A 113898-nucleotide genomic window follows, 5' to 3' on the forward strand; every position below is an offset into this window, starting at 1 on the left:
GGTTCCGGCCAGGGTTTGCGCAATATCGACGGCCTGCGCGCCATGCGCGCGTGGTTCAGCGACATCCCGCTGATCATTGATGCGGGCATTGGCGCGCCGTCGCAGGCGGCGCAGGCGATGGAGATGGGCTTCGATGGCATTTTGCTCAACACCGCCGTCGCCAAAGCCGGCGATCCAATCGGCATGGCCAACGCCTTCCGGCTGGCGATTGAAGCCGGACAAGCCGCGCGCGCTGCCGGACTGATGGAGAAGCGCGATATGGCAGCCGCGTCCACGCCGATCTTCGGCCTGGCAAATCTGAGTTAAGGACGGCAACTATGCAACGTTATCAACGCCAGATGATGCTGGCGGAAATCGGCGAAGCTGGGCAGCAAAAGTTACTTAACGCGCGTGTGCTGGTGGCGGGCGCGGGCGGATTAGGCGCCACGCTCCTGCCGCAGCTGGTGGGCGCGGGGGTCGGCTATATTCGGCTGTATGACGACGATCTGGTGGCGCTGCATAACCTGCATCGGCAAACGCTGTTTACGCAGCAGGATATCGACCAGCCCAAAGTGCTGCGCGCGCAGCACGCGTTGCAGCAGCGCAATCCGCAGGTGCAGATCGAGGCGCTGCAACAGTCGCTGAGCGCCAGCAATCTGCAGCAGGCGCTGGCGGGATGCGATCTGGTGATCGACGCCGCCGATAATTTTGCCGTCACCTACCAACTTTCCGATGCTTGCATGCAGGCAGGCATGCCGCTGATCAGCGCCTCGGTGCTGGGGCGACAAGGTTACGTCGGCGGATTCTGTGGCGGCGCGCCGAGCTATCGCGCGTTGTTCCCGCGCTTGCCGTCATCGGCCGCGAACTGCAACACCGCAGGCGTGATGGGCCCGGCGGTGGCAACGCTAGGCGCGATGCAGGCGCAGATGGCGCTCAGCGTGCTGCTGCAGTTGTCGCCATCGCCGCTCGGTTGTCTGGTGAACTGCGATTTTGTGAACTGGCACTTCCGCCAGTTCCGCTTTGATGATGCTGAAGAGCCGGGACATGCGGTGCCGTTTATCGATCCGCAGCAGTTGGCCGCTGATGACTGCATTGTCGAACTGCGCAGCTGTGAAGAAGCGCCGGTTAGCGTGGCGGATGGCGTTGAGCGCATCTTGCCGCAGGCGATCGCCGCGTGGCAGCCGCCCGCCCAGCAGCGCATCGTGCTGGTGTGCGCCAGCGGCATCCGCGCCGCGCAGGCCGCTAACGCGCTGGCGCAGCGCGGATTTCATCAGCTGGCGATTCTGGCGGCCAATCGCCCATGAATCAGGACATTCTGTTCAACGATGTGAGCTTTAGCTGGGGCGATAAACCGCTGTGTCAGCGGCTGAATCTGCACCTGCGCGGTGGCAAAACCACGGTAATGCTGGGACGCAGCGGCATCGGCAAAAGTACGCTGCTGCGGTTGGTGGCCGGTTTACTCCAACCGCAGCAGGGCGCGGTGCGGGGCTTGAGCGGCAACGTGGCGTGGATGGGCCAGCAGGATCTGCTGTATCCGTGGCTGACGGTGCTCGACAACGTGATGCTGTCGGCGCGGCTCAGCGGCGACAAGCCGGATCGCCCGCGTGCGCTGGCGCTACTCGAGCAGGTAAAACTCAGCGACGTGGCGCATGCACCCCCGCATCAACTCTCCGGCGGCATGCGGCAACGCGTGGCGCTGGCACGCACGCTTTATGCGCAGCGCGACGTGGTGCTGATGGATGAACCCTTCGCCACGCTGGATGTGATGACCAAACTCAGTTTGCAAACGCTGACCGCCGGATTACTGCGGGGCAAAACTGTGCTGCTGGTGACGCACGATCCGCTTGAAGCGTGCCGCATGGCCGATGACATTCTGCTGCTGCAAGGCCAGCCGCTGGCTATCGAAAGCTGGCCGGTTCCCGGCGGTGACGCGCCGCGTCCGTTTGATCATCCCGACGTCCTGCAGGCGCAGGCGCAACTCTTCTCCCGACTGAATACCCATGAAAACAGTGTTTAGCGCGATCTACCTGATCGTGGTGCTGCTGTGCGGCTGGTTACTGGCGCGTCACAGCGGCGTGCCGAGTTTCCTGCTGCCCGCGCCACAGGCGGTGCTGGAGGCGCTGTGGCTGCATCGTCAACTGCTGTGGCATCACGCGCTCTATACGCTGGCGGAAATTGTGCTGGCGCTGTTGCTGGGCGTCGGCGCGGGCGTGACGCTGGCGGTGCTGATGGCCGCCAGTTCGCTGCTGCGTCGCGTGCTGTTTCCGCTGGTCACCGCCAGCCAGGCAATCCCGGTGTTTGCCCTCGCGCCGCTGCTGGTGCTGTGGCTCGGCTTTGGCATCGCCTCAAAAGTGGTGGTAGCGGCTTTGATCCTGTTCTTCCCGCTGTGCTTGTCACTGTTTGATGGGCTGTGCCGTACGCCGGTCGGCTGGCTGGAGCTGGCGCAAACCTCCACTTCATCGCGTTTCCGCATCTTCTGGCGCGTGCGCTGGCCCGCCGCGTTACCGCAGTTTTTCTCCGGCCTGCAGATGGCGGTGGTGTTGGCCCCGATTGGCGTGGTGATTGGCGAATGGGTCGGCGCCAGCGAAGGGCTCGGCTATCTGATGATGCAATCCAACGCGCGACTGGAAACCGCCACCAGCTTCGCGGCGCTGCTGCTGTTACTGATTCTGGCGCTGCTGCTTTCGGGCAGCGTGGCGTTGATGCGCAAGAAAATCCTCTGGCAATCTACATAAGGAAATACCGTGAAAACCCTACGAATGGCATTGACCGCGTTGCTGCTGCTGGCGACCGCTAACGTGCAGGCGGCGGAGAAAGTTCGCCTGCTGCTTGACTGGTTTATCAACCCCAATCACGCGGCGATTTTTGCTGCCCAGCACAGCGGCGCGTTTAAGAAAGAGGGGCTGGATGTGGAGATGATCGCGCCCGCCGATTCCGCGTCCGTGCCGCTGCTGCTGGCGGCGGGCAAAGTCGATCTCGCCGTCAGCTACCAGCCGCAGCTCTACACGCTGGTAGATAAAGAGGTGCCGGTGATCCGCGTCGGCACGTTGATTAATCAGCCGCTGAATACGCTGACCACGGTGTCAGACGATATTCACTCGCTGAAGGATTTCGCTGGCAAAACCATCGGCTACGCGGTGCCGGGCACCGAAGACGTGGCGATCCGCAATATGCTAAAAGCGCAGGGCGTTGATGCCGACTCGGTGAAGCTTATCAACCTGAATATGGATGGCACCTCCGCGTTGCTAACGCACAAGATTGATGGCGCGATGACCATCTTTCGCAACTATGAGCTGCTGGATCTGAAAGACAAAGGCGCGCAGCCCACGGTGTTCAAGCCGGAAGATTACGGCGTGCCTGCTTATGATGAGTTGATCATCCTGGCAAACCAGAAAACTGCCGCGCAGGACAAACGCATTCCGGCGTTTTTACGTGGCCTGGATGCCGGCGTGGCGTGGCTACGCGCGCATCCGCAGGAAGCGTGGCAGGCGTTTATCGAAAAATATCCCGAGCTAAATACGCCGCTCAATCACGAGGCGTGGCAGGCCACGTTGCCATATTTCGCCCAGCATACTGCGGCGTTTGATCAGGCGCGCTATCAGGCGTTTGGTGAGTATATGAAGGGTAATGGTGTGATTAAGGCTGTAGCGCCGATGGCGCGCTATTCGTTGTAAGTTGGTGCGGTTTGCCCCTCACCCCAGCCTTCTCCCGCGCGCGGGAGAGGGAGCCGACCGCGCCCACCTAACCATTCTCTCCATCTAACCATTCCCTCTCCCGCCTGCGGGAGAGGGTTAAGGTGAGGGGAAACCACGCACAATTTCCCTTGCACCTACACTTATTTTTGATAATGATATTTATTCTCAACTATCAAGTGATGGACAACCTGATGCGTTTCCCTGCTCTTTCTCTACTGCTTAGCCTGTTTTTCATCTGCACCCATGTACAAGCCGACGCCGCCTGGCCGCGCACTATCGCCACACCGAAAGGCCCCTTCACACTGCAACAGCAGCCGCAGCGCATTGTCTCGACCAGCGTTACGCTGAGTGGCACTTTGCTGGCAATTAACGCGCCGCTGATTGGCTCCAGTGCCACCAGTCGCAATAGCAGCGTATCGGATGCGCAGGGCTTTTTTACGCAATGGAGCGCGGTGGCCAAAGCGCGTCAGGTTAAACCGCTCTATATCTCGCAGCCGAATGCCGAAGCGATTGCCGCCGAAGCGCCGGATTTGATTGTGATTGCCGCCACCGGCGGCGATTCGGCGCTGCGCCTCTACGATCAGCTGCAAACCATCGCGCCGGTGTTAGTGATCGACTATGGCGATAAGAGCTGGCAGGCATTGACCCTGCAGCTGGGTGAGATTACCGGCCATGAAGCTGATGCCAATAAGGTGATCGCAGCATTCGACCAACGAGTCGAAGCAGTGCGTCACAAGATTACGCTGCCGCCGCAGCCGACCTCTGCGCTGGTCTATTACGAAGATGGACGCGGAATGAACTTGTGGACGCCAGCATCGGCGCAGGGCGCGCTATTACAGGATTTGGGCTTTACGCTGGCCGCGCCGCCCGCCAGTTTTCAGGGCAGCACCAGCATGGGTAAGCGCAATGACATTATTCAGCTGAATGGCGAAAACATGGCCGATGGCATCACCGGCAACACGCTATTGCTGTTCGCCGCTGATGAGAAAACCGTGCCGCAGGTGGCGAAGAATCCATTCCTCGCCCATCTGCCGGCGGTACAGCAGCACGACATCTTTGCCGTGGGTAACGATACTTTTCGTCTCGATTACTACAGCGCCAGCAATATGCTCAGTAGCATCGAGCGGCAATTTGCCCGTTAAGCCTCTGCGGTGGCGGGCTGCGGCGCGTCCGGTTGTGCACTGAGGCGCGCCGTGCGCAGGCCGCGCGCCGCCAGCGACAGCAGCACCAGCAATCCCGCCGCTAATCCACCAAACCACAGCACGCTGCTCAGCGGTGCCAGCACGCGTGCCAGCGCCCCCAAACCCAATGCCCCAACCGAATCGCCGGTCACATCCTGCGCGGTGCCGAAGCTGTTGACGCGTCCCAGCAGCGCATCCGGCGTGTGGTGCTGCGTCAGCATAAACTGCAATAGCGAAGCGATGGCGTTGCTGTAGCCGTAACACACCAGCGCCAGCAGCGCGGGTAGCAGATGGCTGTAAAGACCGAGCGAGGCGATGCAGGCAAATGCCAGCAGCGCACAGCCAATCAGCACCCATCCGGGACGCGTTAACTGCCGCACCCAGCCGCTGGTAAAAGCACCGATCATCGCACCCAGCGGTACCGCCGAGTACATCAATCCTAATGCGGACGCATCGGCGTGATAGGTCAGCGCCAGCGCCGGGAACAGAATACGCACCGCGCCAACCATGCTGAGCAGCAAGCCAACCAGCACCACCGCGCCCACCACTTTATGCTGGCAGACAAACTGCATGCCGCTCGCCAGCGCGCGTAGCGGATGCTCCGGCTCCTGTTGTTCGGGCTTCATCGACGGTAAACGCACCAGCGGAATCAGCGTTGCTAGCGTACCAATCGCGGCGACCGCAAACGCCCAACCGACACCCGCCGCAACGATGATCATGCCGCCGAGCGCGGGCGACAAAATCGCGCCGAGGCGCACCGTTAGCATGCTGAGCGCACCGGCTTCCGCCAGATGTTCACGTCCGACGATCAGCGGAATCACTGCCATTAGCGCGGTCATGCCGAGCGCGCCAAAGAAGCCATCCCAGAAGGCGAGGAAGTAGAGCGCCAGCAACGAAGGTGCTGGGCTGAAGGCGTTGAGGCTGAGCAGCACAAAACCGATGCCACAAGTGCCGCGCGCGAACAGGATTAATTTGCGGCGATCGTAGCGATCGGCCAGCACGCCGCCGAGCAGCAGACCGATAAACATGCCGATGCCATCGAGCATTACCGCCACGCCAACCTGCAACGTGGAGCCGGTCATCGCCTGAATTTGCACCGGCACGCCAACCGCCAGCATGCCAAGGGCGAATACCGAGAGCATGCGCGCGCAGAATATCGCGCGGAAGGAGGCGTTGTTTTTGAGTAAACTGAAATCTAAGAATATCGAGGGCTTAGCCATAAATCTCCAACGGTGAATCACATTTGCATCACCCGTAGCGGCGCAATTTATTGCGCGTTTTTTGACAGAACACGATGAATCGCGTCGCTACGGTATGTGCCTTAATTAACGCCGAGCTAATAAACGGTTTATCAACGGTCCCAGCACCTGCAACGAATCTGCTGAAAGAATATCGGCGTGTTCGCAATCCAGCGGGAAGATCGTCAATTCATCAACGAACGGTGCCCAACTGGCGCGCACATCCATCTCCGGCGGCAGCGTTTTCTCGGCCATAAACAGCGTGGCGTGGCCGGAATAACGCGGCGTACGCGCTTCAGCCAGGCGTGCGACGGCGTCTTTGTAGTTCGCGACGATGGTGCTAAACATCGCCGCCTTCTCTTCACGCAGTAGCGGATCGCGCTCATCTTCGGTCGCAGCCATAAACTCGGCCTGCTCACGCGCCACTTCCTGTTCCGCTTCATCGGCATCCGGCGTGCGCCAGTCCTGACCTTCTGCCGGATAGGTATCCAGCAGGCCAAGAAATGACACCGTTTCACCCTGCGCCTGCAAACGTGCGGCAATGCCTTGCGCCAGCGTGCCGCCGAGTGAATAGCCGAGCAGGAAATACGGACCGCTCGGCTGCTGCTGGCGAATCGCCTGCAGATGACGTTCGCACATCGCCTCCACGCTGTGACAGGCAGCAATCACGCCGTTTGGCCGCGGCGATTGCAGGCCGACAATCGGGAAGTCGCCGTCGAGATAGTGCAGCAGGGCGCTGTACTGCCAGGCGAAGCCGGATGCCGGATGGATGCAGAACAGCGTCGGGCCGTGACCAGCGCGCAAAGGCAGCAGTTCGCCGTTGCCACCGCTTTCACTGTTGGCACCGCCGTCGAGCAGCGCCGCCAGCTTCTCCACGCTGCGCGCGGCGATGATCTGTCCGACGCTGAGCGGCGGCACCTCACGACGGCGCAGTTCCGCCGCCAGACGCATCGCCAGCAGCGAATGACCACCGAGCGCGAAGAAGTCGTCATCGGCAAACACGCTGTCGCAACCAAGCAGCTGCTGGAACAGATCCGCCAGCAAACGCTCGTTGGCGCTGTGCGGCAGGCGGCCGCTGCGCGCGCTGAGCTGCGGCATCGGCAGCGCTTTACGATCCAGCTTGCCGTTGGCGCTGAGCGGCAGATGGTCGAGCAGCAGATAGCTGACCGGCTGCATATGCGCCGGCAGACGTTCGCCCAGCTGCTGCTTCACCGCGTCGATATCCAGCACCACGCCCGTTTCGGCCACCAGCCAGCCGAGCAGCTGACGGTTATCGACGCCCGGCGTGGCGTGCTGCGTCAGCGCACGCGCTGCGACCACCGCCTGCGCCACGCCCGGCAGCGCCACTAACGCCTGTTCGATTTCGCCCGGCTCGATACGCTGTCCACGCATTTTTAGCTGATCGTCGCTGCGGCCGAGATACTCCACCGCGCCGTCGGCGCGCCAGCTGGCGATATCGCCGGTGCGATACATGCGCTCGCCTTCGGCAAACGGCGCGGCGACAAAGCGCTGTGACGTGAGATCAGCGCGATGCAAATAGCCATCGGCCAACTGCACGCCGCTGAGATAGAGATCGCCCGGCACGCCAACCGGCACCGGTCGCAGCAGGCTATCGAGAATGTGCAGCTGCGTGTTCCACACCGGACGGCCAATCGGCACGCCCGGTCCGTTGAGGCCATCCAGCGCGCTGCCGCTGGCCGGTTGCCAGGTGACATCGACGGCGGCTTCGGTTGGGCCATACAGATTGTGCAGCGGCGCCGCGATCGCTTCCTGATAGCTGCGCGCCAGGTCGCACGCCAGCGCTTCACCGCTGCAGAATACGCGGCGCAGCGTTGGGCAAGCTTGATCGGTTTGCGCGGCGAGATGGCCGACAAAGGCCGCTAACATCGAGGGCACGAAGTGCAGGGTGGTCACGCGATAATCCTCGATCAGCTGCCACAGCGCCTGCGGATCGCGATGCGCTTCCGGCGGTGCCATCATCAGCTGCGCACCGGTCATCAGCGGCCAGAAAAACTCCCACACCGATACATCAAAGCTGCACGGCGTCTTCTGCAATACCACGTCGTCGGCGCGTAGCGGGTAGCTGGCCTGCATCCAGCGCAGGCGGTTGACGATGGCGCGTTGGTTCACCACCACGCCTTTCGGTTTTCCGGTCGAGCCCGAGGTATAAAGCACGTAAGCCGGGCGATTGGCATCCGCCTGCGGCAAAGGGTGACGCGGCTGAATGTGTTCACCGGCTAAGCCATCAAACATCATCAGCGTGCCAAACGTGGCGAAGCGGGTTTCGAGTGCGGATTCGGTGATCAGCACCCACGGCCGCGCGTCTTCCACCATGTAAGCCAGACGTTCATCGGGATAACCGATATCCAGCGGCAAATACGCCGCGCCCGCCTGCAGGATGGCAGTGAGCGCGATGCTGAGACGCACCGAGCGCGGCAGCGCCACGGCGACGATATCGCCCGGCATCACGCCCGCTTCAATCAGGCGATCCGCCAGCAGCGCGGCCTGACGCTGCATGTCGCCGTAGCTCAGACGGTGGTCGACATCCATTAGCGCCAGCGCGTCCGGCGTGCGCGCCGCCTGCTGGGCAATCGCCTGCTGCAGGGTTTCATTCTCCAGCTGCACGCCGGTGTTATTCACCCAGGCGAGCAGCGATTGCTCGGCCAGCGTTTGCAATTTCCACTGCGTCAGCGGCAGATCCGGCGTGCTGACCAGCTGTTGCAGCAGCAATAACAGCCGCTCGGCCAGACGTTCCGGCTCGCTAACGCAGTCGCGATACTCCATCAGCAGCGTCAGCTGTTCGCCCGGCAGCACCAACAGCGTCAGCGGATAGTGCGTGTAACCGCGATTATGGATCGCTTCGCAGCGCACGGTGGCGTTGGCATCCAGCAGCGTTTGGTTGTCCGGATAGTTCTCCACCACCAGCAAGGTATCGAACAGCGTACCGGCGCCGACACATTGCTGAATCTCGGCGAGGCCGAGGCAATCCTGCTCAATCAGCTGGATTTGCTGCGCCTGATGATCGGCGAGCTGCGCCAGTAACGAACGTTGATGATCGAAGCGTACGCGCACCGGCAGCGTGTTGCTGAACAGGCCAACGTGCCGATCGATGCCGTCAATCTGACCAAAACGGCCAGAAACCGGCGCACCAAACACCACGTCTTGCTGGCCGCTGGCGACCGACAGCAGCAAGCCCCACAATCCCTGCATCACAGTGTTCAGGGTTAAACCGCGCGCCCGGCACAGCGCATAGAGTTCCCGCTCCAGCGTGGCATCCAGCGTAATGCGCTTTTCCTTAACCGCGCTGTCGGCGGCCTGCGGATAAAGCAGCGTCGGACGCACGTCTTTCAGGCAAGCTTGCCACTGCTGACGCGCTTCATGGCTGTCGCGCTGGCTGAGCTGGCGCACGATGTCGGCGTAGCTGCTGCTGTGCGCGGGCAAGGTTTGCTGGCGCAGCGCGCTAAGCAGATCGTTGAGGATCACCGGCGTTGACCAACCATCTACCACCAAGTGATGCGCGTTGAGCAGCAGCGTCCAGCGTGCGCCATCGCGATGGGCGATCAGCGAGGCGTGCAGCATGATCGGCTGGCTAAACAGATCCTGCGCCAGCGCCTGATGTTCCAACGCCTGAATGTCCTCTTCCTCGCCCAACTGAAGCAGCGTCAGCGGCCAATGCAATTCCCCTTCCGGTATCAGCTGCAGCGGTTGCAGGCTGAGTTCGGCGTCGAAGCGCGCCGCCAGCTGTGGATGACGCTGTAACACCGCGTCGAGCGCGGTTTGTACCGCTGCGGGGCTGATATCGCCGCTCAGCGTCAGGCGGGTTAACGAGTTATAGCTGCCTTGCTGCGCGGTGGTTTGCGCGTGGAACAGCAAACCTTTCTGCAGCGGCAACAGCGGCAGCGCATGGCTAAACGCACCGTGACGCGCATGCAGCTGTTGCAGCAGCGCGTCATCGACGCCTTCCAGCGCCACCTCGGCGGCCACCAGCGTGTGGGCGGCGTGCTGCGGTTGCTGTTGAGCCAGCGCGATCAGCGCCTGCGCGGCAGCCGCCATTGCCTGATGTAAATCGGCAATCGCTTCGGCGTTGAGCACGCCGTCCGCCCAGCTCCAGTTCAGCGCCAGCTGCGCCGCATGTGGCTGCTCCTCAACGAAGACGTTGAGTTCCAACGCGTGCTGCGGCGGTAGCGCGTCATCCTGCAATACCGCGAAAGTGTCACGGAACTGTTGCGCGGTGCGCTGTGGCGTCCAGTCACCGCTGCGTTGTGTGAAGCGCCCGAGGTAGTTAAACAGCACCTGCGGCGCGTGTTGTGCCGCCAGTTTTTCCAGCGTCACGCCGCGATGTGCATCGAGCCAGCGCAGCTGCCCGTAGCCAATGCCGCGATCCGGCACCGCACGCAGTACCGCTTTCACCGCGCGTACGCACTCATTGAGCGGCGCATGAGGATTTTCTGGCAACGGCAGCAGTAAAGGGTATTCTGCCGTCAGCCAGCCGACGGTGCGCGCCAGATCCTGCTGCGCATGCAGTTCAGCACGGCCATGCGATTCCAGCGTGACGCGCTGCTGTGCGCTGCCGTTGAGCTGGCGCAGAGCGAGGGTCAACAAGGTCAGCAGCAGCTCTTCGCTGGTGGCGCGATAGTACTGCGGCAGCGTGTTGAGCAGCGCGTGCGTGGTTGAGGCATCCAGCAGCGTGCGTTGATGCTGTTGGCGATCGCCGGACTGAATCGCCCGTTGCCCGACAAGCGGCAGCGGCTCGGCCAGCATCTGCTGCCAGAACGGTAACTCGCTGGCGCGCGCCGCAAGGCTCGCCAGCAGCGCGGCAGACCAGTCGTGCAGCGAGGTTTCCTCGGCGGGGATCACCAGCGGCGTGTTATTGAGCAGCGCGTCACCGGCCTGTTGCAGTTCTTCCAGCAATACGCGCCACGAGACGCCATCGACAATCAGGTGATGCAGCGTTAACACCAGCCCACAGCTGGCGCCATCTTGCTGCAGCAGCGTGGCGTGCAGCAGCGCGCCGTTAGCCGGGTCGAGCGCCTCAGCATCCTGGCGGAACGCCCGTTCCGCTGCTTGGTCGCGGCCCTGCACCTCCAGCGCACGCACGCGGGCAGGGCGCGTCGTCAGCGCTTCGCCGACAATCAGCTGATCGCCGCGCGTAAAGGCGTTGAGCGCCGGATGCGCCTGCGCCAGCTGATCGATCAGTTGTTCCAACTGAACGAGCTGCAACTGCGGCGGCACCGACAGCAGCACGCCGTGAGCAAAGCGCGCATTGATGCCCGCCTGGGCGTTGAACCAGTGCAGAATCGGCAAGCCGCCAATCGCGCCCTGTTGCGCGACGCGCGCGCCGGTGTGGTGTTGTGCCAGCGGCTGCAAACCCCGCGCCATGCGTGCAGCGGTACGTTCGGCAAAGATTTCGCGTGGACGCAACAGATAGCCAGCGCGACGGGCGGCGGTGCTGAGCCCCATCGCTGAGATGCTGTCGCCGCCGAGCGCGAAGAAATCATCTTCCGCGCCAACGCTCTCCAGCCCCAGCAGACTGGCAATCGCGTGGCAAATCAGCTGCTCCTGCGGCGTGCTGGCGGCGCGACTTTGACTTTGCTGCGCCTGTTGCGGCTTCGGCAACGCCTGACGATCAATCTTGCCGTTAACGTTGAGCGGCAATTCGTCCAGCACCATCAGCACCGCAGGCACCATGTAATCCGGCAGCTGTGTGGCCAGTTGCGCCAGCAAACGGGCGTTGAGATCGGCATCGGCGCGCAGCGCATCATCCAGCACCGAGCAGTAACCAATCAGGCGATGCGTGGCGCCCATTACTTCGGCGATCACCACGGCGGTACTGACTTCCGGCAGCGCCACAAGCGCGTTTTCCACTTCACCAAGTTCGACGCGGAAACCGCGCACTTTAATCTGGTGATCGGTACGGCCAATAAACGCCAGCTGTCCATCCTGACGCCAGCGCATCAGGTCGCCGCTGCGGTACATCACATCGCCGTCGCGGAAGGGATTAGCGACAAAGCGTCCGCTGGTGAGATCGGGACGGCGCAGATAACCGCGCGCGATGCCGGTTCCGGCGATATACAGCTCGCCAGCAGAACCAATCGGCACCTGACGCAACTGGTTATCCAGCAAATAGACTTCGCTGTTGCCCACCGGACGACCAATCACCGGCTGCGGTGACGCCATGACGCTGGCACCGAGCGTATCGATGGTGTATTCCGATGGGCCGTAATAGTTGTGGATCTCCATCTGCTGCTGTTGCTGCATCAGCTTCCACAGCGTTGGCGTGGCCGCTTCACCGCCAATCATGACGAAAGAGGGACGATGGTTATCGGCTTCCAGCAGGCCGCTGTCGATCATCTGCGAGAAGAATGACGGCGTGATATCCAGTAAATCGACCGGCACCGCGTTCATCTGCTGAATCAGGCCCCAGGCATCGCGGCGCAGCTCTTCGTCGAAGATATTCAGCTCGCAGCCCATCAGCATACAGAACAGCGGTTCCCATGAGGAATCGAACGAGAAGGAAGCGGTGTGACCAGCGCGCATGCGGCGCGGGCTGCTGGCGCTGAAGCGCGCAATCGCCGGGCCAAACAGATGCTCGCGGTGCGACAGGAACAGATTGAGCAAACCTTGATGAGTGCTCATCACGCCTTTCGGGCGGCCGGTCGATCCTGAGGTGTAGATCATGTAGGCCAGATCGTCGCCGCACAGTTGGGTATCGGGTCGTGCGGTGGAAAGGGTGCTCAACGCAATCTGATCAATCAGCAGATTTGGCAGCTCCGGCATGTGCGCCAGCGTACTGGAGTGCGTCAGCAGCAGCTTGGGCTGCGCGTCATCGCACATCAGCGCCAGGCGTTCGCGCGGATAGTCGAGATCGAGTGGCATATAAGCCGCGCCGCTCGCCAGCACGCCGAACATCGCTACCAGCGAATCCACCGAGCGCGGAATGCCAATCGCCACCACGTCGTCTGCTTGTAAACCGCGCGCAATCAGCAGATGCGCCAGTTGCATCGCGCGATCGGCTAACTGGCGATAGCTCAGGCTGCGCGCGCCGCACACCACCGCAGTTTGCTCGCCGTATTGCTCAGCGGCTTGCAGCAGGATATCGACGATGGTGTGAGTGGCGACGGGCGGCACGATGGTTGGTCCGGTCGACCAGCGTTGCAGATCGATCAGTTCCTGGGGCGCCAGCAGTGACAGCGCGCCGATTTGCGTGTTGGCATCCGCCGCAAATTGCGTGAGCACGTGGCTGATGCGCTCGGCGTGACGTTGTAGCGTTTTTGCCTCGTAGCGGCGCGGGTTTGCCACCAGCGTCAGCTGCAATGCGCCAGCGCGGAAGCCGACTTCAAACTCGAGATCGTCGACCGGGCCCATCGCCAGCGTGTGCGTTGGAGCTGCATGGCCATCGAACTGAAGATCGTCGTGGTAAACCTTGACGTTAATCACCGGACCATACAGCGCCTGGCTGCTGCCGACCAGACCAAGATCGCGGCGCAGCTGTTCCGCTTCATAACGCTGATGACGGCGCGCTTTGCGGATTTCGCCTTGCACCTGCTGCACCAGCATCGGCAAGGTCATCTCATCGCTGATGCTGAAAATCAGCGGCAACACGTTGACCACCGGGCCGAGGGCAGAAATCGCAGCCGAACCCATGCGGCGCATAAACGGGAAGCCAATCGACAAACGTTGGCAATTACTGAAGCGCGCCAGATAGGCCACCAACAGCGCGCTGACAATATCGCCTTCGCTGCTGTCGGCGAGTGGCTGCTGCTGACGCAGCGTGGTCAGTTGCGGCAGCGTTACCTGACAGCTGATCGGGCGATCGCCGGGATCGCTGACGTTTTCACTGGCAAGCGTCAGGGTTTCCGGCAAATCCGCCGCGTAACTTTGCCAGTGGCTGGCGGAGCGGGCAAAAGCTGGCGAATCCTGCCACTGCTGAATCTCGTCAATCACCGTGGTGAACGGGGTAAACGGCGAGGGCGCGGGCGCTTCGCCGGCGCAAAGGGCGGCGTAGATCGCCGCGACGCGTTGGGTCAGCGCTTCAAAGCTGAAGCCATCCACCAGCAAATGGTGATAGCGCTGATACCACAGCCAGCTGCCGTCGCCGATGCGCATCAGCGCATGACGATAGAGCGGTTTGTCGCCGTCGGCGGGCAGATCGGCAGCGAGATCTGCCTGCATCAGTTTGTGCGCCTGGCTGCTGGCATCGCCGCGCTGGCTGAAATCGTGCCATTCCGGCGCGACCGGCGCTTGTGCACCAAACCACTGCGCCGGATTGCCCTGCTCATCCAGGCCGAAGCGCGCCTGCACGGTATCGGCTTCCGCCATTGCCTGCTGAATGGCGCTGTCCATCGCCGCGCGATTGATGTCGCCGTGCAGCACGCTGTAGTGCGCCACGGTAAATTGATTGCGCTGCTGCGCAATGCTGTCAGCGATCCAGATGCCGGGCTGCGCCGCGACTAACGGATAAGGTTGGTTGAACGTTGCCAAAGGACAATTCCTGTCGAGAAAAACAATTTAAAAAAGAGAAAGTTAAAAAAATTTAATGCGCGGTAGACGACGTCTGTTGCGTCGCTGGCCGCATGTCGTGCCAGTTTGCTTCGATAAACTCAATGGCGGCGCTGCGCGTCAGCGGTCCCGCCACGTTGTGCCAACCTGCCGGAACCGGAGCAAAAGCGGGCCACAGGCTGTATTGCTGGCGCGCGTTAAGTAGCACCAGAAAATCGAGCGCGTCGTTATCAAACGGATTCTGTTGTTCAGACATGGTGGTTACCTTCAGAGGTTGATGTAGGGGAGAGAAAATCGGCCAGCAGCCAGCGGCAGCCGTCGATCAAACCGCCACGCCAGCACAACGCATCGTGCCCTCCGGCGAAGCGGCGAAAATGTAATTCATGGCCTGCGGCCTGTAGCGCCGGGGCGATCTGTTGGTTGACGTACACCATGTCCGCCTCGCGATCGCCCACTTCCTGGAAAATCTTCAGCTTGCCCGGCGGTAAATCGCCCTGTTGCAGCCGCTCGAGTAGCAAGCCGGGTGCGTGCTGCTCGCGGTTGGCGTAGTCTCGGATGTATTGCAGATGCGGCCACCAGAAGGAGCCGGATTGCGTGAGAATGCGGCCAAAACGCTGCGGCCAGTGCAAACCGGCATAGAGCGCGGCGAGTCCGCCATAGCTTTGCCCGGCCACCAGCGTGCGGTCGGCGTCGCTGCTGAACGCCGCGTGCTGGCGTGCCAGCGGTAACAGTTCCTGCTGCACCGCCTGCCAGAAAGTTTCATTGCACGGCAGTTCGGCTTCGCGGTGCTGGCTGTCGATGACATCGATAAACAGCCAGCAGGCAGGCGGCAGTGTGCCATCGGCGGTGACCTTATCCAGCGCGCTGAAAATCGGTTGGCCGTAGACCCAGTTTTGTCCATCGAGCAGAATCGCCAGCGGACGCTGTTCGGGCTGAGCGGTTGTTCCGGTGTTGTAGAGCCAGACGTTGCGTGTGACGTTGAGCAACGCGCTGTGCCACTGCAGGGTTTGCAGCGTATCCGGCCAGGTTTCCGCCATGCCGGCATCCAGCGCGCGCCAGGCCGATTGATCCGGCGCATCCGGCATGTGCGCGTTGCTCAGCGCAAAACGGCGACTGCTGAGAAACGGCGGCGTGGGATTGAATTTGTCGGGGATCGCTAACGGCATCAGCGAGATCCACCACTTACGCTGCAGCGCGCGGCATTCGGCATCATCGCCACAAAACAGCGGCGGTAACTGCTGCGCGGTGGCGGGGATCAGGCTGTAACTGCCGCGCCAGTCAGATTCAATGGCGGTCGACCAATACCAGACGTTACTGTCGCCGACGCGCACCAGACTTTCTGGCGCTTCGCTGTGGTGATCGGTGACGCCGTTAATATCGATATAAACCCGTTCAGTGGAAGAACGTGCGGAATGTCCTTCGGGATCGCGCCAGAAGAAGTGCATGGTCGTTTGACCGCTTTCGTCACGCTCCACCAGCGGCGTACCTACCGCATACAGCCGCTGCCACCAGCTTTCGCTTCCTATTTCGGCCTGCTGCAACCATTGCGCGACTGTTCCGGCGGGCAACCACGTCTGCGTCGTATTTTCTGCGCTTGTTTGAAACATCCTGCAACCCATCTCCACATTTTGTTCACTGTCTTTACTTAATCAAAGCTAATGCAAATGCTATTGATAACGATTTACATTTGCAATATGATTTTTCGTGCCTGATAAACCTTCGTAATTTCAGTGGATTATTTTGTGAAGGACGTCACGCGGGGAGATTAGGACCGTCAATTACGCAAGAGATTAATATTTCAATCCGTTACGGCCATTGTCGTTAGGCGAGGGCGACTGAACGGATTATTTCATTTACAAGGCAGTTTGAAATAGAGATGGCAACTATGTCCGTTAACGCTAAAAATTCAGCAATACCTGCTGTGGCACGGCAGTTCAGATTCAATCCTCTGTACCTTTCTCTGGCCTCAATTCTGTTGGTGACACCAGCCGCCTTCAGCGTGGCTGCCGAAGAGACCCTTACCGTCAACGCCGACACGCGTGAAAGCGTGACTTCGCCGCTGCAGGGCTACGTGGCGAAAGAGAGCGCGGCAGGCACCAAAACCGCGACGCCGCTGCGCAAAACCCCGCAATCCATTTCGGTAATTACCCGCGAGCAGATGGACGATCAGGCTGCGGCTTCCGTTGCGGACGCGCTGAGCTACAGCAGCGGCGTGTTGACCAACTATCGCGGTAACTCCAACCGTAATGATGAGATCATCGCGCGCGGTTTCCGCTATGCGCCGAAATTCCTCGATGGCCTGAGCTACGGTTTATCCGGCCAGGCGGGCGCAGCGGGGCAGATCGATCCCTGGTTGCTGGAGCGCGTAGAGATGATCCACGGCCCAGCTTCTGTGCTGTACGGCCAGGTGAATCCGGGCGGTATCGTGGCCATGACCAGCAAGCGCCCGACCGCGCAGAGCATTCACAAAGTGCAGCTCAGCACCGGCAACCAGCATTTGGGTGAAGCGGCGTTTGATTTTGGCGGCAAGCTGAATGATGACAACACGCTGTTTTACCGCCTGAACGGTATTGCCAGCACCAAACATGAGTTCGTTAAGGACAATAAGCAGCAGCGCATGGCGATTGCGCCAGCGATAACCTGGCTGCCTAACGCGGACACCAGCTTTACGCTGCTGACGATGTATCAGAACGAGCCGAAAGCGGGATACCGTAACTTCCTGCCGGCCAGCGGTACGCTGAAAGAGAGCAGCGCGGGCTTTATCCCTTACGATTTCAACGTCAGCGATCCGAGCTTCAACGAAGCCAAGCGCGAACAGACTTCGATCGGCTATATCTTCGAGCACAATTTAAGCGATAACGTCAGCTTCACGCAGAATCTGCGCTACAGCAACATGGACGAATCGTACAAATATCTGGTGTATACCTTTGATGCCGATAACGATCACTCGATCAATCGTCGTCCGCAGCATGACAAGATCAAGTCGAAAGAGTTGGGTCTTGATAACCAGCTGAAAGCCACCTTTGAAACCGGCAACATCGCGCACACCGTGCTCGGCGGGCTGGATTACAAGTGGAGCGACGTGGATAACAAACTGTGGCGTGACAGCGGCGATCAGTACATCCTCGACTGGGCGAATCCAACGCGCATCAGCATCAACGAGAGCGATTTGACGCTGACTACCAGCACGCGCAAGAAGCTCGATCAGGTGGGTGTTTACCTGCAGGATCAGCTGGAGTGGAATCAGTGGAACCTGCTGCTCTCCGGACGTCACGACTGGAGCGAAGTACGCACGCAGGATCGCACCGACAACAGCCAAACCCAGCAGAATGACAACAAGTTCACTGGCCGCGCGGGTCTGCTGTATGCGTTTGATAACGGCATTTCACCGTACGTCAGCTACAGCACCTCGTTCGAGCCAAACCTCAACAGCGGCGCGCCAGGCACCGATCCGTTCAAACCGACCACCGGCGAACAGACCGAAGTGGGCGTGAAGTATCAGCCGGTAGGTTGGGACGCGGTGTTTACCGTGTCAGCGTTTGATATCACGCAGAAAAACATCACCGCTTATAACAGCGTGACCGGCTACAACGAGCAGATTGGTAAAGTGCGTTCGAAAGGCATCGAAACCGAAGCGCATGCGCAGATCACGCCAGAGATCAAACTGTTAGCGGCCTATACCTACACCGATGCGGTGACCAAAGAGAGCAGCATCACGCAGCGCATCGGCCATTCACCGTCGAGCATTCCGCGTCATGCGGCGTCGGCGTGGGGCAGCTATACCTTCCTTGATGGCGTGCTGAGCGGCTTAACGCTGGGCAGCGGCGTACGTTATACCGGCACCGCGCCAGCGGATGAAATTGGCGTCGACAAAGTACCGCACTACACGTTGTATGATGCGATGGCGAAGTATGAGCTGGGCGAAGCGGCGAAATCGCTGCGTGGCACCACGCTGCAGCTCAACGTCAATAATCTCGCGGATAAGCACTACGTGGCGTCATGCAGTAATGAAAGCGCCTGCTTCTACGGCAGCGGTCGCACCATTGTGGCTTCCGTCAGCTACAGCTGGTAATTCCCTCCGGCGGCCTGCGTGGCCGCCGTTTCGTTTCGCATTCCGTGCGACGCGCTTTTCAGCCAGGTATTTATTAAGCGGTTTTCGGAAAATACTGTATTTGTGTGACTGTCATCACTCTGCAAGTCACGTTAAAATACGCGCTTCTCATTTAGCAGGGGTTTTTCGTCACGATGTTATCGCGCTTCACTTTAGCCACTTTGATGGCAACAATCATGCTCACCGGCTGCGCCCGCCTTGCCGCCGTTACTGGTACATCTCATGACAGCACTGCGACTGCGGACGCGTCCGCCGCTCAGCCTGCAACCGGCGCGCCAATCGACAATAATGATTCGCCTTCTCCATTCGAGACCGGCCCAACGGTGATTAACGTTTCGCATCTGGTGACGCGTACCGATGACGGTTCTTCTGTCTATGTGACGGTAGATGGTCAGGATGCGGGGCTGCTGAAGAAGGGTGAAAAACGAGAAATTCGTGTTGCGCCAGGTAAACACCAGATTGGTGGTTACGTGCAGACGCTGTTTGGTTTTGGCAAAGTGACCATCGCATCCGTGGATGTCACCACCGATCCGAACAGCCCGAAAAACGTGGTCTATTCTGTAACGCGCCAGAAGCCCGCGTTCAGCGAAACCGACGCCACGCCGCCGAATAATTCCTGATGTATAGGTGCGCATAAATGCGCACCGATATGGTTTTTTCAGGTCGCCATTGATGGCGACCTGCCCACATCAACTCCGGCTAAACACTAGTTTCAATCCCGCAACTGTGAAGCAGCAAGCCAGCAGCGCATCCAGCCCACGACGGATGCGGCGATAGAAAGCCGTCATCACCGCGGTGGAAAACAGCAGCGCGTAACCGCCAAACACCAGCACACAAATTGCCGCGCAGCCTGCAATAATCATCGGCAAGGTTGATGCCGCCGCACCCGGTTTTAACGCCACCGACATGATCGCCACCCACGTCAAAATCGCTTTAGGATTGCCGACGTGCATCAAAATGCCCTGACGAAACATTCTGCCGAATCGCGCTTTTTCGCTGACCGGTGCGAATTCACTGGCATCTGGCCGACGCAGCGCCGATTTCCCTGCTTTGAACGCCAGCCACAGCAGATACAATCCGCCGCCAATCTTCAGCACAATCAGCAGTTGCGCAAAGGTGGCCAGCACGGTGAGAACCCCGCAAGCCGCCAGAAGCGCCCACATCATTGAACCGCCAATCACGCCGCTCGCTAATGCCAGTGCCGCGCCGCGTCCCTGTTTCATCGCCGTGCCCATAATCGCCATATTGCTCGGGCCGGGACTGGCGGTAGCGACGAAATAGGTGGTGTAGATCAGAATCATTTCATGTGACAGCGCCATAGGTTCCTCGGTTAATCATGATGGATTACGCAGCGAGTATGTGCTGAATCGCCAGAAACATCGGGATTGCGCCAAATACATTGGGCGGCTCATGCAATGCCACAAATCCCAGGCGGGTGTAAAAATTCACGGCTTTGGGTTCAGCGTCAAGATAAACGCCTTTTACAGGTAATGCGTCATGGATTATTTTGACGTGTTCGAAGAATTCGCCTAACAAATCCTGTCCAAAACCCTTGTTTTGTTCTTTGACGGCGACTCCCAGCATAACCAGGCGCACCACGCCGGCTTCGGCTGGCATTGAACCGGACACCACGCCTGTGAGCTTTTGTCTCAACAGGGAGTAGGCGCTGAAGGTGCAAATACCCAACAGTTCGCCCGAGTTAGCATCAATCAACGCCTTCGCTGCACAATTTCCCTCTTTTACGCTTTTTTTAAGCGAGTTGCGCACGAAGGAGTTGATAATTGCGTTGCCGCAATCGAAGTGCTTATTACCGGGATAGGTGATATCAGCCTGATAAGCGCACACCATAACGTCAGCGCTGTTATTCCGTGAATTTTCCATCTGCTCTTTTCCTTCGCATCAACGCTTGTAACGCCAGCGTCGGAGCTGCAGGTTCAGACATGAGCTGATTCACTTGCTGCCAACTCTCTTCCGAAAGCTGGCGACGTCGCTGATTATCCAAAACGGTTTCTGCACGCTCAAGCGCCGCATTTAAGATAAAGGCACTCAAATCTAACCCTGCAGCGGTTGCTGCTTCCTTTAAGACTTCTTTGAGATTCGAACTGGTTTTTAACTCTACGCGCGCATCTTTAACGGCGCGCGTATCGGTGGAAAGTGCGGATACTTTTGGCATAGCGAGAGCCTCGTTGAGTAAAAACGCCTCCTGTTGACGTCAGTCCTTAAACTTATGCAGCGTTGCAATGTGAGTGAAGTCTTTCATTTCAGTTAGCTTGGTACGGCTAATAACCGTATGCGGATAATGTAAACCTTATCGCTTTGATAAGTCAACGCGTACGGTTAATAGCCGTATAGCATTTGATGTCGGTTAAATTTACCGTGCTGCACCCTTACTCCCCATGCAACTCCTTCCTTAACAGCACCAACTCGCCTGCCAAATCGCGGCACAGCATCGCCGTCATCAGATGATCCTGCGCATGCACCAAAATCAGCGTGACCGGCACTTTGCCGCTGCCTTCATCGGCGCCAATCAACGCGGTCTGGATTTTATGCGCGGCTTTCGCGGCCTCGTCGGATGCCGCTAAAGCCTCGTCCGCCCCTTGCCAGTCAGCTTTACGCGCTTGCTGGATCGCCATCATGGCTTGCGATCGCGCCTCACCAGCATTAATCAGCAACTCCATCATCGTTTGTTCAAAATCCATATCCGCCTCACTTATTGGTATGCCAAATTGGTAATAAAGATGCTACCGGAATACCAAAAAGGAGTTCCGCGAGCATGATCACAGAAATTAACGGCAAATATCGCCATTTTGGTATGCCACGAACCATCAAGCTGATGCATAACACTTAAAACCGCTGAGGGTTGACCAATGTCTCTACAGGAACGTCTTATCGATTCACTGGGTAGCTTTGCCACGCGATTCAACAGCTACCGCTACATCATGGCGATCAAAGCCTCGTTTATTACGCTGATGCCGGTGATCATCGTCGGCGCGTTTTCGGTGCTGATTTCCAACATGGTGCTGGACCCGAAAAATGGCCTCGCCAGTTTCTCTGCGCTGTCGTTTCTCGCCGATCTGAAACCGATCACCAGCAGCATTAACTACGCCACGCTGAGCTTTCTGAATATCGGCGCGGTGTTTCTGATTGGTATCGAACTGGGCCGCATTAACGGCATTAAAACGCTGTTTCCCGGCCTGCTGGCGATCATCTGCTTCATCTCGGTGACGCCCACCACGCTGCAAATGCTGGTGGATGGCCAGATGCATGTGGTAACCGATGTGCTGGCGAAACAGTTCTCCGATACCAAAAGTCTGTTCCTCGGCATGTTTATCGCCATTCTGTCGGTGGAGATTTATTGCCGGCTGGAGCAGGTTGAACGGCTGAAAATCAAAATGCCGGATACCGTGCCGCCGAACGTTGCCGCGTCATTTTCTGCGCTGATTCCGTCGATCATCACCGTCACGCTGGTCGCCACCTTTGGCTTTATCTTCCATCAGATCACCGGCATGTACCTGTACGACGCGGTGTACAAAGTGGTGCAGCAGCCACTTGAATCGGTGGTGCAGAGCTTGTGGGGCATTCTGCTGCTGATGTTTGTTGCCCAGCTGTTCTGGGTAATTGGTATTCACGGCAACCAGATGGTGAAACCGATTCGTGAGCCGCTGCTGCTGGGGGCGATTCTGGTCAACATGAACGCCTTCGAGCAGGGTAAGGAAGCGCCAAACATCATCACCATGCCATTCTGGGATGTGTACATGAGCATCGGCGGTTCCGGCCTGACTATCGGGCTGTTAACCGCCGTGATGATTGCCACCAAACGTAAAGAGATGCGTGAAATCGCCAAACTGTCGTTTGGACCTGGCTTATTCAACATCAATGAGCCGGTGATTTTTGGTATGCCGATCATGCTCAATCCCATTCTCGCCATTCCCTTCATCATCACGCCGCTGGTCACCGGTTCGATTGGCTATTTCGCCACGGTGATGGGCTTTGCCGGTAAAGCGGTGGTGATGGTTCCCTGGACTACGCCGCCGATCATCAATGCGTGGCTTTCTACCGCCGGTTCGATGGGCGCGGTGGTGACGCAGATCATCTGCATCGTAGTTTCGGTGTTGATTTATCTGCCTTTTGTCAAGGTGGCCGCGCGTCGCGCCGAAGCGGCGGAAGCAAAAAATCTGCAGGCCGAACTGGCACAAAATTAAGGAGAATCTATGAGTAAGCACACCATTGCGCTGCCGCAGGGTTTTATTCTCGGCGCGGCGGCATCGGCCTGGCAAACCGAAGGCTGGAGCGGCAAAAAAGCCGGCCAGGATTCGTATCTGGATGCCTGGTATCAGCAGGATCGCCACGTCTGGCATAACGGCTATGGACCGGCGGTAGCAACGGATTTTATCAACCGCTTCCGCGAAGACGTGGCGCTGATGAAAGCGGCGGGGCTGACGCACTATCGCACCTCAATCAACTGGTCGCGTTTTCTCACCGACTATGAAAACGCGGTGGTTGATGAGGAGTACGCGGCCTACTACGACCAGCTGATTGACGAGATGCAGCGTCAGGGCATTGAACTGATGTTGTGTCTCGAACATTACGAACTGCCGCTACAGTTGCTGGAAGAGTACGGCGGCTGGCAATCAAAACATGTGGTTGAGCTTTTTACTCGCTATGCCGAGAAGGTGTTTGCCCGCTACGCCGGAAAAGTGACGCGCTGGTTTGTTTTCAATGAGCCGATTGTGGTGCAGACGCGCGTCTATCTTGATGCACTGCGCTGGCCGTATGAACAGAACACCCATAAGTGGATGCAGTGGAATCACCATAAAAATCTCGCCACGGCGAAGGTGGTTAAGCTGTTCCGTCAGCAGGGTTATGCTGGCACGGTGGGCACCATTCTCAATCCGGAAGTGACCTATCCGCGCTCTTCGGCGGCGCACGATGTTAAAGCCGCAAAAATCTACGATCTGTTCTACAACCGGGTGTTTCTCGATCCGGCAATCAAAGGCGTCTATCCAGCGGAATTACTGCAGTTGCTGGATAAACATGAGGTGCAGTGGGATGCGACCGAGGAAGAGCTGGCGATCATCGCCGCCAACACCGTCGATGAAGTGGGGCTGAATCTTTACTATCCGCATCGTGTTAAAGCGCCTTCACGCGCCTGGCACCCAGAGACGCCATTCCATCCCGCTTTTTACTACGAACATTTTGAGTTGCCAGGCCGCCGCATGAACAGCTCGCGCGGTTGGGAAATTCAGCCACGCATTGTTTTCGACATGGCGCAGCGCATGAAACAGGAGTACGGCAATTTGCCGTGGTTTGTGGCCGAGAGCGGCATGGGCATCGAGAACGAAGTGCAGTTTAAGGATACGCAGGGCGAAATTCAGGACGACTACCGCATCAACTTTATTGCTGAACATCTTTACCAGGCGGTGCGTGCGCGTGAAGCGGGCAGCAACTGTCAGGGCTACATGCTGTGGGCGTTTACCGACAACGTTTCGCCGATGAACGCCTTCAAAAACCGCTACGGACTGATCGAGATCGACCTAGACAACCAGCGGCAGCGGCGGATGAAGAAATCCGCGCACTGGTTCCGTCAATTGCGCGATACCCAGCAATTGACCCTCAACATTGACGATGAAGCCAAATAAGGACCACCAATGAAACGCATTATTCTGGCCTGCGCGGCAGGCATGTCGACTTCGATGTTAGTCACCCGCATTGAGAAAGAGGCGGTAGCACGCGGTCTTGAGTACCAGATCTACGCCATTCCGGAACAGAACCTGCGTGAAGAGTTACAAAACTACGGTCAGGACGTGGTGGTGGTGCTGTTGGGACCGCAGGTGCGCTTTAAGCTGGAGGAGAATAAAAAGCTGACCGACAGCTATCAGCTGCCGATTGCGGTGATCGATACCGTGGCTTACGGCACGTTGAATGGTGCAAAGGTACTCGATCAGGCACTGGCTTTGGTACACTAGCGCCCAGATAGCAGTCAGGTTCCGGCTCGCACAGGACGCGGCCGGGCCGAATGCACCATGATGCAAAAGGGTGAGAGCGTGGAAAAAGCCGAAGCGCCACAAGAGAAAAAGCAGTATCAGGAAATTGGTCAGCATCTGCGTCAGCAAATCCTTGATGGTCATTATCCGGTTGGATCACGACTGCCGCCAGAGCGGCAGTTGGCCGAAACCTGGGGCGTGAGCCGCACCATTGTGCGTGAAGCGTTGCTAATGCTGGAGCTGGAAGGCACGGTGGATATTCGTCAAAGTTCTGGCGTTTACGTGATGCGCATTCCTTCAGAAAGCGAGGATGCGGAAGAGGCCTTTTTCCGCAGCGATGTCGGCCCGTTCGAGATGTTGCAGGCGCGTCAGCTGCTGGAGAGCAACATCGCAGCCTTCGCTGCCAAAATGGCCACCAAAGCCGATATTGAAAACCTGCGCCGCACGCTGGAGCAAGAGCAGCGCGCCATTGCACTCAACGACAGCAGCCAGGATAACGACAAGCTATTTCATCTGCTACTGGCAGGCGCGACGCAAAATCAGATGCTGCTCGATACGGTGACCAGCGTCTGGCGTCATCACGAAGCCAGCCCGCTCTGGCAGCAACTGCGACCGCAGTATGAAACCCGCGCCTATCGCCTGAAGTGGCTGGGCGATCATCAAACCATTCTGGCCGCGCTGCGACGCCGGGATGTGATGGGTTCCTGGCAGGCAATGTGGCAGCACCTGGAAAACGTCAAGAACACGTTGTTGGAGTTATCGGATGCCGACGCGCCTGACTTTGATGGCTATCTGTTCGAATCCGTGCCGATATTCCAGGGTAAGTTGATGTGATGAGGTCGCCATTCATGGCGTAATGCCGCTCAGTTAAGCGCCGTATCAAATCACCGCTTCTTCCGTAGCGGCGCGATTTATCGCGCAATGCATTGCGCCGCTACAATGTGAGCTCTCGGTAACTAAGGATTTTCACGTCTTAACTGACGAGCATAACGACCTAAATGCGGGCCCCTGTGTGACAGTAATTACAACGCAGCGCGCAAAGTTCAATGACTAAGCTGCACGATAAATCGCGACGCTACTCATGCTGGGTGAGCTTCGCGGTTAACGCACGCAGCGGCGTGCGCAATACCTCATGCAACGCGCGGATCGCTGGAGAGAACTGTTTGCGATGCGGGCAGATAAGGTGCAGCGGCGTGCTTTCGCCCGGCATCTCCGGCAGTACGCGCTCCAGCCTGCCGGCCAGCACATCGTCACACACATCAATCCACGATTTATAAGCGATGCCCATACCGGCGATGGCCCAGCGGCGCGCCACTTCGGCGTCATCACACAGCATGCGGCTTTTCACCGTGATCTGGCGGCGCATGCCATCCTGCGGGAAGGTCCATTTGTCGTACACGTGGCCGCCCATCATAAACAGCAGGCCATGATGGTGCTGGCCGATATCCTCCAGCTGTTGCGGGCGACCGTGACGATCAAGATAATCCGGCGACGCCACCATCACGCGGCGATTATCCTCCGCCAGCGGCAACGCCACGTAGCTGCTGTCTTCCAGCTTGCCGTAGCGAATGGCGATATCCACCGGATCGCGAAACACATCGCTGATCTGGTCGGAAAAGGAGAGCCGCACCGCCAGCGCCGGATGCGCGCGGCAAAAGTCAGTGATCAACGGCAGCAAAATATTGCGACCAATATCCGACGGCAGCGCGATTTTTAGCTCGCCGCTCAGCGCATCTTCATCGCTCTGCAAGCTTTCGGCACCGGCATGCATCAGCGCCAGCATCTCCTGCGCAAAGGGCAGATACTTTTCCCCTTCGGCGGTTAAGCGCAGGCTGCGGGTAGAACGGGCGAACAAGCGGCGATCCAATTCCCGCTCCAGCCGCTGAATTGCCGCGCTGACCTGTCCGGGCAGTAAATTCACCTCGCGCGCCGCGCGTGAAAAGCTGCCGAGTGCGGCTGAACGCACAAACAGAGTGACATCTTCCAGTCGGATCATCTTCTTATTCATCATGGTAGTCAGCAGGGATTTTCACTCTAAGAGTGAAAGTGTTCACCTGCAACTGGCATTTTTCATTGCGCTGCGGACCGCTATGCTGAATTTACTTCACCAAACCTGCTGATGAATAAGGATCTGCCTGATGAAAGCCATTGTTTATAGCCAAAACGGTTTACCGATTTCCGATGAAAATGCGCTGTATGAGCTTGAGGTTGATAAGCCAACGCCGGGCGCGCGCGATCTGCTGGTAAAAATTCACGCCATTGCGGTGAATCCGGTGGACACCAAAGTGCGCGCCGGTGCGCCAACCGATCAGCCGCGCATTCTCGGTTGGGATGCGGTAGGCGTGGTGGAAGCAGTGGGCGCAGACGTCACGCTGTTCCAGCCGGGCGACGAGGTGTTTTATGCTGGTGATATCACGCGCGCCGGCAGCTATGCCGAATATGGCCTGGTGGATGAACGCCTCGCCGGGCACAAACCGCGTTCACTGAATGACGCCGATGCCGCCGCGCTGCCGCTGACCTCGCTGACCGCGTGGGAACTGCTGTTTGATCGTCTTGAGGTACAAGCCGATGACAACGCCGCGCTGCTGATTATTGGCGCAGGTGGCGGCGTCGGTTCCATATTGACGCAACTCGCCAGCAAGCTAACCAAATTGACGGTGATCGGCACCGCTTCCCGCCCGGAAACGGCGGATTGGGTGCGTTCACTCGGTGCGCACCATGTGATTGATCATTCTCAACCGCTGGGCGAACAGCTGGCGGCGATTGGACATAAAGAGGTGCGCTATGTCGCCTCGCTGACGCATACCGACAGCTATTACGATCAGCTGATTGATGCGCTCGCGCCGCAGGGCAAGCTGGCGTTGATCGATGATCCTGAGACGCTGGATGCGGTGCCGCTCAAGCGCAAAGCGATTTCACTGCACTGGGAATTGATGTTCACCCGTTCGCTGTTCCATACCGCCGATATGCAGCGCCAACATGAGATTCTGCAGCGCGTGAGCCAGTTAATTGATGACCAAACGCTGCAAACCACCGCCGGCGAACATCACGGCATTATCAATGCCGCCAATTTGCGCAAAGCGCATGCGCTGATCGAGAGCGGTCGTGCACGCGGCAAGATCGTATTGAGCGGGTTTTAACCAAATTAACGCAATAAATCATGCAAACCACGCGCAATAAATTGCGCCGCTACGGATATCCGCACGCTTCTGTAGCGGCGCGATTTATCGCGCTACAAAGAAAAAGGATTAAGCCATGACACTCAATGATGCAGTCGCTCGTCGTCACACTGTGAAAGCCTTTGAACAGGGTAAAAGCCTGCCGCAGGATGAAATCGAAACCCTGCTGAACGTGCTGCGCAACAGCCCGTCATCCGTAAACTCCCAGCCTTGGCATTTTGTGGTGGCGTCCACCGAAGCGGGTCGCGAGCAAATCGCCGCATCCACCGATGGCGCCTTTGCCTATAACAGCCCGAAAGTGCGCAATGCCTCGCACGTTATCGCGCTGTGCATGCGCACCGATCTGGATGAAGCGCATTTGCAGAACGTGCTCGATCAGGAAGATGCTGATGGCCGTTACGCCAAGCCGGAAAGCAAAGCGAACAATGACATGGTGCGTCGCAGCTATGTCGATATGCATCGCTATGAATCACGCGATGTGCCGCAGTGGATGGAAAAGCAGGTTTATCTGGCGTTGGGCGGATTGTTGCTGGGCGCAGCGATGTTGGACATTGATGCCACACCGATGGAAGGTTTTGACCAGCGTGCGCTGGATCAGGCGCTGGGTCTGCGTGAAAAAGGCTTTACCAGCGTGGTGCTGGTGTCGCTGGGCTATCGCAGCGATGCGGATTTCAACGCCGCGCTGCCGAAATCACGTTTGCCGCGTGACGAGATTTTTACCTTTATTTAAATATTTCGCGCAATAAATTGCGCCGCTACGGATGGACGCACGTTTCTGTAGCGGCGCGATTTATCGCGCAAGATCAATACGGAAACCGCAACGTAAAACGGTTCACACCCTGCTCGCTATGCATCTCACAACTTCCCTGATGTAAATGCATAATGCTGCGCACAATCGACAATCCCAAGCCGCTGCTGCCCTGATGATGTGACGCATCGGCGCGCCAGAAGCGATCAAAGATGTGAGCCTGCTGTTCCGCGCTCATTGCCGGGCCCTGATTCTCCACCATCAAAGCGCTGCCCCGATTGAAAATGCGCACGGTGGAATCTCGTTCGCCCTAGCACAAGGCGTTTGCCATCAGATTCGCCAGCGCGCGTTGCAGCAGTTGCGGATCGGCGTGCGCAAATCGTGCGCCTTATCAACATAAACCTGGCTCAACTGTTGATAACCCCGTTCAAGGCGCCCCAGCATCTAATTGAAAGCCGCCACCAGCGGCTGCAGTTCCGCTACCGCCTGTTTAGGCATTCGCTGCGACAAAAGGCGCACGTCAATCGCATCCGCCTGCGATAGCCAGCAGCATACCCGCTGCAAGGGTGAGTTTGTTCAATTTCATCTTAATACTCCTGATTTGAAGGTAGGCCATCAGGATATGCAATCGGCTCTGACATCAGCGTGAGCGAGTTATGACAAAAGAATGACATGCGCACTTGTTATATAGAAATGACCTAACGTAATAGGTGGATCTAAAATTTGATAATCAGTATCGTAGACCACAGTTACTATAAGGATATAGGATGCAAAAGTTATGTTTAACAACAGTGAAGTCATCAGTTATCTTCAAGCAAATAAAATTCTCGCAATGAAACTTGACAATGCCGTTGATGTCGTCGGAAACAGGTAGCGGAACAGGTTAAATCAATCGGTGCTGGTGCTACCCGAGCGTTGTTTTACACGTCCTGTTTCACTGATGAATATAACGATGTATGCCTGCGGCAAAAAAATGAAGATGTCCGTTTTCGGGATGGGGTTTACCGACTTCTCAGTCATGGAGATATTGGCTTTGAGATGCTTAAAGTATATTTTGAAGAACTGCTAAAATATAAAACTGCACAGCAATTAGAATACATAAAGAAAAAGCTTATGACGGTTAATGTTCATATTGCTGCAAGTTCACTGACTAACGCAGGTTTTGCTATGGCGGCAGCCAGCGCCGTTCGCATGGGATTAAACCTGAGTATGGAGATCAGCGCGCTGACAGGGCGAATAGCCGGTGGTGTAGTGGGAGCAGCAGCTTTGTATGGTATTGTTCAGAGGGCAGCAGATAGTGCGCACCGCCTTCAAACTCAATATCCCGTCTATTATTCAGCGCTCTATTTACAGAATCTGGAAATGATGTATTTCCTAATTGAACCCGTAATGCAACGCGCGAGTGCCCTGGATGCTCAGTGGGCAACTGAAGAAAATATTGCAGATATCATTACCCGGTTGATTAGGTAGCTATGATTAAATTTATAAAAGACTCAATGTGTTCATTAGTTAGATCGTTAGTATGGATATACGGACCGGCAATATTGACCATTGTCTTTGCATTACTTCAGGCTCATTTTTTTCCAGGAAGTCCAGTTTGGCCTATTGCGGTTTTCTTTATATTCGCGCTGGTCATCGTGGCTCGTTACATAAAATGATGAAGTTTAAAAAACTGTTAACAGATAAGGATATTGTATGTCGACGCCCGCACATTTATGGCTAGAAGATGAAAATGGCTCGCCTATTGTTGGAAGTTGTTTAATCCCACTGAGGTTAGGTTCTATCGAATTAAAATCATTTTCACACGGCATAACCATCCCAGTAGATCCAAATAGGGGAAAATTGACCGCAACGCGAGTCCATCAACCTATCGTGATAGTAAAAGAGTTCGACAAGACAACACCAATTCTTTATCGCGCTGTATGTGAAGGGCGCACACTTAAAAAAGCTACGATCAAGATGTATCGGATTCTTGAATCAGGCATTGAGTCCGAATATTTCAATATCATTTTGGATAACGTTAAAATCACCACGGTTTCGCCTTAACTTGCCCCAAATGGTCAGAGCAACACTCATGTTGAAACATTAGAGTTGCGTTATGAGGCGATCACCTGGAAGTACACGGAAGGAAATATTATTTACCGCGATACATGGAATGAATACGCTTGCGCGTGACACTATTTCAGTGACCAAAGTTATAAAGTGTATCCAAACTAAGTTTGTTTCCGCATAACGTTCATCTTCGGCATTAAGATTCTCTTACTGCCGAAGATAAAATCGCTTAACCCCTTCTGTTTAATAAGTATTCCCTCTGCATTAAATCCGTAATTTCTGTAGTGAGATCATGTCCACCATGTTATTAACTCTGTATGACGTTGTGAATTTAGCTACCTGCCGGAGATAACAATGAAGAAAAGTTTGTCCTTTGCCTTACTGCTTTCGCTGAGTGCTTTCAGCCACGCTTCATTTGCCCAGCAAACCTTGCGCTTCGGCGTTGATCCGACGTTCCCGCCGTTTGAATCCAAAGCCAGCGACGGTTCTTTGCAGGGCTTTGATATCGACCTCGGCAACGCGATCTGCGCCCAGGCCAAAGTGACGTGCCAATGGGTGCAGATTGGTTTTGATGGCAGCATTCCGGCGCTGCAGGCGAGAAAATTTGATGCGATTCTTTCGGCGATGTCGATGACGGAGAAACGCCGCGAGCAGGTCGCCTTCAGCGACATGCTTTACGTCACGCCGAGCGCATTGCTCACACCCGCGAAAGCGCCGCTAACGGGAGACATTAACGCGCTGCGCGGCAAAAGAATCGGCGTCGCGCAGGGCACCATTCAGGAAACCTACGCCAAAGCGCAGTGGGCAACCAAGGGCGTGAGTGTGGTTTCTTACCCTAATCAGATGGAGATCTACCCTGACTTGGTGGCGGGACGGCTCGACGCCAGCCTGGCCAATGCGGTTTCGGCAGAACAAGGTTTTCTTAACACGCCAGCCGGCAAAGAGTACGTCATCAGCGCCACGCTGGTGGATAAAGAGGTGTTGGGCAATGGCGTGGGCATTGGATTGCGTAAAGACGATGCGGCCAATCTGAAGTTGATCAACAGCGCGCTGGCCGAACTGCACAGCAACGGCACTTACGATCAACTGGCGAAGAAGTACTTCAAATTCAAGGTCTATCCGTAAAAGTCATATGCACGCAAGGTCGCCATTGATGACGACCTTGACCACCAACCGCACCCACACTCACTCAAAAATCATGACGAACTTACCGCACTACCCAACTCAACGCGCCCGCTTTCTCGCCGCCGTCAAACGGCAAAACGGCGCATTAACGTCCTACGCGCATCCGTTACCCGGCCCGCAGGGCGAGGAACTTTTCACTGACGTAGCGGTAATCGGCGATGCCAACGCATCACGGCTGATGCTGGTGATCTCCGGCACGCACGGCGTAGAAGGCTATTACGGCTCCGATTGCCAGATCGCCTGGCTGGATACCTTCAACCTCACGGCGCTGCCCGCGAACACTGCTATCGTGATGCTGCATCTGCTCAATCCGTGGGGCGCGGCGCATTTACGCCGCGTCAATGAAGACAACATCGACCTCAATCGCCACTTTATCGATTTTTCACAGCCCACACCCGCCAATCCCGCTTACGCCGCGTGGCATGGCATTTACCACGGCGATCGCGCCCGTGCCGATAAGCTGTTAGCTGACGCGCTGAATAGCGCCGGTTGGCCGACGATAAAACGCGTGGTGGAAGCCGGGCAATATGGCGCGGCGGACGGTTTCTTCTTCGGCGGCCAACAGCCAGGCTGGTCGTACCGCACGCTGCAAACCATCATCGCCGATCACTTGTCGCAGGCCAAAACCATCATCAGCTTCGATCTGCACACCGGCGCGGGCGCGTGGGGACATCCGATGCTGCTGTCGATTGCCGAGCAGCGTTTTGCCGCACATGACTGGGGCAAGGAGATTTATGGAGAATGGTTAACGCTGCTGTTCACCGGCGCAGGGCGCGACAGCGAAACCGGCGTGACCGCGACGGCTACCGGCTATGTGTCGCAATTTCTGCTGACGTCGCTACCGAAGACGCAGATTTTGCCGCTGGTGGTGGAGTGCGGCACCTATCCTGGCGAGGAGATGCATCGCCGCGTGCGCGACGATCACTGGCTGCATCTGCAAGGCGATCCAGCCAGTGAAAGCGGGCGGGCGATTAAGCAGGAGCTGGTGGAAGGATTCTGGCCCGCCGACGCTGACTGGCGCGCGCTGGTGGCTTTTCGCACCCAGCAGATTTTTGTGCGTGGCTGGCGGGCGTTAATCGATTTATAAGCGTCCGTAAAAGGTCATGCGGGCGGTTTCCGACAGGGCAATGCCTGGCTCGGTATTATACGCCAGCACCGCCAGCATGCGGGTGATATCGCCTTCGGTTGGCGTAACGCGATGCAGTGAATTGCGGCCACGGAACAGCACCAAATCACCGGCATCAATCGCCAGCGCTTCTACCGGCTGGCGCTGATCCAGCACCGCCGCTACACCGTCGAAATTCATCTCACCGGCATCGGCATCGCGCAGATCTTTCACATACTGGAACACGGCGCCGGCGCGCGGTTTCTGCACCAGCAGCGTGATGGCGAACGACGAGTTATCAAAGTGCCAGCCCAGTTCCTGGCCGTCGGGCGCGTAGTGCAGATTGATCGACGAAAGCGGATCGGCATACGGATAGAGCGCCTCTTCACCCAGCACATCGCACAGGAAGCTTTTGAACAGTTCATCGTTGTAGAGCTGGCGCAGCGGCGAATCCGCGGCAATCACATCATCGGTGATGCAGCCTTTGGTGCTAATGACATCGCGATTACGCGGATGATCGGCGCTGAAGGCCTCATCTTTTTTCATCAGATAAACGTTGTGTTTGCTGGCGGTGTGATACGCCAGATGGCGCTGCGCATCGCCTTCGGCAATGATGGCCTGCAGCGCAGCGGGCTGCAGGAACTGACGCAAAACTAAAGCGCCGTGCTGATTAAGTTGCTCACGGCAGGTGCGACGCCAGTCGGCATCGGCCAGCGGATGCAGATCGAAACGAATCAAGGCAGACATAGTTTTACTTCTCATGTGTTACAGGTGTGTAAAGAATGTAACTCGCTGATATGTTAATACGTAACGATAAAAATTTAACACCTTGCTAAGGAAACCTTAATGCCCGCGCCATCACCGCGTTTGCCCAAAATCAGCGTCATTCAATCCTTCAAAGTGGCGGCGGAACTGGGCAGCCTGGCGAAAGCGGCTGCGCAGCTGGCGTTAACGCCCGCCGCCGTGAGCCAGCAAATTCGCCAGCTGGAAGAGCAGTTGGGCAGCACGCTGTTTGTGCGCACACAAAGCGGCGTGATGCTGACGGAGATGGGCAAAGAGTATCTGCGTTATGTCACTGAGGCGTTCGACATTCTGCACCTCGGCCAGCAAAACCTGCGCCATGCGGCGTCGGCACCGCGATTAACGCTTTATTCGCTGCCGGCGCTGGCCTCAAAATGGCTGCTGCCGAATATTGCGCAGTGGCGCGCGCACTGTCCGGAAATCGATTTATCGCTGCACGGCACCCATACGCAGGTGGATTTCAATGCCACGCCGGCCGATTATGTCATCTGTTTCGGCGAAGATCGCTATCCGCAGCTGGACAAGCAGCTGCTGTTTCTCGATGAGGTGTTGCCGGTGGCGAGCCCGGCGCTACTGCATCGTTTTGCCGGTATGGAGGTGTTGCAGCATGCGCCGCTGATTCACCTCGACTGGGGCAACGAAGGGCGTTTCTTACCTGACTGGCGCAGTTGGTTTCAGGCTAAAGGCATTGACGATGCGCCGCCGCAGCCGTCGTTCAGTTTCAATCTTACCTCGCTGGCGATTGATGCCGCCGTGGCAGGCGCGGGCTTGCTGCTCGGTCAGCGGCGTTTGATTGCCAACGAACTGGCGCGCGGCGAGCTGGTGGTTGTCGATCGGCTTAGCTTGCCGCTCAGCAAACCCTATTTCCTCGCCTGGCCGCAGCGCTCGCTCAGCCAGCCGGGCAGCGCTGCGCTAATCCACTGGCTCACGCAGCTGGCGGGATAACGTACCCACTCGTAGCATCGCCCTTTATGGCGACCTGGAAAAGAAAGGGAGTTCATCAATGACCGCAGATTTCAACTTCTGGCTCACCGCGCTGGTGGTGGGCACCACCATTTTGCTATGGGCCAGCGCGCGTTTGCCGGAATACGTTACCGCTTTGCTGTTTTTCACGGCGGCGATGTTGCTAAAGTTGGCTCCTGCCAGCAGCATATTCAGCGGTTTTGCCTCGTCGGCGTTTTGGCTGGTACTCAGCGGATTTGTGCTGGGCGCGGCGATCCGCAAAGTTGGTCTGGCGCAGCGCTGGGCGAACTGGCTGGTGGTGCCGCTTAGCCAAAGCTGGCCGCGTATGATTGCGGGAACCGTGCTGCTGACTTATCTGCTGGCGTTTGTTATGCCCTCAAATATGGGACGCATCGCGCTGCTGATGCCGGTGGTGCTGGCGATGGGCGAACGCGCAGGAATCAAAGCGGGCAGCCGCGGCAGTATTGGCCTGGCGCTGGCAGTGGGATTTGGCACCTTCCAGCTCTCCGCCAGTATTTTGCCCGCCAATGTGCCGAATCTGGTGCTGAGCGGCGCGGCGGAAAGCGCGTATCAGCTACATCTGCAATGGTTGCCGTGGTGGTTGCTGCATATGCCGGTGGTGGGCATCGCTAAAGGCTTGTTGTTGATAGGTTGCCTGCTGTTTCTGTTTCGCGCGCAGCCCAAAGCGGTGCAGAAGCGCGACAGCTTAACCGCGCTTAGCCGCAGCGAGTGGCGCTTGATTGGTCTGCTGGCGATCACCTTGCTGCTGTGGATGACCGACAGCGTGCACGGCTTACCGGCTGCGTGGGTGGGATTGGCGGCGGCCTGTATCTGTTTATTGCCGCGCGTAGGTTTTATCTCCAGCGAGGACTTTGCCAGCGGGGTGAATTTCCGCACCTGCATTTACATTGCCGGGATTCTTGGCGTCGCCACGCTGGTAGTGGATTCAGGCCTGGGACGGATGATCGCCAATGCGCTGCTTAACGTGTTGCCGCTGCACGAACACCCATCCTTCAGCAATTTCGCGGTGCTCAATGCGCTGGTGTCGCTACTGAATTTTGTGCTCACCGCCAACGGCGTACCGGCGATGGTAACCCCGATGGCGCAAGAACTGGCGAACGCGTCTGGCTTTCCGCTGCTCACCGTGATCATGTTGCAGGTGTTTGCCTACGCTACGCCGCTGCTGCCGTATCAGGCATCGCCGGTGGTGGTGGCGATGGGACTCGGCAACGTTCCGGCGAAGGCCGGTTTACAGCTGTGCGCACTGATTTTTCTGCTTAGCGCGGTGTTGCTGTTACCGCTGGATTATCTGTGGTTTCGGCTGCTAGGCTATGCCTGATGTCTTTGCCAGAGATTGCCTATGCCAGCCAATAATGATTGGGTTGATTTTCGTCGTGATGATGAGACCGGAATTGAAAGCGTCAACGCGCACTTTCGCGGACACGCTTACGATCCGCACGATCACGACGAACTGCTGGTGGGCGTGACGCAACAAGGTTTACAGCGCTTCAACTGCCACCGTTCGCTGCACACCAGCACGCCGGGCCGGGCGATTCTGATTGAACCGGGTGCGGTACATGATGGCCATGCGCCGGACGCCGAGGGTTTCACCTACGTGATGCTCTATCTGCCGCAGAGCTGGGTGGCGGAAATGATGCAGCGTCGCGGCTTGGGCGATGTGTCGAATATCGAAGGCGCTTTCCGCCACACGTTGACTGACGATGCGCTGTTAGCCAGCGCCATTCAGCAAGCCTGGTTTGCCGTACATCAGGGCGAAGGGCGGTTGGCGCGCGATCAAAGCCTCGATCATTTGCTCACCCTGCTGTCACGCCATCTGGATACCAAACCCAGCCTGCAGCACAGCGAAGCGATGCGTCAGATGCAGCTGCTGCGCGATTATCTGCACGATTTTATGGCGCAGGATATTGGTCTGGATGAGCTGTCGCGCCTTTCCGGCATTGATCGATTTCGCCTGACGCGCCAGTTCAAACAGGCGTTCGGCCAATCGCCGCATGCCTATCTGGTGCGTTTGCGTTTGCGCAGCGCGCGCGCGTTGCTGGCGCAGGGCATTGAGCCGGTGCAGGTGGCGGCGCAGGTTGGATTTGCCGATCAAAGTCATTTGGGCCGTTGGTTTCAGCGCGCCTATCGCATGACGCCCGCCGCTTATCAACGTCAGTGCACAAACGTTCTATACGCTTCCCCACCTGCTCTTAGATGATGAGGTTTTCGTTGTCATTGGAGAGTTGTTGCAGATGTTTGATACCAAAATCGCCCTGATCGTACGTGATGATTTAGCCACCTGGCAGCGCCTGAATGTGGTGGCGTTCCTCGCTACCGGCGTGGCGTCCGCCGCCCCCGAGATGATGGGCGAACCCTATGTTGATGCCAAAGCGCGACAGTACGGCAACATGGCGGGACAGCCGATGCTGGTGTTTGCCGGGGATTTGGCCGGTTTGCAGCGTGCGCACCGTCAGGGACTGGAGCGCGAGTTAACCATTATTCCTTACGTGGAAGCGATGTTTTCTACCGGCCACGACGCGGCGAACCGCGAAGTGTTTATGGCGGAGGATGCTGATCATTTGAATCTGGTCGGCATTGCGCTGCGCGGCCCGAAAAAAGCGGTGGATAAGGCGATTAAGGGATTGGCGTTGCACGGGTAAAGCACGTTTTCCCTCACCCTAACCCTCTCCCGCAGGCGGGAGAGGGAGCCGAATGTGCAGCTTAATAGCTGACGTTCGCTCCACCTGGTCATTCCCTCTCCCGCAGGCGGGAGAGGGCCAGGGTGTGGGCACTACTAAACAAACCTGTCCGCCGCGCTCAGCAACAAATCTTCCCGCCCTCTTAGCGCCAGCAGTTCAAGCCCAATCGGCAAACCTGCGGCGCTAAATCCCGCTGGAATGCTAATCGCCGGTGCGCCGGTCACCGCTGAAATCAGCGCGTTGCTGCCATCCTGCATCTCACCGTGCTTAACCGGCGCACGGCGCACCACCGGATAAGCCAACAGATTGATCTGCTGCGCGGCGAAAAATTCAGCCAGCTGCAAATACAGATCGCGCTGACGCTGCTGCACCCGCCGATAACCTTCACTCTCAACGCCCGGATGCTGGGCCCGCGTAGTAAACACCGTTTCCAGCTGCGGATGATAGCGCCCGGACGCTACCACTTCCGCCAGCGTGCGGACCTCCGCCTGCGATTTATCCGCCAGATAAGCCGCCAGCGCAGCGGCAAATTCGTAGCCGATGATATTGGCGTCGGCGGCCAACGTCTCCAGCTGCGGATAACTCACCTCACGCGGCGCGAAATCCGCCAGCGCCGCGCGCACCGCCTGGTTAATCTCGTCTTCATCGGCAGCAAACCCTTCCAGCCAGATGCCGATGCGCAGCGGCTCATCGCTCTCCGCAAACTGTTGTCCGCTGAGAATTTCAGACGCTAAACGTAAATCCGCCGCCGACCGCGCCAGCGGGCCGGGAATATCCTGAGTTGGCGACAGCGGCACAATGCCGTCGGTGCTGATTGCACCGCGCGTCATGCGCAGGCCAAAAAGATGGTTAAACGCTGCCGGAATGCGCACCGATCCGGCGGTATCGCTGCCGATCGCCAGCGGCACGTAACCGGCTGCGACCGCCACGGCGGAACCGCTGCTCGATCCGCCCGGCGAGCGGCCTTCAACCCACGCATTGTGAGTAAATCCGCTTAACGACGACGCGCCGGTAATGCCCGCCGCCAGCTCGTGCATGGCGGTTTTGCCGATCAGAATCGCACCTGCCTTTTTCAGTCGGGTAACCAGCGGCGCATCGTCGCTGGCGATAACCTCACGCAGCAGCACCGAACCGGCGCTGGTTGGCCAGCCCTGCACTTCGATATTGTCTTTAATCAGCACCGGAATCCCTTCCAGCGGTCCCGCCACCTCGCCGCGCTGACGACGCACATCGCTGGCGTCCGCTGCCGCTAGGGCTTGTTCGGCAAACAGCCAGGTGATGGCGTTGTAGCGCGGTTGATCCACCTCGCCAATGCGCTGCAGCGCGAAGGTGGCTAACTGGCGCGCGCTCACCGTGCGCTGGGTCAGCGCCTGCTGTAAATCGTTAATCGAAGCGGTGAGATAATCAGCGTATTGCATCAGGTTAAACCTCCAGCGGAATCCATTGCCCGTCGCGCGTGACGCGTCCGCACGCGCTGCCAGTAAAGTGGGTGCTGAACCAGATTGCCTGATGTTGTGCGCACCAGTCCACCACCCGTTGCCGTGAAGTGACCGCCAGCGCTTTATTCTCGCAAAACAGTGAGTTCCAGTGCGGGTACTGAAACTGGATAGCATTATGCATCACGTCGCCAGCAAAGATGGCCGATTCACCGGCGCTTTCCAGCACGATCGAGGCATGATCAACGCTGTGACCGGGCGCGGAGAGATAGCGCAGCACGCCAGCAAACAAAGGTGAATCCTGCACGTTGATAGTCTCAAGCTGGCCGCTCCCGATCAGCGGCAGAATACTGTCGCGATAGAGCTCCTGCGCCGCCGGATTCTGTTGACAGTGCGCCAGTTCCCGCGCCGAGCAGATATAGCGCGCATTCGGGAACATCGGCAGCCATTCGCCATCACGCTGATGCGTATTCCAGCCAACGTGATCGGTATGAATGTGCGTCATTAGCACCAGCGTCACTTCCGCCGGATCAACGCCCGCCTGCGCGAGGTTTGCGGCATACGGCGTGTTCAGCTGGTGAAATAATGGCTTGTTATCGCGATTGCGGCCGTTGCCGGTGGCGGTATCGATAATGATGGTGTGTTCACCGGTGCGCACCACCCAGCTATGAATCGACATTTCGGCGGGCTGCTCAGCTAATTCGTCACTCATTTCCGCGCGATGTGGCGTAAACAGCACGCCCAGCGGGAAGGCGGCGGTTTGTTCGCTCACTTTGGTAATCAGGCAATCGCCGACGCGAATCGTCATCAGGTGCTCCTAAATTTTTTAATGGCAGCGAAGAAGCCTCACTATACTGGCGGCACGATCAATATTTAAATCGATTAGAATCATGCAAAGCATCAACGAAAATGATTTTTCGCGCATCGACCTGAATTTGCTGGTGGTGTTGCTGGTGATGTACGAGGTGCGCAGTGTCACGCAAGCGGCAAATCGGCTCTATCTCGGACAACCGGCAGTGAGCGCGGCGTTAAAACGTCTGCGCGAGATGTTTGACGATCCGCTATTTGTGCGTGCTGGATCGGCAGCTGCAGCAACAAGGTGTGGCGCGGCGCGTGCGCTATGTGACGCCAAATTTCTCCGCGTTGCCGATGCTGCTTAAGCGTTTGCCGCTGTTCGCTACGGTGCCGCAGGGTTTGGTGCCATCCTGGTGCGATTTGTATGACCTGAGCGCCGCGCCAGTACCGGTCACTATGCCGGATTATGAAGTGTCGCTGCTGTGGCATAACGCGCGCAGCGAAGATGCCGCCAGCCGCTGGCTGCGGGAGAGGCTGCGCGGGCTGATAAAGAGTAAGCCGCTTTGATGAGGTCGCCATAAATGGCGACCTGCACGTTTACCACGGCACCACACGCCCTAAATAATCCAGATAATGAATTCCGCGTCGCCCAGCGTAGCTTTCCATGGTGTTCAGCAAGTTCGGAATGCTCTCCTCAATGGTCAAACGCGCTTCCGGGCCGCCCATATCGGTGCGCACCCAGCCGGGCGCCATCAGCAATAAAGTGCGCTCGCCGCCGCTACGTGCGGCGAAGCTGCGCATAAACATATTCAGCGCCGCTTTGCTGCCGCGATACACCTCGTAATTACCGTTGGTATTGTTGGTTAAACTGCCCTGGCCAGATGACATCACCGCAATAGTGCCGCTGGGCGTAACGCGATCTTTAAAGGTTTCAATCACCCGCAGCGGGCTTAGCGCGTTAGTCACCATCACGCGGGTGAACTCACTGGTTGTGACATCGGCGATGGTTTCTCGGTCATCATTTTTCACCCCCGCGTTGACGAACAGCATATCGAACTGCCAATCCGCCAGCCGCGTATGCAGCGCTGCGACCTGTTCCGGTTCATTGATATCCACGCTCTCCACCGTCAACTGTGCGGGGAAGCGATCGGCCAGTTGTTGTAAATTTCCTGTCGAGTTTTCACGTCCGGTGGCGACTACCTGATAACCGCGCTGCAGCATGGTTTCCGCCAGTGCCAAACCCAGGCCACGCGATGCGCCAATCAGTAATATCTTCATGTTGTTCTCCACGGTGTTTGCGATAAGAAGAGTGTAGCGCCGGGCGAGGGCAGGCGGAACGCGCAGCACTCGCAGTATTAACCTGCACCAAACGCCTTGTCTCAAAGTGCGCAATAGGCGAGGATAAAGCGTATGAATGATGCCGATTTGAATCTGTTAATTGCTTTGGATGCACTGCTGATTGAAGGCAGCGTGATTGGCGCTGCGCGTCGCTTGAGCTTGAGCGAATCGGCGATGAGCCGCACGCTGGGACGCTTACGCGCCACCACCGGCGATGCGCTGTTAGTGCGCGCCGGACGTAACATGGTGCTGACACCTTATGCCGAAGCGATTCGCGAGCGCACGCATCACACGGTGCGCGAGGCGCGTGCGGTGTTAAGCCCAACGGCGCAGTCGCTGGATCTGCATCAGCTAGATCGCTGCTTCACCCTGCGCACCAATGAAGGATTCGTCGAAGCCTTTGGCAGCGCGCTCATCGCTGCCGTGGCGCACCAGGCGCCGCACGCGTGGCTCAGTTTTGTGCCCAAGCCGGAGAAAAGCGCGCGCGATTTGCGCGAAGGCAACATCGATCTGGAGATTGGCGTGCTGGGCAATATGGGCCCGGAGATTCGCCTGCAGGCGCTGTTCGGCGATAGCTTCGTTGGCGTGGTGCGCGCCGGACATCCGCTCACGCAGCGGCTGGATATCACCCAGTTCGCCGCTTTTGGTCATATCGTGGCGTCACGGCGCGGTGAGCTTGGCGGGCCGATTCACGATGCGCTGCAGCAGGCAGGATTAACCCGCAAGGTGGCGGCGGTGGTAGCGGCATTCTCCAGCGCGGTGGCGCTGGCGCAGGAATCGGATCACATCGCTTTGGTGCCGCGTTCGCTGTTTCTGCATCATCCGTTGATCAAAAACAGCACCCGCTTAGCGATGTTTGAACTGCCGTTCGCCACGCCAGAAATGACAGTGTCACAACTGTGGCATCCGCAACTGGAAAACGACGCGGCGCATCATTGGTTACGCGGCGTGGTAAAAAATGTTTGTCAGCCGCCGCGCACCGAACTACGCCACACCACATCGGCCTGATACAGCAGGCTGTCGTGCTGCTGTTCAACTTGCGGCGTGAAGCCGGTTTCCTCCTGCTCGGTTTGTATCAACCACTTCACCGCGTCCTGCGCGAACTGCTCAACCGGCTGGGAAAACGTGGTGAGATTGTAGGATGACCAGCCGGCCTGCGCGATGTTGTCGTAACCGATCAAACAGAGATCTTCCGGCACGCGCAGCGCAAAGCGGTGGCGCGCCTCATCCATAAAGCCGCAGGCCACCAAATCAGTGACGCAAAACACGCCGTCGGGTCGCTGATGACGCGTTAGCAAGCGGTGCGCCAGAATCTGCCCGCTCTCGTAAGAGGTGGTACCAAAACGTTCGATGGTCACGGTTAATCCCGCCCGTTCGGCCGCCAGCACAAAGGTGTCTTCGCGCTTTTTCAAGCTCGGCGTGCCCGCCAGCGAATTGGCAAATGCCAGATGCTGACAACCGGCGCGCTGAAACGCCATTACCGCCGTTTGCGCGGCGCTTTCGGCATCGAGATTGATGCTAAGCGAGCCCGGCAACGCTTCATCGCGGTTGATCAAAATGATGCGCTGGCCGTGTTTATAGCATTGGCGCGTGATGGTGCGATCCGGCATGCCGGAGAGAATGATTGAGGCATCGGCGCGGAAATTAATCGCCTGCTGCAGCGCCGCCGAAACGCTGTTATCCGAGCGATCGGTGTTGATCAGCATCGCCACTTTGCCCGCTTCCTGCAAAAACTGCGTCAGCCAGCGCACCAGACTGGCGCGATAGGGCGTGGCGATTTCCGAGACGATCAGGCAGACAATGCTGCTGCGATTACGCACCAGACCGCGTGCCAGATGATTGACGTGATACCCCAACTCTTCCGCCGCCTTCATCACCCGTTCTCGCGTTGCCGGTGACACGCTGGCGCCCGGCGTAAACGCGCGCGACACCGCTGAGCGCGATACGCCCGCGCGTTCAGCGACATCCTGCGCGCTCACCACCGCTTTCTCATGCTGCATGTTCAACACCTCTTCACAATCTGGCTGCAACTGAGTCTGCCTCAGATTGCAAAGCTGTGCAAACCGCTTTAGATCTCATTTGTTGCATTTTTGTGACATCGCCTAACAATTGCGCAGCGTGGTGTTTGACAGGACATTTCTTGTTCATTACTACTTTGCACACACGTGCAAGAAAAGGTGCCAATGAAGCACCAACCCTACAATTCAGGAGAACACTATGCGAGTCACCTCAATGGCCATCGCGCTATCCCTCTGTTGTACTGCCATACCTTTTGCCGCTTCGGCGGCGGGCAATCTGAACATGGTTTGCTCCGCCGATGTGGTGGTGTGCGAGCACATGACCAACATCTTCAGCAAGGCGCATCCGGATATCAAAGTCAGCATGGTGCGCCTCTCGGCGGGCGAAGCTTATGCACGCCTGCGCAGCGAAGCACGCAATCCGCGCACTGATATCTGGTGGGCCGGCACCGGCGATCCGCATATGCAGGCGGCGGAAGAGGGGCTGACGCAGCCGTACAAATCGCCGCTGCTCGATCAGCAGCAGGATTGGGCGCAGAAGCAGGCGGAAAACTCTCATTACCGCACGGTGGGCATCTACGCCGGCGCGCTGGGTTGGGGTTACAACACCAAATTACTGGCGTCGAAAAAGCTTAAAGAGCCGAAATGCTGGGCCGATCTGCTGGACCCAAGCTTCAAAGGGGAAATCCAGATCGCCAACCCGAACTCGTCGGGCACGGCCTACAACACGCTGGCGACGCTGGTGCAGATCATGGGTGAAGATCAGGCCTTTGATTACCTGAAACAACTCAACGCCAATATTTCGCAATACACCAAATCCGGCTCGGCGCCGGTGAAATCGGCGGCGCGTGGCGAAACCACCGTTGGCATTGTGTTTATGCATGATGCGGTGGCGATGGAAGTCGACGGTTTCCCGATCAAGACCGTCGCGCCCTGTGAAGGCACGGGCTATGAGATTGGCTCAATGTCGATTGTTAAAGGAGCGCGTAACCTCGCTAACGCCAAAGTCTGGTACGACTGGGCGCTGAGCGCCGAAGCGCAATCGCATATGAAAGAGGCCAAATCCTTCCAGCTGCCGTCGAACCGCAACGCGGAGATTTCTGAGTACGCGCCGCGCTTTGAGAACATCAAATTGATCGATTACGACTTCAAGACCTACGGCGATTCGGCCAAACGTAAAGCATTACTGGGACGTTGGGATAAAGAGATTGGTGCCAGCGCGCAGTAACAGAATTTGCGCACACCGTAGCGGCGCAATTTATTGCGCGTTGTTCGTCGGTGCATGCGGTTCGAATGTTGAAAAGCAAAGACGCGCGAGAAATCGCGCCGCTACGCATACGTGCACGCAATGACGTTTTGGGGGATTGGATGAATGCAAATAATCGTCGTCTGACAGGCGCGCTGCTCATCGGCGCAGTGGCGTTACTGCTGCTGCCGTGGTTCAGCCTGGAAGCCGGTTTCTTCAGCCGCGGCTGGTTAACCAGCCTGTGGAGCGATAGCGCCATCGCGCCTGCGTTGTGGCAAGTGGGCGAACATCCGTGGCTCATCATCGCCATCGCGCTGTTTGTGCTGTGCGCTGGCTGCGGCCTCCTGCCAGGCGCGGCGCGTAGCCGTTTGCTGCTGCTGTTCAGCGCACTTGGCGTGCTGTTCCTCATCATCGAAGGTCACGCCATTGGCTACAGCGGCTGGAACTGGCTGTGGCTGGAAAACCGCTTCGGCGCGCTCGCATCGGGCCAGCCGGCGATGGGCGCAGGTGCGCTGCTGTTACTGACCACTTTCCTGCTGCTGTTCTCCTTTGCGCTGGCCGAACGCGGCGTGATGAAAGGCGACGCCTTTGTGGTGGCGTCGCTGGTGCTGCTCACTGCGCTGGTGAGCATCTTTGTGCTCTACCCGGTGCTGAGCATGTTTGTGGTGTCGGTGCAGGACGTAGACGGCAGCTTCAAACCGGATGGCTTGATCAGCAACATTCAGGATCCGTCGATCTGGAGCTTGTCCTGTTTGTCGGGCGGCACCTGCGGCACCGCGTGGCGCACATTGTGGCTGGCGCTGATGACCGCCGCCGGTTCAACGCTGCTCGGTTTGGCGTTTGCCTTAGCCGCTACGCGCACGCCGCTGCCGTTTAAGAAAGCGCTGCGCATGCTGACCATTTTGCCGATCATCACGCCACCGTTTGTGATTGGTCTGGCGCTGATCCTGCTGTTTGGTCGCTCCGGTGTGGTGACGGAACATCTGGCGGCGCTGTTTGGCATCGAGCCGGGCCGCTGGTTATATGGCTTAACCGGCATCTGGATTGCGCAGGTGCTGTCGTTTACGCCGATCGCGTTTCTGGTGCTGATTGGCGTGGTGGAAGGTGTTAGTCCGTCGCTGGAAGAGGCATCACAGACGCTGCGTGCCAATCGCTGGCGCACCTTCACACGCGTTTCGCTGCCGCTGATGGCGCCGGGTTTAGCCAACGCTTTCCTGATTAGCTTTATCGAAAGCATGGCCGATTTCGGTAATCCGATGGTGCTGGGCGGCAGTCACGGCGTGCTCTCCACGGAGATCTTCTTCTCGGTAGTTGGCGCGCAGAACGATCCAAGTCGTGCGGCGGTGCTGGCGATGATTCTGCTGTGCTTCACGCTGACGGCCTTTGTGCTGCAGCGCTGGTGGCTCGGCGGTAAAAACTTCGCCACCGTCACCGGCAAAGGCGACGGCGGCAAACATGTGCAGCTGCCGCGCGTGCTGCGCTTTGGCGTATACGGCATGGTGATTCCGTGGGGCCTGTTCACGCTGGTGATCTACGGCATGATTGTGGTCGGCGGCTTTGTGCAGTCGTGGGGATTGAATGATGCGCTGACCATCGAGCATTACGTGCGCGCCTTCGGCGTCAGCTTCAGCGACGGGCATCTGTTGTGGAGCGGCGTGGCGTGGAACTCGTTCTGGACCACGCTAGAGATCGCGCTGATTGCCGCGCCGCTGACGGCGATTGTCGGCCTGCTCACCGCATGGCTAATTGTGCGGCAGAAGTTTGCCGGTCGTCAGACCTTCGAGTTCCTGCTGATGCTGAGCTTCGCCATTCCCGGCACGGTGATCGGCGTGAGTTATGTGATGGCCTATAACCTGCCGCCGCTGGAGATCACCGGTACCGCGATGATCCTGGTAGCCTGTTTTGTGTTCCGCAACATGCCGGTCGGCGTGCGCGGCGGCATCGCGGCGATGAGCCAGCTGGATAAAAGTCTGGATGAAGCGTCATTAACGCTCGGGGCTAACAGCTTCCGCACGCTGCGCAAAGTGGTGCTGCCGCTGCTGAAGCCCGCCATCAGCGCCGCGCTGGTCTATGCCTTTGTGCGTGCCATTACCTCAATCAGTGCGGTGATTTTCCTCGTCAGCGCGCAATACAACATGGCAACCTCTTACATCGTCGGGCTGGTGGAAAACGGCGAATACGGTGTGGCGATTGCTTACTCAACCGTCTTGATTGTGGTGATGCTGCTGATCATCGGCATGTTCCAGTGGCTGGTGGGCGAACGGCGTCTGCGCCGCGTGGCCCGTCCGGTCGATATTGCGGTGCCGCCCGCAACAACCTCATTAACGCAGGAGAGAGCCGTATGACACGCGTAACCGCTGGATCTGTGGTGTTTGAACACGTCTCGAAACGCTTTGCCGGTTTTGATGCCATTCCCGATCTCTCGCTGACGGTGGAGCCCGGCACGCTGGTAACGCTGCTGGGTCCATCCGGCTGCGGCAAAACCACCACGCTGCGCCTGCTGGCCGGGCTCGAGCATCCCAGCGCCGGGCGCATTTTGATTGGCGGCAAAGATGTCACCAACTTGCCCGCCAATGAGCGCGACGTGGCGATGGTGTTTCAGTCTTACGCGCTGTTCCCGCACATGAGCGCGCTCGACAACATCATGTATGGCTTGCAGTCGTCGGGTATGAATAAGCGTGAAGCGCAGGACCGCGCGCGCGAAGGGTTGAAGCTGGTGGGCCTCGAACATCAGGGCCAGCGATTGCCATCTGAGCTCTCCGGCGGGCAGCAACAGCGCATTGCCGTGGCGCGCGCGCTGGTGCTGGAGCCGCAGGTGCTGCTGCTGGATGAACCGCTCTCGAATCTCGATGAGCGTTTGCGTCGCCGGGTGCGCACCGATATCCGCGATCTTCAACAGCGGCTCGGCTTCACCGCGGTGTACGTCACGCACGATCAGGAAGAGGCGCTGGCGGTCTCCGATAAGATTATTGTCATGAAAGAGGGGGATATTGCCCAGCAGGGCGCGCCGGAAAGTCTCTATCACGCGCCGAACTCGGTGTTTATCGCCGACTTTATGGGCGAGGCCAATATCCTGCCATGCGAAGTGGAGCAGCTTGATGGCAGCGAAGCGCTGGTGCGACTCGGCAGCCAGCGCTATCGCGTGCGCGGCAACGGCCTGAAAACCGGCGCAGCACAGCTGTCGGTGCGACCGCAATTCATCACCCTGCGCGGAGAAGGCGCAGGTGCACTGCGCGGCGAAGTGACACACAGCACCTGGCTCGGCGACCATATCGAATATGAAGTCGCCACCGAATTGGGTTCACTGTTTATTGTCGATGCCGAGATGGAGCAGCAGTTGCCGCTGGCCTCGAACGTCGCGATTGATTTTAAACCTCAGGGTTTGGCCCTGATTGCCGGTTAATGTAAGGATGGATGATGAGTGAATTAGACAATGACCCGCTGTTATCGCGCCTGATTCTGGCGGAGAAGGTGGCACGCGCCGGCGGCGCGAAGGCGCTGGAGTATTTCCATCAGCGTGAAACTTTGGTGGTGGAGACCAAATACGATTTGCAGGATGTGGTGTCGCGCGCTGACCGCGAAGTGGAGCAGATGATCGACCAGCAAATTCGCGCGCAGTTTGCCGACGACGGTTTCCTCGGCGAAGAGTACGGATTGCAGGAAGGTTCATCGGGTTATACGTGGGTGGTCGATCCGATCGACGGCACCAGCCCGTTCCTTAACGGCATGCCGAACTGGTGCGTGTCCGTGGCGGTGCTGCATGACGGCGTGCCGGTGATTGGCGTGATTTTCGCGCCCACTTATCAGGAGTGTTACGTGGCGGCGATGGGTCAGGGTGCCACGCTCAACGGCAAGCGCTTGCAGGTGGATGCGTCGCGCACGCTGCAAAACCACGTCACCGGTTTTGGTGCCAACAGCCACGTCAGCCCGGATGAAGTAGGGAAAATCCTCGCATCGCTGCTGGCGGCAGGGGGGAATTTTATCCGCATTGGGTCCGGCGCATTGATGCTGGCGTGGGTCGCGGCTGGGCGCGTGGTCGGTTATTACGAACCGTACATGCATGCGTGGGATTGCCTGGCCGGTTATTGCCTGGTGAAGGAAGCGGGCGGCTGGTATCACCCGTTCAATACCGAAGGTGAACGATTGTTGAAAGGCGCACAGGTATTGGCGGTTGCGCCAGGCGCGGAAGCCGATTTGAAGCGGATTGCCGGGTTGTGATGTTGGTTGCGGTCGCCATTGAATGGCGACCTTCTATCAAACCAGAATAAATTCCCGGTAACCCGACCAAATCACATAGATGGCGAAATAAACAAAAATCAACGCCGAAGCAAGATAGGAATACTTCAACAAACGCTGCCCCAGCAGCTTGCCGCCCATGCTCCCTACCAGGCACAGCACGCAGGTCCACACTACGCCCGCAATAAAGAAGCCGCCAAGAAACGATGAGGTTGCCGCCGCGCTGCCGTGTCCCATGCGGGAAATCAACGCACCGCCGACGCTGGCAAACCACAAAATCGCGGTCGGCGATGACATCGCCAGCATCACGCCACGACTGAACTCGCGCAGCAGCGATCGATAGGGCTGTTGTTCGGTTTCCGGCAGTGCAGCCTGCTTTTGCAACGCCGCATACAGCATTTTCCCGGCAAACCACAGCAGCATCACACCGCCGCCAATCCACAATATCCAGCGCACGGCGGTGAATTGCAGCACTATCGCCATGCCCGCCAGCGCCAGCACCGCATAGACTAAGTCACCAATGCAGGTGCCAATCCCCAACCAAAAACCGTGAAAATAGCCGCGCTGCATCGCCAGCGTGATCATGGCGATATTGGCGAGACCAATATCAAGGCATAACGACAAACTCAGCAGAAAACCATTTGAAAACTGCAGCATAGCAACGTCAGCATCCCTGGCATGTTAATAGGGCTGTATTAAAGCATGCAGGAAAACGCAGTAATAATAAGAATTACGCATTTGTGCTATTCCGGCTGCCACGTTTGGAGGTAATCGTGCTCTAACGGCGGATAAATCCACGATAATGTGAACACGATCACGCCTGTTCGCCGCGAATCAAAGCAATCCCACTATAGTCGTTATGCGGCCTGCAGCATTGGCCGCAATCACAATAAAAAATCCAACTCTGCGAACGATTTTTATAAAGAACATTCCGATTATGGTGGGTACCACAATGAAAAATCACTATAAAACGGTGTCTGGCGGTATGGCGTCACGTTTAAGCGTGGCATTATCGCTAGCTGTTTTCACATTAGCGGGAAGTGCAATGGCAACTGCAGCGGAACATCATAACCAAACGGCTTTAGTGGGCACATGGACCAGCATCCCGGATGCGCCGTTAGTGCAAAATCCAGGTCATCCCAGCGAAGGTTTATACCGTTTGAAGGTCAATAGCGACGGCACGCTGACGCCGCTCGATTTCATCAAAATGAAAAGCCCATCGTGGATTGTGAAATCGCACGATGGACGTTTTGCCTATACCACTAACGAAGAAAACGCCGGTGCCGTCACTGCGCTGGCGATTGATCACGGCGGCGAAGTGCGCGTGATTAACGCGGTGGATAGCCACGGCCAGCAGCCGACGCATGCCACCATTAGCCCGGACGGGAAATTCCTGTTTGTCGCCAACTACTCGGTGGCTAAAGGCGGTGCCAGCGTGGCGGTATTCCCGATTCATCACGACGGTTCGCTCGGCGAGCAGGTACAGAATTTCCCGTTCGCCAGCGGCAGCGGGGCAGTGAAAGATCGTCAGGATAGCGGGCATGCGCACTCCACCACCTTCACTCATGATGGCAAATACCTTTACGCTGCAGATCTCGGCGGCGATAAACTGCACGCTTATGCCTATCACGCCGGCAATGCTCAGCCGCTGCAAGCGGATACCTCGCGCGATGTCGCCTTCCCGGCCGGTTCTGGCCCGCGCCACATGGTGTTTTCACCAGATGGTAAACACGCCTATGTCATAACCGAAATGGCCGGTGAAGTGGTGGTGTTTGCGGTTAAGGACGATCGTCTGCAGCAGCAATCTAGCGTCAAACTGAATACGGAAAACAGCAGCGCCGAGTATCGCAGCGGCGGCGGCATTATCCTCAGCCCGAACGGCAAATTTGTGATAGCCGCTAATCGTGGATCGGATAACAGCTTAGTGGTGTTCCGCATTGAGCAGGATGGTTCACTGGGATCGCCGGTGCGCTATAAAGCGGATGGCATTGAACCGCGCGCTTTCGCCTTTGATGCCAGCGGCAAATACCTTTATGTGGCGAACGTGTTTACCAATAACATCACCCTGTTCCATTTCGATGAACAGAGCGGTGTGCTGAAAGCCGCGGGTGAAGTGGCGAAGATTGCCACGCCGACGGATATTAAGTTTTTTAATTAAGTGTTATTGAGGTCGCCATGAAGGGCGACCTCGCACCTAATTGGTGCCCATTGCCATTTAACAGTGCGCACGTTGTCGTAGCGGCGCGATTTATCGCGCAATGAATCGCGCCGCTATGTGAATGTGCAGAGTCTAATTAATTTGGCCCACTTCTTGCTTTATTAAAAACAACGCCCCAACGATGTGGCAACCCTCTTGTCAATGCAGACAGCGCCGTCTGTAGATCGCTTTTATTCTCTCCGGCCTCCCGGAAACACTCCTGTTTGATCCTTCTCTTTTCAAGAGGTTGCTATGGCTATTAGTCGTCGTTCATTTATCCAGGGTTCAGCCGTTTCGGCATTAGGCTTGGCTGCAGGCGTTGCGCCTCAATTCTCTTTCGCCGCCGACAGCAAAGATGCCATCAAAATCGCCAGTATTCTCGACTTATCCGGCGGGCTCGATATTTACGGTAAGCCGATGTCGAACGCCATTAATCTGGCGGCAGAAGAGATCAACGCGGCGGGTGGTTTATTAGGTCGACCGTTGCAAGTGATTAATTACGATGCGCAATCCAATATGCAGCTTTATGCGCAATATGCGCAGCAGGCGGCGCTGAAAGATAAAGTGGCGGTGGTGCATGGCGGTATTACCTCGGCCTCGCGTGAGGTTATTCGTCCGGTATTGGATCGTTTCCGTTCACTCTATTTTTATCCGGCGCAATATGAAGGCGGCGTGTGCGATCGCAATTACTTCTCATCCGGTTCTACGCCGGCACAAACCGTGGAAAAGCTGGTGCCTTATGCGGTGAAGAAGTGGGGCAAAAAAGTCTACGTGCTGGCGGCGGATTATAACTACGGCCAAATCGTCTCGGCGTGGGTGAAAAAGTCGGTGCACGATAATGGCGGTGAAGTGGTAACGGTTGAATTCTTCCCGCTGGATGTTACCGATTTTGGTGCGGCGATCTCTAAAATCCAGAGCGCCAAACCCGACATGGTGTGGTCAGCGCTGGTCGGTGGCGCGCACATCTCCTTCTATCGCCAGTGGCATGCGGCTGGTATGAGCGGCAAGATCCCGATTGCCTCCACGGTGTTTGGCGGCGGCAACGAACATATCATTCTGTCGCCGGAAGAGAGCAACGGCATTCTGGTTGCCGCCAACTATATGCAGGAAATCCCCTCACCGGAAAACAAAGCTTTCGTTGAGCGATTCCATGCGCGCTACGGCGCCAATACGCCGTACATCAGCGACCTGGCGATGGGCGCTTATCAGGGCATGTTGATCTGGGCGGAAGGGGTGCGCAAAGCGGGCGATATCGATCGCATGAAGGTGATCGAGGCACTGGAGTCCGGCGTCACGCTGACCTCGCCGAGCGGCAAGCTGAGCGTGGATCCTGCGACGCATCACTGTTCGCTGGATGTGCATATCGCCGAAGTGGAAAACCATCAGATGAAAATTCTGCAAACCTTCACCGATCAAGCGCCGGTGGATACCGCGATGGTGTGCGATCTGAAGAAAAACCCGCGCGATACCAAACAGTATCAAATTGAGCTGTGACAGGAGCCGCTATGGATCTGTTCATTATCTTCGCCATTGAAGTGCTTAATGCCATCGCCGTGCTGGTGATCATGAGCGTCGGGCTGGCGGTGGTGTTCGGCATGATGAAAATCGTCAATATGGCGCACGGCGAATTCATGATGCTGGGCGGCTACAGCGCCATTCTCGCCACCAATCAGTGGGGCGTGCCGATCTGGATCTCGATGCTGGTGATTGCGCCGCTCACTGTGGGGGTGTTTGGCGCGGTGATTGAGCGCGTGATTATCCGTCATCTGTATGGACGGATGATCGACACCATGCTGGCGACATGGGGGCTGAGTCTGGCGCTGATTGGTGCCGCCACCATGCTGTTCGGCAACACCACGCTGGGCATCAGTTCACCGCTGCCCAGCGTCAATATCGGCAACTACAGCACCAGCGGTTATTCGCTGTTCATGATTGTGTTTGCGATCGGCTTGCTCGGCGCGCTGTGGTTGTTGCTGCGCTTCACCACTTTAGGTTTGTGCGCGCGCGCCACCATGCAGAATGCGCGCATGGCGGCGGCGCTCGGCAGCAATCCGGGCAAAATCTACAGCCTGACGTTTGGCCTGGGCGCAGCGCTGTCGGGTTTAGGCGGCGCGCTGTTAGCGCCGATTACCGGCGTGATCCCGACCATTGGCGTCAGCTTTATCGCCAAAGCCTTTATCACGGTGATTGGCGGTGGTAGCGCCATCATCGCCGGAACGCTCTCCGCCTCGACGTTATTCGGCACCATTTCGCAGCTGGTGACCTACTTCTCCACGCCGGTGTTTGGTGCCGTCGCGCTATTGCTGAGCGCCATTGTGCTGCTGCGCTTGCTGCCGCAGGGCATCACCGGACGCTTCTTCAGGAGATCGCTGTAATGAAACTGTTCTCGGAAAAGATCCAGATTATCGTCATCTCACTGGCGATGGTGCTGGTGGCGCTGTGGCTGTCAGGCGCGATTGAGCTCTACACCTTGCTGTCGCTGACGGTGTTTCTGGTGATGGGTTTGTTGTCGCTCAGCCTGGCGTTCATCTGGGGTTACGGCGGCATCCTGTGCTTTGGTCAGGCGGCATTTTTCGGTTTAGGGGCCTACACCTATGCGATTTGCGCTATCAACTGGGGCGATTCGACCTGGGCGGTGGTGATGGCGGTGCTGCTGCCAACGTTGTTCTCGCTGTTGCTCGGCTATGTGATTTTTTATGGCGGCGTCAGCGATGTCTATCTCGGCGCCATCACGCTGGCGGTGAGTCTGGTGCTGTTTAACTGGGTCAACTCCACCTCCGGCAGCGAATACCACATCGGCGAGGCGTTGCTGGGCGGCTTTAACGGCATTCCTTCGGTGCCGACGCTTAACCTGCCGTTCCAGCCGGAGGCGATTTTATCGCCCGAGGCGATCTTTATGGTCACCGCCGGATGTCTGGCGCTGTGCTACGCCTTGCTGAAGTTCGTGCTGCTGAGCCGTTTTGGCAAAACCGTGGTGGCAATTCGTGAGAACGAGCAGCGCGCCGGATTGCTCGGCTACAACGTGCCGGCGCATAAATTGGCAACCTTCGCCATCGGCGCGGCCATTGCCGGACTGGCGGGCTGTTTGTACGTCAACTGGGGTGCCTTTGTCAGTCCCGGCGTGTTTAGCATCAGCCAGTCGGCGCAGATCATCATCTGGGTGATTGTCGGTGGCCGCGGCACGCTGCTGGGTCCGGTGATCAGCTGCGTGCTGTTGCAGTGGATGGTGACGCGGCTGGGCGCGCAGCAAACCGTGGATGTCAACTTAGTGCTCGGCGTGATTCTGGCGGTGTTTGTGTTGCTGATTCCAGGCGGCATTCTGCCAACGTTGCAGCGCCTGTGGCGGCGCAAGCGTCCCGCCGCGCCTGCCAGCCGCGCGCAGGTCAGTGAGGTGAAACCATGACGGCCAACGTGTTACTGGAAACCCGCAAAATGGGCGTCAGTTTTGGCGGCGTGCATGCGGTGAAAGAGGTGGATTTCACCCTACGTGAAGGTGAGTTGCGCTGCCTGATCGGCCCTAACGGCGCAGGCAAAAGCACTTTCTTCAAGATGCTGAGCGGCCAGGTCACGCCGACGCGCGGCGAGTGCCGCTATCGCGAACAGGTGATCTCCGGCAAACGGCCATGGGAAATCGCGCGTTTGGGGATTGGCATTAAAACTCAGGTGCCGAGCGTGTTCGAAGGCTTAAGCGTGCGGGAAAACCTGTGGCAGGCGGCAGCGAATAAGCTGGCGAAAGCGGCGCTGCCGGCGGCCATAGAACAGGTGCTGGAGGATATCGGTCTGGTCGATCTGCAACATGCGGTGCTCTCGGAACTGGCGCATGGTCAGCGGCAGTGGGTGGAGCTGGGGATGATCCTGATCTCCAAACCGCAGCTGGTGCTGCTGGATGAACCGGCGGCGGGTATGACGCATCAGGAAGTGCGCAAAACCGCGCAGCTGATCAAGGCGATTAATCAGCAGAGCACGGTGGTGGTGGTGGAGCATGACATGGAGTTCATCAGCATGATTGCGCAGCAGGTGACGGTGTTTAACCAGGGCGCGGTGCTGGCGGAAGGCAGCTTCCGCGAGGTGACGCAAAATCCGCGGGTGAAAGAGGCGTATCTCGGCAATCTGGAGATAAAACATGCTTGAAATTAAAGAGATGGTCTCGGGTTACAACAAGATTCCGGTGCTGAACTTATCCGAGCTGTTTGTCGGCGCGAAGTCGTTTACCGGCGTGCTGGGCCGCAACGGCATGGGCAAAACCACGCTGCTGCGCACCATTATGGGCGAACTGCCGGCCTGGCAAGGCCAGATCGCGTTGAACGGCATCGATATTACCCGTTATCAGGCGCACCAGCGGGCGGTGGCGGGCATCGGTTTTGTGCCGCAAGGCCGACAGATTTTCCCGCAGCTGACGGTTGAGGAAAATCTGCGCATGGGCTGCGTGAAACATTTTTCCCGCGCCGGAGAGATTATCGAGCAGATGCTGGCGTATTTTCCGCGCCTGAAACGCCTGCTGGCGCACCCGGGTGGGGCGCTATCAGGCGGCGAGCAGCAGCTATTGGCGCTGGCGCGCTGCCTGTGCGGCCAGCCGCAGCTGGTGCTGCTGGATGAGCCAACGGAAGGGATTCAACCGAATATCTGCGAGGAGATTATCGAGACGTTACGACGGCTGCGGCATGAGATGGATATTTCGATCATTCTGGTGGAACAGGATATCGAGTTTCTATACGCGCTCTCTGACCAGATCCATGTGATCGAAAAGGGGCAGATTGTGCAGAAGATCGATCCGAAAACCCAGTCGAGCGCCAGCGTGGCGGAGCAGTTTTTGGGGTTTCATGTTTGAGCTGTTTTACCCTTGCCCTCACCCTAGCCCTCTCCCGCAGGCGGGAGAGGGGACAGATTGAGCGGGCTCGTATATGGCAGTGTCTCCCTTTCCCTTTGGGAGAGGGCCGGGGTGAGGGCATCAGCGCGCAGCGGACATTGTCCGCCCTGACACAGCACCCGGCAGCATCAGCAAAGCGTTAACGCATCCGCTCGCTTACTGTGAGCTTTCCTCATTCAGGATGCGCATAGGGTGAACCATGACTGAACAATCATTACTGGCAACGCTTTCTGGTGTCCGGCTGCATATTTTCCATCCTGATTCACAGAGCGTGCGCGCGTTTTGCGCCTCGCTGACGCAGCTGGGCTGTCACGCGCAGCACAGCTGGCCGCCTGCCGCGTCACTCTCCACGGATACGCAGCTGTTGCTGGTGGCGATCGATATGCATCAGCAGCCACTGTTAACCCCGCTGTTTATCAGCGCGCGCGAAAGGGATATTCCTATCATCGCGCTGGCGGATAGCCACAACGCGCGGTTGTTTCCGCTACTGCTGCAACTCCAGCCGAATGCTATCGCTGCGCGTGAGCTCAATCCGTTTGCCTTGATTGTGCAAATGATTGGCACGCTAAAAACCGTGCGTCATCAGCAGCGATTGCGTGCGGTACAGCAGGCGCGTCAAGCGCGGAGTGAGCGACTGGCGCAGGCCAAAAGCGTGCTGATGCAAACCTTCGGGCTGGATGAATCGGGAGCGTATCGCTTGATGCGCAGTGAAGCGATGAACACGCGCAGCAGCATGGAATACACCGCCGAGCGCGTGATCACCACGCTACAAAAGTAGCGGCGCGTCCGGCTGCCGTAACAGGCTGCTGGGCGTATAACCAAAGGTTTTGCGGAACGCCAGGCTGAAGTGCGACATATCGCTGAAGCCGTGATCCAACGCCACCTGGGTGATATTGCGCGCTTTGCCTTCGGCGAGAATGCGATGACACGCCTGCAAACGCTCCTGCCAGAGGAAGTTCATCGGCGTGGTGCCGTGCGCGGCAAACACCCGGCTGATGGTGCGCGGCGAGACGTGATGCGCATTGGCGATCTGCGCCACCGACAACTCTGGCTCCTGCAGGTTGTGACGCAGAAAACTCACCACGCGTGAGTAGAGATCCGGCTTCAGCGCCTCTTCGCTGTGCTGCAAATTGACGCTCACCGAAATCATATTCAGCAGCGTGTTAGCAAACTGCTCGGCCAGAAACGGGTTCTCGCGGTCGGGATTAAACACGAACGCTTCCTGCAGCAGCAGCTTGAGCGATGCCATGCCGGGGCGCGTGAGATCCAGCGTTTTGCCTGCCAGTTTGGCGGTGGCAGGCGCTTCCTTCTCCATGATGTGACGTGGCAGATGCACGATATTGATCGCCACCTTCTCCATCGTAAAATCAAACGGCGTGGCAGCATCGTAAATCACCACATCGCCGGCGCTGACGCGTGATTGATGGCCATTCTGCCGCAGCGTGCCGCTGCCGGCGCAGACATAGCCCAGATAGAAATCGTGATTAGGATGGCGGCGGATGCATTCTGCTGTGCGTTGCCACATCAGCGCGGTATGCGATACGTGATTGGCAATATCCATGTGACCGAGCATCGAATAGGCAAAGCTGCCGGAAAAAGTGCCTGAATGCATCTGTCGCGCTTGGGCGTTAATCAGACGCGAGCACACCGCATCACGCCAGGCATCGAAGCGATGACGGTTATCGAGATCGTCGGTGGTGAAAAGCTCTTTCATATCAGCATCCCCTAAACATGGCGAAAAAGGGCGGAAGTCAGGAAGTTGAAGCAAGTTTCAGGCCATGAGCGGGTGAAATGACCGCCCCAAAGCTATCGGGGCGGCAAACGACGCAGATTTACAACGCAGGATGCTGATTATGCCAGTCGGTGACCTGCTGGAAGGCCCACGCGCCCTGAATCATGGTGGTTTCGGCGAAATGTGCTGCCACCAATTGGAAGCCAATCGGCGCGCCGCCTGCGGTTTTGCCGCACGGCAGGGTGATGGTGGGATGACCGCTGGCATCGAATGCACTGGTATAGCGCAGCACGCCGTTAAACAGTGCCTGATCGGTACCAAAACGGGTCATGGTGTCCCAGGTTAATCCGGCATACGCGGTAGCCGGTGCCAGAATCAGATCAACCTGGGTAAAGAGCGCGGAGATATCGCCGCGCAGCGCCGCACGGCTAAGTAGCAAACGTTGATACTCCAGCGCGGTGATACTAAGACCGAGATCCAGCAGACCAGCGAGGCCCGGACCGTAGTGATCTTTCTGCGCCGGATAGGTCTCTTCATGCGCCAGCGCGGTTTCCACGGCGCAAAGTGCGCTCCACTCGGCGGCGGCTTTTTCGGTATCGGGCAAGGTGATATCTACCAGCGTCGCGCCGAGCGAACTCAAGGTGGCGATCGCCGATTGCAGCGCAGCGCGCGTCTCCTCGTCGACTTTCTCCAGCGCCCAGCTTTTATCAACACCGATACGCATCTTGCTGATGCCGCGCGTCATCAGCGCCAGATAATCGGGCACCGGCTCGCTGCTGGAGGTGGAATCTTTATCATCGCGACCGGCAATCGCCTGCAACATGGCGGCGGCATCGGCGGCGTTACGTGCCATCGGGCCGATATGATCCAGTGATGCCGCCAGTTCACAGGCACCGTGACGCGTGACGCGGCCCCACGTCGGTTTAATGCCGGTCAGGCCGTTGGCGTTGGAGGGAAAACGAATCGATCCGCCGGTATCGGTGCCAATTGAGCCGAAGCATAACCCTGCGGCGGTGGCGACGCCGGATCCGCTGGAGGAGACGCCGGTCCACAGCGCGCTGCCCCACGGATTATTGGGCCGGGTGATATCAGGATGGTGATCGGCGAAGGCGCTTTCGGTTTGCGTCAGTTTGCCGAGAATCACCGCACCCGCCGCGCGGAAGCGCTCCACCACGGTGGAGTCTTCTGTAGGGTAACGATCTTTGTGGATGATCATGCCGTGGCTGGTGGGCGCGTCTTTGGTCCAGATCAGATCTTTCAGCGCGATCGGCACGCCGTGCAGCGGACCGCGCATTTTGCCCTGGGCTATTTCAGCATCGGCTTCGGCCGCCTGTTGCAGTGCACTATCGCGCATCACGTAGAAGTAGCTGTGTAAGTCGCGATCGAGCGTATCAATGCGCGTCAGCAGGGTTTGCGTGACGTCTACCGAAGAGATTTCGCCCGACTGAATCAAGCGGCCAATTTCCAGCAAGCTTTTGTAATGCAGGTTATTCATCGTGACCTTACCTCGTGAGTGAGAGATGTGTTGATGAATAACCTAAGTCACTGCGTAAAGTACGGCTGTGTTTAGGCGGACAGATGTTATGTCAGAACTGCCAATACATTTCCCTCACCCCAGCCCTCTCCCGCAGGCGGGAGAGGAAGCAGACGGTGCACAATTGGTTCCCTCTCCCGTTTATGGGAGAGGGTTAGGGTGAGGGCAAAAACCATTAAAGCCGCTGAACATTTCGCCGATAACTCTCAGGAATAGTACACAACGAGGATTATTTTCATGCTAAATGGGATTGGCAGCAGCGTACTGAGAAAATTAATCGCATCGAATGCGGTGGTGACGCCGGCGGTGAACAACAAATCCGCGCAAAACGCCCTGACGGCGGAAGCGTCGACCAAAGTCACCTTCAGCGAGGCGAGTGATGCCATCGCCGCGATCTACAAAATCGAGCCCGCGCAGGTCAAGAGTTCCGTCAATGTCACCAGCAGCTTGCAGGCGCAGCTCAACGGTGCCGCGCATGCCAGCGGCGTCGGCATGAACGGTCTCGGCAGCACCTTATTGAGTAATCTGGCCAGCCATCGCGGCGATGTAACCTTAAGCGTGCCAGCGACGGAAGCGGTAAACGGTGCGCGGAGCAGCAGCCAAAGTGCGCTGGCGCTGACCATCACTACCCAATCTGGTGTGCAGGTGAGTTTGCAGATGACGCGTCAACAGGGCGGGATGGTGGTGGAGCTGAAAACCAGCGGCGGCCAGCTCAGCAACGTTGAAGCGGCGGCGATGGGTCAGCTATCCGCCGGTTTGCAGAAGGCGCTGGATGGCCTGGATGGCAGCACTACCAAACTCGATATCAGCGATCTGATGAAGTTCGACACTTCAGTGTTGAAAAGCGTCGATTTGAAGACCGATCTGCGTAATGGCAATAACGTCACGCAGTCGCTGAATTTGCATGCCGACGATCAGGCGCGCTGGCTCGGCTTCCACAACGGCGATGTCAGCATCAAACTCGATACCGATGTTTCGAAACTGACGCAGGCGGGCAGCGCGGCACAGCAGGCAGCGGCGCTGGATCAGTGGAGCAGCAAATTTGATCAGGCCGCTTCGCGCGGTCACGGCGATAGCGATATGCTGACGCTGTTTAAAGATAGCTTCCGCGCGCTCAATACCACCGAAGGCAAAGCGGCTGAAAGCATCAATACGCAGCGTGTGAAGTCGATTGATGCCAATGCGGCGAAGAACGGCGCAATCAGCGGACTGGCGGACTTCTCGGCGAGCTACCAGCAGACGCCGGTTTCCGGTAATCCGTATAAGCCGGAAGAGCAAGACACCTTCTCCCTGAATGTGGCGCAAAAAACCGCTACGCAAACGCATGGTGATACCCAGGATTTGACCCAGCAAACGCTGTTTAAACTCAAGGCCAGCTTCCACACCGCGCTGGATTCTGTCTCAGCGGCGAAGCTGACCGAACAGAAGTCGTCGCAAAACTATAAGTATCATTTGATCGATGATGAAGAGCGCAGCCAGACCTCGGTGACGCAGAATAAGAAAGGGGATTTGACCGCGAATTATGCGCAGCAGCTAACGCAAAATGAGACGGTGAAAAGCTATCAGCTGGCGAAGTTGATCGATAGCGTGCAGATTCCGCATAGTGTGAAAAGCGAATCCACCCGCAGTTTCACTGCCGCGCAGTTTGATGCGCAATTAAATAATTAATATTTCGCGCCGCTACATTATTTGCGGAATTAAACTTTTCTTAGCGTTATTTGATCTTAAGAATTACTCGCCGCTTTTCTATACTCGCTAATTGCCCGCAGCGCCGCCGCTAGCCTGTTGTTGTGCTTAAATAAATCCATAGCTTAATAATGGCAACGCATTGCCGGATATAGCATAACCGCGCTATTTACTTGCTTTAACCCCGCTGATTATCATCGCTTTCAATCCGTTATTCATTCCACGGCCTGCTGAGTTTTTCAGTGCAGGCTTACACTTCGCTGTGCAGTAAAAGTGAAATCAGCTATGACGCAAAACAGTGACGAGATTATTAACCGCGCAGCGGTATTAAACAGCGATGAAGAAGCCATCGCCGCCGCACGCCATCTGGCCGGGCAGGCGAAAAGTGGCGCAGTCGAGCGCGACCAGCAGCGCATTTACCCCATCGCGCTGCTCAACCAGTTCACCGCGTTGGGACTTGGCAGCATCAGCGTGCCGCGCGAATTGGGTGGTGCGGGTTTGTCGTACCAGACCATGGCCGAAGTGTTTCGTCTGATCTCCGCCAGCGATCCGTCGCTGGGGCAAATCCCGCAAAACCACTTTGGTCTGATCCAGTTCATCCTTGGCGAAGGTTCTGCCGCGCAACAGCAGCGGCTGCTGAGCGCGGTGGTGCAGGGCAAACGTCTGGGCAACGGCGGACCGGAGAAAAACACCAAACATACGCGAGACGTACAGGCGCAGCTAGTGACAACGTCACACGGCGTGCAACTCACCGGCGAGAAGTTCTACTCTACCGGCGCGCTGTTCGCCGACATTCTGGTCACCACCGCGATGCACGATCAGCAGCCGAAAATGGCCTTTATTCCGCTGCCGACGCCGGGCGTGGAAATTGTGGATGACTGGTCCGGTATTGGCCAGCGCACCACCGCCAGCGGCACGGTGAAGTTGCATCAGGTTGTGGTTGATCCAGCGTTATTGATGTCGTTGCCTCCCGCTGAAAAGCCGACGCTGCGCGGCGCAGTTTCCCAGCTGATTCAGGCGGCGATTGATGCGGGCATTGCGCAAGGCGCGCTGGATGAGGCGCTGGAGTTTGTGCGCAGCAGCTCGCGACCTTGGGTGGATGCCAATGTCAGCCGCAATGCTGACGATCCCTACATCCTCGCCGACGTGGGCCGCATCAGCACTGAACTGAGCGCCGCCAACGCGCTGCTGGCTCGTGCTGCCCGGATACTCGATAGCATCGATCAACAAGCGCTGACGGCTGAAAACTGCGCACGCGCATCGATTGCGGTAGCGGAAGCCAAAGTGCTGACCACCGAAGTGGCGCTGCGTGCCAGTGAGAAGCTGCTGGAATGGGGCGGCAGTCGCGGCACCTTGCTGCGCCACGGTCTCGATCGTCACTGGCGCAATGCGCGTACCCACACGTTGCACGATCCGGTGCGCTGGAAAACTCATGCCATCGGCAACTATTACCTCAATGATGCGCTGCCTGCGCGTCATGCGTGGATTTAAGGAGCAACCATGACGCAGGTATCGCCTAAACAGCGCGCGACGCGCATTGAGAATGCCCAGCAGGCGTTGCAGGTCGCGCAGGAGCTGGCGGAATGTTTTCGTGCCGGTTCTGCCCAGCGCGACCGCGAACGTGAACTGCCGCACACCGAATTACAGCAGCTGTTTCAATCCGGGCTCGGTGCCATCACCGTACCGCGTGACTTTGGCGGCATTGAGATTTCTACCGCCGAACTGGCAGAGATTTTCGTGCTTTTGAGCGCCGCCGACGGTTCGATTGGTCAGGTGCCGCAGAACCATTTTTACGCGCTGGAAGTGCTGCGCATCAACGGCAGCGAGGCGCAGAAACAGCGGCTCTATGCTGAAGTGGTGGCAGGCGTGCATCACGGCAACGCGCTGGCGGAATTCACTTCGCCCGCCGCGCATCAGCGTTCTACGGCAGTTTCGCAGCAGGCGGAAGGATTGCGCCTCAACGGCAATAAGTTTTACTGCACCGGCGCGCTGTATGCCGATCGCATTCCGACGCTGGCGATTGCCGATGATGGCAAAGAGCAGCTGGTGTTTGTGCCGCGTCATCAGCATGGCGTCAACGTGATTGATGACTGGAGCGGCTTCGGTCAGCGCACCACCGGCAGCGGCAGCGTGCAGTTCCGCGACGTAGCCATTGCGCCGGAAGATGTGGTGCCGTTCCAGACGGCTTTTGAGCGTCCGAGCACCGTTGGGCCCTTTGCGCAGATTATGCATGCGGCTATCGATCAGGGCATCGCGCGGGCGGCGTTTGACGACATGCTCGATTTCCTGCGTCAGCGCGCGCGGCCGTGGCCGGACAGCGGCGTCGACCGTGCGAGCGACGATCCGCTGACGCTTGATCGCACCGGTCGTCTGGCCGCACGTTTAGGCGCCGGCGATGCTTTGCTGGCGATTGCGGGTGATGCGGTTGACGTGGCGCAGCGCGATCCCAGCGCCGAAAACGTGGCGCTGGCGTCGGTAGACGTCGCCAAAGCCCGCGCCTGGACCACGGAGGTGTCGCTGGAGGCCAGCAATCTGCTGTTTGAACTCGGCGGATCGCGTTCCAGCCTGCGTGAGCACAACTTCGACCGTCACTGGCGTAATGCTCGCACCCACACCTTGCACGATCCGGTGCGCTGGAAATATCCGGCCATCGGCAACTACCTGCTGAATGGCGTGTTGCCGCCGCGTCGGGGGACGATATGAGTCAAAAACAGATTCTGCTCAACGCCTTCAATATGAACTGCGTTGGGCACATTCATCACGGTATGTGGACGCATCCACAGGATCGTTCGGTGGATTTCAACTCACTGGATTACTGGCTGGATCTGGCGCGCTTGCTGGAGCGCGGGCTGTTTGATGGGCTGTTTATCGCCGATATTCTCGGCGTGTATGACGTCTATCAGCAAGGCATTGGCCTGACCGCCAAAGAGTCGATTCAGCTGCCGGTGAACGATCCGCTGATGCTGATTTCCGGCATGGCCAGCGTAACGCAGCATCTGGGTTTTGGCGTCACCGCCAACCTGAGTTATGAAGCGCCATATCCGTTCGCGCGCCGCCTTTCTACGCTCGATCATCTGACCAAAGGGCGCCTCGGCTGGAACATCGTCACCGGTTATCTCGATAGCGCCGCGCGTGCCATGGGCCAGCAACAGCTGCTGGCGCACGATCGCCGCTACGATCAGGCCGATGAGTTTCTCGATGTCACCTACAAGCTGTGGGAAGGCAGCTGGCAGGATGATGCGCTGGTGCAGGATAAAGCCAATCGTCGCTACGCCGATGCCAATAAAATTCACCAAATCAATCATCAGGGCGAGTTCTATCAGGTGCAGGGTTATCACCTGAGCAGCCCGTCGCCACAGCGCACGCCGCTGCTGTTCCAGGCCGGTTCCTCGGCGCGCGGCGTGCAGTTTGCCGGACGTCACGCCGAGTGCAGCTTTGTGAATGCTGCGTCACCGGCAGCGATGCGCGAGCAATCGACGCGCTTGCGCCAGGCGGCGGTGGAGGCCGGACGCCATCCTGACGATCTGCGCATCTTTATGGGCGTCAGTGTGATTGTCGCGCCCACCGAACGTGAAGCGCAGGAGAAGCATCAAAGCTACCTCGCCTACGCCAGCCCGGAAGCCGGCATCGCGCACTTCTCCAGCTCGATTGGCCTCGATCTGGCGGCGTTCGAACTCGATGAGCCGATTCAGACCGGCGACACGCGCGCCATAGAATCGGTGAGCAAAGCCTTTAGCGGCTGGACGCGGCGTCGTTTGCTGGAGCAGCACGCGATGGGCAGCCGCTATCCGCTGATCGTTGGCAATCCGAGCCAGGTCGCGGATGCGCTGATTAAGTGGATCGACGAAGGCGATATCGACGGCTTTAACCTGACGCGCATCCTTAATCCGCAGAGCTACCGCGATTTTATCGATCTGGTGGTGCCGGAATTACAGCAGCGCGGCCGCTTCAAGACCGCGTATCAGCCCGGTTCATTGCGGCAGAAAATTTTTCAACAGCAGGACCGCTTGCCCGATCGCCATCCGGCGGCGCGCTGGCGCGACGGCGTTAACCTTCGTTAATTTAACCTCAGGGATCTGATATGAACATTGCACGTCATTTTGCGCTGGCTGCCAGCGTCGCACTGCTGGCGTTTAACGCCGTCGCCGCCGAAAACTACAGCGGGCCGCTGAAAGTCGGTACTACAGCAGCCTTTGCGCCGCCGCTGGAAACCGCGGTGGCCGAAGCGAAAAAACAGGGTTTGAACGTTGAGCTGGTGGAGTTCACCGACTGGACCGCGCCGAACGTCAGCGTGGAAAACGGCGATATTGATGTGAACCTTTTCCAGCACAAACCGTTCCTGGAGAACGCCAACCAGCAGGGCGGATTCCATCTGGTGCCGTACGCGCCGGCGATCATCAACAACATCGGGCTCTATTCGAAAAAACATACCGCGATTGACCAGATTCCCGATGGCGGCACGGTGGCGATTGCCAACGATCCGATCAACGGCGCGCGCGGCCTGCTGCTGCTGCAAAAAGCCAGGCTGATTAGCTTAAAACCGGGCGCGGGCCTCAAATCTACCGTGGATGACATTGTCAGTAATCCAAAGCATCTGAAGATTATCGAAGTGGAAGCGGTGCAGCTGTCGCGTTCGCTGGATGAAGTCGATTTAGCGCAGGGTTATCCGCACTATCTGCGCCTGTCGAAGACCATCGATCCGAACAACGCGCTGCTGTTCGATGGCCTGGAACATCCGGAATACGTAATTCAGTTCGTGATCCGCGACGGTCATCAGAACGATCCGCGCCTGGCGAAGTTCGTTGATATCTACCAGCATTCGCCGGTGGTGCGCGCCAAGCTGGATGACTTTTACGGCAAGCTGTATCAGCCGGGCTGGAGCCAGTAAGCATGGTGAGCGTGACGCTACCCGGCGAGCGCGATGCGTTGCTGTCACCGACGGCCGAGACGGCAGGGAAAATCCACGTGCAGATTCGTGGCTTGAGTAAACGCTATCCCGGCCAAACTCAGGATGCGCTGAAAGAGGTCGATCTGCAGGTTAAGCGCGGCGAGATTTTCGGCATCATTGGCCGTAGCGGGGCCGGTAAATCGACGCTGATCCGCTGCCTTAATCGGCTGGAAAAGCCTACTCGCGGTCAGGTGGTGATTGACGGGATTGACCTAAGCACGCTGAGCGATCGTCAGCTGGTGGATTGGCGACGCGGTACCGGCATGATTTTCCAGCACTTCAATTTGCTGTCGGCGAAAACGGTGCGCGAAAACATCGAGCTGCCGATGAAAGTGGCGGGCGTGCCTGCGGCGGAGCGGCGGCGCAAAGTGGATGAACTGCTGGCGCTGGTGGGCCTTGAGCAGCGCCAGCACGCGTGGCCAGCGCAATTGTCCGGCGGGCAGAAGCAGCGTGTTGGCATTGCGCGCGCGCTGGTGCACGATCCCGAATTGCTGCTGTGTGATGAAGCCACCTCGGCACTCGATCCGGAAACCACGCGCTCGATTCTGGCGCTGCTGAAGAAGATCAATCAACAGCGTCACATCACCATTGTGCTGATTACCCATGAAATGGACGTGGTGCACGATCTCTGTCATCAGGTGGCGGTAATCGATCAGGGCGAAATCATTGAGCGTGGGCCGGTGTGGCAGGTGTATAGCAATCCGCAGCAAGAGACCACGCGACAGCTGCTCAATCCGCAGTTCAGCGCGCTGCCGGAAGTGATTCAACCGCTGCTGACGCCGACGCGCGAGCGTGGCGATTCGCGTCTGCTGGTGCGGTTGCGCTACACCGGACAGGGCGCACAGCCGGATTTGGCGGCGCTAAGCGCACGGGTTGGCGGGGAACTGACGTTAATTTATAGCGCGGTGGAGTGGGTGGACAGCAAACCCACCGGGCAAATGTTGCTGCTGCTTGATGCGCAGCATGACGCTGACGCCGCGCGGACGCGTTTAACCCCGATTGCGGATCAACTGGAGATACCGGGTTATGTCACTGGCTATTGATCGTTTATGGGTTGGGCTGCTGGATACGCTGCTGATGGTGGGCGTGTCGTCGCTGCTGGCGCTGGCGCTGGGTTTGCCGATGGCGGTGATTCTGGTGGTAACCGGACGCGGCGATCTGTTTCCCAGCCCGCTGCTGAATCGCGTGCTGGGCTGGGTGGTGAACCTGTTCCGCTCGATCCCGTTTTTGATTCTGATGGTGGCGCTGATTCCCTTTACCCGCTGGATCGTCGGCACCACCTACGGCGTGTGGGCGGCGGTGGTGCCGCTGACGCTGGCGGCGACGCCGTTCTTTGCGCGTATCGCCGAAGTGAGCCTGCGCGAAGTGGATAAAGGGCTGACCGAAGCGGCGCAGGCGATGGGTTTTCATCGCTGGCATATTATCTGGCATGTCTTATTGCCCGAAGCGCGGCCCGGCATTGTGAGCGGCTTTACCATTACGCTGGTGACGATGATTAACGCCTCGGCGATGGCCGGCGCGATTGGTGCGGGCGGCTTGGGCGATTTGGCGTATCGTTATGGTTATCAACGCTTTGATATGCAGGTGATGCTGACGGTGATTGTGGTGCTGGTGGCGCTGGTGACGGTCCTGCAGTTTTTTGGCGACAGGTTGTCGCGCCGGTTGAATCACCGTTGATATTAAGAAAAGCGCAATAAATTGCGCCGCTACGGTATGTACAGGTTGGTAGCGGCGCGATTCATCGCGCGCTTTTGACCTTATGTTTCTATCTGATCTGTAATTCTTCTAACGCCGCCAGTAGCGCATCCACTTTAGGTAGCAGCTGCTTGCGGCGCGGCCAAATCAGCGTCAAGGCCAGGCCGTCCGGCTGCTGCTCGGGCAGAATGATCTCCAGCTCGCCGCGCGCCAGCGGTTCACGCACCAGCCACGATGGCATCTGCGCTACGCCTAATCCGGCACACAGCGCCTGCATCTGCGCATCCACATCACCCAGCGCCATGCGGTGCGGCAGGTTGCGCCAGTGCGGATAGCCATCTTCCGTAGTAAACAGCCACGGTTTGGTGCTGCCATCGACGCGTTCATACATGATCGCCTGATGCTGCAACAATTCGGCTTCACTGGAGGGCCGCCCAACGCGCGCCAGATAATCGGGTGATGCGCAAAACACCATGCGTTCGCGGCCCATCTGACGACAGCCAAGCGAGGCGGGTAGATCCGGCGATCCACCAATGCGCACTGCAACATCAATCCCTTCATCAAACAGATCGATAAAGCGATCCGAAAAAGTCAGATTAAGCTCCACATCCGGATGCTGGCGGCAAAACGGTATCAGCAGCGGCATCACACCGAGGCGTCCATAGGTGTTCGGCACCGCTAAACGCAAGCGCCCGGAAGGAATGGTGCGCTGCGCCGCTAGCACCGCTTCGGCCTCTGCCAGCTCCTCCATAATGCGCAAACAGGTTTGGTAGTAGGCGTTACCGGCGTCGGTGAGTTTCAGGCTGCGGGTGGTGCGCTCCAGCAGCCGCGAACCAAGGCGGGTTTCCAGCCGCGTCACGCTTTTGCTTACCGCTGAACCGGTGAGATGCAGGCGCTCAGCGGCGGCGGCAAAGCTGCCGCTCTCGACGCTGGCAACAAACGGAACGATATCTTTCAGGCGCTGATCGTGCATGGATTCGTGAACTCAGGTTGTGAATGCTGTGAATTAATGCCAGAGATGGGAATTAAATTCTCTATTAAACTCATCATTACTGAAACTGAGGAGAATTGAAATGCAAAAGCAGGCATTGATTGTAGGCATCAGCGGTGTGATTGGACGTGCGCTGGCGGAAAAATTGCAGCGCGAAGGTTGGCAGGTCAGCGGTTTATCGCGCGGACGTGGCGCAGTGCCGGAAGGTTGCCGCAGCCTGACCGCTGATCTGACGGATGCTGATGCGGTGCGTGCTGCACTGGCAGAAGAGCAGCCGGATGCGCTGTTCTTTAGCGTCTGGTCGCGCCAGGAAAATGAGAAAGAGAATATCCGCGTCAATGGCGGCATGGTGCGTAACGTTATTGAAGCGCTGGGCGAGCGTCTGAAGGGATCGCATGTGGCGCTGGTGACCGGCCTGAAGCATTACCTCGGCCCGTTCGAAGCCTACGGTAAAGGCGCTGTGCCGGTGACGCCATTCCGCGAAGAGCAGGGACGCCAGCCGGTCGAGAACTTCTATTACGCGCAGGAAGACGAAGTGTTTGCCGGTGCGGAGAAATATGGCTATCGCTGGAGCGTGCATCGTCCGCATTCGATCGTCGGCTTTGCGCTGGGTAACGCGATGAATATGGGCCAGACGCTGGCGGTGTATGCCACGCTGTGCCGCGAGCAAGGTTTGCCGTTTATCTTCCCAGGTTCGCCAGAGCAGTGGAACGGTGTGTCTGATGTGACCGACGCCGGTCTACTGGCGGAACAGTTGTTGTGGGCCGCGACTGCGGCTGAAGCGGCCAATCAGGACTTCAACGCGGTGAACGGCGATGTGTTCCGCTGGAACTGGTTGTGGCCACGTCTGGCGGCCTATTTTGGCGTGGAAGCGGCGGATTACCCGGCGCAGATGATGCCACTGGAAGGACGCATGCAGGATGCCGCAGAAGTGTGGCGCGAGGTGGCGGCGCGTTATCAGCTGCGTGAAGCGGACATCTCTAAATTGGCATCCTGGTGGCATACCGATGCGGATTTGGGACGTCCGATGGAAGCGTTCACCGATATGAGCAAGAGCCGCAAAGCGGGCTTCACCGGTTATCGTTCAACGCTGGATTCATTTACGCAGTTATTTGATCGTCTGAAAGCGGAGAAAGTGATTCCGCAGTAAATAATGATTGATTGAAACGGGCGGCTCGCATGGGCCGCTTTTGCATAATTAAGTTGTAGAAACTCGCCGCCAGCTTTATTGTCGGTAACCTCATCGGAAATTAAATATAATGCCCCAGCATAAGTCATATTGATAAGCTCATGCTGAGGCAAGATAGAAAATTACTTTTTCTTATAAACGATGGCGGTACCATGTATTTTGTTATTGGTATTCGCGGAGGTTACGATAAAGATATCGCCGCCTTTTTCATCTGCCAATTTAGACAGTTCCTCTCTGGCGCTGGCGGGGTCCGTTTCACCTGAGGTGGAAATGTTTCCTACCTCTACATATTGATCTTTTACCTTTTCAAACTCAACTTTGCTCATCAGGTCTGCGGCGAGTGAGCTGAAAGATACCGAGCTTGCTAATAATACGAAAATTAACTTTTTCATACGTATCCTTGGATGAGGTAATTGATGGGAATGGAATTATATTGCTATTATTCTATAGTTTAGAAATAGCGTATTTACAATATGGGTGAGCCGATTTTTAATCTTTTGCGTGGAAATATCACACCAAAGAATTAACTTAACCATTGCTCTCTTTCACTCGACTCACTTCAACTGCACCCAACGTTTCCCCACCAGCACCGTCATCGCCACAATCGTCGCTATCGCCGCCAGATGCATCACAAAATCCAGCGGATGCAGATGCACCGGATGGCAAAATGCCAGCAGCGTGACCGCCATGCAGGAGACGCCCAAACCGGCCATCGCCAGGCTGCGTACCGGATGCAATGCGCGGGTGCGGCGTAGGCTGGCGATCATCAGCACCATCATCGGCGTGCTGACCACTAGCAGAAAGGTAAAGCAGCGTGCGCTGTCATTGTCATGTTCGATTGGCACTTCACCGGGAATCTGGCTGATGCTCATGCCGAGCCACAGCAGGCCAATCGGCAGCAGCGCTTTCCAGCTGATACTGCGGCGTCCGGCGATGCTCATGTTGAAAGCGCTACGAATTGCCAGCGTGCCGAGTACAAAGGCCAGCACCAGCTGCAAGATCGCCTGCAGCGCGCCCGGCTGCGCCCAGTCGGTGACACTGCGCTGCACCAGGAAGCTGGCGGCAATGCCGCAGGGCAATGCCAGCAACAGCCATGTGATAACGCGCCAGCTAGTGGAGCGCAGCGGTTTAACCGGTCGCATCTCGCGCCCGAGTTTTTCAATTAACAGGTCATGATCGGTCATGATTGGCTCCAAAGCGGCGCAGATTGGTCAGAGCGCGGTGCAGCAGCGATTTCACTGCGGCCACACTCAGATTGTTATGCGCGGCCGCTTCCGTCAGGCTCATTTCGCGCAGATGCACATGTTCGACAATTTCGCGCTGACGCGAAGGCAGCTGGCGCAGATATCCGGCCAGTTCTTCCTGCGAGTCCTGCTGCGGTGCGTCTGGCGCACTGGCGGCTTCTGGCATGATATCGTCGTTAACTTCCCACTGCTGATGGCGGCCACGTCGCCGCAGCGCATCGATCGCGCGTGCCGAGATAATCGCCAGCAGCCAGGGTAAAAAAGGGTAGGCAGGATCATAGGTGTGACGCACCCGATGCACCGTTAGCAGCACATCCTGAATCACATCTTCTACCAGTGCATCGTCAGCGATCTGTTTGCGTGTTTGCGAACGAATCACCGGCACCAGCGCTTTCAGCAGTCGGGTATAGGCGAGCTGATCGCCCGCCTGTGCCTGTTCCATTAGCGCGGGCCAACCTTCGCGCGCGCTATCGCTTGTTTGCATAATCCGCCTTGTTGTTCTTACGCCTTCTTGCTCGCCTGGTTGAGCGCGTTCACCACAATACTCGGTGTCAGCACCTGCGGCAGCACTTTCGGCGGTCCGCCGTCGGCAGGGTAAACCAGATACATCGGTAATCCGCCTTGACCGAACTCACTCATGGTGTCATCCACGTCCGGGTTAAATTTAGTGGAATCTGCCACCATGTACAGCGTGCCGGTTTTGGCGATGGCCTCTTTCACCGCCTGGGTTGAGAGCGAGGTTTTCTCGTTCACCTGACAGGTGATGCACCAGGATGCGGTGAAATCGACAAAGATCGCTTTGCCGTGACCACGCTGCGCTTCAACCGCTTGCGGCGTCCATTTGGCTTTGGTCACTTCCGCCGTCAGCTGGTCGCCCGCCAGGCCTGCGCCGGGTTTGATCAGCGTCGGCAGCGGGGCGATGACCGCGATTATCAGCAGCGCGGTGACGGCAAACAGCACCTTGTGACTTTTACCGGCAAAGTGGCGATGTTGCGCCATGCCGTACAACCAGCCGGCGAAGGCGACCACCACGGAAGCGGCCAGCAAGGTGGCCAGCGCCGCGCTTCCCGCCTGCTGCGCCAGCACCCACACCAGCCAGGCGTAAGCGCCAAACATCGGAAACGCCAGACCGCGTTTCAATACATCCATCCATGCACCGGGACGTGGCAGGAATTTCGCTAGCGCCGGGAACAGCGATACCAGTGTGAACGGCGCGGCGAAGCCGATGGCTAGCGCAAAGAAGATCACCAAGGCGACGGCGGGCGGCTGCACTAACGCATAACCGATGGCGCTCGCCATAAAGGGTGCGGCGCACGGCGTGGCGACGATGATCGCCAGCGCGCCGGTCAACGCCGAGCGTGTAAAGGCACCGCGACCGACGTCTACCGAGCCGACGCGCTGCACGGATAAGCCCACTTCAAACACGCCGAGCAAATTGAGCGCAGCGGCGAGGATCACCAACGACAGCAAGGCGATCACCAACGGCGATTGCAGTTGGAAACCCCAGCCGACCGCCGCGCCACCGGCGCGTGCCGCCAGCAGAATGCCCGCCAGCGCCATCATGGTCACCACAACGCCGAGTAAAAAGCCCAAGCCTTCGCGACGCGCGCTGGCGGCGTTATCGGTATGGCGCAACAGGCCGAGCGCTTTCAGTGAGATCACCGGAAACACGCAGGGCATTAAGTTCAGAATGATGCCGCCGATGAAGGCGGCCAGCATGGCGGTTAACATCGCTGGCCTCTTTACTTAGTTGGTTTGCGGGTGAGAAGCGTCGTACTGCTTAACGGCGGCCATCGCTTTTTCGATATGCGTGTCGGGATTTCTGTCAGTGTAACTCAGCAGAATGTTGCCATCTGGCGCGATCACGTACGAAGTACGATCGGACAGGGTTTTGCCTTTCATCTGCATGGTAGTTTGATACTGCGCCGCCACTTTCGCACCCGGATCGGCGGCGACAGTGAATTTATCGCGGCACTCGAGCTTAGAGAAATCGCTGACCTGATCGGTATTGCCCGCGGTCACGCCAATCACCGTGGCACCCATTTTGCTGAAGCTGTCTGTGGCTTCAGCAAAATCGTGCGCTTCAATGGTACAACCCGCGCTAAACGCCGCCGGGAAGAAATAGAGCACGACCGGACCTTTCTGCAGCGCCTTTTCCAGCGAGAAGGTCAACGGCTTACCGGCCAACGCGCCCTGCAGTTCGAAGTTAGGCGCTTTCGCGCCCACCGGCAATGCGGCACCGGCGTTGAAGGCGGAAAGACCCAGTGCTGCGGTCATGGTCAGGGTACAAACGAGGGATTTGATGCGTTTCATTTTCTGCTCCTGCGATGTATGGGAGTTCCGGTTTGGATGTCTCAGTAGTTCAGTTCGCTGGGGCAGGGAGGAAAGTTTCGGTGCTGGGAAAAATAATTTAAAAAGGTGCAGTAATGCATTTGCATTGCACAATGCAAATGCATTACTGTGGGGCATCTTGGCGGATAGGCGGCTTTAAAAGCGATGTTGCTTTGTGAGCGGCTGAGGAGAAAGAAGTGTTCAAATTTGATCTAGTGGATGTATCACTCCGTGCAGAGTCGAGGCTGACAGAACGGAGTCAAACAACTATTCCAGCGGCAATTCGCGATGCTCTACAGCTTAAACCGGGTGAAATTATCGAATATTCCCTGTTGTCTGGCGGCAAGGTCATCATGTCTAAGCAAAATGATGAGCAGGATGATCCCGCCGTACAGCATTTTCTGACTTTTCTCGAACGAGATATGGTGAGTAATCCCCAGCATATTCACTCAGTTCCTGTCGAATTTTGGTCAGGTATGGAAAATTTGGTCGCTGGAATTGATGTTGATTTAGATGCTCCGCTCACGGATGACTAAACTGCGGGAGAAAGGGTGTGGATTACATGGAAATCAACGGATGGAAATTTTATTTCCACGCTTGTTTTACTGCTCAGGTAACGTCTTTAGCGCAGGAAGTGTTGCAGCTTAAAGTTGAAAAACCGCATGAATACCATAAAAAGAAACAGACGAAATTACTGGCAGCAATTTATAAGGTTGTTACAGAAGTTATTGCGCGAGATCCGCTGAATCCCCAGTTTCGACAAGGGGGAACTTTAGGGGATGGAAATCGATATTGGTATCGCGCGAAATTTTTGCAGCAGTTTCGATTGTTTTTCCGCTGTAGCGAACAGAGTAAAACCATCATTCTTGGCTGGGTGAATGATTTTGGCACATTACGCGCTTACGAAAGTAAGAATGATGCGTACAAAACATTTAAGAGGATGTTGGATGCCGGACATCCACCGAGTGATTGGGAACAGCTACTGCGTGAATCGACAGGCGAATCGGGTTTTCTTTTCCAGGCACCATTCTCATAATTTATCCCTTTAATGGAATAAATTTGCTTAACTCCAGGTCGCCATGAATGGCGACTCTACACTGTAGGTTGGATCCCCTGACAAAACAGACTCAACGTGTGCTGGACAATGATTTCACGCGAGTACGCGGGATCGCTGGCAAAGCGGGTGAAGGGCACCAGCACCAGGCTGAGAATCGAAGTCATCAGCAGTTGTGGCTCCAGATGTGGGTTGAGTAATCCTTGCTGCTGCCAGCCCTCAATCAGTTTTTTCACTTCATCACGTTCACCGTGACCAAAGCGCTTTTTGATGTGCTGACCTAAACCGCCTTCACCTTGCATTACTTCCTGCATCCACAGCGGCGCGAACCAGTTGTGTGTGGTGACGATGTCCGCGACTTCACGGATAAAGGCGCTGAAGGTGGTGACGGGATCGCGCGGGTCATCCATAAAGTGCGCCACCAGGCGCTGGCGTAACGGCAAAAAACGCTCCTCAACTACAATATCCAGCAGCGATTCGCGCGACTGAAAATAGTAATTCAGCATGGCTGGACTCACGCCCGCTTTGCGCGCAATCGCGTTGAGCGAGGTTTCGCCGATGCCGTTTTCGGCATACAGCGCTAAGGTGATGTCGAGCAGATGTTCGCGCTGCTGCACGTTGATCGCGCCGCCGCGCGGACGGCCGGGACGGCGGGGTTTGACTGAGTTGGCCATATCGTCAGCAGGGACTTTTCGTGCGGTCATCTTTACTCGCTCACTTGATTCATGTCAGACTGCAGGCAATATTAATTGTGTATTTAATTAATTTCAATTGGTGTCTGTTATGAAACCCCAAACACTCGCGCCGCAGTCGGGCAGCGGGCAGGAGAATCCTCCTTCTGTTCGCTTACTGATGAGCGCTTTATTACTGGTGATGCTGCTGGCGGCGCTGGATCAAACCATCGTCTCCACCGCGTTGCCGACTATCGTCGGCGAACTGGGTGGGCTCGATCGCCTGTCGTGGATCGTCACCGCTTATATGCTGGCTTCGACGATTGTGGTGCCGCTATACGGCAAATTCGGCGACCTGTTTGGTCGCAAATCGGTGCTGCAGATCTCGGTGATTCTATTCCTGATCGGCTCGGCGCTGTGCGGTCTGGCGCAAAATATGGAGCAGCTGATTTTCACTCGTGCGCTGCAAGGCTTAGGCGGCGGTGGTTTGATGGTGGTGAGCATGGCGGCGGTCGCCGATGTGATTCCCCCGCAAGAGCGCGGTAAATATCAGGGCCTGTTTGGCGGCGTTTTCGGTCTGGCAACGGTGATTGGGCCGCTACTGGGCGGTTTTATCGTACAGCACGCTTCATGGCGCTGGATTTTCTACATCAATTTGCCGCTAGGTTTGTTTGCGCTGGTGATCATCAACGCGGTGTTTAAGACCGACAACAAACGCAAGCCGCATGAGATTGACTATCCTGGCGCGGTGTTTCTCAGCCTGGCGCTGGTGGGTATCACGCTGTTTACCAGCGAAGGCGGCACGTTACGTGAATGGTCCGATCCGCTGCTGTGGTGCATTCTGGCGTTTGGTGTAATTGGTGTGCTCGGTTTTATTTATGAGGAGCGCCGCGCCTGGGAACCGATTATTCCGCTGTCACTGTTCCGCAATCGCAGCTTCTCGCTCGCCAGTTTGATGGCGTTTATCGTTGGCATGTCGCTGTTTGGCAGCGTGACGTTTTTACCGCTCTATCTGCAGGTGGTGAAGGGCTCGACGCCGACCGAAGCCGGTTTACAGCTGCTGCCGCTGATGGGCGGATTGCTGATCACTTCCATCGTCAGCGGACGCATTATTAGCCGTACCGGCAAATATCGCCTGTTCCCGATTGGCGGTACCTTGCTGGCGACTATCGGCATGGCGCTGCTGACCACGCTGACCATTGATGCGCCGCTGTGGCATATCTACCTGTTTGCCTGCGTGTTGGGGATGGGAATGGGCATGGTGATGCAGGTGCTGGTGCTGGCGGTACAGAACACCGTAACGCCCGATCGCATCGGTGTCGCTACCTCGTCGGTCACGTTGTTCCGCTCGGTTGGCGGTTCGATTGGCGTGGCGCTGTTTGGCGCGGTGTTTAGCCAGGTGCTGAAATCGGGTTTGACCACGCTGGTGGAGCAGGGCAAAGCATTGCCGCGTACGCTCGATCCTGATGCGGTGCACCGTTTGCCGCATGATGTGCAGCAAGCCTATTTGCAGGTGTTTGGCGATGCGGTGCATTCAGCCTTTCAAATGGCGGCGGGTGTGATGCTGCTGGCCTTTGTGCTGTCGCTGTTTCTGCCAGAATCACCGCTGCGCAAGAAAGACGCAGCGGCGTAACGCGGTTAAACCGCCGCGCGTTGTTGCAAGGTTTTTACCGCTTGTGCAGCGTCGCGGCCCAGTTCCGCCAAATCCACTCCGGCAATCACATCATCCTGCACCAGCAGTTTTCCGGCACAAATCAGCGCCTTTAAACTGGCGCGTCCGCCGCTGGCCACCGGGCCAATGGCGGGATCGTGCAAACCAAAATAGCGCGGATCGTCGAGCCGATAGATGGCCATATCGGCGGCCATGCCAGGTGCAAGGCGGCCGGTGTTTAAGCCCAAAACCTGCGCGCCACCGGATGTGCCCCAGCGCACCACATCTTCAATGCGGGCGGCGTCGCCACCGCCTTCAAAGGTTCCACCGGCATAACGCGGCTGCGCCAGCATGCCTTTGCGTGCGCGCTGGAGCTGCCAGGCGGCGTGGGCTTCGCTTTGCATATCCGCCGCTTCATTTGAGGCCGCGCCATCAACGCCAATCGAGATCTTCACGCCTGCGTGTTCCATTGCCACCAAATCGGCAATGCCGCTGCCGAGGCGCGCGTTACTTTGCGGGCAGTGCGCGATACCGCTGCCCGCCGCGCCCAGCATGGCGATCTCTTCCGGCAGCAGTTTCACCAGATGCGCAAACCACACGTCATCGCCAATCCAGTCGTGTTCGGCGCAAAACTGCAGCGGCGTCATACCGAACTTCGCGCGTGCGGCATCAAGATAATCAACGGTTTCCGACAGATGGCTGTGCAGGCGAATATCGAGCTGACGCGCCAGGCGCGCGCTCTCGCGCAGCTCCTGCGGCGTGGTGGAGTGCAGCGTGGTGGTCGGTGCCATCACGATGCGGCGCATCGCGCTATCCTGCGGTTGGTGATAGCGCGCCACCAGACGATCAACATCGGTCATCATGCTGTCAAAGCTTTCCGGGCGCAGTGCGGTGGGCAAGTCGCTCTCTAAGCCACGGCTTTGCGTCGCACCGCCGCGACACAGCACGAAGCGCACGCCTAGCTTGTCGGCTTCATCGAACAGGATTTCTGCGCCATCAAACGGCATATCAGGCCAGTAAAGATAGTGATGGTCAGCGATGGTGGTGCAGCCGGAACGCACCAGCTCGACCAGACCCACCCGCGCGGCGATGCGAAATGTCTGTTCGTCGAAGGCACCACGAAAGCGATACGGCGTCGCCGCCAGCCAGCCGCCCAGACTTAGATTCAGACCTTGGGGTTCGCCTTTCAGCAGCGATTGAAACAGATGATGATGCGTATTAACCCAGCCGGGATAAACCACGCAATCGCGGGCGTCGATCACGGTTTCATCGGCGACAGCATCGAGTTCACCCATCTCCACAATCAGGCCATCGCGCAGTCGAATATCGCGCGCGCTGCTGCGCGGTTGCTGTTTATCGCCGGTCAGGATCGCGGCGCAGTGTTGAATTAGCAATTGGCTCATGAGCACCTCACTCCGCTTTCGCCGCGACAAACTGCGTGCTAAACGCGCTCTGCCAGTCGGTGGACGCTTTGAGTAAACCGGCGTTGACCATAAAGTCACGCGTTGCCTGCCAGCGCTTATCCGTCATCACGCCTAGACCTTGCTGCGCGGCATCGCCGCCGTCAATCAGGTGCAGGGCTTTCATCTGTGATACGCCAAAGGCGAGAACCGCGTCAGTCATCTGCGGGTTCTCCTTTTTGATCAGCGCATTACCGGCAGTCGGATTGGCAAGGTAGGATTTCCAGCCTTCCATCGATGCCGCCACAAAACGCTTCAGGACATCCGGCTCTTTTTGCAGCAAATCGTCGCGCGTCACCAGAATGCCGCCGTATGCCGGATAGCCATAATCGGCAAACAGATAGAATTTGCTGTCCGGTTGCACCTCTTTAATTTGCTGCACTTCGGAGGTGGCGTAGGCCTGCTGCGCAGTGTTTTTGTCGGCGAGAAACGGTTGCATGTTGAAGGTGTAAGGGCGCGCCTGCCCATCCTGCAGCTGATATTTGCCTTTCAGCCACGGCCACCAGCTGGCTTGTCCGCTGGCAGAAACCAGCACGGTTTTACCTTTCAGCTGATCCAGCGACTTCACATCGCCGTGGGTGACAATGCCTTGCGGGTCAAACTGAAACGGCGCGGCGATGGCTTTGAGTGGAAAGTTGCGCTCAATGCCCTGCAGCACTTGCAGATCGTAGCTGACGATGACATCAGCACGATTCGCCAGCAGCAGCGTCATGTTATTCAGCTGTGGCCCGCCGGAGCGCACCTCAACATCCAGCCCATATTTTTTATAGATGCCGGTGGCGAGCGCCTGGTAATAACCGCCTTGTTCAGCCTGCGCGACCCAGGTGGTTTGCAATATCAGTTTGTCGGCGGCGTGCGACAGTGCAGAGCTGCTCAGCAGAGCAGCGAATAAGGAGAAACGGAAACGCGACATTGTCATATAACCCCCAATAAACGTTGAGTTTGTTGTCGTCATCAGGGGCGTAGCGGCGCATGGCGTGCTCACGATGCGTATGCGCATCGTCCCCTGACGAGGTACAGCTAATGCTGTAGAGCAATGTCCTGCGTGCATCTGTTGTCACGCTGACCGCTTATACTCAGTGGGGATTTAGCAAAGCGCATGCCATTCGTGCAACCCACTGAAAGTAATATAGTCGATATTGATGGTGCCGGGCTTTTGCTTCATTGACCGCTCATTGATGAGGCAAGTCAGCGCGTTTTGCACCGCCATTGTGCAGACCGGATGTGGCAGATTCCCTAACGTATTGATTTTAAGCGGCGCAGCGTGCTGGCACAGCCTTTGCTTGGCTGAAACTGAGTAGAAGCTGTCAACCGTGGTTTCACCCGGTGGGTCATTGCTCGATCGCCTGTGGTATTCAGCAGGCGCGGGGATGACTGCCAGGCTGCGGGCGGGTCATCCGTTATCGCTCAATAACGAGGTGCACCAATGGAAAAGACCACTTATGACATGCATGAACTGGCGAAAGAATCGCGTATGGGCGCGCGCGGCGTAGAAGCTGCACGTGATGTGCGTATCATCGATCTCTCCGATTTCGACCAACGTAAAGCCGAAATAGCCGATCAGCTGTGGCAAGCCGCCACCGAGATTGGGTTTTTCCAGGTTTCCGGCCACGGTATTCCACTCGACGACATCAATGCGGCTTTTGCTAACGCAGAGCGCTTTTTCTCGCTGCCGCAAAGTGACAAAGCGCGTCATCCACTCAGCCGCAATGCCGGCTGGGAATACCGCGCGCAAATCCGTCCATCTACCGGTAAACCGGACCAAAAAGAGTCGTACCAGGTGACGCGTCCGCGCATGGCAGGCTTGTGGCCGGATGAGGCCACCTTGTCGGGTTTTCAGCATGATGTACTGAAGTTCGAGCGTCAGTGCTGGGAAGTGGGGATGCGCTTGCTCTCCTGTTTTGCCCTGAAGTTGGGATTCCCCGACGATTTCTTCGCCAAAGCGCATGAGCCTTCGCGCGAAACCTACCAAAGCACGCTGCGGATGCTGCACTACTTTGCCATCAGCGGCGAGCCAGATGGTCCGTGGCGCGCCGGGGCACACACCGATTTCGATTGTCTGACCTTGCTGTTCCAGCGTGATGGGCAGGGTGGTTTGCAGGTGTGTCCGGGCAAAGAGATGGAAGAGCAAATCTGGACGCCGATCCCGCCGCTGGAAGGCTTAATTACCTGTAATATCGGCGATATGTTGATGCGCTGGAGTGATGACAAGTTACCGTCGAACTTCCATCGCGTAAGCAATCCGCTGCCTGGTGAATCGGTGCCGGCACGCTACAGCCTGGCGTTTTTCTGCCAGGCGAATGAAGATGTGATTATTGAAGGACCGGAGAAAAAATACCCGCCTATTTCCGCGAAGGATTATCTGGCGCAGCGTATTAGCGCCAATTTCTCCGGCAAGTATTAAACTTACAGCTGTAAGCCGAAATTGATGTCGTTCTGTGCAGGAGCGCAAATATTCTCCTGCACAGAAAAAGCCCAGCGTGGAAAATAGATTTTTAACTCAAATACAAGATGTTACCGTTGCGTAAACTTAGGTAAAATCAACCGACAAATAAAAGATTTCACTGCGCGCCTATTTATTTCTGCAACTTTTTTACGGTATAAATCTCTGACCACTGTCTCCCTCAGCGAAATCACCAACACATGATCAATTCTGCCGCCAGCAAAGTTATCGCCTGCCTGTTTGTTTTCACTCTGGCAGGTTGTTCTTCGAAGTCTTCGCATGCGCCTGCTGAGGAAAGCGTTGATACCTCGGCAGACAACGGCAAACAGCCCGATTTAATCCCGGTGATTGCCGCGCTGCACGATCAAATGCATTCGTGGGAAGGGACCAAATATCAGTGGGGCGGCACACAATTAACCGGCGTCGATTGCTCGGGATTTGTCTGGCGCACGCTGAAAGATCGTTTCAATATTCCGATGGATCGCGTCACCACCAAAGAGTTAATTGCCATGGGCAAACCGGTGGATCAGGCGCATTTGCAACCCGGTGATTTAGTGTTCTTCCGCATTAAACGTGAGCTGCACGTCGGGTTTTATGACACCGATCATCAGTTCCTGCACGCATCGGTGAGTCAGGGCGTGATGCGCTCTTCGCTAAATAATCCGTACTGGAAATCGGTTTATTTAGAGGCGCGCCGCTTGCCGAAAGAACAGAATTCGCAGATTAGTTTCAATTATAAAAACAAGGTTTGATGAGAGGCGCGCATAAATGCGCACCTTTAGCCTTTATTTAAAATTGATACGAAACGCTCATCGAAACACTGCGCGGTGCGCCATAAACGTAGCTGTTCATGTAGCTGTAATATTCGCGATCAAACAGATTATCGACGTTCGCCTGCACCGCCACCTGCTTAGTCACCTGATAGCGCGCAAACAGCGAAACCAGCGGAATGCTGCCCTGATAAACACGCACGCTATCGCCGCTGGCATTGGTGGCATCTTCAAACACGCGGTTCTGCCAGTTGATGCCGCCGCCAACCGTGAGATCCGGCAACATCGGCAGCTGATAACGGGTAAACAGCTTAAAGGAAGTCTGCGGCTGATAGCTGTTGAAACGTCCCTCTTTATCCCGCGCCACGTAGCGTGTGGCACCGAAAGTCAGCTGCAGATTATCCGTTAGCGCGCCATTCAGCTCAAACTCCGCACCTTTACTGACCGCACCTTTGGCGGGCGCATAAGCCTGTTCGTTGCCGCTCAGATAGACGCCATTAATCGCCTGACCGACGTTGTCCTGCTCAATACGGAATACCGCCACCGTCGCGGTTAATCGACCATCATACCAGGCGGACTTCAGACCGGTTTCATAGCTTTTGCCGGTTACCGGCGACAGGTATTTACCGTTGATGTCGCGATCGGTTTGCGGCAGGAAGATCGAGGTATAGCTGCCGTACGCCGACCAGGTATCGTTGATGTCGTACACCAAACCAGCGTACGGCGTGGTGTTATTGTTCGTCATATCACCGCTGCTGCCGTTGGTGCTCCACTGCGTGTAACGCGCACCAATAATCAGCGATAGCGGATCGGCCAGCGAGAAGCGCGCGGCGGTATAAGCCGATTTCTGGCGAATGGTATCGTCGGCATTCTGATACCAACCTTGCCACTGCGGCTCGGCAATGTTGCCGTTCCAGCTGTTATTGAAAATGCCCATATCGTTTGAGGCGATGTTGTAGTTTTCCAGATCGGTAACGCCATCCTGGCTGTAAGTGGCGTTGTGCTGGCGGCTGTAGCTCACGCCCGCCATTAACTGATGCTGACGACCTAACAGCTCAAACGGACCGCTGGCGTAGCCGTCGAACGAATCCATCTGACGTTTACCGCGATCCATGCTGCCGAAGCCGGTGGTGCCTTCGCCGCTGTCCTGATCGGCGCTGCCCATCACATATAGCAGCTTATCGTTGAAGGTGTTCTCGGCGTGCGTGCCGTTGACGTGGATGTTCCAGCCGTTATCGAAGTTATGATCGATGTCGGCGAATATTTTGCGCGAATTGGTGTTGTAGCGCGCCCAGTTGGCGGCGGAGTTGAGGCTGCGATCGTAATGCGTGGTGGCGTTGTTGCTGTAGAACATCGGCAAGCCGCCCCACGTTGGATTGCCGGTGTTAGCATCTTCGTAGTCGTAGCCCAGCGACAGCGTGGTGTGCTCAGTGATGTCGGCATCAATCACGCCGTAGAGGAATTTTTTGGTTTTGTGGTAGCGATCGAGCCAGCTGTCTTCATCGCTGTAACCGGTTACCACGCGGCCGCGCAGGCTGCCATCCTGGTTTAGCGGTGCAGAGAGATCCGCAACATAACGCTGTTTGTTCCAGCTACCGTAGCTGGCGCTGACCGCACCGGTAAAGGTTTTGCTGTCGGCGTGTTTACGTACCATGTTGATCGATGCTGACGGGCTGCCCGCACCGGTCATCAATCCGGTGGCGCCGCGTACGATCTCAATACGATCGTAAATGGCGGTATCAGAAGCGGCATCACCGTAGTTCCAGTTGTCATTAACTGACGTTGGGATGCCGTCGAACGAGAAGTTGGTGACTTTAAAGCCGCGCGAATAGTATTCCGAGCGCTCGCTGTCGATCAGATTGGTCGAGATGCCGGTGGCGTTGGTCAGCACATCGTTCACCGATTGCAGGTTCTGATCCTGCATGCGCTGTTGCGTTACCACGCTCATCGACTGCGGTACATCGCGTGGCGTCAGCAACAGCTTAGTGCCCGCTCGCGTGGTTTTTACCGCGTAATCCTGCTTTTCATTGTTATCGCTGTCGCCGGTTGCGGATGCCTCGACCACCAAATCCTGCGGCGAATCGCTAGCTGCCTGCGCCGGGCTTGGCGTAAGTAGGGCATGAATCGTCACCGCCAGCAGTGAGACGTTAAAGGTTTTCCTGATGCCAGACATAAAATTTCCTGTTGAAACGCATGTTATAGGAAGCTGTTTTGCTTCGTTTTTTATCGTTTACGTCGTGACTCATTCGCCCAAAAGGGCAGAAGAGAAGGCACGCAAAGCGCCACTGCGCATTTATTGAGAAAGCCAATGATAATCATTTGCTTTAAAGAATCTGTGGAAGGTTGCAACTGTAATTGTAATAATGTGTAAGTAAGTTATGAATCAATGGTTTACGGGTGAAAATAACCTGTTAATTGCTCACGTTTTCCTATTTTTTCAGGCAATATTTGGAGGTTTTTAGTAAAGAAAGGTGTGCGGCATGCTGGAATCGATCTACGGCAACGTAAGGAAGATCGTCGAGAAAGTTGCTAAGTTCATGCTAATGCGTATGATTCTCATTCTTCTTGAGTTTTCCGTATGCGTACGCGCAACGGAGCCGTTCATCCATTGATGGAGTTGAGCATGAAATCGTTATTTAGCCCGCGCAAAGCCGCCGTAGCGGCAGCGATCGTCGCTGCATTCAGCCTGACCGCTTGCCAGGCTCCGGCGAAAAAAGCCGAAGCGCCAGCCGCCGCTGCCAAGCCAGTTGATACTTCTTTGACCCAGCGTACGCTGGGCGATGGCCTGTATGAAATGGCGTATTCGCCTGCTGCGAAAGCGTTATACGTTGCCAGCGCGCAGAGCTTTAAAGACGTTAACGGTGGTGTAATTTATCGTCTCGACCCAACCACACTGGAAACCAAAGGCGTTACGCATACCGATTTGAAAAACTTTGGTACGGCGATCAATGAAGCGGGCAACGTGTTCTACACCACCAACTCGCTGGATGGCGCTATCTCTAAAGTGGATGCGCAGAGCGGCAAAGTGCTGGAACGTTTAGTCTTCCCAGGTAAGAAAGATAAAGAAGGTTATCCGGCGGGCGCGCGTGAAGTGCTGTGGCACGGCAACGAGCTGTATGTCGGTCGCGTAGCCGATCCGGGTTACATCTCGGTGGTTGATGAGAAAACCTTCAAGCTGAAAGCCACCATCAAGAATGCAGGCAAATGGGTAACCGGCATCATCTATTCCCCGCTGACTGAGCGCATTTACGCGACCAACGGCGCGGGCGAAATTCTGGTGATCAATCCACGCACCCACAAAATTGAGAAGCGCTGGACCGCCGGCGACGGTAAAGACTATCTGTTCCTGAACATGGCGGAAGATCCGGCTACCGGCCGCCTGTTCGTAACCGATGATTCGAAAGGCAAAGCCACGCTGGTGTTTGATGAGCGCACTGGGAAAGTGATCAAGCGTATTGAAGGTGATGCGCTGGCGATTAAATTCAACGCTAAGCGTAATGAAATCTACATCAGCCAGCGCGAATCGAAGAAAGTGCTGCAGCTGGATGCCACCACTTACGCGGTGAAAAATAGCTGGTCGTTTGATAACAACCCAAACAGCCTGCTGATTGGCCCGGACAACAACACGCTGTATGTCACATTGAAAGCGGAGTTCAACAAAGACTCCTCAACCAAAGGCCAGGATCAGATTGCGCGCATCGCGCTGAAATAATCCCCGACCTGTAGCGATAATCCATGCCCTCGTAAGAGGGCATTTTTGTTTCTGATGGCTTATAACAGTGCAGGTGAGGCTGTTTTCCTCTGTTAATAATGAATAAGGCGCTGGCTATGTTTAAAGGTTTGAGTGCGTTTCCCCTGACCCCGCTTAATGCTTCGGGTATCGACGAGCACGCTTTTCTCACTCTCCTCGTGCGGCTCACTGAAGCAAAAGTGGATTCGCTTGGCGTGCTGGGATCCACCGGTAGCTACGCCTATTTCACGCGCGAACAGCGCAAGCGCATCACGACGCTGGCGGTGCAACATGCGGAGGGGATTCCGGTTATGGTCAGCATTGGCGCGGTGAGCACCGATGAAGTGCTACGACTTGCCGAGGATGCGCAACAGGCCGGTGCCAGCGCATTGCTGCTGCCTGCGGTTTCCTATCAGAAGCTTAACGATGACGAGGTGTTTGGCATGTATCAGGATGTCACGCGCTACGTTTCGCTGCCGGTGTGTATTTATGACAATCCAGGCACCAGCCACTTTGTGTTCTCCGATGCGCTGCATGCGCGTATTGCCACGCTGCCGTATATCGCCTCGATAAAAATTCCCGGCGTGCCTGCCGATATCACCGCTGCTACGCAACGGGTCAGCGCTTTGCGCGCTCAATTGCCAGAAGACGTCACTATTGGTGTCAGCGGTGATGCCTTTGCCGCAGTGGGCCTAAACGCCGGTTGTGAAGTGTGGTATTCCGTGTGCGGCGGACTGTTCCCGCGCACCGCTAAAGCGCTAACGGATGCTGCGATGGCAGGGGATTTTGCATCGGTGGCTGAACAGTCGCAGCGGCTGGAACCGCTTTGGGCGCTGTTTACCCAACATGGCGGCAGTATCCGCGTTATCTCTGCAGCGGCCAGCGCGCTGGGCCTTGTAGAGAATGATTGCCTGCCGCGCCCGTTACGTTCGCTGTCGGCGGCGGATGTGGCAGAAGTCAAAAGGGTCATTACAGAGCTCGATCTGGCGTAGTGATAATGAGTTGATTAACTGTGATCGCACTAATAGTTAATCTGATAATAGTTTCAGTGGTTATCATTGTTTCCATCGAAGGCGCATAGCCTTCAAATCAAACAACCAAAGGAATACGACCATGAAAACTATCAAAACTCTGACCATCGCCGCTGCTGCTGCTCTTTCACTGATGTCTGCTGCCAGCTTCGCACAGACCGTTTCAGCAACCTCGCTGACTCTGGATGGTGCTGAAGCGAAAATCGCTGCGCAGGCAAAACAGAACGGTGAGCAGTACAAAATTTTAGAAGCGAGCAACGGCAACGTCGTACACATGACCGCAGAACTTTACAAATAACGGATGGTTGCATACGGATGTGCCAGAACAGGTCGCCTACGGGCGGCCTTTTTTGTCGATATAACGCAGAAACTGTATAGTTACGTAAGTTATCGTGATCGCACTAATGGTTAATATTGAAACGATAACCTGAGTTACTATTATTCTCATCGAAGGCACACAGCCTTCTCGTTAAACCACTAAGGATTATGACCATGAAAACTATCAAAACACTGTCTATCGCCGCTGTTGCTGCTCTTTCAATGATGTCCGCTGCTAGCTTTGCTCAGAGTATATCTGTTGAGTCATCTACTCTGGATGGCGCAGAAGCGAAAATCGCAGCGCAGGCGCAAGAGCAGGGTGCTCAGTATAAAATTACTGAAGCCAACACTAACAACCGCGTACACATGACTGCCGAGTTATACAAATAAGTTAATTGCACAAGCAGTTGTGTTAAGGCCGCCTTCGGGCGGCTTTGTTGTATCTGAATGTCCGTAAATGGCCTGCGCATGTCCCGCCGCACGCCCGGGCTGTGTGTATCATCAACGCAGTTCTCCCCCGCACGGATATCGCATGAAAACCTACGTCAGCAAAAACTTCTCTCCCGCAAAAGCCTGGGATGCGTTAGACATCGCCAACTTCTTCGGCACCAGCGTGCGTCTGCACTGGACCAATCAACCTTACAAGTGGCACATCAATGATGGCGAGGAAGTGTTTGCGGTGCTGGATGGTGTGGTAGAAATGCATTACCGCGAAGCAGGTGAGGTGAAGAAAGTGCTGCTGAATAGCGGCGACATTTTTTACGCCAGCATCGGCACCGAGCATGTTGCGCACCCGCAAGGCGAAGCGCGCGTATTAGTGGTCGAAAAAGAAGATTCGGTTTAACGCCGGATACTGACTCACCTAAACACGCTAACGCATCAAGTGTGTTAGCGTGTTTGAGATTCACAATCGTGTGAAAAGTAACCGCCTGCGCGCATCGGGCGCGGTGTGGTGCGAGGCGAGTTTTATCCACAGGTTAACGGCGACTCTACGCACGGGGATTGTGGATAACCTTAGGCGAGGTGCCTAATGGGCACCTCAAAAATTAATTGATGGCATTCACAAAGCGGCGCGTTATCTGCTGTGGACGCGTAATCGCGCCGCCGACCACCACCGCATGCGCGCCCAGCGCCAGACAATGCGCCGCCATTTCCGGCGTTTCAACATTCCCCTCGGCAATCACCGGCACCTTTACCGCAGCCAATACGTCACGCAGGAAGCGGCAATCATCGGCGGCCAAATAGCAGCCTTGCGTTTCTGCGGTGTAGCCGTGCAGGGTGGTGCCGACACAATCGAAACCTAATTGTGCCGCCTGACGCGCTTCTTCCACCGTGGCGATGTCCGCCATCAGCAACAGTTGCGGATAGCGTTGGCGAATCGCTGCCACCAACGCCGGCAGCTGCAAATCGCCGGGACGTGTGTGTAACGTGGCATCCAGCGCAATCATCGCCGGATTCGCCACCATCAACTCATCCACTTCCCGCAGCGTCGCGGTGATATACACATCGCTTCCGGGATAGTCGCGCTTAATAATGGCGATAATCGGCAAATCCACGGTTTGCATAATCTGCTGCACGTCGATCAGGCTGTTGGCGCGAATCGCCGCCGCACCGCCTTCCATCGCCGCTAACGCCATGCGCGACATAATAAACGGGCTGTGTAACGGCTCATCTTCCAGAGCCTGACACGAGACCACCAGTTTTCCCTGAATCTGGGCCAGCATCGGTGCTTTCATAGCGCGAGTAACTCCTCTACTTCATTTTTGATAATGGTGACGTGCGCGCCATAAATCACCTGCACGCCTTTGCCACGTTGGATCACGGCGCGTGCGCCGGTAGCTTTCAATGCGTTTTCATCGAGTTTGCTGCTGTCGATGAGCGTGATGCGCAGACGGGTGGCGCAGCAATCCAGTTCGGCGATGTTCTGCTTGCCGCCTAAAGCCGCGATCACCTGCAGTGGACGCTCTCCGGCGACCATAGGCACAGTTTCAACGCTGGCGTCTTCGCGCCCCGGCGTTTTGAAATTGAAGCGGGTGATCAGCAAGCGAAAAGTAAAGTAATAGAGCAGGAACCACGGCACGCCAACCAGCGGGACATACCACCAATGGGTTTTCGCTTCGCCCTGCAATACGCCGAACAGAATGAAATCAATCAGGCCGCCCGAGAAGGTTTGGCCGATGGTGATGTGCAGGATGTGGGCGATCATAAACGCCAGCCCATCAAACAGCGCGTGGATGACATACAGCATCGGCGCGACAAACAGGAACGAGAACTCAATCGGTTCGGTGATGCCGGTAAGGAAAGAAGTCAGCGCCGCCGACAGCAGCAATCCGGCCACGCGTTGACGGTTTTCCGGCTTAGCGGTGTGGTACATCGCCAGACACGCGCCGATCAGGCCAAACATCATGGTGATGAAGCGCCCGGACATAAAGCGCGCGGTGCCAATGTAGAATTGTTGCGTGTGGGGATCGGCAAGCTGGGCGAAGAAGATGCGCTGCGTGCCTTCCACCAGATGTCCGTTGATCACTTCGCTGCCACCGAGTGCGGTGGTCCAGAACGGCAGATAGAAGATGTGATGCAGGCCGAACGGGCCGAGCATGCGCAGCACGAAGCCGTAAATAAAGGTGCCGAAATAACCGGTGGCATCCACCAATCCGCCCATGCCAAAAATCAGCTTCTGGAAATGCGGCCAGACGATGGTCATCGCCGCGCCCACCACAATGGCGACCAAGGAGCTGATAATCGGCACGAAGCGCGAGCCACCAAAGAAGCCAAGGAACTGCGGCAGGGCGATTTTGTTGTAGCGATTATGCAGCATGGCCGTCACCAGCCCGATCACCACGCCACCAAATACGCCGGTTTCCAGCGTCTGAATGCCGAGCGCCATGCCTTGTCCCACCGCGCTAAGGTTGCCCTGCGCCAGCACGCCGGTCAGCGTCAGCAGCGCATTGATGGTGGCGTTCATTACAAGATAAGCCAGCAGCGAGGCCAATCCTGCGGTGCCCTTGTCGCTTTTGGCCAATCCTACCGCTACGCCAACCGCAAATAGCACCGCGAGGTTGGCGAACACCACCGATCCGGCGCTCGCCATGATGGTGAACATGCCTTGCAGCCAGGCGACATCGAGGAATGGATAGGCTTTGACGGTGTTGGGATTGGAAAGTGCGCCGCCAATGCCCAGCAGCAAACCGGCCGCCGGTAGCACGGCGATCGGTAACATGAACGACTTACCAAACCGCTGGGCTTTTTCAAACCAACCCCCTGAAGAGGCACCGCTGAACAGTGATGACATAAATTTTTATCCCTGAAGTGATTTTGTGGTGAAAATTATTATCACAATCTCATTCATAAGATGAAAATTTCCATCATTATTGTGATAGCTTTCACTTATGCCCTAATCTGCTGCACACTGTGCGCCATAATGTCGTGAAGAAGAGGCCGCCATGACGGACAACGAAAACATCTTGCTGCACCTGCGCCAGGGCTTGCCGGGCTACAGTCCGACGCTGCAAAAGCTGGGCGATTTCATCCTCACCGACCCGCAGAAAGTGCTGTATCTCACCATCACTGAATTAGCGCGCGAGACCGACACCAGCGAAGCAAGCGTGACGCGGCTGTGTCGTCATCTCGGCTGCAAAGGCTATACCGAATTCAAAATGGCGCTGGCGCTGGATGTGCAACACAATCAGCCCGCCGCCGTCGCTAGCGGTGACAGCATCGACATGCTGGTGGAAGAAACGGTGCAGGCGCTGCGCGATACCGGGAAATTCATTAACCGCGAGGTGCTTCAAAACGCGGTGGAAGCGCTGCATCAGGCTAAAACCATCCAGATCTACGGCGTGGCGGCCAGCGCGATTACCGGTGAGTATTTGCACTATCGCCTGTTGCGCTTAGGTAAATCGGCGCAGCTGTTTGGTGATATGCATCGTGCGGCGATGAATGCCTCGACGCTCAGAGAGGGCGATTTGGTGATCGCCATCTCCGCTTCCGGCTCGACTAAAGATGTAATGCATGTGGTTAAGGTGGCGAAGAAGCAAAACGCGCGCGTGCTGATGCTGAGCAACACGCTGCGCAGCCCGATGGGCAGCTTAGCCGATATGCTGTTAGTGGCTGCGCGGCCGGAAGGCCCGTTCAACGCTGGTGCGCTGAGCGGTAAAGTGGGTGCAATGATGTTGGTGGAAGTATTGATTAACGAGTTGATGACGCATGATGCCCGGTATCAGGCGGCCAGCCAGCAGACAGCAACGGCGACCTTGCCGATGTTGATGTAAAACGGCAAATCCATAGCGGCGCGATTTATTGCGCGTTTTTACACAAGTAAAAAGCTCAAAAGAGCGCGATAAATCGCGCCGCTACGGAACAGTGCTAATAGATTAAAGCGGTATTTCAGTTATTCGCTTGCCAATGCCGCCACCGGATCCATGCGTGCGGCTTTGCGCGCGGGCAGGTAACCAAAAATCATGCCGATGATGGTGGAGCAGGCAAAGGCCGCGCCTGCTGATTGCCATGAGAAGATCGCCGTAATCATGCCGCCCGCCAGCAGGCTGATAATCGGACCAATCACCAGCGCCAGCGCGACGCCGAGCGATCCGCCCACCAGACAGACTAAAACTGCTTCGATCATAAACTGCTGCATGATGTCGCCGCGCCGTGCGCCCACCGCCATGCGCACGCCGATTTCATGGGTGCGCTCCGTTACCGACACCAGCATGATATTCATCACGCCGATGCTGCCAATCATCAGTGCAATTGAGGCGACCAGCAGTATCAACAGCGTTAACGTCGCGGCGGCATCTTCAATCGCTTTGCGGTATTTATCGCGGTTGAACACCAGGAAATCTTTGCTGCCGTGACGCGCGGTTAGCAGTTGCGTCAGCGATTCCACCGCCGGGCCGCTCACCACATCGTCCTTCAGCTTAATGCTGATGCTGGTTAGCGCGGTTTGCCCGCTGATGCGATACATCACGGTGCTCCACGGCAGCCACACGCTGAGGCGATTGGGCGACATGCCATCGTTATTATCCGCCACGCCAATCACGCGCACCGGCACCGAACCGAGCACGATCATCTTGCCAATTGGGCTTTCCCCGTGTTCGCCAAACAGTTTGTTGCGCGTGTTGGTATCGATAATGATCTCCTGACGCGCGTGGCGTTCATCGCTGAAGTTGCTGCCTTCCAGCAATTTAATGCCCTGAATCTGGAAATACGCTTTGCCGACGCCGTACACTGAGGTTTTGGACGCGTTGGAAAGATAGCGAATAGGCTGATTGGCGATCATTTCCGGGCTGACCGCTGCGACAAACTGCTGACGCCCAATCACGTCGGCATCGGCCATCACCAGCGTCAGCACCGGATGCGCTTCATCCTCGACAAAATCACCGCCGGCATAGATCGACACCACATTGGTGCCGAGCCCGGAAATACTCTCCAGCGTTTTTTGCCGCGCGCCCTGGCCGAGCGCCACCACCGTGACCACCGCCGCGATGCCAAAAATAATCCCGGTCATGGTCAGCGCGGTGCGCAGCCGATGCGCGTTCATGGCATTCAGCGCCATGCGCAATGATTCGCGAAAGCGGTCGAGCAAGCCGCGCAGCTTGCTCTGGCTTTTAGGCGCGGCGGGGACATATTGCGCGCGGGTTGCATCCTGTTTGCGGCCGCTGTCGGCAAAAATCTCGCCGTCCTGAATCTCAATAATGCGATCGGCGTGCTGCGCCACTTTCATGTCGTGCGTGACGATGATCACCGTGTGACCTTCGCGATTGAGATCGTGTAGGATGCGCAGCACCTCTTCGCCGGAATGCGAATCCAGCGCGCCGGTCGGTTCATCGGCAAGAATAATTTCGGCACCGTTAATCAGCGCGCGCGCGATACTGACGCGCTGCTGCTGGCCGCCGGACAGCTCGCCCGGTTTATGATGTTCGCGGCCCTGCAAACCTAAACGTGCCAGCAGATCCGCCGCGCGCTGCAGCCGTGCTTTGCCCTGCAGATTGGCGTAGATCGATGGAATCTCGACGTTGCTCAAGGCGCTGAGATCCGGCATCAGATGATAACGCTGGAAGATAAAGCCGATATGCTCGCGGCGGACTTTCGCCAGCGCATCCGGCGACAGCGTGGCGGTGTTTTGGCCACTAATGAAATAGTCGCCGCTATCCGGCGCATCCAGGCAGCCAAGAATATTCAGCAGCGTCGATTTACCCGAACCGGACGGCCCGATAATCGCCACCAGCTCGCCGCTAGCAATGCTCAGGTTAATGTCTTTCAGCACATGCAGAGATTGCGAACCGTTAACATAGCTGCGCTGGATGTTTTTCAGTTCGATGATATTCACATCAACACCTCGTCAGCGCCCGCCGTCTGCGTAGCAAGGATCACTTTCTCGCCGACTTTTAAACCGCTCAGCACCTGAATATCAACGCTGTCAGTGATGCCAGTGGTGATGATGCGTTTCACCGGCTGGTTATCCTGATCGGGGATTTCCACGTAGGTTTTGCCATCCGCGTCTTTCTTCGTCGCCTGCACCGGCACCAGCAAAGCGTCTTTAGCGGAATCACGCAGCAGGTTGACCTGCGCCGTCATGGAGATGCGCAGCGCGTTGTCGGGGTTTGGCACATCCAGCAGCGCGTTGTAATAGACTGCGGCGTTGGTGCTGCTGGCTGGCGTGCTTTCGCTGTTGCCCATCAGCGCGTCATCTTTCATCACCGATTCCGGCGCCAGTTCGAGGCTGCGCAGCGTGGCGTTGTAGCGCTTGTCGGGATTGGAGAAGGTGGTGAACCACGCTTGCTGGCCTGGCTGCACGTTGTTGATGTCGGCTTCGGAGATCTGCACTTTAATCGTCATGGTGCCGAGCTGCGCCAGCTTGGCGATGGTCGGCGCGGTTTGAACCGCATTCACCGTTTGACCTTGCTTCGTGACGATGGCGATGACCGTACCGTCCATTGGCGCCATGATGCGGGTATAGCCGAGATCGAGCTGTTTCTTATCCACCTCAATCTGCGCCTGAATCACGCGCGCTTTTTGCGCGGTTAATTCGGCGCGTGCACTGCGCCAGTCTTCTTCGGCGGTATCAAAATCCTGCCGCGAGATCGCATTGGTTTTAATCATCTGCTGCAAGCGCTGATATTGCGCTTGCTGTCGCACCAGCGCGGCTTCGCGGGTTTCCAGATCGGCCTGCGCTACGCTCAGCGCCGCCTGCGCGTTGCGCAAATCGCTGCGCTGCGGCTGATCGTCAATTTCGGCGATCAGCTGGCCTTTGCTGACGCTATCGCCAGCTTTGATATAGAGCTTTTTCACCTGACCAGAAACCTGCGCACCGACGTTGACGCGTTCGACCGCATCCATTTTGCCGGTGGCGGCAATCACGTTTTCGATATTGCCCTGACGCACTTCGGCGGTGACTACCGCGTTGGGTTTATTGCGTGAACCGGCATAATGCCAGATCAACAGCAGGAGAATGACGGCAGCGAGCGTGGCGAATAGCCACTTTTTCGAGATATTGAGCATAAGCGTCCCTTTTATGAAGCGAGAATCATAATCACTAAACGGGACAAACTGGAGAAAATTCGCCGGATTTATCTGGGTAATGCGCACTGGTTGAAAAATGATTAAAGTTTTCCGAATAGAAAGGGAGGCTGGGTTGTTTACAGCGTATCTGAGTCACTGATTGGGCGTAGGGGCGCCATTTATGGCGTAATGTTTGTCAGTTAAGCCAACGACGAGTGTGCAGACCGGGACCACTTTTGGTCCGGCGGTCCTCGCGCCGCTAGCGCGATACCTTCACTTCGCTCGTTTGCCTGACGGACCGGCGGAGACGGGACGTCCCTGTCCCGGCTCCGCCTTTCGCCCGCGTCCTGCGGGCTCTCCTGGCTTTCTCGCTTCGTTCAGCGCTGCGGATTGCCGGCCCAAAAGTGGTCCCGGCCTGCTCCGAAGCTTCAGTGCCCGCTACCTGTTCAAAGCAAAATGCTTGCTTAACTGACAAGCATTCCGCCATTTATGGCGACCGTTTCACTGCCGATTTACAGATCGAGCTGGGTTTTCAGCTTCGCGATCTCCTCACGCCACTGCGCTTGCAACGCGGGTTTCTGATGCTTCGGCTTACGCGCCAGATCCTCATCCAGTTTGCTTTCCACCTCTAATAACGCCAGCAGCAAAGCATCTTCATCCAACGCGTTTTCCGTCGCCGCAGGTGCAACAACCTCAGACATGGATATCACCTGTTCAGCACGCAGGCGCTCGGTCACCGCGTCAAAATCGTGCCACTGGCTGAGTTGCTGGTCCTCTATCAGCCAGAAACGATTGCAGCTGTTGGCGATTAACTGACGATCGTGCGACACCAGCAACACCGCGCCCTCGAACTGATTCAGCGCCTCCGCCAGCTCCTCTTTCCCTACCATATCCAGATGGTTAGTGGGTTCATCGAGCAGCAGCAGTGAATAGCGCGCCAGCGTCAGCCCCACAAAGAGTAAACGCGAGCGCTCGCCGCCGCTCAGTGATCCAATCAGCTGCTGGTGACGCAGATACGGAAAACCCGCAGCGATCAACGCCATCTTGCGCTGCTCATCGCTGAGCGGCGCAAAATGCGCCAGCGCATCACTTAGCGTTTCCGCATCGTGCAATTGATGCAGACTTTGATCGTAATAACCGAGGCGCGCGCGGGGATGAAAAAGCGTGCTATCTGCTTGTTGAAATTCACGCCACAAATGGCGCAGCAGCGACGATTTACCGCAACCGTTGCGGCCAACGATCGCTACGCGATCGCCACTTTTCACCTGCAGCGTTGGTAGTGAAAACAGTGCAGGTGCGTCATCGGCTGGCCGAATCGACATCTGCGGCAATGCCATCACGCGATCGGCGTCCAGCGCTTCACCTTGCAGCTGCAGCCGCCATAGCGATCCTTCGCTCAGCGTGGTTTGTGCTTCTTTCAACCAATTGGCGCGTTTCTCCATCTGCTGCGCTTTGCGCGACAAACCTTCGTTATCGTAAGTGCGGCCCCAGATCGCCAGACGTTTGGCGCTTTTTTCGACGCGTTCGATCTCTTTCTGCTCGGCCTGATAACGCTGCGTGTCAGCCTCATCCTGCTCGATCAGCGCCTGACGCGCCGCGCTGCAGGGCAGACGGAAGAATAGCAGACCGCGATCGCGCAGAATCCAGCTGCAGTTAGTCACCCGATCGAGCAGGGTGCTGTCATGGGAAACCAGCACGAAGCTGCCGCTCCAGCCGTTGAGGAAATTCTCCAGCCACAATAGCGTCGGCAAATCGAGGTGGTTGCTGGGTTCATCGAGCAGCAGCAGATCCGGTTGCAGGATCAGCGCACGCGCCAGCAGCAGGCGCATATGCTGACCGCCACTTAGCGTTGCGGCAGTTTGCGTTTGTTGCTCAGCGGTGAAACCCAGGCTGCCCAGCAGCGCTTCGGCGCGCCAGCGATCGGCTTGTTCCGGCAAGCGCGCCATCACGCCATCCAGCAGTGACGCGTTGTGCAGTTCTGTTGGCAGATGCTGCTCGATGCGCGCCAGTAAACAGTGATTAGCCGGCGTAACGCTGCCGTGGCTGGCTTCCAGTTCACCACTGAGAATTTTCAATAAGGTGCTTTTACCGGTGCCGTTATCACCCAGCAAACCGATGCGATCGCCTTTTTTCAGGCTGAAATGGATATCGTGAAATAGCGTGCCGAAGGCGTTATCGAAACCGACAGCGTGGGCGGACAGTAAAGTGCTCATGTGCTTACTCATAAGTTGCAGGCGCAAAAAGGCCCGACGTCAGAAATCGCTGACGACAACCCGGTAAGCCGGAGGAAGGGATTAGATTTTCAGTTAACTTCGCTCAGGACGGATTATCGCAGCACGAGTGCGGAAATGCCTGAACGCGGCCAATTACTGTAGAAGTGTGAGTAAATAAACAATTCACACAGTGGCATAGTAATCCTCCTTAGTTATCAGTGGGTGAATAAGTGAGCTGATGATAGTGGCGGAAAGGTCTGTTTTCCAGTTAAGAATGCCCGAAATGTTGGGAGGGCAGGTTATCCGTATGAGCAATGTGAACAATACCCATACAGAAAACGGTTAATTTCTTTATTTGTCTGGCTCAAAACCCCCTGTATATCGCACTCAGGTAATTTCTGAACTCCACAGGATCGTGTTCATTACGTATGCGAGCGACTGACTGTATAGCGCGCACTTTGACAATTTTTCTGTCGCTTAAGATATGTAAAATATGGGCTTTTAACTGAGAAACGATGGTGCTTCTCAGTGCGGCTTTATCGTTGAGCGATCCAACCGTCAGCTCCGACATGCTATTCAGTGGACAGCGAATCAGCCAGCCGGCATTTTCCGGATTGATTTCCGGCAAGGCTCTGACATTCGTCGTTATTACCGGGCAGCCGCAGGCCTGCATTTCCAGAACGGAAAAGCCGTATGTCTCCTGCCATGTGGGCAGCAGCCCGACATCAGAGGTCTTAATCAACGCCAGTACCGCGTCGTTGGTCAGCGACGTATAGTGCTGGAATAGAGGGCATTCACGAAGTGTATCCTCCACGCTTCTTCTAAATGCGTCATCATCCTGGAACGCCTGGTGAGCCACGTTATGCGTTTTGCCAGGATCACCAACCAGATTTACGCGTACGTCGTTCACACTTATCAGGTTTTCCCTTAATAACTGGCTAAAGGCTAGCACAACTTCTGCCCCTCCTTTGCGATAGAACTCCTTGCCCACGAAGGTAAAATTCAGCGGACCTCTTTCAACCAGAGCATTTTTTTCCTGCAGTACCGGCTGCGGGGGATGCAGTACGTGCAGTTTGGGCCCGATGATAGCCTGCTCCCTGGGGAAATGTTCCAGCAGCCGCAGTTGGATCTGACGTGTGGCTTCTGAGATAGCGATGATACCTTTGCAGCGCGGAGAGCAGACGTACCGGAGTTCCCGCGCCAGCTCGGGGTTGGCAAATTTGGGTATTCCCTCAACGGGAAGAACACGGGGCAGTTCGGTTTCAAAGGTCGCTACCCAGTCGCCTGGCCCCGAAGAAACTTCGTTAAAAAGGTGGATAATGTCCGCATCACCTGAAGACATCAGAGGCAGCGGACGAAAAATAAAGAGTTTATTTTTATGCAATAAGCGCCGCCTTATAACGTTGATCCAGGTCCAGATATTTCTGGGACGGTAATCCAGATAGCGATTTGCAGGGTCTGTAATGATGTTTCTCTTTTCCGGGTAGCCGTTTCCACCGACGATAATCTTCATTCTTCCCCCTGCTGGCGAGTGCAAAAAATTAACAGAATTAATTTAAATGTCCTCGTTATTAAGAGGATGAAAAAGTATTTAGTTTATGTAAGGCTATGGTTTTTCAGATAAGATCTGAATTCAACATGGTTATTCAGGCTGTTGATACCAGAGCAAAATCTGCTTTTTGCGCCGCTTCCCAACATGTCAAATTATGCACGGCCAAACAGCAAAAATACGTGTATTTGCTGGTGTTTAATCGATTTCCAGAAAACGTCGGGAGGGAGAGTGCCAATGCTGATTAAAGTTTCAGGTTGCTAAGAAGCCTTTATTTACTTCAGGATTAATTAACAGTGGGCGAATGAGAGAGATGATGATATTGACAGGTATACATATTTTCCATTGAAAATCATTTAAATTCTCAATGTATCAATAGCCGCGCGCAAAGTGGGTGACACATTGCGGTGCGGATAATAGAGAAATGACGCTTCCAGAGTAACCGTTGCCGTTTTGCTGAGCCTGTGGGGAATGCTTGCGACAGCCGCGCCAACCGGATGGTGGACATGGCTCGCGCGGACGCTACCAGAAGATGCAGAGGCAGGTGGTGGTCTGATGGTTGCTGTCATCCAACTCTCCATTGCGCTTGGATCAACCGTTGGGGGTTTGATTTTCGACAGTCTGGGTTGGCAAAGTGCTTTCGGCTTGAGTGGTTTATTACTTCTTGGTGCGGTAGTCATGACGTTTCACACATCACGTCTAACATGAATCACAGGCGCTTTAATCATAGAATAAGGCGCAAAGGCCGCTGATTAAAGCACCGTCTTTAATGCCGAACTGATTCTGCTCTGAGGATTAATACATGACCACCTTTCATCAACTTAATGCCATCAGCTTGCAAGGCCAGCCCATCTCTATGGCCGATTACGCCGGGAAGCTGGTTCTGGTGGTGAATACCGCTAGCCATTGTGGATTTACTCCTCAATATGCAGGCCTTGAAGCGCTCTACAAGAAGTACGCGGACAATGGGCTGATGATATTGGGTTTCCCCTGCAATCAGTTTGGCAAGCAGGAACCTGGCGGAGCCGATGATATCGCGCAGACCTGCCTCATCAACTACGGTGTGAGCTTCCCGATGTTCGAGAAAGTCGAAGTTAACGGCGCCGCAACGCACCCCGTATTTCGCTACCTGAAAGCCGAATTACCCGGTGTGTTGGGCGGGCGGATCAAATGGAACTTTACTAAGTTTCTGATCGGGCGCGACGGCAAACCGATCAAGCGATTTGCACCGATCACCAAACCTGAAAAAATGGAAGCGACGATCCTTACTGCGCTGGAAAACTAATATGCATTCCGCCATGCTTGATCCAAATTGTGCGAGCTATCACAATTAATACAATTTCTTTTGGTTTGCCGCGCGGGTTTACTCGTTAAACATCCCTTAGATGTCACGGTTTGTGACATGATAAGCGTCATAATTGAATCGTCAGGATGTTTGAATAGATGTTTAACGCCAGAAAACTATCAACCTTAAATGCCCTCGAAAGCAGCGTGCATAATTACATTATTAAAAACATCAATGCCGTTATTTATATGACGATAAGAGAGCTAGCTGATAATTCTGGCGTATCTACCGCGACTGTTCTGAGATTCTGTAAAAAAATGGATTTCAAAGGTTACTCAGAACTCAAAGCGAGTATGAAGTTGCACCTGAACAAAAATAGCACATTACTGATTCCTCATGGAGCCGAGGAAATATTGACCTTTTTTAAAAGCATCAGAAACGATGAATTTGATGAGATGATCAATCAGGCGGCTCAATACATTCGTGATGCCGAACGGGTGTTCTTTGCTGGCGCAGGCAGCTCTGGCACGCTTGGCAGGTATGGTGCGCGTTTCTTCTCTAATGTAGGCAAGTTCAGTAATCACATTGATGATCCCTATTATCCGGTGAGTACCGATATGGTGCAGAGTTCAGTGGCTATCGTGCTTTCTGTCTCTGGCGAAACTCCCGAAATATTGAAGCTTGCCAGGCAGTTTGTTATTCACAAGTGCAAAGTGATTTCTATTACCTGCAACCCGGATTCAACACTGGCAAAACTTTCTGACTTTATTGTTCCTTACCATGTTTCTCGCATTTTGATTGAAAGCGAATACGATATTACCACTCAGGTTCCGGTCATTTTTATTCTTGAATCGATAGGCAGAAAGCTGGTGGTGAATAATCTCAGCGATATGTCACGCGGTGTGACATTTTTGTAATTAGCGACCCGTTATAACATATTGTGACCTCGTGACATTGCCGGGATGATTTTCTAACATTGCCTGAATTAGTCCGCTCCTGATGGACTGAATTCCCTCTGGCAATGGAAGAAAACCATGGCAATAGATTATGCGGATTCTGCGAAAGAGATCGTTAGACTGATAGGTAGCGATAATAATGTGATAAGTGTGACACATTGCGCTACACGTCTGAGGTTTGTGCTGAAAGATTATTCTCTGGTCGAGGTTGAATCACTAAAGCGGGTAAAAGGCGTTATCACCGCGATGCAGGCCAGCGGCCAGATGCAGGTGGTGATTGGTAATCACGTTGGTGATGCTTACCGCGAAGTGCAGAATCTACTCACTTTCGACGAAAGTACAGCGGTACCACCGCCTAGTGTCGGTATGGTTAGCCGCATTATGGATATCATCTCCAGCATATTTGCGCCTTTTCTCTATCCACTGGCAGCCTGCGGTGTGCTGCAGGGCATCATTTCGCTGCTGACCGCCATCGACCTGATGGATCCTGCAAGCGGCACTTATCGCATCCTTAACTTCGTTTCGTGGACCGGCTTTACCTTCCTGCCCGTGATGGTGGCGTTTACCGCCGCCAAAAAATTCAATGTCAATCCGTTCACAGCGGTTATCTCCGCCTGCGCGCTGGTGTCGCCGGATTACCTTAATATGTTGACGGCCAACAAAATCCTTACCGCCAACTCAGCCGATCCAGCAGTGCAGGCTTTGATGAAGAGCGCGGTTGAAAATCCCGAAATTTCAAGGGTGATGGTGCAGATCGCTGGCATTCCGCTTGATGCCGCGCCGCTGACCTTTATGGGGCTGCCGGTAGAGTATTTGAGTTACACCTCGTCGGTAATCCCCATTATTTTGATGGTGTGGGGCATGTCGTATGTACAGCGTTTCTTCGAGCGCCTGCTTCCGATGGTGATACGCAACCTGTTCACGCCCATGTTCTGCCTCGCCATCATGGTTCCGTTCACGCTTCTGGCATTCGGTCCGATCGGCAATATGATCGGCGGCGCCATCGGTGGCGTCTATAACACCCTTTATCATCTCAGTCCTGCCATTGCCGGATTTGTGGTGGGTGCCTTCTGGATGCCACTGGTTACCTTGGGCGTGCATTGGGGCATCACGCCAGTGACCGTCGGTAACTATGCCACCCTGGGCTACGACACTTTTACCGGACTGCAAGCCTCCGCGGTATTCGGTATGGCGGGCGCGGTGCTGGGCGTATACCTGAAGGCGAAAGACGCTGAGCTTAAGCGCATGGCGCTTTCTGCGGGTGTAACGGCGCTGTTCGGCATCACTGAACCCGCCATTTACGGTGTGGCTCTGCGTCTTAAACGACCGATGATTTGTGGCTGCCTGGCGGGCGCTGCCGGCGGCATGATCGCCGGGGCTTTCAACGCGGTTTCATGGAGTTACTGCATTCCCGGCATTGCCGTCCTGCCGGTGTTCTTTAAAGAGGGGCACATGACGCAGTTCCTCGGCTTCCTGGTATCCATATTCGTCGCCTTCATATTGGGCATGGTTTTCTCTTGGGTCGCGGGATTCAAAGAAAACAGCCAACCTGACGTTCGCTCTGTGCCGCAGCCTGGCACCCTCTGATAAATAGAGATACAGATTATGAATAAGCCATTTCCAGAAAATTTCATGTGGGGCGGTGCTGTTGCCGCTCATCAGGTCGAGGGAGCCTGGGATAAAGGCGGTAAAGGCCCGAGCATAGTCGATGTCCTGACCAGCGGGGCGCACGGTGTTGATCGCGTCATCACCGCCGGCATTCAGGATGACTGCTTTTATGCCAATCACGAGGCATCAGACTTTTACCATCGCTATCCTGAGGATATCGCGCTGTTGGCAGAAATGGGCTTCCGCTGCTTCCGCACCTCAATTGCCTGGTCGCGTATTTTTCCACGCGGCGATGAAGCCGAGCCGAACGAAGAGGGGTTGCGTTTTTACGATGCGCTATTCGATGAGCTGCTGAAATACGGGATTGAACCGGTAATTACGCTGTCCCATTTTGAGATGCCAAACTTCCTGGTCACCGAATATGGCGGCTGGAAAAGCAGAAAGGTTTTGGACTTTTTTGTCCGCTTCAGCGCGGTGGTTATTGAACGCTTTCAGCACAAAGTAAAATACTGGATGACCTTCAACGAAATTAATAATCAGCGCAACTGGAAAACCCCGCTGTTTGGTTATTGCTGCTCGGGCGTTATTTTCACCCACGAGCCTAATCCTGAAGAGTGCATGTATCAGGTTCTGCACCATCAATTTGTGGCGAGTGCTCAAGTGGTTAAGTTGGGACATGAAATTAATCCTGCACTACAAATTGGATGCATGATCGCCATGGTGCCGCTCTATCCGTTTTCCTGTCATCCGGATGACGTGATGTATGCTCAGGAAGCGATGAGGGAGCGATTCCTATTCAGTGACGTGCACATGCGCGGTCATTATCCGGCTTATATTCTCAATGAATGGCAACGCAAGGGATACCACATTGCAATGGAAGTCGATGATGCGCAGATCCTGCGGGAAGGCTGTGCCGATTATATCGGGCTGAGCTATTACATGAGTAATGCGGTCAGTAAAGAAAATGCCGGCAGCGGGACGGCGCTTTCAGGCTTTGAAGGCAGCGTACCGAATCCGCACGTTAAAGCTTCAGATTGGGGCTGGCAGATCGATCCGGTTGGGCTGCGTTATGCGCTGAATATTCTTTATGAGCGTTACGAAAAGCCGCTATTCGTGGTGGAAAACGGTTTTGGTGCCATCGACAAAATGGATGAAAAGGGCGAGATCAATGATGACTACCGCATCGATTACCTGCGGGCGCATATTGAACAGATGAAGAAAGCGGTGACCGAAGATGGCGTCGATCTCATGGGATATACCCCTTGGGGATGTATTGACTGCGTATCTTTCACTACCGGCCAATACAGCAAGCGCTATGGCTTTATTTACGTAAATAAAAACGATGATGGTAGCGGAGATTTTTCCCGCTCAAAGAAGAAGAGTTTTGACTGGTATCGCCGGGTCATTGCCAGCAACGGCGAAAAACTCTAGCGAAATATGTGCGACAGGGATGTCGCACATTGAGATCCTTATGGCTTCTCTTTTTCTTCTTCAGCCGGAATCAGCGGTTCATCAATAGCGATGGATGAATTAGATTTCAGCAACTGAATATCCAGAATCACGTAGGTCATGGTGGTGATGAACAGTGAAATCACGCTGCCAATCACGCCGCTGGTGGTGAAAGTGAAATAGTTATACATCACCACCCAGGTCACACAAATAAACAGCGCTAGCGCAACGTTAATTGCCGATTGCGAATAATTCGTGGTGCGTGATCCCATTTCATTAATTTGCCGACTGAAATTCACGCCGCTGTATTTCTCCAGCACAAAAATTCCCTGTTCCCAGTTACGCAAGCGTCGAGCGCCGCTGCGAGTCAGAAATACGTACAGCAGCGAGATGAATAAACCAGAAAAAGCAATCAGTACCGGCACCGCTTCCAGCGCGTAAGCGAGGCTTTTATGGCTCGATGCCTGCGGCGTGAGATCCAGCGTTAACGACGCACCGAGTGCGGCATATAAAAATACAAACAGTAGCAGAAACAGCGCGTTGCGGCGCCAGTCGAGGTCGGCTTCGTGATTCTTCTGCTGTCGTGCGCTGTGTAGCGCCTGCTGTAATAACGTGGCATCGGTGGATGCGGTGTCAATACTCTCAATCTCTTCACCCAACAAACGGTGAATAAACGGCTGATCGGCCGGTTCAATGGTGATGCGCATAGATTTCTCGGTGACGTAACGATCAAAGGCGTCAGTGTAACGTAAATCGTCTGGCGCGCGCAGAATCTGCGAGTAAGCGCGCAAATTTTCATCTCTGTTTCGGCTCGGGTTGCACATCATTTATACAATTAATGCGCGGTTATTACTGACCGCGCAAATGACGACGGAGTAACGAGCTATGTCGTATGTTGATGGTTTTGTCGTAGCGGTGCCGGAAGCTAATAAGGAGGATTATCGTGCCATGGCGGCTAAAGCCGCGCCGCTGTTTAAAGAGTTTGGCGCCACGCGTGTTGTCGAGTGCTGGGCAGACGATGTTCCCGAAGGCACGCAGACCGATTTTTATCGCGCGGTAAAAGCCGAAGAGGGCGAAACGGTGGTGTTCAGCTGGATCGAATACCCATCGCGGGAAGTGCGTGACGCCGCCAATGCCAAAATGATGTCCGATCCGCGTATGAAAGAGATGGGCGAGAACATGCCGTTCGATGGTAAGCGTATGATCTATGGTGGATTCGCGATTTTGCTGGAGGCGTAGTTGAGTATTTGCAACTGCAGTGAATCGTAGCGGCGCAATTTATTGCGCAATGAATCGCGTCGCTACGAAATGCACGGTGATTTGATGCGGTACTTAATTGATCGGCCTTACGCGATTTGTCGCGCTATTTTTTTAATCATTGTGTGTCTCTTACTTCTATTGTGCGCAATTAATTGCGCCGCTACGATAGGTGCTGGAATTATTCACCCTTTACAAGGAGTCACTATGCTGGATATCACGCACTTTCCGCTTTTCCTCGCATCCGTATTTCTGCTGTGTATTACACCGGGACCGGATTTAGCTTATGTCGTAGGACAAAGCGTAGCGAATGGACGACGTAGCGGTGTGATATCAGCCAGTGGCGTAGCGCTAGGAAGTTGCACGCATGCCATTGCCAGCGCCGTCGGTTTGACGGCGCTAATTACCGCTTCGCCACTGTTATTTACGGTGATTAAATATATTGGTGCGGCGTATTTAATTTATCTGGGCAGTAAGATGGTGTGGGGAACCTTTTTTAGCCGTGAAGAAGAGAAAACACCGCAGGCTGAAATTCCACGCTCTAATACGCGCAACTTATTAGTTCGCGGTTTTATTACATCGATTACTAATCCAAAAGTATTGCTGTTTTTCATCTCCTTCTTCCCACAATTCGTGGTAGTTGATGGCGATCATCATGCCAGCTCGTTTCTGTTGCTCGGCCTGACGTATGCGGTTGTGGGTTTAATGACTGACGTGATATTTGCTCTGGTTGCTGGCAGCGCGGCTAGCGCGGTGTCGCGCAATGTGATGTTGCAGAAATTGCTTGATCGTGTGGTGGGCATCACCTTTATCGGTTTAGGCGTACGCCTGGCGCTGACGCGTCGTTAACAAATTCATCTCAGGAACAACGGCCAGCGATTGGCGCTCGCGGATTATTCGGGTAACGTGGAATGCTTAACTTTGTTACCTACAAATAATACCGCACGCTAAGTTGCAGGAGAGTCATTTCATGGCCGTTAATTCTAATATCGTCGGCATTGTCAGCGATGAGTTCATCAACCCCAACACCGTAAAGCTGCTTAATGAAGTCACGCGCCAGTTGAATGAGCGTGGTTTTATTACGCTGCTGCTGAATGCGAATTCCCGCGAAAGTTTTCAAAGCGCGCTGCGTAATGCGGCGCAACTTCCTGTCGGCGGCTTGGTTTTTCTGACTTCGCTGTTTAGCGATGAACTGAGTGTGGCGGCCGAGATTCTGCCGCAGACGGCAACGGTTCATCTCAGCCACAGCGCCAGCGCGGATGCTAACGTTGTGATTGCGGATGGTTATGACGCAGGCGAAGAGATGGGATTGCTGCTGCTGTCGCAAGGTCATCAACGTTTCGGCTTTATGCACAGTCAGGAAAATAGCGCGCCGGCGCGCCAGATGGACGGTTTTGTCGCTAGCCTGCAAGCTGAACAGAAAGAACTGAATATCGAGCTCTCTGCCGGTGGCAACGATCGCGAACTGGCTTATCAGGCAATGATGGCGTATTTGAAGAAAACGCGCGCCGCCGAGCGCATCAATGCGCTGTTTTGCGAAAGCGATGTGTTGGCGTTCGGCGCGTTACAAGCGGTGCGCGACTTCGCGCAAGGCGCACATGTTGCGGTGGTGGGTTTTGATGATGTCGATGAGGCGCGCGCGTCAACCTGGCATCTCACCAGTTGGGCGCAGCGACGGGATTTGCTGGTGGCCGAAGCGCTGAATCGTTTGCTGGAAAACCGTGCCGACGCCAGTAACGCCTGGCAGCAGGGCGAAATGCAGGTGCGCCATTCGCATCACGGCAAACATGTGCCGGGCGAAATGTCGCAGTGCGGATGTGCGATTCGGCATTAATCGCCTGAAGCAGGAAGGGGAATCGGATGCTCTGGCTCATCGCCAAATACGCCATAACCGCTGGCATGGTAGTGCTGATATCTGAAGTGGCTAAGCGTAGCGATCGCCTTGGCGGGCTGATTGCCGCGCTGCCTTTGGTGACGGTGCTGGTGCTGATCTGGATGAAGCTGGAAAGCCAAAGTCAGGCCAAAATTGCCAGTCACGCGTGGTACACCTTCTGGTATGTGGTGCCGACCTTGCCGATGTTTGTCGCCTTTCCATTTCTCTATCAACGCCTCGGATTCTGGCCGACGTTGATCGCGAGTTGCGTGCTCACCATCTTGCTATTTCTACTTTGGGCCACGCTGCTCAAGCGTTTTGGTATTGAGTTGATGTAAGTTTATTAGGATAACGCTTCACCAATATCCGATCTTGCAATGCATCCATCTGCATTTCAGGAATAAGCTAAGTCAGGAGGCTGCTCTCGGCGAAAGGCGATCCTTCCGGTCCAGTGTGGCGCGGTGGCTCGCGAAGAAAACAAGCGTGATGTGTTTACATTGAAAAACAAAAGGGCGAACGCGGATCAACCAGCATTCGCCCAACGTTTAGTGCTTGGTTCCATTACCTGAACCGTCACGATTGCGGAAAATATGCGTCACGTTATCGGTGTTTTTGATCGCTATTCCGCTCTGCTGCGGGGTTTCGATATGATTCATCACTTCCGACATCGCACGGCTAAGCGCTTGCTGGCGCGGCGGATCGCGTTCAATCGAAGCCATCACGCGCAATTTATCAAGCAGCGCGCGAGTAGAAACCGGGCCGGATTTTTTCAGCAACTGTAAAATCGCATCGCCCATGATGATGTCGGTGAGCCGTTCTTCATCACTTCTGTACATATATTCTCTCTGATTACCGCGGCAGACCTGCGGCAAATAACGAAGTGGATTCAGTCTAACCAGTAGCTGAATGAGGCGGAAACCACTTGGTTAATTCTCAGGCCAGCGGCGCCTGATTTAGGCTTCTCGTTCTACGGAAAACATCAGGCCGATTAATTGCTGATAGTGAATTTCCGCTTCAGTACCGCGTGCTTGCTCCATACGGCACAGCAGCTTGGTGCATAGCGTTTTACGGCTTAACGTTCGGCCTGAACGCAAGATCTCGACCACAATCTGCCCCAGCGTTTCCTGCTGCGAAGGCAAAGAGGCTTCTTTGAAGTAGCGTGCAATAGCTTCCGACGCTGTGGAAAAGTTACGATCCTGACGCATGGTTCCATCCTCAAGGTTGACGTATAACTTTAGCCATCAAACTTATACAAGTTTAATTAATATGTACAGGGATATGGCGAATCAGTTGCGTAGTCATTTGGCCAAAAGTGCTAATTTATTGTTAACAATCACTTAATGAACAGGTCAGGGAGGTTGAGTGTATTTCATACAATGCTCAGTGATGAAGGCTGTTCTTGAGTATATGTATTGCACTTAGTACAATAGGTTTTCATGCCAGGACAAGGAGAGTCCTCATTAAGAATGGAGGGAACACATGGCAATTTATGTCTTAAAGCCATTCGATAGAAACACCAAAGGTGACGCTATCGATAGTGCAAAATTATGCAAAGCGGCGCTGGAAGTCATTGCAGGGATTTATGAAGCCAGTTTCGGCGGGGGAGTTTACAAGAAGCGCATTCCTTTAGTTGCTGGAAAAAGTGGCGGGGCCCGGGCGGTTGTAGCCTTTAAAACTGAAAAACATCTTTTTTTCGTCAACGGCTATGCTAAATCCGCATTCAAAAGTAGTGGTCGAGAGATATCTGAATCTGATCTCGCTCTCTACAAGGAAGTGGCCAAACAACTGTTTGAAATGACATCAGAACAAGCAAAAGTAGCCATCAATACTGGCAAGATGCGTGAGGTAAAATGTGATGGTTAATCATCTGAAAGATTTACAAGAGATCGCCAGGGATTTTAATGAAATTGGCGTGGTCACCGATGAGCTAAAAGAAAAAATTGATTCTCGTGTGAGATTGCGTGAATTGCGCGCTTCGCTACCTGTCCTGCATATGATGTCGGGAGATGAAATTAATCAGTTACGTCAACGTTATAATCTGAGCCAGGCGATGCTGGCCGCCTACGTCGGCATGTCAGTGGGGACGGTAGTGAAGTGGGAACGAGAAGAGAAAAAACCTAACGGAGCAGCACTGCGATTGCTCAATCTTATCGAGCGAAAGGGGTTGGAAGTGCTGCAATAATGCCTGTCAGTTGAGGGTAAACCGGTCGCCATGAATGTCAGCGTGGCGAGATTTTATAGGGTGCGCATTCATGCGCACCTGAATATCACCGCAATTATTCCATCAGCCATCCGTCGATCGCGTCAGTGCTTCCCAGCGATCAATCTCCGCGCTGAATGATTCCATCTTCTGCCGCACCAATGCCAAAGCATCGCTGCCCAGCAACAGATGCGCGGGTGGATTGCTGCGTTCGATCACATCGAGCATCGCGCTGGCGGCTTTAAACGGATCGCCCAACTGTTTGCCACTCTTCTCTTCACGCGCCTGCCGAATCGGATCGAACAGCGCATCATAATCGGCGATGCTGCGTGCGCTGCGCACCATCGAACGCCCGGCCCAATCGGTGCGAAACGATCCGGGTGCGACGGCGGTCACATGAATATTGAACGGCGCCAGCTCTTTGCTCAGGGTTTCCGAAATCCCTTCCAGCGCAAACTTGCTGCCGCAGTAATAGCTGATGCCAGGCAGGGTGATAAAACCGCCCATCGAGGTGATGTTGAGAATGTGGCCCTGACGGCGCTGGCGCATAAAGGGCAGCAGCGCTTTAATCATCGCCACCGCGCCAAACACGTTGACGTCAAACTGGCGGCGCATCTCGTCCAGTGATGATTCCTCCATCACGCCTTCGTGACCGTAACCGGCGTTGTTCACCAGCACATCAATTGCGCCAACGTGGGTTTCAACATCGGCAATTACCGCCTCAATGGCGGCGAAATGGGTGACATCCAATTCATAGGCGAAGGCATTTTCCGCATGCAAATTTTCAAACTCGGCTTTTGCCGTAGCATTGCGCACCGTACCGACTACGCGATAGCCACGATTTAACGCAACCTGTGCCAGCGCGCGGCCAAATCCGCTGCTGACGCCAGTGATGAATAATGTTTTAACGTTGGACATTTGCGGTTTCTCCTCAAAAAGTAGAGGATGCATAATATTCTGGCGCTGAAACGGCCATAAGGCCTTATTTTGTGTAATGCTTGCCTAATATTATGAATGTGATGTTATCCGATGAAAGAAACGCTCCAGCAGCAAACCGTAAAACTGCTTAAAACGTTAGCGCCGCAGGAAGGCTACAACCTCACCGCGCTGCCGGACGTGCGCATCCTGCGTTCCGATCGGCCGCTGGCGCGTACGCCGGTGCTGTACGACCCGGGCATCGTGATTGTTTGTCAGGGATCGAAACGCGGCTTCTTTGGCGATCAGGTTTATCTCTACGATGAGCAGCACTATCTGGCGGTTGCGGTGCCGGTGCCTTTTACCATGGAAACCGCGGCATCGGCGGAACATCCGCTGCTGGCGATTTACCTGCATCTTGATTTCAGCGTGGCGACGGAATTGCTGTTGCAGCTGGAGCAGCAAGATGTGACGTTTGAGAGCCAGGCGGCGCAGAGCATGATGTCGAGCCCCATGGATCAGACGTTGCGCGAGACGGTGTTGCGCTTTCTCACAACGCTAAATCATCCGCTGGATGCGAAGATGCTCGGCCCAGCGCTGGTGCGTGAACTCTATTACCGCGTGCTGACCGGTGCGCAGGGCAGCGCGCTGCGAGCGGCATTAACCTTGCAAGGCCAATTTGGCAAAGTGGGCAAAGCGCTGAACCACATTCACGCGCACTATGCGCAGCCGCTAACGCTGGGGCAACTCGCGTCGCTGGCGGGCATGAGCGTGCCCACTTTTCACACCCATTTTAAAAGCATCACCAATCAGCCGCCGATGCAGTATGTGAAGTCGGTACGATTGCATCAGGCGCGCATGTTGATGGTACGTCAGGAAATGACCGCGGCGGCGGCCAGCCACGCGGTGGGCTATGAAAGCGCCTCGCAGTTTAATCGTGAGTTCAAACGCCTGTTCGGTTTACCGCCGGCCGAAGAGATCAAACGCATGCAGCGCAACTTTGCCGTGCCGCCGGCGCATCAGGCATCGACGTTCGTTTCATCACATTAGCGCCAGGTTATGCTATAAATGATAACGATTATCATTTTTGGCGTGAGGCAGAGGATGCAGGCAGCACAGGAAAACGCGATAAGCGCGGATTGTTGTATCGTTGGCGGCGGCCCGGCGGGATTAATGCTGGGCTATTTACTGGCGCGCGCGGGCTTACGCGCCGTGGTTATTGAAAAACACCCCGACTTCCTGCGCGATTTTCGTGGCGACACCATTCATCCCTCAACGCTGGAGATCATGCGCCAGCTGGGATTGCTCGATGAGCTGCTCACCTTGCCGCACCAGCGCGCGGAGAAGCTTCAGGCGGAAGTGGCGGGTGAAGAGATCACCATGGCCGATTTCTCACGTCTACCGGTTGAGTGCCGCTTTATCGCCTTTATGCCGCAGTGGGATTTCCTCAATTTTCTCGCTAAAAAAGCCGCCGAATTTCCGGGGTTTACCCTGCTGCAATCCACCGAATTTAATGACTTTATTTATGAAAATGGCGTAATCAGTGGCGTAAAAACGTTACAGGGTAACGAGTGTCACATCATACGCACCGCTTTAGTGATAGGTGCGGATGGCCGCAATTCGCAGGTCAAAGCCAAAGCCGGATTAACCGGAAAAAGCTTTGGTGCGCCACGCGATGTATTGTGGTTTCGGCTTGAGAAACATCCCGACGATCCGCAACTCGGCATGGGTCATAAAGGTCCGAAGCAAAACTTTATCGTCATTGATCGCGGTGATTACTGGCAGTGCGGCTACACCATTCAGAAAAATCAGTTAGACGAGTTAAAACTGGCGGGATTGGATGCGCTGAAAAGCACCATGGCTCAGGTGGCTCCGTTCAGTGCAGAGCGCATGGCGGAGGTCGATGAGTGGGACAAACTTAAGCTGTTGTCGATTCGCATTGACCGCCTCGATCGCTGGATGAAACCTGGCGTACTTTGTATCGGCGATGCTGCGCATGCCATGTCGCCGATTGGCGGCGTGGGGGTTAACCTGGCGATTCAGGATGCGGTGGCCGCAGCCAATATGCTGACCAAACCGCTGCAGCATGGCAATGTAGCCTTGCACGATCTGCAAAAAGTGCAGCAGCGCCGCCAGTTCCCAACCGTCGCCACCCAATTCCTGCAAATCAAAATGAGCAGCAACAAGCGTAAACGCAGCACACCAAGTAAAGTGCCGCAGATCATCAGCCGTTTTCCGTTCCTGCGCCATCTGTTTGGCCGCTTGATTGGCCTCGGATTCCGCACCGAAAAGCCGCGTTATTTATAACCGGCAAAAAAAAAGCCCGCTAAGCGCGGGCCAGGTAAAGGTTACCAATCTGAAATTCTCGTAGCAACGCATTGCTGTGTGTTGCGTCGCTATAATAGCAACAGATCGCCATCTGTGCAGGAAAGGATCAACGAGTTAATTTTGTTCTAAGGATAAGCATTATGCTTGCTGCACCCGCGTTGACCACCAGCACATCAGCGATCCCAGGCTGACCATCGCGGTGCCTTGCCAGAAGGCGACGTTCAAATGTGAGCGCAGAATAAAGGCGGCGAGAATCGAAGAGATGATCGGAATGAAGTAGGACGCAGCGGCCAAAAGGGTCACGTTGCCATGCAGTATGCCGACATTCCATGCGGCATAGCCAAAGCCCATCGCCATCGCAGCAAGCCCCAGACTGATGCAAACCTCAGCGGATAGCACAAACGGCGGCTGCGGCGAGAGCAAAAACTTCAGCCACAGCGTCAGCGCAGTCAGGATAAAGAACAGCGTTATCCCATTGTTGCCGTCAGCAATTTTTTTGGTTACCACACAGTACACCGCCCAGATAACCGCGCCGCTCAATGCCAGGCCGTAACTCAACGGATTATCCATCACGTTATGGGTGATTTCGCTGAATGAAAAACCTTGGTCGCCGCCCAATACGCGACAAATGCCGGCAACCGCCAGCAATACGCCCGGAACAATCAGCGGATGGGTTTTTTGTCGATTCACTATCACCGCTAAAACGATGGTCAAACTTGGCCACAGATAATTGACCATGCCGACTTCAATTGCCTGGCGTCCGCTGTGGGTAAAGCCTAATGAGAGTGACAGGCAGAGTTCATAACAGACGAACAGCACGCTGCCGATAATTAAATAGCTGCGCGGAAAAGTGCGCAGCTTTGGCAAGCCTACGGTGAAAATCAGCAAAATAGCGCTGGCGCTGTAGATAAGCGCCGCGCCGCCTACCGCGCCGAATCCTTCGCTGACATTTTTAATCAGTCCTACAATCGCGCTCCACAGCAGAATGGCCAGCAAACCAATCAGCGTCGCCTTCTTTTGGGGCATGACCCGCCACCTTATTTAGCAAATTCGGGCCAAAATCCTATCAAATCAAACGCGCTTTGTATTTGCTCGATTTCCTGCTGCGACGCTGGTCGCCATTTATGAACTGAACCCCAAATGTTGGACCATAATCTGACATTGATGGAGTGACCCCGAGCCCATAGACAAATCTGCCCTATATTTTGAGCATAGGAGGAGTCTATGGGCACACCACGATTTACCCCTGAGTTTAAAGAAAAAGCCGTCCGCCAGATCACCGAGCGGGGCTATTCCGTCGCCGACGTTTCTGAACGCTTGGGCGTCTCGCAACACAGCCTTTATAAATGGATCCGCTCTATAAAACCTGATGCTAGTGGGCACCAGGCGCAGGATCTGCTGGATGCCCGGACGGAGATCCTCCGGTTGAAAGCGCAGCTCAAGCGAACTGAGGAGGAGCGGGATATCCTGAAAAAGGCGGCGCGGTACTTTGCAAGGGAGCCCGACTAAAGTACCGCTTCATTAACGATCACCGTCAGGTCTGGTCGATCACACTAATGTGTCGGGTTCTGAAGGTTGCCCGTTCCGGTTTTTACGTCTGGCTCCACTGCCCGGTATCAGCCGGAGAGGAGGATAATCAGCGGCTGCTGACGCTTATCCGCGACTCTTATACCCTGAGTGGCGGCGTTTATGGATACCGACGGGTCCACAGTGACCTGCGAGAAATCGGAGAGGTATGCAGTAAAAACAGGGTAGCGAAAATTATGCGGCAGAACAGAATCAAGGCCGTACATGGCTATAAAATCCCGCGAGGAGCACGGGGACGTCCGTCAGTCATTGCTCCTAACCGGGTACAGCGGGAGTTCACAGTCGTTAAACCGAACCAGGTCTGGGTAACGGATATTACCTACATACGGACCTGGCAGGGCTGGCTGTATCTGGCCGTGGTGATAGACCTGTTTGCCCGCAATGTGGTGGGTTGGTCAATGAAACCCTCACTGTCGCGCGAACTGGCGCTAGATGCTCTCCTGATGGCCGTCTGGCGACGAAGGCCTGAGGAAACCGTTATCGTACACAGCGACCAGGGAAGCCAGTATGGCAGCGATGACTGGCGACGGTTCTGCCAAGCTAATAACCTGTCACCCAGCATGAGCCGACGCGGCAACTGCTGGGATAATGCAGTGGCAGAATCCTTCTTCAGTTCGCTAAAAAAAGAGCGTATCAGAAAGCGGATCTATAAAACCCGGGACATGGCCCGGGCTGATATCTTTGATTATATCGAAGTGTTCTACAACCGGACACGACGCCACAGCCACCTGGGAGGCGTCAGTCCAGAGGCCTTCGAAAAGGCCTCGTCGTGAGGACAGTGAATGTCTACGGGAACGGGGTCACTCCAATGGCGACCTCACTCACTGAAACATCAATTACCACTTCATCTCGCCAGTATTCACTTTGGCGCTCAGTTCCAATGAACTCTCCTCCGGCAGATGCGGATAAGCGGCTTTCATGGTCTCGATCACCTGCGCGGAACCTTTGTGCTGCTGCAGCGCTTTCTCAAAGGTTTGCAGATAGTTAAGAGTAAAGGTGACAGCCGCATCACCCGCCGGGCGCTCGCCGAGATAATGGCCCGGAATCACCTGCTTAGGTTGCAGCTTTTGCATCTCGCTCAGCACATTGCGCCACTGCTGACGAATAGCAGGTGTTTGCGTATCGGCGGTCCAGACGTGAATGCCGGA

Annotated in this window: 104 protein-coding genes and 5 pseudogenes (2 of these 109 cut by a window edge); 68 read left to right on the top strand and 41 right to left on the bottom strand. The window is 56.1% G+C overall.

Annotated features, from left to right (window positions below; translation table 11 throughout):
* The 6 genes from ACVLVH_RS00810 to fepB all read left to right on the top strand — a co-directional run.
* A protein-coding gene (locus tag ACVLVH_RS00810; protein WP_210081959.1) for a thiazole synthase crosses the window boundary here: on the top strand, nt 1-306 show its final stretch. The gene continues 453 nt to the left of window position 1, outside the view; the window shows 306 of its 759 coding nt (coding positions 454-759); its start codon lies beyond the left edge, outside the window; it ends in the stop codon at nt 304-306.
* Between the two features lie 11 nt (nt 307-317).
* Complete coding sequence (locus ACVLVH_RS00815) at nt 318-1283, top strand: HesA/MoeB/ThiF family protein (RefSeq protein WP_498948371.1); 966 nt, start codon at nt 318-320, stop codon at nt 1281-1283.
* A complete protein-coding gene (locus ACVLVH_RS00820; RefSeq protein WP_498948372.1) occupies nt 1280-1996 on the top strand; it encodes an ABC transporter ATP-binding protein in 717 nt (238 codons plus the stop codon). Before ACVLVH_RS00815 ends, ACVLVH_RS00820 begins: the two co-directional genes overlap by 4 nt.
* Nucleotides 1980-2714, top strand: a complete 735-nt coding sequence (locus ACVLVH_RS00825; protein ID WP_192413244.1) for an ABC transporter permease — start codon at nt 1980-1982, stop codon at nt 2712-2714. Before ACVLVH_RS00820 ends, ACVLVH_RS00825 begins: the two co-directional genes overlap by 17 nt.
* A 9-nt stretch (nt 2715-2723) precedes the next feature.
* Nucleotides 2724-3653 carry an ABC transporter substrate-binding protein gene (locus ACVLVH_RS00830; RefSeq protein ID WP_498948374.1) on the top strand — a complete coding sequence of 310 codons (930 nt, stop codon included), beginning with the start codon at nt 2724-2726 and terminating at the stop codon, nt 3651-3653.
* A gap of 212 nt (nt 3654-3865) precedes the next feature.
* The gene (gene fepB, locus ACVLVH_RS00835) at nt 3866-4816 is read left to right on the top strand and encodes a Fe2+-enterobactin ABC transporter substrate-binding protein (protein WP_498948376.1); all 951 of its coding nucleotides are present in this window, start codon (nt 3866-3868) and stop codon (nt 4814-4816) included.
* Here the strand turns inward: fepB and entS are convergent.
* From entS to fes, 4 genes are all read right to left on the bottom strand, one after another.
* A complete protein-coding gene (gene entS, locus ACVLVH_RS00840) occupies nt 4813-6075 on the bottom strand; it encodes an enterobactin transporter EntS (protein WP_498948377.1) in 1263 nt (420 codons plus the stop codon). The two genes, fepB and entS, sit on opposite strands and share 4 nt — an antisense overlap.
* Before the next feature lie 105 nt (nt 6076-6180).
* A complete protein-coding gene (locus ACVLVH_RS00845) occupies nt 6181-14574 on the bottom strand; it encodes an amino acid adenylation domain-containing protein (RefSeq protein ID WP_498948378.1) in 8394 nt (2797 codons plus the stop codon).
* A gap of 52 nt (nt 14575-14626) precedes the next feature.
* Entirely contained in the window at nt 14627-14848 is a 222-nt protein-coding gene (locus ACVLVH_RS00850; protein ID WP_176973441.1) for an MbtH family protein, read from the bottom strand.
* Nucleotides 14841-16199 (bottom strand): enterochelin esterase, encoded by a 1359-nt coding sequence (fes, locus tag ACVLVH_RS00855; RefSeq protein ID WP_498948379.1) that lies wholly within the window; start codon nt 16197-16199, stop codon nt 14841-14843. Before fes ends, ACVLVH_RS00850 begins: the two co-directional genes overlap by 8 nt.
* 278 nt (nt 16200-16477) lie before the next feature.
* Here fes and ACVLVH_RS00860 point away from each other — a divergent pair, with 278 nt between their 5' ends.
* A complete protein-coding gene (locus tag ACVLVH_RS00860; protein ID WP_498948381.1) occupies nt 16478-18664 on the top strand; it encodes a TonB-dependent siderophore receptor in 2187 nt (728 codons plus the stop codon).
* A gap of 173 nt (nt 18665-18837) precedes the next feature.
* A complete protein-coding gene (locus tag ACVLVH_RS00865) occupies nt 18838-19323 on the top strand; it encodes a hypothetical protein (RefSeq protein WP_101761737.1) in 486 nt (161 codons plus the stop codon).
* 69 nt (nt 19324-19392) lie between these two features.
* Here the strand turns inward: ACVLVH_RS00865 and ACVLVH_RS00870 are convergent, their stop codons facing one another.
* The 4 genes from ACVLVH_RS00870 to ACVLVH_RS00885 all read right to left on the bottom strand — a co-directional run bounded on the left by ACVLVH_RS00870 (nt 19393) and on the right by ACVLVH_RS00885 (nt 21402).
* Nucleotides 19393-20022 carry a LysE family translocator gene (locus tag ACVLVH_RS00870; RefSeq protein ID WP_192413227.1) on the bottom strand — a complete coding sequence of 210 codons (630 nt, stop codon included), beginning with the start codon at nt 20020-20022 and terminating at the stop codon, nt 19393-19395.
* A 25-nt stretch (nt 20023-20047) separates the two neighbouring features.
* On the bottom strand, nt 20048-20584 hold the full coding sequence (locus ACVLVH_RS00875) for a GNAT family N-acetyltransferase (RefSeq protein WP_192413226.1): 537 nt from the start codon (nt 20582-20584) through the stop codon (nt 20048-20050).
* The gene (locus ACVLVH_RS00880; RefSeq protein ID WP_110866736.1) at nt 20565-20876 is read right to left on the bottom strand and encodes a type II toxin-antitoxin system TacA family antitoxin; all 312 of its coding nucleotides are present in this window, start codon (nt 20874-20876) and stop codon (nt 20565-20567) included. Before ACVLVH_RS00880 ends, ACVLVH_RS00875 begins: the two co-directional genes overlap by 20 nt.
* Before the next feature lie 214 nt (nt 20877-21090).
* Entirely contained in the window at nt 21091-21402 is a 312-nt protein-coding gene (locus ACVLVH_RS00885; protein WP_110866737.1) for a PTS lactose/cellobiose transporter subunit IIA, read from the bottom strand.
* A gap of 168 nt (nt 21403-21570) precedes the next feature.
* On the opposite strand from ACVLVH_RS00885, the gene ACVLVH_RS00890 reads away from it, so the two are divergent.
* The 4 genes from ACVLVH_RS00890 (at nt 21571) to ACVLVH_RS00905 (ending at nt 25521) form a co-directional block, all read left to right on the top strand.
* A complete protein-coding gene (locus ACVLVH_RS00890; protein WP_061719102.1) occupies nt 21571-22905 on the top strand; it encodes a PTS sugar transporter subunit IIC in 1335 nt (444 codons plus the stop codon).
* 9 nt (nt 22906-22914) lie between these two features.
* Nucleotides 22915-24342, top strand: a complete 1428-nt coding sequence (locus ACVLVH_RS00895) for a glycoside hydrolase family 1 protein (protein WP_192413225.1) — start codon at nt 22915-22917, stop codon at nt 24340-24342.
* A gap of 9 nt (nt 24343-24351) precedes the next feature.
* Complete coding sequence (locus ACVLVH_RS00900) at nt 24352-24669, top strand: PTS sugar transporter subunit IIB (protein ID WP_008110135.1); 318 nt, start codon at nt 24352-24354, stop codon at nt 24667-24669.
* 78 nt (nt 24670-24747) lie between these two features.
* Nucleotides 24748-25521 carry an FCD domain-containing protein gene (locus ACVLVH_RS00905; protein ID WP_036650080.1) on the top strand — a complete coding sequence of 258 codons (774 nt, stop codon included), beginning with the start codon at nt 24748-24750 and terminating at the stop codon, nt 25519-25521.
* A 241-nt stretch (nt 25522-25762) separates the two neighbouring features.
* Here the strand turns inward: ACVLVH_RS00905 and ACVLVH_RS00910 are convergent, their stop codons facing one another.
* Complete coding sequence (locus ACVLVH_RS00910; protein WP_192413490.1) at nt 25763-26683, bottom strand: LysR family transcriptional regulator; 921 nt, start codon at nt 26681-26683, stop codon at nt 25763-25765.
* A gap of 142 nt (nt 26684-26825) precedes the next feature.
* Here ACVLVH_RS00910 and ACVLVH_RS00915 point away from each other — a divergent pair, with 142 nt between their 5' ends.
* On the top strand, nt 26826-27827 hold the full coding sequence (locus ACVLVH_RS00915) for a zinc-binding alcohol dehydrogenase family protein (protein ID WP_192413224.1): 1002 nt from the start codon (nt 26826-26828) through the stop codon (nt 27825-27827).
* A gap of 115 nt (nt 27828-27942) precedes the next feature.
* On the top strand, nt 27943-28596 hold the full coding sequence (gene nfsB, locus ACVLVH_RS00920) for an oxygen-insensitive NAD(P)H nitroreductase (protein ID WP_280173218.1): 654 nt from the start codon (nt 27943-27945) through the stop codon (nt 28594-28596).
* A 73-nt stretch (nt 28597-28669) separates the two neighbouring features.
* On the opposite strand, the gene ACVLVH_RS00925 is transcribed toward nfsB, so the two are convergent.
* Nucleotides 28670-28906 carry a sensor histidine kinase gene (locus ACVLVH_RS00925; protein WP_498948387.1) on the bottom strand — a complete coding sequence of 79 codons (237 nt, stop codon included), beginning with the start codon at nt 28904-28906 and terminating at the stop codon, nt 28670-28672.
* Nucleotides 28907-29392: 486 nt separating this feature from the next.
* Between ACVLVH_RS00925 and ACVLVH_RS00930 the strand changes: the two are divergent.
* The 4 genes and pseudogenes from ACVLVH_RS00930 to ACVLVH_RS00945 all read left to right on the top strand — a co-directional run bounded on the left by ACVLVH_RS00930 (nt 29393) and on the right by ACVLVH_RS00945 (nt 32938).
* Nucleotides 29393-30084 (top strand): annotated as a pseudogene (locus ACVLVH_RS00930) (hypothetical protein).
* Nucleotides 30085-30309: 225 nt separating this feature from the next.
* A pseudogene (locus tag ACVLVH_RS00935) lies at nt 30310-30789 on the top strand (Hcp family type VI secretion system effector).
* Nucleotides 30790-31020: 231 nt separating this feature from the next.
* Nucleotides 31021-31791, top strand: coding sequence for a transporter substrate-binding domain-containing protein (locus tag ACVLVH_RS00940; RefSeq protein WP_498948388.1), 771 nt, complete (start codon nt 31021-31023; stop codon nt 31789-31791).
* Nucleotides 31792-31864: 73 nt separating this feature from the next.
* On the top strand, nt 31865-32938 hold the full coding sequence (locus tag ACVLVH_RS00945; RefSeq protein ID WP_498948751.1) for a DUF2817 domain-containing protein: 1074 nt from the start codon (nt 31865-31867) through the stop codon (nt 32936-32938).
* Here ACVLVH_RS00945 and ACVLVH_RS00950 read toward each other — a convergent pair.
* Nucleotides 32933-33703, bottom strand: coding sequence for a 2OG-Fe(II) oxygenase (locus tag ACVLVH_RS00950; RefSeq protein WP_110866747.1), 771 nt, complete (start codon nt 33701-33703; stop codon nt 32933-32935). The genes ACVLVH_RS00945 and ACVLVH_RS00950 overlap by 6 nt on opposite strands.
* Before the next feature lie 99 nt (nt 33704-33802).
* Between ACVLVH_RS00950 and ACVLVH_RS00955 the strand changes: the two genes are divergently transcribed.
* From ACVLVH_RS00955 to ACVLVH_RS00970, 4 genes are read left to right on the top strand one after another with little or no spacing between them, the layout of a single operon-like run.
* The gene (locus ACVLVH_RS00955; protein ID WP_498948389.1) at nt 33803-34702 is read left to right on the top strand and encodes a LysR substrate-binding domain-containing protein; all 900 of its coding nucleotides are present in this window, start codon (nt 33803-33805) and stop codon (nt 34700-34702) included.
* A 58-nt stretch (nt 34703-34760) separates the two neighbouring features.
* Entirely contained in the window at nt 34761-36059 is a 1299-nt protein-coding gene (locus ACVLVH_RS00960) for an SLC13 family permease (RefSeq protein ID WP_498948390.1), read from the top strand.
* A gap of 21 nt (nt 36060-36080) precedes the next feature.
* Nucleotides 36081-36938 carry an AraC family transcriptional regulator gene (locus ACVLVH_RS00965; protein WP_101761724.1) on the top strand — a complete coding sequence of 286 codons (858 nt, stop codon included), beginning with the start codon at nt 36081-36083 and terminating at the stop codon, nt 36936-36938.
* Nucleotides 36939-36972: 34 nt separating this feature from the next.
* Nucleotides 36973-37380, top strand: coding sequence for a DUF2000 family protein (locus ACVLVH_RS00970; RefSeq protein ID WP_101761723.1), 408 nt, complete (start codon nt 36973-36975; stop codon nt 37378-37380).
* Nucleotides 37381-37514: 134 nt separating this feature from the next.
* Here ACVLVH_RS00970 and ACVLVH_RS00975 read toward each other — a convergent pair whose 3' ends face one another.
* Both ACVLVH_RS00975 and ACVLVH_RS00980 read right to left on the bottom strand, forming a co-directional pair.
* Nucleotides 37515-38837, bottom strand: coding sequence for an amidase (locus tag ACVLVH_RS00975; protein WP_498948391.1), 1323 nt, complete (start codon nt 38835-38837; stop codon nt 37515-37517).
* Between the two features lie 4 nt (nt 38838-38841).
* On the bottom strand, nt 38842-39663 hold the full coding sequence (locus ACVLVH_RS00980; RefSeq protein WP_498948393.1) for an MBL fold metallo-hydrolase: 822 nt from the start codon (nt 39661-39663) through the stop codon (nt 38842-38844).
* Nucleotides 39664-39745: 82 nt separating this feature from the next.
* Between ACVLVH_RS00980 and ACVLVH_RS00985 the strand changes: the two are divergent.
* Nucleotides 39746-40217: pseudogene (locus ACVLVH_RS00985) on the top strand (LysR family transcriptional regulator).
* A 30-nt stretch (nt 40218-40247) separates the two neighbouring features.
* Here ACVLVH_RS00985 and ACVLVH_RS00990 read toward each other — a convergent pair.
* The gene (locus ACVLVH_RS00990; protein WP_462063357.1) at nt 40248-40928 is read right to left on the bottom strand and encodes an SDR family NAD(P)-dependent oxidoreductase; all 681 of its coding nucleotides are present in this window, start codon (nt 40926-40928) and stop codon (nt 40248-40250) included.
* 132 nt (nt 40929-41060) lie between these two features.
* Between ACVLVH_RS00990 and ACVLVH_RS00995 the strand changes: the two genes are divergently transcribed.
* Entirely contained in the window at nt 41061-41996 is a 936-nt protein-coding gene (locus ACVLVH_RS00995) for a LysR family transcriptional regulator (protein WP_498948394.1), read from the top strand.
* On the opposite strand, the gene ACVLVH_RS01000 is transcribed toward ACVLVH_RS00995, so the two are convergent.
* Complete coding sequence (locus tag ACVLVH_RS01000) at nt 41954-42988, bottom strand: LacI family DNA-binding transcriptional regulator (RefSeq protein WP_498948396.1); 1035 nt, start codon at nt 42986-42988, stop codon at nt 41954-41956. The two genes, ACVLVH_RS00995 and ACVLVH_RS01000, sit on opposite strands and share 43 nt — an antisense overlap.
* Nucleotides 42989-43205: 217 nt before the next feature.
* Between ACVLVH_RS01000 and ACVLVH_RS01005 the strand changes: the two genes are divergently transcribed.
* The 4 genes from ACVLVH_RS01005 (at nt 43206) to ACVLVH_RS01020 (ending at nt 48470) form a co-directional block, all read left to right on the top strand.
* Complete coding sequence (locus tag ACVLVH_RS01005) at nt 43206-44234, top strand: ABC transporter substrate-binding protein (protein WP_498948397.1); 1029 nt, start codon at nt 43206-43208, stop codon at nt 44232-44234.
* 140 nt (nt 44235-44374) lie between these two features.
* Nucleotides 44375-46597 (top strand): ABC transporter permease, encoded by a 2223-nt coding sequence (locus tag ACVLVH_RS01010; RefSeq protein ID WP_498948398.1) that lies wholly within the window; start codon nt 44375-44377, stop codon nt 46595-46597.
* Complete coding sequence (locus ACVLVH_RS01015) at nt 46594-47655, top strand: ABC transporter ATP-binding protein (RefSeq protein WP_061719127.1); 1062 nt, start codon at nt 46594-46596, stop codon at nt 47653-47655. The genes ACVLVH_RS01010 and ACVLVH_RS01015 overlap by 4 nt, the downstream gene beginning before the upstream one ends.
* 14 nt (nt 47656-47669) lie before the next feature.
* Nucleotides 47670-48470, top strand: a complete 801-nt coding sequence (locus tag ACVLVH_RS01020) for an inositol monophosphatase family protein (RefSeq protein WP_101761717.1) — start codon at nt 47670-47672, stop codon at nt 48468-48470.
* A 36-nt stretch (nt 48471-48506) separates the two neighbouring features.
* Here the strand turns inward: ACVLVH_RS01020 and ACVLVH_RS01025 are convergent, their stop codons facing one another.
* The gene (locus ACVLVH_RS01025; RefSeq protein WP_192413203.1) at nt 48507-49145 is read right to left on the bottom strand and encodes a LysE family translocator; all 639 of its coding nucleotides are present in this window, start codon (nt 49143-49145) and stop codon (nt 48507-48509) included.
* A 388-nt stretch (nt 49146-49533) separates the two neighbouring features.
* Here ACVLVH_RS01025 and ACVLVH_RS01030 point away from each other — a divergent pair, with 388 nt between their 5' ends.
* From ACVLVH_RS01030 to ACVLVH_RS01060, 7 genes are all read left to right on the top strand, one after another.
* Nucleotides 49534-50646 (top strand): lactonase family protein, encoded by a 1113-nt coding sequence (locus tag ACVLVH_RS01030; protein WP_498948401.1) that lies wholly within the window; start codon nt 49534-49536, stop codon nt 50644-50646.
* Between the two features lie 291 nt (nt 50647-50937).
* Nucleotides 50938-52179, top strand: a complete 1242-nt coding sequence (locus ACVLVH_RS01035; protein ID WP_110866760.1) for an urea ABC transporter substrate-binding protein — start codon at nt 50938-50940, stop codon at nt 52177-52179.
* An 11-nt stretch (nt 52180-52190) separates the two neighbouring features.
* A complete protein-coding gene (locus ACVLVH_RS01040; protein ID WP_280173207.1) occupies nt 52191-53060 on the top strand; it encodes a branched-chain amino acid ABC transporter permease in 870 nt (289 codons plus the stop codon).
* Nucleotides 53060-54088 (top strand): branched-chain amino acid ABC transporter permease, encoded by a 1029-nt coding sequence (locus ACVLVH_RS01045; protein WP_222183586.1) that lies wholly within the window; start codon nt 53060-53062, stop codon nt 54086-54088. The genes ACVLVH_RS01040 and ACVLVH_RS01045 overlap by 1 nt, the downstream gene beginning before the upstream one ends.
* Nucleotides 54085-54816 (top strand): ATP-binding cassette domain-containing protein, encoded by a 732-nt coding sequence (locus tag ACVLVH_RS01050; protein WP_137387268.1) that lies wholly within the window; start codon nt 54085-54087, stop codon nt 54814-54816. The genes ACVLVH_RS01045 and ACVLVH_RS01050 overlap by 4 nt, the downstream gene beginning before the upstream one ends.
* Nucleotides 54809-55513, top strand: a complete 705-nt coding sequence (locus ACVLVH_RS01055; protein WP_176973110.1) for an ABC transporter ATP-binding protein — start codon at nt 54809-54811, stop codon at nt 55511-55513. The genes ACVLVH_RS01050 and ACVLVH_RS01055 overlap by 8 nt, the downstream gene beginning before the upstream one ends.
* A 238-nt stretch (nt 55514-55751) precedes the next feature.
* On the top strand, nt 55752-56330 hold the full coding sequence (locus ACVLVH_RS01060) for an ANTAR domain-containing response regulator (RefSeq protein WP_101761709.1): 579 nt from the start codon (nt 55752-55754) through the stop codon (nt 56328-56330).
* Here ACVLVH_RS01060 and ACVLVH_RS01065 read toward each other — a convergent pair.
* On the bottom strand, nt 56319-57266 hold the full coding sequence (locus ACVLVH_RS01065; protein WP_110866766.1) for a helix-turn-helix domain-containing protein: 948 nt from the start codon (nt 57264-57266) through the stop codon (nt 56319-56321). The genes ACVLVH_RS01060 and ACVLVH_RS01065 overlap by 12 nt on opposite strands.
* Nucleotides 57267-57384: 118 nt before the next feature.
* Entirely contained in the window at nt 57385-58779 is a 1395-nt protein-coding gene (locus ACVLVH_RS01070) for an amidase (protein WP_498948405.1), read from the bottom strand.
* Nucleotides 58780-59055: 276 nt separating this feature from the next.
* On the opposite strand from ACVLVH_RS01070, the gene ACVLVH_RS01075 reads away from it, so the two are divergent.
* From ACVLVH_RS01075 to ACVLVH_RS01105, 7 genes are all read left to right on the top strand, one after another.
* The gene (locus ACVLVH_RS01075; protein ID WP_498948406.1) at nt 59056-60486 is read left to right on the top strand and encodes a hypothetical protein; all 1431 of its coding nucleotides are present in this window, start codon (nt 59056-59058) and stop codon (nt 60484-60486) included.
* Between the two features lie 303 nt (nt 60487-60789).
* Nucleotides 60790-61995, top strand: a complete 1206-nt coding sequence (locus ACVLVH_RS01080) for an SfnB family sulfur acquisition oxidoreductase (RefSeq protein WP_498948408.1) — start codon at nt 60790-60792, stop codon at nt 61993-61995.
* 9 nt (nt 61996-62004) lie between these two features.
* The gene (locus ACVLVH_RS01085; RefSeq protein ID WP_498948409.1) at nt 62005-63207 is read left to right on the top strand and encodes an SfnB family sulfur acquisition oxidoreductase; all 1203 of its coding nucleotides are present in this window, start codon (nt 62005-62007) and stop codon (nt 63205-63207) included.
* Complete coding sequence (locus ACVLVH_RS01090; protein ID WP_498948411.1) at nt 63204-64565, top strand: LLM class flavin-dependent oxidoreductase; 1362 nt, start codon at nt 63204-63206, stop codon at nt 64563-64565. Before ACVLVH_RS01085 ends, ACVLVH_RS01090 begins: the two co-directional genes overlap by 4 nt.
* Before the next feature lie 20 nt (nt 64566-64585).
* Entirely contained in the window at nt 64586-65392 is an 807-nt protein-coding gene (locus ACVLVH_RS01095; protein ID WP_498948412.1) for a MetQ/NlpA family ABC transporter substrate-binding protein, read from the top strand.
* Nucleotides 65393-65394: 2 nt separating this feature from the next.
* A complete protein-coding gene (locus tag ACVLVH_RS01100) occupies nt 65395-66495 on the top strand; it encodes a methionine ABC transporter ATP-binding protein (RefSeq protein WP_498948413.1) in 1101 nt (366 codons plus the stop codon).
* A complete protein-coding gene (locus tag ACVLVH_RS01105) occupies nt 66479-67129 on the top strand; it encodes a methionine ABC transporter permease (protein ID WP_049851713.1) in 651 nt (216 codons plus the stop codon). The genes ACVLVH_RS01100 and ACVLVH_RS01105 overlap by 17 nt, the downstream gene beginning before the upstream one ends.
* 88 nt (nt 67130-67217) lie before the next feature.
* Here the strand turns inward: ACVLVH_RS01105 and ACVLVH_RS01110 are convergent, their stop codons facing one another.
* On the bottom strand, nt 67218-68120 hold the full coding sequence (locus ACVLVH_RS01110; RefSeq protein ID WP_309837412.1) for a LysR family transcriptional regulator: 903 nt from the start codon (nt 68118-68120) through the stop codon (nt 67218-67220).
* Nucleotides 68121-68220: 100 nt separating this feature from the next.
* Between ACVLVH_RS01110 and ACVLVH_RS01115 the strand changes: the two genes are divergently transcribed.
* A complete protein-coding gene (locus tag ACVLVH_RS01115) occupies nt 68221-69288 on the top strand; it encodes an SDR family oxidoreductase (protein WP_498948414.1) in 1068 nt (355 codons plus the stop codon).
* A 161-nt stretch (nt 69289-69449) separates the two neighbouring features.
* Here the strand turns inward: ACVLVH_RS01115 and yahO are convergent, their stop codons facing one another.
* The 5 genes from yahO to ACVLVH_RS01140 all read right to left on the bottom strand — a co-directional run bounded on the left by yahO (nt 69450) and on the right by ACVLVH_RS01140 (nt 72884).
* Entirely contained in the window at nt 69450-69719 is a 270-nt protein-coding gene (yahO, locus tag ACVLVH_RS01120; protein WP_498948415.1) for a DUF1471 family periplasmic protein YahO, read from the bottom strand.
* A 162-nt stretch (nt 69720-69881) separates the two neighbouring features.
* A complete protein-coding gene (locus ACVLVH_RS01125; protein ID WP_498948416.1) occupies nt 69882-70511 on the bottom strand; it encodes an NrsF family protein in 630 nt (209 codons plus the stop codon).
* Entirely contained in the window at nt 70498-71055 is a 558-nt protein-coding gene (locus tag ACVLVH_RS01130) for a sigma-70 family RNA polymerase sigma factor (protein WP_498948418.1), read from the bottom strand. The genes ACVLVH_RS01125 and ACVLVH_RS01130 overlap by 14 nt, the downstream gene beginning before the upstream one ends.
* A gap of 17 nt (nt 71056-71072) precedes the next feature.
* The gene (locus ACVLVH_RS01135) at nt 71073-72302 is read right to left on the bottom strand and encodes a protein-disulfide reductase DsbD family protein (RefSeq protein ID WP_462063377.1); all 1230 of its coding nucleotides are present in this window, start codon (nt 72300-72302) and stop codon (nt 71073-71075) included.
* Between the two features lie 15 nt (nt 72303-72317).
* Nucleotides 72318-72884 (bottom strand): peroxiredoxin, encoded by a 567-nt coding sequence (locus ACVLVH_RS01140; protein ID WP_277976471.1) that lies wholly within the window; start codon nt 72882-72884, stop codon nt 72318-72320.
* Nucleotides 72885-73099: 215 nt separating this feature from the next.
* Here ACVLVH_RS01140 and ACVLVH_RS01145 point away from each other — a divergent pair, with 215 nt between their 5' ends.
* On the top strand, nt 73100-73438 hold the full coding sequence (locus ACVLVH_RS01145) for a type II toxin-antitoxin system PrlF family antitoxin (RefSeq protein WP_277976470.1): 339 nt from the start codon (nt 73100-73102) through the stop codon (nt 73436-73438).
* Nucleotides 73439-73455: 17 nt separating this feature from the next.
* Complete coding sequence (locus ACVLVH_RS01150) at nt 73456-73938, top strand: type II toxin-antitoxin system YhaV family toxin (RefSeq protein WP_277976469.1); 483 nt, start codon at nt 73456-73458, stop codon at nt 73936-73938.
* A 56-nt stretch (nt 73939-73994) separates the two neighbouring features.
* Here ACVLVH_RS01150 and ACVLVH_RS01155 read toward each other — a convergent pair whose 3' ends face one another.
* Complete coding sequence (locus ACVLVH_RS01155; RefSeq protein ID WP_498948422.1) at nt 73995-74660, bottom strand: TetR/AcrR family transcriptional regulator; 666 nt, start codon at nt 74658-74660, stop codon at nt 73995-73997.
* Nucleotides 74661-74739: 79 nt separating this feature from the next.
* On the opposite strand from ACVLVH_RS01155, the gene ACVLVH_RS01160 reads away from it, so the two are divergent.
* Nucleotides 74740-76260, top strand: coding sequence for an MDR family MFS transporter (locus ACVLVH_RS01160; protein WP_271460497.1), 1521 nt, complete (start codon nt 74740-74742; stop codon nt 76258-76260).
* A 5-nt stretch (nt 76261-76265) separates the two neighbouring features.
* On the opposite strand, the gene ACVLVH_RS01165 is transcribed toward ACVLVH_RS01160, so the two are convergent.
* Together ACVLVH_RS01165 and ACVLVH_RS01170 are read right to left on the bottom strand one after the other, a co-directional pair.
* Nucleotides 76266-77681, bottom strand: a complete 1416-nt coding sequence (locus ACVLVH_RS01165) for an amidohydrolase family protein (protein WP_309837433.1) — start codon at nt 77679-77681, stop codon at nt 76266-76268.
* Between the two features lie 7 nt (nt 77682-77688).
* Nucleotides 77689-78657, bottom strand: coding sequence for an ABC transporter substrate-binding protein (locus tag ACVLVH_RS01170; protein WP_498948425.1), 969 nt, complete (start codon nt 78655-78657; stop codon nt 77689-77691).
* 507 nt (nt 78658-79164) lie between these two features.
* Here ACVLVH_RS01170 and ACVLVH_RS01175 point away from each other — a divergent pair.
* The gene (locus ACVLVH_RS01175) at nt 79165-80142 is read left to right on the top strand and encodes an isopenicillin N synthase family dioxygenase (RefSeq protein ID WP_498948427.1); all 978 of its coding nucleotides are present in this window, start codon (nt 79165-79167) and stop codon (nt 80140-80142) included.
* Between the two features lie 239 nt (nt 80143-80381).
* On the top strand, nt 80382-80933 hold the full coding sequence (locus tag ACVLVH_RS01180) for a C40 family peptidase (RefSeq protein WP_101761687.1): 552 nt from the start codon (nt 80382-80384) through the stop codon (nt 80931-80933).
* 37 nt (nt 80934-80970) lie between these two features.
* Here ACVLVH_RS01180 and fhuE read toward each other — a convergent pair whose 3' ends face one another.
* Nucleotides 80971-83124: a ferric-rhodotorulic acid/ferric-coprogen receptor FhuE gene (gene fhuE, locus ACVLVH_RS01185; protein WP_498948430.1), complete on the bottom strand. Its 2154-nt coding sequence runs from the start codon at nt 83122-83124 to the stop codon at nt 80971-80973.
* Between the two features lie 450 nt (nt 83125-83574).
* On the opposite strand from fhuE, the gene ACVLVH_RS01190 reads away from it, so the two are divergent.
* The 5 genes from ACVLVH_RS01190 (at nt 83575) to ACVLVH_RS01210 (ending at nt 86874) form a co-directional block, all read left to right on the top strand.
* Nucleotides 83575-84663, top strand: coding sequence for a YncE family protein (locus ACVLVH_RS01190; RefSeq protein ID WP_498948432.1), 1089 nt, complete (start codon nt 83575-83577; stop codon nt 84661-84663).
* Between the two features lie 116 nt (nt 84664-84779).
* Nucleotides 84780-85673 (top strand): dihydrodipicolinate synthase family protein, encoded by an 894-nt coding sequence (locus ACVLVH_RS01195; protein ID WP_498948434.1) that lies wholly within the window; start codon nt 84780-84782, stop codon nt 85671-85673.
* Between the two features lie 121 nt (nt 85674-85794).
* The gene (locus ACVLVH_RS01200) at nt 85795-86010 is read left to right on the top strand and encodes a YdgH/BhsA/McbA-like domain containing protein (protein WP_007890154.1); all 216 of its coding nucleotides are present in this window, start codon (nt 85795-85797) and stop codon (nt 86008-86010) included.
* A 194-nt stretch (nt 86011-86204) separates the two neighbouring features.
* Nucleotides 86205-86420 carry a YdgH/BhsA/McbA-like domain containing protein gene (locus ACVLVH_RS01205; protein ID WP_110866788.1) on the top strand — a complete coding sequence of 72 codons (216 nt, stop codon included), beginning with the start codon at nt 86205-86207 and terminating at the stop codon, nt 86418-86420.
* A 142-nt stretch (nt 86421-86562) separates the two neighbouring features.
* Nucleotides 86563-86874, top strand: coding sequence for a cupin domain-containing protein (locus ACVLVH_RS01210; RefSeq protein WP_498948437.1), 312 nt, complete (start codon nt 86563-86565; stop codon nt 86872-86874).
* A gap of 202 nt (nt 86875-87076) precedes the next feature.
* Here the strand turns inward: ACVLVH_RS01210 and ACVLVH_RS01215 are convergent, their stop codons facing one another.
* Both ACVLVH_RS01215 and ACVLVH_RS01220 read right to left on the bottom strand, forming a co-directional pair.
* The gene (locus ACVLVH_RS01215; RefSeq protein WP_277975050.1) at nt 87077-87766 is read right to left on the bottom strand and encodes an N-acetylmannosamine-6-phosphate 2-epimerase; all 690 of its coding nucleotides are present in this window, start codon (nt 87764-87766) and stop codon (nt 87077-87079) included.
* The gene (locus ACVLVH_RS01220; RefSeq protein ID WP_277975049.1) at nt 87763-89322 is read right to left on the bottom strand and encodes a PTS transporter subunit EIIC; all 1560 of its coding nucleotides are present in this window, start codon (nt 89320-89322) and stop codon (nt 87763-87765) included. Before ACVLVH_RS01220 ends, ACVLVH_RS01215 begins: the two co-directional genes overlap by 4 nt.
* A 151-nt stretch (nt 89323-89473) precedes the next feature.
* On the opposite strand from ACVLVH_RS01220, the gene ACVLVH_RS01225 reads away from it, so the two are divergent.
* On the top strand, nt 89474-90301 hold the full coding sequence (locus ACVLVH_RS01225) for a MurR/RpiR family transcriptional regulator (protein ID WP_498948439.1): 828 nt from the start codon (nt 89474-89476) through the stop codon (nt 90299-90301).
* A gap of 119 nt (nt 90302-90420) precedes the next feature.
* On the opposite strand, the gene ACVLVH_RS01230 is transcribed toward ACVLVH_RS01225, so the two are convergent.
* From ACVLVH_RS01230 to ACVLVH_RS01250, 5 genes and pseudogenes are all read right to left on the bottom strand, one after another.
* Nucleotides 90421-92358, bottom strand: coding sequence for a MacB family efflux pump subunit (locus ACVLVH_RS01230; protein WP_137387291.1), 1938 nt, complete (start codon nt 92356-92358; stop codon nt 90421-90423).
* Nucleotides 92355-93530 carry an efflux RND transporter periplasmic adaptor subunit gene (locus tag ACVLVH_RS01235; RefSeq protein ID WP_498948441.1) on the bottom strand — a complete coding sequence of 392 codons (1176 nt, stop codon included), beginning with the start codon at nt 93528-93530 and terminating at the stop codon, nt 92355-92357. Before ACVLVH_RS01235 ends, ACVLVH_RS01230 begins: the two co-directional genes overlap by 4 nt.
* Before the next feature lie 512 nt (nt 93531-94042).
* A complete protein-coding gene (locus tag ACVLVH_RS01240) occupies nt 94043-95743 on the bottom strand; it encodes an ABC-F family ATP-binding cassette domain-containing protein (protein WP_498948443.1) in 1701 nt (566 codons plus the stop codon).
* A 364-nt stretch (nt 95744-96107) separates the two neighbouring features.
* Nucleotides 96108-97256 carry a glycosyltransferase family 4 protein gene (locus tag ACVLVH_RS01245; RefSeq protein ID WP_280173189.1) on the bottom strand — a complete coding sequence of 383 codons (1149 nt, stop codon included), beginning with the start codon at nt 97254-97256 and terminating at the stop codon, nt 96108-96110.
* Between the two features lie 392 nt (nt 97257-97648).
* Nucleotides 97649-97729, bottom strand: a pseudogene (locus tag ACVLVH_RS01250) (hypothetical protein); the annotation flags it as partial.
* Nucleotides 97730-97736: 7 nt separating this feature from the next.
* Here ACVLVH_RS01250 and ACVLVH_RS01255 point away from each other — a divergent pair.
* The 5 genes and pseudogenes from ACVLVH_RS01255 to ACVLVH_RS01275 form a co-directional block, all read left to right on the top strand.
* Nucleotides 97737-98000 (top strand): annotated as a pseudogene (locus tag ACVLVH_RS01255) (MFS transporter); the annotation flags it as partial.
* A gap of 94 nt (nt 98001-98094) precedes the next feature.
* Nucleotides 98095-98577 carry a glutathione peroxidase gene (locus ACVLVH_RS01260; RefSeq protein WP_192413138.1) on the top strand — a complete coding sequence of 161 codons (483 nt, stop codon included), beginning with the start codon at nt 98095-98097 and terminating at the stop codon, nt 98575-98577.
* A 158-nt stretch (nt 98578-98735) separates the two neighbouring features.
* Complete coding sequence (locus ACVLVH_RS01265; protein WP_192413137.1) at nt 98736-99494, top strand: MurR/RpiR family transcriptional regulator; 759 nt, start codon at nt 98736-98738, stop codon at nt 99492-99494.
* A gap of 117 nt (nt 99495-99611) precedes the next feature.
* Nucleotides 99612-101120 (top strand): PTS transporter subunit EIIC, encoded by a 1509-nt coding sequence (locus ACVLVH_RS01270; RefSeq protein WP_217548371.1) that lies wholly within the window; start codon nt 99612-99614, stop codon nt 101118-101120.
* Nucleotides 101121-101138: 18 nt separating this feature from the next.
* Nucleotides 101139-102572 (top strand): 6-phospho-beta-glucosidase, encoded by a 1434-nt coding sequence (locus tag ACVLVH_RS01275; RefSeq protein WP_498948446.1) that lies wholly within the window; start codon nt 101139-101141, stop codon nt 102570-102572.
* Nucleotides 102573-102610: 38 nt separating this feature from the next.
* Here ACVLVH_RS01275 and ACVLVH_RS01280 read toward each other — a convergent pair whose 3' ends face one another.
* Nucleotides 102611-103297: a RipA family octameric membrane protein gene (locus ACVLVH_RS01280; protein ID WP_498948753.1), complete on the bottom strand. Its 687-nt coding sequence runs from the start codon at nt 103295-103297 to the stop codon at nt 102611-102613.
* A gap of 178 nt (nt 103298-103475) precedes the next feature.
* Between ACVLVH_RS01280 and ACVLVH_RS01285 the strand changes: the two genes are divergently transcribed.
* The 4 genes from ACVLVH_RS01285 (at nt 103476) to ACVLVH_RS01300 (ending at nt 106058) form a co-directional block, all read left to right on the top strand.
* Nucleotides 103476-103829 (top strand): DUF1428 domain-containing protein, encoded by a 354-nt coding sequence (locus tag ACVLVH_RS01285; RefSeq protein ID WP_455844331.1) that lies wholly within the window; start codon nt 103476-103478, stop codon nt 103827-103829.
* A gap of 225 nt (nt 103830-104054) precedes the next feature.
* Nucleotides 104055-104696, top strand: a complete 642-nt coding sequence (locus ACVLVH_RS01290) for a LysE family translocator (RefSeq protein WP_498948449.1) — start codon at nt 104055-104057, stop codon at nt 104694-104696.
* Between the two features lie 121 nt (nt 104697-104817).
* Nucleotides 104818-105681 carry a substrate-binding domain-containing protein gene (locus ACVLVH_RS01295; protein WP_498948451.1) on the top strand — a complete coding sequence of 288 codons (864 nt, stop codon included), beginning with the start codon at nt 104818-104820 and terminating at the stop codon, nt 105679-105681.
* A 26-nt stretch (nt 105682-105707) separates the two neighbouring features.
* Entirely contained in the window at nt 105708-106058 is a 351-nt protein-coding gene (locus ACVLVH_RS01300) for a DUF3147 family protein (protein ID WP_498948453.1), read from the top strand.
* A 207-nt stretch (nt 106059-106265) separates the two neighbouring features.
* Here the strand turns inward: ACVLVH_RS01300 and ACVLVH_RS01305 are convergent, their stop codons facing one another.
* Together ACVLVH_RS01305 and ycgZ are read right to left on the bottom strand one after the other, a co-directional pair.
* Nucleotides 106266-106556 (bottom strand): hypothetical protein, encoded by a 291-nt coding sequence (locus ACVLVH_RS01305; protein ID WP_101761585.1) that lies wholly within the window; start codon nt 106554-106556, stop codon nt 106266-106268.
* 117 nt (nt 106557-106673) lie between these two features.
* Entirely contained in the window at nt 106674-106925 is a 252-nt protein-coding gene (gene ycgZ, locus ACVLVH_RS01310; protein ID WP_110866812.1) for a regulatory protein YcgZ, read from the bottom strand.
* Nucleotides 106926-107199: 274 nt separating this feature from the next.
* On the opposite strand from ycgZ, the gene ACVLVH_RS01315 reads away from it, so the two are divergent.
* Together ACVLVH_RS01315 and ACVLVH_RS01320 are read left to right on the top strand one after the other, a co-directional pair.
* Nucleotides 107200-107583 (top strand): type II toxin-antitoxin system RelE/ParE family toxin, encoded by a 384-nt coding sequence (locus tag ACVLVH_RS01315; RefSeq protein WP_498948456.1) that lies wholly within the window; start codon nt 107200-107202, stop codon nt 107581-107583.
* Nucleotides 107576-107902 (top strand): helix-turn-helix domain-containing protein, encoded by a 327-nt coding sequence (locus tag ACVLVH_RS01320; RefSeq protein ID WP_137387307.1) that lies wholly within the window; start codon nt 107576-107578, stop codon nt 107900-107902. Before ACVLVH_RS01315 ends, ACVLVH_RS01320 begins: the two co-directional genes overlap by 8 nt.
* A 102-nt stretch (nt 107903-108004) precedes the next feature.
* On the opposite strand, the gene ACVLVH_RS01325 is transcribed toward ACVLVH_RS01320, so the two are convergent.
* Nucleotides 108005-108838, bottom strand: a complete 834-nt coding sequence (locus ACVLVH_RS01325; protein WP_498948458.1) for an oxidoreductase — start codon at nt 108836-108838, stop codon at nt 108005-108007.
* 111 nt (nt 108839-108949) lie between these two features.
* On the opposite strand from ACVLVH_RS01325, the gene ACVLVH_RS01330 reads away from it, so the two are divergent.
* A complete protein-coding gene (locus ACVLVH_RS01330) occupies nt 108950-109885 on the top strand; it encodes an AraC family transcriptional regulator (RefSeq protein ID WP_498948460.1) in 936 nt (311 codons plus the stop codon).
* Nucleotides 109886-109939: 54 nt separating this feature from the next.
* The gene (locus tag ACVLVH_RS01335; protein WP_498948462.1) at nt 109940-111142 is read left to right on the top strand and encodes an FAD-dependent oxidoreductase; all 1203 of its coding nucleotides are present in this window, start codon (nt 109940-109942) and stop codon (nt 111140-111142) included.
* A gap of 159 nt (nt 111143-111301) precedes the next feature.
* On the opposite strand, the gene yddG is transcribed toward ACVLVH_RS01335, so the two are convergent.
* Complete coding sequence (gene yddG / locus ACVLVH_RS01340; protein WP_498948464.1) at nt 111302-112189, bottom strand: aromatic amino acid DMT transporter YddG; 888 nt, start codon at nt 112187-112189, stop codon at nt 111302-111304.
* A gap of 198 nt (nt 112190-112387) precedes the next feature.
* On the opposite strand from yddG, the gene ACVLVH_RS01345 reads away from it, so the two are divergent.
* A protein-coding gene (locus ACVLVH_RS01345) for an IS3 family transposase (protein ID WP_498948466.1) occupies nt 112388-113523 on the top strand; the annotation gives its coding sequence in 2 pieces (ribosomal slippage) (nt 112388-112643 and nt 112643-113523; 1137 coding nt in all).
* Nucleotides 113524-113586: 63 nt separating this feature from the next.
* On the opposite strand, the gene ACVLVH_RS01350 is transcribed toward ACVLVH_RS01345, so the two are convergent.
* Nucleotides 113587-113898: the 3' end of a Vmh family MBL fold metallo-hydrolase gene (locus tag ACVLVH_RS01350; RefSeq protein ID WP_498948468.1), read on the bottom strand. It continues 540 nt past the right edge of the window; 312 of the gene's 852 nt are visible here — the last part of the coding sequence; the start codon falls outside the window, past its right edge; it ends in the stop codon at nt 113587-113589.

The organism is Kluyvera sp. 1366 (assembly GCF_054823405.1).

Bases quoted from the DNA above. Each gene is read 5' to 3' on its own strand.
- ACVLVH_RS00815 (WP_498948371.1), top strand. From the start codon at position 318: ATGCAACGTTATCAACGCCAGATGATGCTGGCGGAAATCGGCGAAGCT.
- ACVLVH_RS00820 (WP_498948372.1), top strand. From the start codon at position 1,280: ATGAATCAGGACATTCTGTTCAACGATGTGAGCTTTAGCTGGGGCGAT.
- ACVLVH_RS00825 (WP_192413244.1), top strand. From the start codon at position 1,980: ATGAAAACAGTGTTTAGCGCGATCTACCTGATCGTGGTGCTGCTGTGC.
- fepB (WP_498948376.1), top strand. From the start codon at position 3,866: ATGCGTTTCCCTGCTCTTTCTCTACTGCTTAGCCTGTTTTTCATCTGC.
- entS (WP_498948377.1), bottom strand. From the start codon at position 6,075: ATGGCTAAGCCCTCGATATTCTTAGATTTCAGTTTACTCAAAAACAAC.
- ACVLVH_RS00850 (WP_176973441.1), bottom strand. From the start codon at position 14,848: ATGTCTGAACAACAGAATCCGTTTGATAACGACGCGCTCGATTTTCTG.
- fes (WP_498948379.1), bottom strand. From the start codon at position 16,199: ATGTTTCAAACAAGCGCAGAAAATACGACGCAGACGTGGTTGCCCGCC.
- ACVLVH_RS00860 (WP_498948381.1), top strand. From the start codon at position 16,478: ATGTCCGTTAACGCTAAAAATTCAGCAATACCTGCTGTGGCACGGCAG.
- ACVLVH_RS00865 (WP_101761737.1), top strand. From the start codon at position 18,838: ATGTTATCGCGCTTCACTTTAGCCACTTTGATGGCAACAATCATGCTC.
- ACVLVH_RS00870 (WP_192413227.1), bottom strand. From the start codon at position 20,022: ATGGCGCTGTCACATGAAATGATTCTGATCTACACCACCTATTTCGTC.
- ACVLVH_RS00875 (WP_192413226.1), bottom strand. From the start codon at position 20,584: ATGGAAAATTCACGGAATAACAGCGCTGACGTTATGGTGTGCGCTTAT.
- ACVLVH_RS00880 (WP_110866736.1), bottom strand. From the start codon at position 20,876: ATGCCAAAAGTATCCGCACTTTCCACCGATACGCGCGCCGTTAAAGAT.
- ACVLVH_RS00885 (WP_110866737.1), bottom strand. From the start codon at position 21,402: ATGGATTTTGAACAAACGATGATGGAGTTGCTGATTAATGCTGGTGAG.
- ACVLVH_RS00890 (WP_061719102.1), top strand. From the start codon at position 21,571: ATGTCTCTACAGGAACGTCTTATCGATTCACTGGGTAGCTTTGCCACG.
- ACVLVH_RS00895 (WP_192413225.1), top strand. From the start codon at position 22,915: ATGAGTAAGCACACCATTGCGCTGCCGCAGGGTTTTATTCTCGGCGCG.
- ACVLVH_RS00900 (WP_008110135.1), top strand. From the start codon at position 24,352: ATGAAACGCATTATTCTGGCCTGCGCGGCAGGCATGTCGACTTCGATG.
- ACVLVH_RS00910 (WP_192413490.1), bottom strand. From the start codon at position 26,683: ATGATCCGACTGGAAGATGTCACTCTGTTTGTGCGTTCAGCCGCACTC.
- ACVLVH_RS00915 (WP_192413224.1), top strand. From the start codon at position 26,826: ATGAAAGCCATTGTTTATAGCCAAAACGGTTTACCGATTTCCGATGAA.
- nfsB (WP_280173218.1), top strand. From the start codon at position 27,943: ATGACACTCAATGATGCAGTCGCTCGTCGTCACACTGTGAAAGCCTTT.
- ACVLVH_RS00940 (WP_498948388.1), top strand. From the start codon at position 31,021: ATGAAGAAAAGTTTGTCCTTTGCCTTACTGCTTTCGCTGAGTGCTTTC.
- ACVLVH_RS00945 (WP_498948751.1), top strand. From the start codon at position 31,865: ATGACGAACTTACCGCACTACCCAACTCAACGCGCCCGCTTTCTCGCC.
- ACVLVH_RS00950 (WP_110866747.1), bottom strand. From the start codon at position 33,703: ATGTCTGCCTTGATTCGTTTCGATCTGCATCCGCTGGCCGATGCCGAC.
- ACVLVH_RS00955 (WP_498948389.1), top strand. From the start codon at position 33,803: ATGCCCGCGCCATCACCGCGTTTGCCCAAAATCAGCGTCATTCAATCC.
- ACVLVH_RS00960 (WP_498948390.1), top strand. From the start codon at position 34,761: ATGACCGCAGATTTCAACTTCTGGCTCACCGCGCTGGTGGTGGGCACC.
- ACVLVH_RS00965 (WP_101761724.1), top strand. From the start codon at position 36,081: ATGCCAGCCAATAATGATTGGGTTGATTTTCGTCGTGATGATGAGACC.
- ACVLVH_RS00970 (WP_101761723.1), top strand. From the start codon at position 36,973: ATGTTTGATACCAAAATCGCCCTGATCGTACGTGATGATTTAGCCACC.
- ACVLVH_RS00975 (WP_498948391.1), bottom strand. From the start codon at position 38,837: ATGCAATACGCTGATTATCTCACCGCTTCGATTAACGATTTACAGCAG.
- ACVLVH_RS00980 (WP_498948393.1), bottom strand. From the start codon at position 39,663: ATGACGATTCGCGTCGGCGATTGCCTGATTACCAAAGTGAGCGAACAA.
- ACVLVH_RS00990 (WP_462063357.1), bottom strand. From the start codon at position 40,928: ATGAAGATATTACTGATTGGCGCATCGCGTGGCCTGGGTTTGGCACTG.
- ACVLVH_RS00995 (WP_498948394.1), top strand. From the start codon at position 41,061: ATGAATGATGCCGATTTGAATCTGTTAATTGCTTTGGATGCACTGCTG.
- ACVLVH_RS01000 (WP_498948396.1), bottom strand. From the start codon at position 42,988: ATGCAGCATGAGAAAGCGGTGGTGAGCGCGCAGGATGTCGCTGAACGC.
- ACVLVH_RS01005 (WP_498948397.1), top strand. From the start codon at position 43,206: ATGCGAGTCACCTCAATGGCCATCGCGCTATCCCTCTGTTGTACTGCC.
- ACVLVH_RS01010 (WP_498948398.1), top strand. From the start codon at position 44,375: ATGAATGCAAATAATCGTCGTCTGACAGGCGCGCTGCTCATCGGCGCA.
- ACVLVH_RS01015 (WP_061719127.1), top strand. From the start codon at position 46,594: ATGACACGCGTAACCGCTGGATCTGTGGTGTTTGAACACGTCTCGAAA.
- ACVLVH_RS01020 (WP_101761717.1), top strand. From the start codon at position 47,670: ATGAGTGAATTAGACAATGACCCGCTGTTATCGCGCCTGATTCTGGCG.
- ACVLVH_RS01025 (WP_192413203.1), bottom strand. From the start codon at position 49,145: ATGCTGCAGTTTTCAAATGGTTTTCTGCTGAGTTTGTCGTTATGCCTT.
- ACVLVH_RS01030 (WP_498948401.1), top strand. From the start codon at position 49,534: ATGGCAACTGCAGCGGAACATCATAACCAAACGGCTTTAGTGGGCACA.
- ACVLVH_RS01035 (WP_110866760.1), top strand. From the start codon at position 50,938: ATGGCTATTAGTCGTCGTTCATTTATCCAGGGTTCAGCCGTTTCGGCA.
- ACVLVH_RS01040 (WP_280173207.1), top strand. From the start codon at position 52,191: ATGGATCTGTTCATTATCTTCGCCATTGAAGTGCTTAATGCCATCGCC.
- ACVLVH_RS01045 (WP_222183586.1), top strand. From the start codon at position 53,060: ATGAAACTGTTCTCGGAAAAGATCCAGATTATCGTCATCTCACTGGCG.
- ACVLVH_RS01050 (WP_137387268.1), top strand. From the start codon at position 54,085: ATGACGGCCAACGTGTTACTGGAAACCCGCAAAATGGGCGTCAGTTTT.
- ACVLVH_RS01055 (WP_176973110.1), top strand. From the start codon at position 54,809: ATGCTTGAAATTAAAGAGATGGTCTCGGGTTACAACAAGATTCCGGTG.
- ACVLVH_RS01060 (WP_101761709.1), top strand. From the start codon at position 55,752: ATGACTGAACAATCATTACTGGCAACGCTTTCTGGTGTCCGGCTGCAT.
- ACVLVH_RS01065 (WP_110866766.1), bottom strand. From the start codon at position 57,266: ATGAAAGAGCTTTTCACCACCGACGATCTCGATAACCGTCATCGCTTC.
- ACVLVH_RS01070 (WP_498948405.1), bottom strand. From the start codon at position 58,779: ATGAATAACCTGCATTACAAAAGCTTGCTGGAAATTGGCCGCTTGATT.
- ACVLVH_RS01075 (WP_498948406.1), top strand. From the start codon at position 59,056: ATGCTAAATGGGATTGGCAGCAGCGTACTGAGAAAATTAATCGCATCG.
- ACVLVH_RS01080 (WP_498948408.1), top strand. From the start codon at position 60,790: ATGACGCAAAACAGTGACGAGATTATTAACCGCGCAGCGGTATTAAAC.
- ACVLVH_RS01085 (WP_498948409.1), top strand. From the start codon at position 62,005: ATGACGCAGGTATCGCCTAAACAGCGCGCGACGCGCATTGAGAATGCC.
- ACVLVH_RS01090 (WP_498948411.1), top strand. From the start codon at position 63,204: ATGAGTCAAAAACAGATTCTGCTCAACGCCTTCAATATGAACTGCGTT.
- ACVLVH_RS01095 (WP_498948412.1), top strand. From the start codon at position 64,586: ATGAACATTGCACGTCATTTTGCGCTGGCTGCCAGCGTCGCACTGCTG.
- ACVLVH_RS01100 (WP_498948413.1), top strand. From the start codon at position 65,395: ATGGTGAGCGTGACGCTACCCGGCGAGCGCGATGCGTTGCTGTCACCG.
- ACVLVH_RS01105 (WP_049851713.1), top strand. From the start codon at position 66,479: ATGTCACTGGCTATTGATCGTTTATGGGTTGGGCTGCTGGATACGCTG.
- ACVLVH_RS01110 (WP_309837412.1), bottom strand. From the start codon at position 68,120: ATGCACGATCAGCGCCTGAAAGATATCGTTCCGTTTGTTGCCAGCGTC.
- ACVLVH_RS01115 (WP_498948414.1), top strand. From the start codon at position 68,221: ATGCAAAAGCAGGCATTGATTGTAGGCATCAGCGGTGTGATTGGACGT.
- yahO (WP_498948415.1), bottom strand. From the start codon at position 69,719: ATGAAAAAGTTAATTTTCGTATTATTAGCAAGCTCGGTATCTTTCAGC.
- ACVLVH_RS01125 (WP_498948416.1), bottom strand. From the start codon at position 70,511: ATGACCGATCATGACCTGTTAATTGAAAAACTCGGGCGCGAGATGCGA.
- ACVLVH_RS01130 (WP_498948418.1), bottom strand. From the start codon at position 71,055: ATGCAAACAAGCGATAGCGCGCGCGAAGGTTGGCCCGCGCTAATGGAA.
- ACVLVH_RS01135 (WP_462063377.1), bottom strand. From the start codon at position 72,302: ATGTTAACCGCCATGCTGGCCGCCTTCATCGGCGGCATCATTCTGAAC.
- ACVLVH_RS01140 (WP_277976471.1), bottom strand. From the start codon at position 72,884: ATGAAACGCATCAAATCCCTCGTTTGTACCCTGACCATGACCGCAGCA.
- ACVLVH_RS01155 (WP_498948422.1), bottom strand. From the start codon at position 74,660: ATGACCGCACGAAAAGTCCCTGCTGACGATATGGCCAACTCAGTCAAA.
- ACVLVH_RS01160 (WP_271460497.1), top strand. From the start codon at position 74,740: ATGAAACCCCAAACACTCGCGCCGCAGTCGGGCAGCGGGCAGGAGAAT.
- ACVLVH_RS01165 (WP_309837433.1), bottom strand. From the start codon at position 77,681: ATGAGCCAATTGCTAATTCAACACTGCGCCGCGATCCTGACCGGCGAT.
- ACVLVH_RS01170 (WP_498948425.1), bottom strand. From the start codon at position 78,657: ATGACAATGTCGCGTTTCCGTTTCTCCTTATTCGCTGCTCTGCTGAGC.
- ACVLVH_RS01175 (WP_498948427.1), top strand. From the start codon at position 79,165: ATGGAAAAGACCACTTATGACATGCATGAACTGGCGAAAGAATCGCGT.
- ACVLVH_RS01180 (WP_101761687.1), top strand. From the start codon at position 80,382: ATGATCAATTCTGCCGCCAGCAAAGTTATCGCCTGCCTGTTTGTTTTC.
- fhuE (WP_498948430.1), bottom strand. From the start codon at position 83,124: ATGTCTGGCATCAGGAAAACCTTTAACGTCTCACTGCTGGCGGTGACG.
- ACVLVH_RS01190 (WP_498948432.1), top strand. From the start codon at position 83,575: ATGAAATCGTTATTTAGCCCGCGCAAAGCCGCCGTAGCGGCAGCGATC.
- ACVLVH_RS01195 (WP_498948434.1), top strand. From the start codon at position 84,780: ATGTTTAAAGGTTTGAGTGCGTTTCCCCTGACCCCGCTTAATGCTTCG.
- ACVLVH_RS01200 (WP_007890154.1), top strand. From the start codon at position 85,795: ATGAAAACTATCAAAACTCTGACCATCGCCGCTGCTGCTGCTCTTTCA.
- ACVLVH_RS01205 (WP_110866788.1), top strand. From the start codon at position 86,205: ATGAAAACTATCAAAACACTGTCTATCGCCGCTGTTGCTGCTCTTTCA.
- ACVLVH_RS01210 (WP_498948437.1), top strand. From the start codon at position 86,563: ATGAAAACCTACGTCAGCAAAAACTTCTCTCCCGCAAAAGCCTGGGAT.
- ACVLVH_RS01215 (WP_277975050.1), bottom strand. From the start codon at position 87,766: ATGAAAGCACCGATGCTGGCCCAGATTCAGGGAAAACTGGTGGTCTCG.
- ACVLVH_RS01220 (WP_277975049.1), bottom strand. From the start codon at position 89,322: ATGTCATCACTGTTCAGCGGTGCCTCTTCAGGGGGTTGGTTTGAAAAA.
- ACVLVH_RS01225 (WP_498948439.1), top strand. From the start codon at position 89,474: ATGACGGACAACGAAAACATCTTGCTGCACCTGCGCCAGGGCTTGCCG.
- ACVLVH_RS01235 (WP_498948441.1), bottom strand. From the start codon at position 93,530: ATGCTCAATATCTCGAAAAAGTGGCTATTCGCCACGCTCGCTGCCGTC.
- ACVLVH_RS01240 (WP_498948443.1), bottom strand. From the start codon at position 95,743: ATGAGCACTTTACTGTCCGCCCACGCTGTCGGTTTCGATAACGCCTTC.
- ACVLVH_RS01245 (WP_280173189.1), bottom strand. From the start codon at position 97,256: ATGAAGATTATCGTCGGTGGAAACGGCTACCCGGAAAAGAGAAACATC.
- ACVLVH_RS01260 (WP_192413138.1), top strand. From the start codon at position 98,095: ATGACCACCTTTCATCAACTTAATGCCATCAGCTTGCAAGGCCAGCCC.
- ACVLVH_RS01265 (WP_192413137.1), top strand. From the start codon at position 98,736: ATGTTTAACGCCAGAAAACTATCAACCTTAAATGCCCTCGAAAGCAGC.
- ACVLVH_RS01270 (WP_217548371.1), top strand. From the start codon at position 99,612: ATGGCAATAGATTATGCGGATTCTGCGAAAGAGATCGTTAGACTGATA.
- ACVLVH_RS01275 (WP_498948446.1), top strand. From the start codon at position 101,139: ATGAATAAGCCATTTCCAGAAAATTTCATGTGGGGCGGTGCTGTTGCC.
- ACVLVH_RS01280 (WP_498948753.1), bottom strand. From the start codon at position 103,297: ATGCGCATCACCATTGAACCGGCCGATCAGCCGTTTATTCACCGTTTG.
- ACVLVH_RS01285 (WP_455844331.1), top strand. From the start codon at position 103,476: ATGTCGTATGTTGATGGTTTTGTCGTAGCGGTGCCGGAAGCTAATAAG.
- ACVLVH_RS01290 (WP_498948449.1), top strand. From the start codon at position 104,055: ATGCTGGATATCACGCACTTTCCGCTTTTCCTCGCATCCGTATTTCTG.
- ACVLVH_RS01295 (WP_498948451.1), top strand. From the start codon at position 104,818: ATGGCCGTTAATTCTAATATCGTCGGCATTGTCAGCGATGAGTTCATC.
- ACVLVH_RS01300 (WP_498948453.1), top strand. From the start codon at position 105,708: ATGCTCTGGCTCATCGCCAAATACGCCATAACCGCTGGCATGGTAGTG.
- ACVLVH_RS01305 (WP_101761585.1), bottom strand. From the start codon at position 106,556: ATGTACAGAAGTGATGAAGAACGGCTCACCGACATCATCATGGGCGAT.
- ycgZ (WP_110866812.1), bottom strand. From the start codon at position 106,925: ATGCGTCAGGATCGTAACTTTTCCACAGCGTCGGAAGCTATTGCACGC.
- ACVLVH_RS01315 (WP_498948456.1), top strand. From the start codon at position 107,200: ATGGCAATTTATGTCTTAAAGCCATTCGATAGAAACACCAAAGGTGAC.
- ACVLVH_RS01320 (WP_137387307.1), top strand. From the start codon at position 107,576: ATGGTTAATCATCTGAAAGATTTACAAGAGATCGCCAGGGATTTTAAT.
- ACVLVH_RS01325 (WP_498948458.1), bottom strand. From the start codon at position 108,838: ATGTCCAACGTTAAAACATTATTCATCACTGGCGTCAGCAGCGGATTT.
- ACVLVH_RS01330 (WP_498948460.1), top strand. From the start codon at position 108,950: ATGAAAGAAACGCTCCAGCAGCAAACCGTAAAACTGCTTAAAACGTTA.
- ACVLVH_RS01335 (WP_498948462.1), top strand. From the start codon at position 109,940: ATGCAGGCAGCACAGGAAAACGCGATAAGCGCGGATTGTTGTATCGTT.
- yddG (WP_498948464.1), bottom strand. From the start codon at position 112,189: ATGCCCCAAAAGAAGGCGACGCTGATTGGTTTGCTGGCCATTCTGCTG.